This is a genomic window from Streptomyces kanasensis (genome assembly GCF_043077165.1).
Lineage (GTDB): Bacteria > Actinomycetota > Actinomycetes > Streptomycetales > Streptomycetaceae > Streptomyces > Streptomyces changanensis.
The window spans coordinates 768,395-877,051 of the sequence record NZ_JBIBSF010000001.1 but is presented as its reverse complement, the minus strand read 5'-3'; the positions used below and the strand labels follow the sequence as shown (position 1 = coordinate 877,051).

Annotated in this window: 94 protein-coding genes, 1 tRNA gene, 1 pseudogene and 1 riboswitch; of the genes and pseudogenes, 60 read left to right on the top strand and 36 right to left on the bottom strand. The window is 74.9% G+C overall.

Going from position 1 to position 108,657, the window contains the following annotated elements; all coding sequences use genetic code 11:
- Positions 1-188: 188 nt before the first annotated feature.
- Positions 189-698, top strand: a complete 510-nt coding sequence (locus ACF053_RS03850) for a hypothetical protein (RefSeq protein ID WP_391952319.1) — start codon at positions 189-191, stop codon at positions 696-698.
- Between the two features lie 46 nt (positions 699-744).
- On the opposite strand, the gene ACF053_RS03845 is transcribed toward ACF053_RS03850, so the two are convergent.
- From ACF053_RS03845 to mmuM, 3 genes are all read right to left on the bottom strand, one after another.
- Positions 745-1,902 (bottom strand): LacI family DNA-binding transcriptional regulator, encoded by a 1,158-nt coding sequence (locus ACF053_RS03845; protein ID WP_391952318.1) that lies wholly within the window; start codon positions 1,900-1,902, stop codon positions 745-747.
- A 339-nt stretch (positions 1,903-2,241) separates the two neighbouring features.
- On the bottom strand, positions 2,242-2,634 hold the full coding sequence (locus tag ACF053_RS03840) for a peptidase inhibitor family I36 protein (RefSeq protein ID WP_391952317.1): 393 nt from the start codon (positions 2,632-2,634) through the stop codon (positions 2,242-2,244).
- 162 nt (positions 2,635-2,796) lie between these two features.
- Positions 2,797-3,723, bottom strand: coding sequence for a homocysteine S-methyltransferase (gene mmuM / locus ACF053_RS03835; RefSeq protein WP_391952316.1), 927 nt, complete (start codon positions 3,721-3,723; stop codon positions 2,797-2,799).
- 127 nt (positions 3,724-3,850) lie between these two features.
- On the opposite strand from mmuM, the gene ACF053_RS03830 reads away from it, so the two are divergent.
- The gene (locus tag ACF053_RS03830) at positions 3,851-4,966 is read left to right on the top strand and encodes a glycoside hydrolase family 43 protein (RefSeq protein ID WP_391952315.1); all 1,116 of its coding nucleotides are present in this window, start codon (positions 3,851-3,853) and stop codon (positions 4,964-4,966) included.
- 41 nt (positions 4,967-5,007) lie between these two features.
- Here the strand turns inward: ACF053_RS03830 and ACF053_RS03825 are convergent, their stop codons facing one another.
- Both ACF053_RS03825 and ACF053_RS03820 read right to left on the bottom strand, forming a co-directional pair.
- Complete coding sequence (locus tag ACF053_RS03825; protein ID WP_391952314.1) at positions 5,008-5,451, bottom strand: hypothetical protein; 444 nt, start codon at positions 5,449-5,451, stop codon at positions 5,008-5,010.
- Positions 5,445-5,999 carry an ATP-binding protein gene (locus ACF053_RS03820; RefSeq protein WP_391952313.1) on the bottom strand — a complete coding sequence of 185 codons (555 nt, stop codon included), beginning with the start codon at positions 5,997-5,999 and terminating at the stop codon, positions 5,445-5,447. Before ACF053_RS03820 ends, ACF053_RS03825 begins: the two co-directional genes overlap by 7 nt.
- Before the next feature lie 215 nt (positions 6,000-6,214).
- Between ACF053_RS03820 and ACF053_RS03815 the strand changes: the two genes are divergently transcribed.
- The 3 genes from ACF053_RS03815 to ACF053_RS03805 all read left to right on the top strand — a co-directional run bounded on the left by ACF053_RS03815 (position 6,215) and on the right by ACF053_RS03805 (position 8,325).
- Positions 6,215-7,081 carry a helix-turn-helix domain-containing protein gene (locus ACF053_RS03815; protein ID WP_391952312.1) on the top strand — a complete coding sequence of 289 codons (867 nt, stop codon included), beginning with the start codon at positions 6,215-6,217 and terminating at the stop codon, positions 7,079-7,081.
- Positions 7,082-7,318, top strand: coding sequence for a DUF397 domain-containing protein (locus ACF053_RS03810; RefSeq protein ID WP_023590865.1), 237 nt, complete (start codon positions 7,082-7,084; stop codon positions 7,316-7,318).
- Positions 7,319-7,491: 173 nt separating this feature from the next.
- Positions 7,492-8,325, top strand: a complete 834-nt coding sequence (locus ACF053_RS03805; RefSeq protein ID WP_391952311.1) for an SAM-dependent methyltransferase — start codon at positions 7,492-7,494, stop codon at positions 8,323-8,325.
- A gap of 156 nt (positions 8,326-8,481) precedes the next feature.
- Here the strand turns inward: ACF053_RS03805 and ACF053_RS03800 are convergent, their stop codons facing one another.
- Both ACF053_RS03800 and ACF053_RS03795 read right to left on the bottom strand, forming a co-directional pair.
- Complete coding sequence (locus tag ACF053_RS03800; protein ID WP_391952310.1) at positions 8,482-9,825, bottom strand: 6-phospho-beta-glucosidase; 1,344 nt, start codon at positions 9,823-9,825, stop codon at positions 8,482-8,484.
- A 21-nt stretch (positions 9,826-9,846) separates the two neighbouring features.
- On the bottom strand, positions 9,847-11,634 hold the full coding sequence (locus tag ACF053_RS03795) for a hydroxysqualene dehydroxylase (RefSeq protein WP_391952309.1): 1,788 nt from the start codon (positions 11,632-11,634) through the stop codon (positions 9,847-9,849).
- A 139-nt stretch (positions 11,635-11,773) separates the two neighbouring features.
- Here ACF053_RS03795 and ACF053_RS03790 point away from each other — a divergent pair, with 139 nt between their 5' ends.
- On the top strand, positions 11,774-12,229 hold the full coding sequence (locus ACF053_RS03790) for a YchJ family protein (protein WP_391952308.1): 456 nt from the start codon (positions 11,774-11,776) through the stop codon (positions 12,227-12,229).
- Between the two features lie 72 nt (positions 12,230-12,301).
- Here ACF053_RS03790 and ACF053_RS03785 read toward each other — a convergent pair whose 3' ends face one another.
- A complete protein-coding gene (locus ACF053_RS03785) occupies positions 12,302-12,562 on the bottom strand; it encodes a hypothetical protein (RefSeq protein ID WP_228973786.1) in 261 nt (86 codons plus the stop codon).
- A 172-nt stretch (positions 12,563-12,734) separates the two neighbouring features.
- Between ACF053_RS03785 and ACF053_RS03780 the strand changes: the two genes are divergently transcribed.
- Positions 12,735-12,965 carry a hypothetical protein gene (locus tag ACF053_RS03780; protein ID WP_391952307.1) on the top strand — a complete coding sequence of 77 codons (231 nt, stop codon included), beginning with the start codon at positions 12,735-12,737 and terminating at the stop codon, positions 12,963-12,965.
- Positions 12,966-13,058: 93 nt separating this feature from the next.
- On the opposite strand, the gene ACF053_RS03775 is transcribed toward ACF053_RS03780, so the two are convergent.
- Positions 13,059-14,123, bottom strand: a complete 1,065-nt coding sequence (locus ACF053_RS03775; RefSeq protein WP_391952306.1) for an ATP-dependent DNA ligase — start codon at positions 14,121-14,123, stop codon at positions 13,059-13,061.
- Positions 14,124-14,188: 65 nt separating this feature from the next.
- On the opposite strand from ACF053_RS03775, the gene ligD reads away from it, so the two are divergent.
- The 3 genes from ligD (at position 14,189) to ACF053_RS03760 (ending at position 16,715) form a co-directional block, all read left to right on the top strand.
- Positions 14,189-15,196 (top strand): non-homologous end-joining DNA ligase, encoded by a 1,008-nt coding sequence (gene ligD, locus ACF053_RS03770; RefSeq protein ID WP_391952305.1) that lies wholly within the window; start codon positions 14,189-14,191, stop codon positions 15,194-15,196.
- Positions 15,197-15,401: 205 nt separating this feature from the next.
- Entirely contained in the window at positions 15,402-16,202 is an 801-nt protein-coding gene (locus tag ACF053_RS03765) for a VOC family protein (protein WP_391952304.1), read from the top strand.
- 213 nt (positions 16,203-16,415) lie between these two features.
- Entirely contained in the window at positions 16,416-16,715 is a 300-nt protein-coding gene (locus ACF053_RS03760; RefSeq protein WP_391952303.1) for a WhiB family transcriptional regulator, read from the top strand.
- Positions 16,716-16,837: 122 nt separating this feature from the next.
- Here ACF053_RS03760 and ACF053_RS03755 read toward each other — a convergent pair whose 3' ends face one another.
- The 3 genes from ACF053_RS03755 to ACF053_RS03745 form a co-directional block, all read right to left on the bottom strand.
- On the bottom strand, positions 16,838-17,812 hold the full coding sequence (locus ACF053_RS03755) for an acyl-ACP desaturase (protein WP_058941561.1): 975 nt from the start codon (positions 17,810-17,812) through the stop codon (positions 16,838-16,840).
- 105 nt (positions 17,813-17,917) lie between these two features.
- The gene (locus ACF053_RS03750) at positions 17,918-19,531 is read right to left on the bottom strand and encodes an ATP-binding cassette domain-containing protein (protein WP_391952302.1); all 1,614 of its coding nucleotides are present in this window, start codon (positions 19,529-19,531) and stop codon (positions 17,918-17,920) included.
- 311 nt (positions 19,532-19,842) lie between these two features.
- Complete coding sequence (locus tag ACF053_RS03745) at positions 19,843-20,259, bottom strand: SsgA family sporulation/cell division regulator (protein ID WP_391952301.1); 417 nt, start codon at positions 20,257-20,259, stop codon at positions 19,843-19,845.
- Positions 20,260-20,408: 149 nt separating this feature from the next.
- Between ACF053_RS03745 and ACF053_RS03740 the strand changes: the two genes are divergently transcribed.
- The 3 genes from ACF053_RS03740 to ACF053_RS03730 all read left to right on the top strand — a co-directional run bounded on the left by ACF053_RS03740 (position 20,409) and on the right by ACF053_RS03730 (position 22,693).
- A complete protein-coding gene (locus ACF053_RS03740; RefSeq protein ID WP_391952300.1) occupies positions 20,409-21,536 on the top strand; it encodes a WD40/YVTN/BNR-like repeat-containing protein in 1,128 nt (375 codons plus the stop codon).
- 75 nt (positions 21,537-21,611) lie between these two features.
- Positions 21,612-22,319 carry an endonuclease V gene (locus ACF053_RS03735; protein WP_391952299.1) on the top strand — a complete coding sequence of 236 codons (708 nt, stop codon included), beginning with the start codon at positions 21,612-21,614 and terminating at the stop codon, positions 22,317-22,319.
- Positions 22,316-22,693, top strand: coding sequence for a VOC family protein (locus ACF053_RS03730; protein ID WP_391952298.1), 378 nt, complete (start codon positions 22,316-22,318; stop codon positions 22,691-22,693). The genes ACF053_RS03735 and ACF053_RS03730 overlap by 4 nt, the downstream gene beginning before the upstream one ends.
- A 208-nt stretch (positions 22,694-22,901) precedes the next feature.
- Here the strand turns inward: ACF053_RS03730 and ACF053_RS03725 are convergent, their stop codons facing one another.
- Positions 22,902-24,095, bottom strand: a complete 1,194-nt coding sequence (locus ACF053_RS03725; RefSeq protein ID WP_391952297.1) for a saccharopine dehydrogenase family protein — start codon at positions 24,093-24,095, stop codon at positions 22,902-22,904.
- 179 nt (positions 24,096-24,274) lie between these two features.
- Between ACF053_RS03725 and ACF053_RS03720 the strand changes: the two genes are divergently transcribed.
- Genes ACF053_RS03720 through ACF053_RS03705 form a run of 4 tightly spaced genes read left to right on the top strand, consistent with a single transcriptional unit; the run spans position 24,275 to position 30,125 of the window.
- The gene (locus ACF053_RS03720) at positions 24,275-25,492 is read left to right on the top strand and encodes a CaiB/BaiF CoA transferase family protein (protein ID WP_391952296.1); all 1,218 of its coding nucleotides are present in this window, start codon (positions 24,275-24,277) and stop codon (positions 25,490-25,492) included.
- A complete protein-coding gene (locus tag ACF053_RS03715; RefSeq protein ID WP_391952295.1) occupies positions 25,489-26,631 on the top strand; it encodes an acyl-CoA dehydrogenase family protein in 1,143 nt (380 codons plus the stop codon). The genes ACF053_RS03720 and ACF053_RS03715 overlap by 4 nt, the downstream gene beginning before the upstream one ends.
- Before the next feature lie 50 nt (positions 26,632-26,681).
- A complete protein-coding gene (locus tag ACF053_RS03710) occupies positions 26,682-27,896 on the top strand; it encodes an acetyl-CoA C-acetyltransferase (protein ID WP_391952294.1) in 1,215 nt (404 codons plus the stop codon).
- A 48-nt stretch (positions 27,897-27,944) separates the two neighbouring features.
- Complete coding sequence (locus ACF053_RS03705; protein WP_391952293.1) at positions 27,945-30,125, top strand: 3-hydroxyacyl-CoA dehydrogenase NAD-binding domain-containing protein; 2,181 nt, start codon at positions 27,945-27,947, stop codon at positions 30,123-30,125.
- A gap of 46 nt (positions 30,126-30,171) precedes the next feature.
- Here the strand turns inward: ACF053_RS03705 and ACF053_RS03700 are convergent, their stop codons facing one another.
- Positions 30,172-30,912 (bottom strand): MerR family transcriptional regulator, encoded by a 741-nt coding sequence (locus ACF053_RS03700; RefSeq protein WP_391952634.1) that lies wholly within the window; start codon positions 30,910-30,912, stop codon positions 30,172-30,174.
- 146 nt (positions 30,913-31,058) lie between these two features.
- Entirely contained in the window at positions 31,059-31,376 is a 318-nt protein-coding gene (locus ACF053_RS03695; RefSeq protein WP_391952292.1) for a hypothetical protein, read from the bottom strand.
- A 107-nt stretch (positions 31,377-31,483) separates the two neighbouring features.
- Here ACF053_RS03695 and ACF053_RS03690 point away from each other — a divergent pair, with 107 nt between their 5' ends.
- Positions 31,484-32,260 carry a GNAT family N-acetyltransferase gene (locus tag ACF053_RS03690; RefSeq protein ID WP_391952291.1) on the top strand — a complete coding sequence of 259 codons (777 nt, stop codon included), beginning with the start codon at positions 31,484-31,486 and terminating at the stop codon, positions 32,258-32,260.
- 126 nt (positions 32,261-32,386) lie between these two features.
- Here ACF053_RS03690 and ACF053_RS03685 read toward each other — a convergent pair.
- Positions 32,387-33,148 (bottom strand): annotated as a pseudogene (locus ACF053_RS03685) (DMT family transporter); the annotation flags it as partial.
- Between the two features lie 380 nt (positions 33,149-33,528).
- Here ACF053_RS03685 and ACF053_RS03680 point away from each other — a divergent pair.
- From ACF053_RS03680 to ACF053_RS03670, 3 genes are all read left to right on the top strand, one after another.
- Positions 33,529-34,140 (top strand): GNAT family N-acetyltransferase, encoded by a 612-nt coding sequence (locus ACF053_RS03680; RefSeq protein WP_391952290.1) that lies wholly within the window; start codon positions 33,529-33,531, stop codon positions 34,138-34,140.
- A gap of 119 nt (positions 34,141-34,259) precedes the next feature.
- Positions 34,260-34,877, top strand: coding sequence for a dihydrofolate reductase family protein (locus ACF053_RS03675; RefSeq protein WP_391952289.1), 618 nt, complete (start codon positions 34,260-34,262; stop codon positions 34,875-34,877).
- 4 nt (positions 34,878-34,881) lie between these two features.
- Complete coding sequence (locus tag ACF053_RS03670; RefSeq protein ID WP_391952288.1) at positions 34,882-35,724, top strand: alpha/beta fold hydrolase; 843 nt, start codon at positions 34,882-34,884, stop codon at positions 35,722-35,724.
- Between the two features lie 211 nt (positions 35,725-35,935).
- Here the strand turns inward: ACF053_RS03670 and sph are convergent, their stop codons facing one another.
- The gene (gene sph / locus ACF053_RS03665; protein ID WP_391952633.1) at positions 35,936-36,898 is read right to left on the bottom strand and encodes a sphingomyelin phosphodiesterase; all 963 of its coding nucleotides are present in this window, start codon (positions 36,896-36,898) and stop codon (positions 35,936-35,938) included.
- A 330-nt stretch (positions 36,899-37,228) separates the two neighbouring features.
- On the opposite strand from sph, the gene ACF053_RS03660 reads away from it, so the two are divergent.
- Entirely contained in the window at positions 37,229-38,131 is a 903-nt protein-coding gene (locus ACF053_RS03660) for an oxygenase MpaB family protein (RefSeq protein WP_391952287.1), read from the top strand.
- On the opposite strand, the gene ACF053_RS03655 is transcribed toward ACF053_RS03660, so the two are convergent.
- The 4 genes from ACF053_RS03655 to ACF053_RS03640 all read right to left on the bottom strand — a co-directional run bounded on the left by ACF053_RS03655 (position 38,103) and on the right by ACF053_RS03640 (position 43,075).
- Complete coding sequence (locus ACF053_RS03655) at positions 38,103-39,503, bottom strand: GH1 family beta-glucosidase (protein ID WP_391952286.1); 1,401 nt, start codon at positions 39,501-39,503, stop codon at positions 38,103-38,105. The two genes, ACF053_RS03660 and ACF053_RS03655, sit on opposite strands and share 29 nt — an antisense overlap.
- Positions 39,504-39,618: 115 nt before the next feature.
- Complete coding sequence (locus ACF053_RS03650; protein ID WP_391952285.1) at positions 39,619-40,455, bottom strand: carbohydrate ABC transporter permease; 837 nt, start codon at positions 40,453-40,455, stop codon at positions 39,619-39,621.
- Entirely contained in the window at positions 40,452-41,423 is a 972-nt protein-coding gene (locus ACF053_RS03645) for a carbohydrate ABC transporter permease (protein ID WP_391952284.1), read from the bottom strand. The genes ACF053_RS03650 and ACF053_RS03645 overlap by 4 nt, the downstream gene beginning before the upstream one ends.
- A 350-nt stretch (positions 41,424-41,773) precedes the next feature.
- Positions 41,774-43,075, bottom strand: coding sequence for an ABC transporter substrate-binding protein (locus tag ACF053_RS03640; protein WP_391952283.1), 1,302 nt, complete (start codon positions 43,073-43,075; stop codon positions 41,774-41,776).
- Positions 43,076-43,350: 275 nt separating this feature from the next.
- Here ACF053_RS03640 and ACF053_RS03635 point away from each other — a divergent pair, with 275 nt between their 5' ends.
- Positions 43,351-46,119, top strand: a complete 2,769-nt coding sequence (locus tag ACF053_RS03635) for a glycosyl hydrolase (protein ID WP_391952282.1) — start codon at positions 43,351-43,353, stop codon at positions 46,117-46,119.
- A 57-nt stretch (positions 46,120-46,176) separates the two neighbouring features.
- On the opposite strand, the gene ACF053_RS03630 is transcribed toward ACF053_RS03635, so the two are convergent.
- Together ACF053_RS03630 and ACF053_RS03625 are read right to left on the bottom strand one after the other, a co-directional pair.
- Entirely contained in the window at positions 46,177-47,226 is a 1,050-nt protein-coding gene (locus tag ACF053_RS03630) for a LacI family DNA-binding transcriptional regulator (protein WP_391952281.1), read from the bottom strand.
- Between the two features lie 408 nt (positions 47,227-47,634).
- Complete coding sequence (locus ACF053_RS03625; protein WP_391952280.1) at positions 47,635-49,182, bottom strand: M1 family metallopeptidase; 1,548 nt, start codon at positions 49,180-49,182, stop codon at positions 47,635-47,637.
- 202 nt (positions 49,183-49,384) lie between these two features.
- Between ACF053_RS03625 and ACF053_RS03620 the strand changes: the two genes are divergently transcribed.
- The 3 genes from ACF053_RS03620 (at position 49,385) to ACF053_RS03610 (ending at position 55,264) form a co-directional block, all read left to right on the top strand.
- Entirely contained in the window at positions 49,385-51,718 is a 2,334-nt protein-coding gene (locus tag ACF053_RS03620) for a Xaa-Pro dipeptidyl-peptidase (protein ID WP_391952279.1), read from the top strand.
- A complete protein-coding gene (locus ACF053_RS03615; protein WP_391952278.1) occupies positions 51,715-53,013 on the top strand; it encodes a M14 family metallopeptidase in 1,299 nt (432 codons plus the stop codon). The genes ACF053_RS03620 and ACF053_RS03615 overlap by 4 nt, the downstream gene beginning before the upstream one ends.
- Positions 53,014-53,626: 613 nt before the next feature.
- Positions 53,627-55,264 carry an ABC-F family ATP-binding cassette domain-containing protein gene (locus ACF053_RS03610; RefSeq protein ID WP_391952277.1) on the top strand — a complete coding sequence of 546 codons (1,638 nt, stop codon included), beginning with the start codon at positions 53,627-53,629 and terminating at the stop codon, positions 55,262-55,264.
- A 235-nt stretch (positions 55,265-55,499) separates the two neighbouring features.
- On the opposite strand, the gene ACF053_RS03605 is transcribed toward ACF053_RS03610, so the two are convergent.
- The 4 genes from ACF053_RS03605 to ACF053_RS03590 form a co-directional block, all read right to left on the bottom strand.
- Positions 55,500-55,697 (bottom strand): hypothetical protein, encoded by a 198-nt coding sequence (locus ACF053_RS03605; RefSeq protein WP_391952276.1) that lies wholly within the window; start codon positions 55,695-55,697, stop codon positions 55,500-55,502.
- A 134-nt stretch (positions 55,698-55,831) separates the two neighbouring features.
- Positions 55,832-58,273 (bottom strand): Tex family protein, encoded by a 2,442-nt coding sequence (locus ACF053_RS03600; protein WP_391952275.1) that lies wholly within the window; start codon positions 58,271-58,273, stop codon positions 55,832-55,834.
- A gap of 161 nt (positions 58,274-58,434) precedes the next feature.
- Entirely contained in the window at positions 58,435-59,295 is an 861-nt protein-coding gene (locus ACF053_RS03595; RefSeq protein ID WP_391952632.1) for an SCO6745 family protein, read from the bottom strand.
- Between the two features lie 48 nt (positions 59,296-59,343).
- Positions 59,344-60,159 (bottom strand): enoyl-CoA hydratase/isomerase family protein, encoded by an 816-nt coding sequence (locus ACF053_RS03590; protein ID WP_391952274.1) that lies wholly within the window; start codon positions 60,157-60,159, stop codon positions 59,344-59,346.
- Positions 60,160-60,244: 85 nt separating this feature from the next.
- Between ACF053_RS03590 and ACF053_RS03585 the strand changes: the two genes are divergently transcribed.
- Positions 60,245-60,886: an HdeD family acid-resistance protein gene (locus tag ACF053_RS03585; protein ID WP_391952273.1), complete on the top strand. Its 642-nt coding sequence runs from the start codon at positions 60,245-60,247 to the stop codon at positions 60,884-60,886.
- Between the two features lie 93 nt (positions 60,887-60,979).
- On the top strand, positions 60,980-61,459 hold the full coding sequence (locus ACF053_RS03580; protein WP_058942622.1) for an ATP-binding protein: 480 nt from the start codon (positions 60,980-60,982) through the stop codon (positions 61,457-61,459).
- A gap of 57 nt (positions 61,460-61,516) precedes the next feature.
- Here the strand turns inward: ACF053_RS03580 and idi are convergent, their stop codons facing one another.
- The 3 genes from idi to ACF053_RS03565 form a co-directional block, all read right to left on the bottom strand.
- On the bottom strand, positions 61,517-62,110 hold the full coding sequence (gene idi / locus ACF053_RS03575; RefSeq protein ID WP_058942621.1) for an isopentenyl-diphosphate Delta-isomerase: 594 nt from the start codon (positions 62,108-62,110) through the stop codon (positions 61,517-61,519).
- A 115-nt stretch (positions 62,111-62,225) separates the two neighbouring features.
- Complete coding sequence (locus tag ACF053_RS03570; protein WP_391952272.1) at positions 62,226-62,795, bottom strand: GNAT family N-acetyltransferase; 570 nt, start codon at positions 62,793-62,795, stop codon at positions 62,226-62,228.
- 324 nt (positions 62,796-63,119) lie between these two features.
- The gene (locus ACF053_RS03565; RefSeq protein WP_391952271.1) at positions 63,120-64,061 is read right to left on the bottom strand and encodes a cation diffusion facilitator family transporter; all 942 of its coding nucleotides are present in this window, start codon (positions 64,059-64,061) and stop codon (positions 63,120-63,122) included.
- A gap of 431 nt (positions 64,062-64,492) precedes the next feature.
- Here ACF053_RS03565 and ACF053_RS03560 point away from each other — a divergent pair, with 431 nt between their 5' ends.
- The 15 genes from ACF053_RS03560 (at position 64,493) to ACF053_RS03490 (ending at position 82,198) form a co-directional block, all read left to right on the top strand.
- Positions 64,493-66,406, top strand: coding sequence for a DUF5941 domain-containing protein (locus ACF053_RS03560; RefSeq protein WP_391952631.1), 1,914 nt, complete (start codon positions 64,493-64,495; stop codon positions 66,404-66,406).
- Positions 66,403-67,140 carry a phosphocholine cytidylyltransferase family protein gene (locus ACF053_RS03555; protein ID WP_391952270.1) on the top strand — a complete coding sequence of 246 codons (738 nt, stop codon included), beginning with the start codon at positions 66,403-66,405 and terminating at the stop codon, positions 67,138-67,140. The genes ACF053_RS03560 and ACF053_RS03555 overlap by 4 nt, the downstream gene beginning before the upstream one ends.
- Positions 67,128-68,189, top strand: a complete 1,062-nt coding sequence (locus ACF053_RS03550) for an iron-containing alcohol dehydrogenase family protein (RefSeq protein ID WP_391952269.1) — start codon at positions 67,128-67,130, stop codon at positions 68,187-68,189. Before ACF053_RS03555 ends, ACF053_RS03550 begins: the two co-directional genes overlap by 13 nt.
- Positions 68,167-68,946, top strand: a complete 780-nt coding sequence (locus tag ACF053_RS03545) for a CDP-alcohol phosphatidyltransferase family protein (RefSeq protein WP_058942615.1) — start codon at positions 68,167-68,169, stop codon at positions 68,944-68,946. The genes ACF053_RS03550 and ACF053_RS03545 overlap by 23 nt, the downstream gene beginning before the upstream one ends.
- Positions 68,947-68,950: 4 nt before the next feature.
- The gene (locus ACF053_RS03540; protein ID WP_058942614.1) at positions 68,951-69,823 is read left to right on the top strand and encodes a glycosyltransferase family 2 protein; all 873 of its coding nucleotides are present in this window, start codon (positions 68,951-68,953) and stop codon (positions 69,821-69,823) included.
- Between the two features lie 108 nt (positions 69,824-69,931).
- Complete coding sequence (locus tag ACF053_RS03535) at positions 69,932-70,861, top strand: ABC transporter permease (protein WP_058942613.1); 930 nt, start codon at positions 69,932-69,934, stop codon at positions 70,859-70,861.
- Positions 70,854-71,657: an ABC transporter ATP-binding protein gene (locus ACF053_RS03530; RefSeq protein WP_391952268.1), complete on the top strand. Its 804-nt coding sequence runs from the start codon at positions 70,854-70,856 to the stop codon at positions 71,655-71,657. The genes ACF053_RS03535 and ACF053_RS03530 overlap by 8 nt, the downstream gene beginning before the upstream one ends.
- A 299-nt stretch (positions 71,658-71,956) precedes the next feature.
- A complete protein-coding gene (hpnC, locus tag ACF053_RS03525) occupies positions 71,957-72,868 on the top strand; it encodes a squalene synthase HpnC (RefSeq protein WP_391952267.1) in 912 nt (303 codons plus the stop codon).
- Positions 72,869-72,876: 8 nt separating this feature from the next.
- Positions 72,877-73,815, top strand: a complete 939-nt coding sequence (gene hpnD / locus ACF053_RS03520) for a presqualene diphosphate synthase HpnD (protein WP_391952266.1) — start codon at positions 72,877-72,879, stop codon at positions 73,813-73,815.
- 112 nt (positions 73,816-73,927) lie between these two features.
- Positions 73,928-75,298 carry a hydroxysqualene dehydroxylase HpnE gene (gene hpnE / locus ACF053_RS03515; RefSeq protein ID WP_391952265.1) on the top strand — a complete coding sequence of 457 codons (1,371 nt, stop codon included), beginning with the start codon at positions 73,928-73,930 and terminating at the stop codon, positions 75,296-75,298.
- Entirely contained in the window at positions 75,295-76,395 is a 1,101-nt protein-coding gene (locus ACF053_RS03510) for a polyprenyl synthetase family protein (protein ID WP_391952264.1), read from the top strand. The genes hpnE and ACF053_RS03510 overlap by 4 nt, the downstream gene beginning before the upstream one ends.
- A 172-nt stretch (positions 76,396-76,567) precedes the next feature.
- On the top strand, positions 76,568-78,565 hold the full coding sequence (gene shc / locus ACF053_RS03505; RefSeq protein WP_391952263.1) for a squalene--hopene cyclase: 1,998 nt from the start codon (positions 76,568-76,570) through the stop codon (positions 78,563-78,565).
- Entirely contained in the window at positions 78,566-79,222 is a 657-nt protein-coding gene (locus ACF053_RS03500) for a phosphorylase family protein (RefSeq protein WP_391952262.1), read from the top strand.
- Positions 79,223-79,241: 19 nt separating this feature from the next.
- A complete protein-coding gene (gene hpnH, locus ACF053_RS03495) occupies positions 79,242-80,264 on the top strand; it encodes an adenosyl-hopene transferase HpnH (protein WP_058942607.1) in 1,023 nt (340 codons plus the stop codon).
- A gap of 545 nt (positions 80,265-80,809) precedes the next feature.
- The gene (locus ACF053_RS03490) at positions 80,810-82,198 is read left to right on the top strand and encodes an aspartate aminotransferase family protein (protein WP_391952261.1); all 1,389 of its coding nucleotides are present in this window, start codon (positions 80,810-80,812) and stop codon (positions 82,196-82,198) included.
- A gap of 63 nt (positions 82,199-82,261) precedes the next feature.
- On the opposite strand, the gene ACF053_RS03485 is transcribed toward ACF053_RS03490, so the two are convergent.
- Positions 82,262-83,074, bottom strand: a complete 813-nt coding sequence (locus ACF053_RS03485; protein WP_391952260.1) for a tyrosine-protein phosphatase — start codon at positions 83,072-83,074, stop codon at positions 82,262-82,264.
- A gap of 592 nt (positions 83,075-83,666) precedes the next feature.
- A riboswitch (cyclic di-AMP (ydaO/yuaA leader) is annotated at positions 83,667-83,825 on the top strand.
- 2 nt (positions 83,826-83,827) lie between these two features.
- Between ACF053_RS03485 and ACF053_RS03480 the strand changes: the two genes are divergently transcribed.
- Positions 83,828-84,727, top strand: a complete 900-nt coding sequence (locus ACF053_RS03480; protein WP_391952259.1) for a M23 family metallopeptidase — start codon at positions 83,828-83,830, stop codon at positions 84,725-84,727.
- Between the two features lie 171 nt (positions 84,728-84,898).
- Positions 84,899-85,675 (top strand): SGNH/GDSL hydrolase family protein, encoded by a 777-nt coding sequence (locus tag ACF053_RS03475; RefSeq protein WP_391952630.1) that lies wholly within the window; start codon positions 84,899-84,901, stop codon positions 85,673-85,675.
- A gap of 265 nt (positions 85,676-85,940) precedes the next feature.
- Here the strand turns inward: ACF053_RS03475 and ACF053_RS03470 are convergent, their stop codons facing one another.
- Complete coding sequence (locus tag ACF053_RS03470) at positions 85,941-86,543, bottom strand: TetR family transcriptional regulator C-terminal domain-containing protein (RefSeq protein ID WP_391952258.1); 603 nt, start codon at positions 86,541-86,543, stop codon at positions 85,941-85,943.
- Between the two features lie 143 nt (positions 86,544-86,686).
- Between ACF053_RS03470 and ACF053_RS03465 the strand changes: the two genes are divergently transcribed.
- The 4 genes from ACF053_RS03465 (at position 86,687) to ACF053_RS03450 (ending at position 92,240) form a co-directional block, all read left to right on the top strand.
- Positions 86,687-87,883 carry an MBL fold metallo-hydrolase gene (locus ACF053_RS03465; protein WP_391952257.1) on the top strand — a complete coding sequence of 399 codons (1,197 nt, stop codon included), beginning with the start codon at positions 86,687-86,689 and terminating at the stop codon, positions 87,881-87,883.
- Between the two features lie 325 nt (positions 87,884-88,208).
- Positions 88,209-90,080 (top strand): hypothetical protein, encoded by a 1,872-nt coding sequence (locus ACF053_RS03460; protein WP_391952256.1) that lies wholly within the window; start codon positions 88,209-88,211, stop codon positions 90,078-90,080.
- Between the two features lie 141 nt (positions 90,081-90,221).
- Positions 90,222-90,731, top strand: a complete 510-nt coding sequence (locus ACF053_RS03455; protein WP_391952255.1) for a hypothetical protein — start codon at positions 90,222-90,224, stop codon at positions 90,729-90,731.
- A 72-nt stretch (positions 90,732-90,803) separates the two neighbouring features.
- Positions 90,804-92,240, top strand: coding sequence for a flotillin family protein (locus tag ACF053_RS03450; RefSeq protein ID WP_391952254.1), 1,437 nt, complete (start codon positions 90,804-90,806; stop codon positions 92,238-92,240).
- A 397-nt stretch (positions 92,241-92,637) separates the two neighbouring features.
- On the opposite strand, the gene ACF053_RS03445 is transcribed toward ACF053_RS03450, so the two are convergent.
- On the bottom strand, positions 92,638-93,699 hold the full coding sequence (locus tag ACF053_RS03445; RefSeq protein ID WP_391952253.1) for a PucR family transcriptional regulator: 1,062 nt from the start codon (positions 93,697-93,699) through the stop codon (positions 92,638-92,640).
- 370 nt (positions 93,700-94,069) lie between these two features.
- On the opposite strand from ACF053_RS03445, the gene ACF053_RS03440 reads away from it, so the two are divergent.
- Genes ACF053_RS03440 through ACF053_RS03420 form a run of 5 tightly spaced genes read left to right on the top strand, consistent with a single transcriptional unit; the run spans position 94,070 to position 98,090 of the window.
- A complete protein-coding gene (locus ACF053_RS03440) occupies positions 94,070-96,103 on the top strand; it encodes a sensor histidine kinase (RefSeq protein ID WP_391952252.1) in 2,034 nt (677 codons plus the stop codon).
- Positions 96,104-96,110: 7 nt separating this feature from the next.
- Positions 96,111-96,545: a roadblock/LC7 domain-containing protein gene (locus ACF053_RS03435; RefSeq protein WP_391952251.1), complete on the top strand. Its 435-nt coding sequence runs from the start codon at positions 96,111-96,113 to the stop codon at positions 96,543-96,545.
- 3 nt (positions 96,546-96,548) lie between these two features.
- A complete protein-coding gene (locus ACF053_RS03430) occupies positions 96,549-96,920 on the top strand; it encodes a DUF742 domain-containing protein (RefSeq protein WP_058942596.1) in 372 nt (123 codons plus the stop codon).
- Complete coding sequence (locus ACF053_RS03425) at positions 96,898-97,524, top strand: GTP-binding protein (protein WP_391952250.1); 627 nt, start codon at positions 96,898-96,900, stop codon at positions 97,522-97,524. Before ACF053_RS03430 ends, ACF053_RS03425 begins: the two co-directional genes overlap by 23 nt.
- Positions 97,521-98,090, top strand: a complete 570-nt coding sequence (locus ACF053_RS03420) for a GAF domain-containing protein (RefSeq protein ID WP_391952249.1) — start codon at positions 97,521-97,523, stop codon at positions 98,088-98,090. The genes ACF053_RS03425 and ACF053_RS03420 overlap by 4 nt, the downstream gene beginning before the upstream one ends.
- A gap of 213 nt (positions 98,091-98,303) precedes the next feature.
- Here ACF053_RS03420 and ACF053_RS03415 read toward each other — a convergent pair whose 3' ends face one another.
- On the bottom strand, positions 98,304-99,500 hold the full coding sequence (locus ACF053_RS03415; RefSeq protein WP_391952248.1) for an acyl-CoA dehydrogenase family protein: 1,197 nt from the start codon (positions 99,498-99,500) through the stop codon (positions 98,304-98,306).
- Between the two features lie 839 nt (positions 99,501-100,339).
- Here ACF053_RS03415 and ACF053_RS03410 point away from each other — a divergent pair.
- From ACF053_RS03410 to ACF053_RS03400, 3 genes are all read left to right on the top strand, one after another.
- The gene (locus tag ACF053_RS03410; protein WP_391952247.1) at positions 100,340-100,711 is read left to right on the top strand and encodes an MmcQ/YjbR family DNA-binding protein; all 372 of its coding nucleotides are present in this window, start codon (positions 100,340-100,342) and stop codon (positions 100,709-100,711) included.
- 95 nt (positions 100,712-100,806) lie between these two features.
- Positions 100,807-100,880 (top strand) — tRNA-Pro (locus ACF053_RS03405).
- Positions 100,881-100,983: 103 nt separating this feature from the next.
- A complete protein-coding gene (locus ACF053_RS03400; RefSeq protein WP_391952246.1) occupies positions 100,984-101,403 on the top strand; it encodes a very short patch repair endonuclease in 420 nt (139 codons plus the stop codon).
- 57 nt (positions 101,404-101,460) lie between these two features.
- Here ACF053_RS03400 and ACF053_RS03395 read toward each other — a convergent pair whose 3' ends face one another.
- Both ACF053_RS03395 and ACF053_RS03390 read right to left on the bottom strand, forming a co-directional pair.
- Entirely contained in the window at positions 101,461-101,721 is a 261-nt protein-coding gene (locus ACF053_RS03395; RefSeq protein ID WP_391952245.1) for a hypothetical protein, read from the bottom strand.
- Between the two features lie 586 nt (positions 101,722-102,307).
- On the bottom strand, positions 102,308-104,527 hold the full coding sequence (locus ACF053_RS03390; RefSeq protein ID WP_391952244.1) for an NADP-dependent isocitrate dehydrogenase: 2,220 nt from the start codon (positions 104,525-104,527) through the stop codon (positions 102,308-102,310).
- Positions 104,528-104,813: 286 nt separating this feature from the next.
- Here ACF053_RS03390 and ACF053_RS03385 point away from each other — a divergent pair, with 286 nt between their 5' ends.
- From ACF053_RS03385 to ACF053_RS03375, 3 genes are all read left to right on the top strand, one after another.
- Positions 104,814-105,800, top strand: a complete 987-nt coding sequence (locus tag ACF053_RS03385) for a LysR family transcriptional regulator (protein ID WP_391952243.1) — start codon at positions 104,814-104,816, stop codon at positions 105,798-105,800.
- Positions 105,801-105,859: 59 nt separating this feature from the next.
- The gene (locus tag ACF053_RS03380; RefSeq protein ID WP_391952242.1) at positions 105,860-107,239 is read left to right on the top strand and encodes a carbohydrate-binding protein; all 1,380 of its coding nucleotides are present in this window, start codon (positions 105,860-105,862) and stop codon (positions 107,237-107,239) included.
- A gap of 795 nt (positions 107,240-108,034) precedes the next feature.
- Entirely contained in the window at positions 108,035-108,415 is a 381-nt protein-coding gene (locus ACF053_RS03375) for a DUF488 domain-containing protein (protein WP_391952241.1), read from the top strand.
- The last annotated feature ends 242 nt before the right edge of the window (positions 108,416-108,657 follow it).

Sequence of the window (108,657 nt, the reverse complement as noted above, 5' to 3'; positions counted from 1 at the left end):
CCCCGGGGGCCGCGCCCCCCCCCCCCCCCCCCGGGGGCCCCCCCCGCGCCCCCCCCCCCCCCCCCCGCCGCCCCCCCCGCGGGGGCCCGGGGGCGGGCGCCTCCGCCACGGCGGCTGACGGAGGTGGGGGCTAGAGTGCCCGTGCGCATGCGTGTTCGAGGCGTGTGCGGCCTGGCGAAGGGGAGGGCATGCAGAGCCAACTCAAGGACGTGGCAGCCGACTTGGCGACGGTCCTGTGGCGGCAGCACACGCTGTACCGCGAACGGTCGGGGGCCGTCGTCATCCGGGGCGAGCACGTCCGGCGCTGGATCAGCCTCTCGCCCAGGGGCACCCGTGACGAGGTCCTCATCCGGGCGGGCCGCATCCTCGACGGCGGCACCACCGCCCCGGCCCGCTCCGAGGTGGTCGTCGGCCTCGCGGCCGGCCGCGACGAACTCGCCGCCGTCTGCCGCCGGCTGCTGGCCGAGGCCGCCGCCGAGCCGACGTCCCCCCGGGTGCAACAGGCGGGCGCCCGTACCGGCGTCCGTCGCGTCCGCCGGGGCCGTGCGGGCCGGGGCGAGGCCGCGGCCCGCGCCGGCCGGGGCGGTGCGGGCGGTGGCCGTTCGCGGCACACGGGCCTGCGGTCCTGGGTGATCCTCCTCGGGGTGATGGGGATGGTCGGCGTGTACGCCTACCACGTCTCCGCCGCCTACCGGTGAGGTCCGGCGGACCCGCCGCCCGTCCGTGCCCCGGCGTCCCGGGCGGTCACGCGCCCGGCGGCGCGGTGCTCGACCGGACCACCAGTTCCGTCGGGAGCTCCAGAGCGCCGTCCGGCTGCTCACCCGAGGCCAGCCGCACGAGCAGCTCCACCGCCGCGGCGGCCATCCCGGCCTCCGGCCGGCGCACGGTCGTCAGCCCCGGCACGGCCCACCGCGCGCCGGGCAGGTCGCCGTAGCCCACGACCGACACGTCCGCGGGCACGCGCAGGCCCCGTTCGGCGAGCGCCGCGTAGACACCCGGGGCCATCGCGTCCGAGCAGACGAAGACGGCCGTGGGCGGCTGCGGCAGGTCCAGCAGCTCCCGCGTCCGCAGCCGCGCGCCCGGCTCCTCCGGCGTCCCGGGGGCGAGGACGCGGTGGTACTCGGGGCGGTGCGGGACCCCGGCCGAGGCGAGGGCGGCGCGCCAGCCCGCGAGCCGCGCGCCGCCGCCCTCGGCGCCGCGTTCCGTGTCGCCGCCCGGACGCACGCTCCCGTCGACGCCGGTACCGGCCTCCCCGTCGACGCCGGCACCCACCTCCCCGCCGGCGTCCGCACCGGCCTCCCGGTCCGTCACCGCCCCGGCCTCGACCGCGTGTCCGTGGTCGACGACGGCCGCGATCCGCTCGTGACCCAGCGCCAGGAGGTGGCGCGCCGCCGCCGCTCCGCCCCGCCGGTCCGCCGCGCCCACCGACACGGCGTCCGGCGGCGGCCGCCGCACCGGATCGAGGAGTACGTACGGCAGCCGGTGCCGGGCGAGGCGGGCGGCCGCGCCGGCCGCCACCCCGTCCCGGTGGAACACCACGCCGGTCGAGCCCCGGGAGGCGATGCGATCGAGCCGGTCGCGCCCCAGGTGCCGGCCGGTCGAGACGACGAGGTCCAGCCCGGCGGCGCGGGCCGCGCGCTCGGCGCCGCGCAGCAGGGCCGTGGTCTGCGGGCCCTCCATGGACGCCAGGACGAGGTCCACCATGCCGTGCCGCCGGGGCACGGGGGACCGCCGTCGGGGTACGTACCCCAGCCGGTCGAGCACCTCGGTCACCCGGCGCCGGGTCTCGGGCGCCACGTCCTCGCGGCCGTTGACGACCTTCGACGCGGTGGGCACCGACACGCCCGCCTCGCGGGCCACCACCGCCAGGGTCGGACCGGCGGGGCTCGCGGTCGGCGTCATGGCATCTCCGGGGTCGGCGTAGCAAGCGCTTCCTACCCTAGGGGGTGTCGGACCGGCGCGTGCCCGAACCGGCCGAAGCGCGGCCCGCGCGGCCCGCGGCCGGCCGCCGCGGCGTCAGGCCGGCCGGTCATGAGCGTCAGCGTCGGCTGTGGCGCTCCGCCCGCTCCCACGCCGGCGGCGCGGGGGTTTCGGCCCCTTCGTGGCGCCGGTGGGGGCTGGCCGGCGAGGCCGGCGGCGCTCACCGGGACGCCGGCCGGCCCGGCCCGGCGGATCCGGTACCCGGTGCGGGGCGGTGGCCGGCGGATCCCGGGGGAGCTCACCGGCCCGATGGGCGTGCCGTCAGTTCCAGTACCACGCCTCCATGTTCGCCCGGCCTTCCCCGGACCTGACGGTCCAGTTCTCGGAGGTGCCCCAGCACCCACCGCCGCTGCCGTAGAAGCGCCAGTCCTGGTCGTCGTTGTTCCACACCGACCTGGTGGGCTTGACGATGTTCTCGGACCCCTGGACGGTCTCCACGAGGTGGCAGGTGTGCCACCGCGGGTCGTGGTAGTCGAAGCGGCGGCCCTGGTAGTTCGGCTCGGTGTAGAAGCAGACCAGCTCGGGCCCGCAGTCGTGCGGCGCCTTCGCCGCCACCGGGGCGGGGGCGGCGGCCAGGGCGACCGGTGAGCCGGTGCCGAAGCCGGTGAGGAGGACGGCGACCGCCGCCCAGGCGTGAGCAGTCTTTCGGTTCATGGGTGCGACTCCCGGTGTGAAGGATCGGGTTGCCGGTACGGCCCTTGCCCTCGCACCGGTCCGCGGATGGGCCGCGACACGCGGCATGACCCGGACGGATGGCTGTTTGGGGCGGGGGGTGACGCATGTGGGGTAGGGCGCGCGCGGGTATGGTGACGTCCCCTACGGCCGGAGCCGGGTCGCCACGTCCGTGATCGCCGCGGGTCCCACGCGGCAGCAGCCGCCGATCAGGCGCGCCCCGGCCCGTCGCCACGCCTCCGCCAGGCCGGGCGAGAACGTCGGCCGCCCGCGCCAGGCGCGCGCCCCGGCGTCCCAGGCCTCGCCGCTGTTCGGATAGGCCACCACCGGCTTGCCCGTCACGCGCGCGGCGAGCGCGACCGCCCGCTCCGTCTCCTCCGGGGCGCAGCAGTTGACGCCGACCGCCACCACCTCCTCCGCGTCCGCCGCGAGCCCGAACGCCTCCTCCAGCGGCCGGCCCGCCCGGGTGCGGCCGTCGGCGACCGTGTACGACAGCCAGGCCGGCACGCCCAGGCCCCGTACCGCCCGCAGCAGGGCGCGCGCCTCGTCGGCGTCCGGCACGGTCTCCAGGGCGAGGACGTCGGGCCCGGCCGCGGCGAACACCTCAAGGCGCGGGCGGTGGAACGCCTCCAGCGCGGCCGCGCTCAGCCCGTACCGGCCGCGGTACTCCGAACCGTCGGCCAGCATCGCCCCGTACGGGCCGGCGGACGCGGCCACCCACAGCGGGCGGGCCACGCCGTCGGCGCGGGCCCGGCGGGCCGCCTCGCGGGCCAGTTCCACGCTCAGGGCGAGGAGCCGGGCCGCCCCCTCCCGGCCCACGCCCCGCCGGGCGAACCCCTCGAAGGTGGCCTGGTACCCGGCGGTGGTCACCACGTCGGCGCCCGCCCGGTAGTAGGCGAGGTGGGCGGCGACGACGGCCTCCGGATCCTCGGCGAGCAGCCGCGCCGACCACAGGTCGTCGGACAGGTCGTGTCCCTGGGCCTCCAGTTGGTGGGAGAGGCCGCCGTCGAGGACGAGGGCGGCCGTCGGGGCGGCGAGGGCGGTGGTGAACGGGGGAGTGGTGGGGGTCATGGCGGCGAAGGTAGCGAAGCCGGTCCCGTTCGCCCCGTTGACCTCTCCGCGTCCCGCCTCTACGGTTTCGCCGTTCGGAATCACAGATGCTGTTCGACATCACGAACGTGAGGCAGGCGAACACCCCATGAACCCCCGTCACGCCTTCAACCGCCGGCTCCTCCTCCAAGGCGCCGCGGCCGTCGGCGCCCTCGCGGCCGCACCGGGCACCGCCCGTGCCGCCGACGGGCCGCCCGGCGCCTCCGCTCCCGCCGGCGCCGTCCCCGACACGGCCGGAACCGCCGCCCCCGGCGCGCTGCCGGGCCGCCCGTACGCGAACCCCCTCGTCCGCAACCGCGCCGACCCGCACATCCAGCGCCACACCGACGGCCGCTACTACTTCACCGCGACCGTCCCCGAGTACGACCGCATCGTGCTGCGCCGGTCCCGGACCCTGCGGGGCCTGACCACCGCCGACGAGGCCGTCGTGTGGCGCCGCCACACCAGCGGCGACATGTCCGCCCACATATGGGCGCCCGAACTGCACCACATCGACGGCCGCTGGTACCTGTACTTCGCCGCGGCCCCGGCCCACGACGTGTGGCGCATCCGCATGTGGGTGCTGGAGAACCGGCATCCCGACCCGTTCCGGGGGACGTGGACCGAGCGCGGCATGATCACGACCGCCTGGGACACCTTCTCGCTCGACGCCACCACCTTCACCCACCGCGGCGACCGCTACCTGGCGTGGGCGCAGCACGAGCCCGGCACGGACTCCAACACCGGCGTCTTCCTCTCCCGGATGGCCGACCCGCTGACCCTGACCGGCTCCCAGGTGCGGCTCACGACGCCGGAGTACCCGTGGGAGTGCGTCGGCTTCAAGGTGAACGAGGGCGCCGCGTTCCTCCGGCGCAACGGCCGGATCTTCATGACGTACTCGGCCAGTGCCACCGACAGCAGCTACTGCCTGGGCCTGCTCACCGCCGACGAGCGCGCCGACCTGATGGACCCGGCCTCCTGGACCAAGTCCCCGGTGCCGGTCTTCACCAGCGACGCCACCACCGGCCAGTACGGTCCGGGCCACAACAGCTTCACCGTCGCCGAGGACGGCCGCACCGACGTCCTCGTCTACCACGCCCGCCAGTACCGGGAGATCACCGGCGACCCGCTGCACGACCCGAACCGGCACACCCGCGTCCAGCGGCTCGGCTGGAAACCCGACGGCACCCCGGACTTCGGCGTCCCCGTCCCCGACCGCGCCTGACCGGCGCGCACCCCTCGGGCGCGGGCGGGACGCGCACCGGCTCAGAGGCGGGACCCGACCCCGGGGACCGTCCAGGCCGGCGCCGTCCCGGTCAGCTGGCAGACCATCAGGTACAGCGGGATCGGCGGGGTGTACGGGGAGGTGCCGCCGGGCCGGCGCATCAGCCGCGGCCGCCGGTCGGGGACGAACCCGCCGGGCGCGTAGCAGGCGGGCAGGGGCCAGCGCAGGTCCGCGTCGGACCCGGACGGCACGAGCCACCACCACCAGTCGGAATCGGCGAAGACGCAGCCGTTGCCCGGCAGCCGGCTCAGCAGCCGCACCCCGTGCCGCGCCGGCACGCCCACCGCGTCGTACCCGAGTGTCGCCGGCAGGTGCGGCGGCGGGGCCAGCTGGACCTCGCCGAGCGCGTCCTCCCAGGGCGTTCCGGCCCCCCGGTCGCCCTGCCGGCCGCGGGTGGACAGCAGGGTGACCATCGACCTCAGCATGGGCCCGCCGTGTCGTGGGGCAGCTCGGCCCAGACGACGCGCCCCGCCCCGTGCCGGGCGTCGTGGCTGCCCCAGGCGCTGCTGACGGCGTCCACGAGGAGCAGGCCGCGGCCGCACTCCTCCCGGTCGGCCGGCCGGGCGCGCGGCCCGGCCACCGCGCACCCCTCGTCGTGGACGGCGATCCGCACGTGCCGGCCGCGGTCGCGCAGCTCGCACACGACGCGGCCGCTGCCGGTGTGGACGACGGCGTTGGTGAACAGCTCGGAGACGACCAGCTCGGCGGTCTCGCCCAGCTCCCCCGCGAGACCCCACAGCACCAGCCGCTCGGTGACCAGCCGGCGCGCCCGGGCGACGGCTTCGGCGCGCGCGGGCAGCTCGAAGGCGAAACGGCGCACGTCAGGGACGTGCGGATGGGGAGCGTGCGGATGGGGAACGGGCGGATGCGTCCGCGGCGCCGGCGGGGCGTCGGGGTGCCGGTGGGGAGGGGTGGTCAGGGTCAGCGGTCGCGCGGCCATGAGCTGGGGGGTGAGCGCATTACCAGGTGCCACGACCGATTCCTCACATGGGAGCGGCGCCGTACGCCGCATCTCCCCGGGGCAGAGCGCGCGGCAGCCGCGTGAACTGGTTCACCGACTGGTTCATCGGAATACTTTCCTCCCGTCGCCAACACTTGGCAAGTGGCACTCTGAAAATTGCAGAGTGCTGTGTCCTGTCTGGCCTTCCCATGGCACACTCGACGAAAAAGCGCGTGGGGAGGTCAGAAGTGAGCGAGCCGCGGTCCGCCCCCACCGTGGGACAGGTCGTTCTCGGCAAGCGACTCCAGGATCTGCGGGAGCGAGCGGGTCTGAAGCGGGAGGAGGCCGCCAGGGTCCTGCACGTCGCCCCGGCGACCATCCGCCGCATGGAGACGGCCGAGGTCGCGTTGAAGATCCCGTACGTGCAGCTGCTCCTCCAGGCGTACGGCGTCGACCGCGACGAGGCGGCCGGCTTCGTGCAGCTGGCGGAGGAGGCCAACCGGCCCGGCTGGTGGCAGCGCTTCCACGACGTCCTGCCCACCTGGTTCAGCATGTACGTGAGCCTGGAGGGCGCCGCCGGCCTCATCCGGGCCTACGAACCGCACTTCGTGCCCGGGCTCCTCCAGACCGAGGACTACGCCCGGGCCGTGCTCCGTGCCGGGGCGGTCGGCCGGGTCTCGCCCGACGACATCGAACGGCACGTGGCCCTGCGCATGGAGCGACAGGCCCTCCTCGCCCGTCTCGACCCCCCGAAGTTCTGGGTGATCATGGACGAGACGGTGCTGCGCCGCCGGCCGCCCGGCACGGGCCCGGCGGTCATGCGCGCCCAGCTCGACCGGCTCGTCGAGGCGGCCGAGCTCCCGCACGTCACCCTCCAGGTCGCGGAGTTCGCGACCGGGCACCACCCCGGCACGTACGGCCCCTTCGTGCTCTTCCGGTTCGCGGTGCCCGAACTCCCCGACATGGTCTACAGCGAGTACCTGACCGGCGCCGTCTACCTCGACGCGCGCCCCGAGGTGGCCTCCCACCTCGAGGTCATGGACCGCATGGCGGCGCAGGCCGCCACCGCACAACGTACGAAGGAAATCCTCCGGGCTTTCCGCAAGGAGCTGTGAATGGTTCGCATATACAACGGCATGCCCGCCGCCGACCTGGGCGCCGAGGGGTGGCACAAGCCGTGGAGCGGCGGCAACGGCGGCAACTGCATCGAGGCCATGAAGCTGGCCGACGGCAGGGTCGCGGTGCGCCAGTCCGCCGACCCCGACGGCCCCGCGCTCATCTACACCCCCGGGGAGATCGCCGCGTTCATCCAGGGCGCCAAGTCCGGGCAGGCCGACTTCCTGCTCACCTGACCCGGCGTCATATGCTGTCGACCGCCCCGCGGTCGACCCGCGGCGCCACGATCCCGCGGGCCACCGACCGTCCGGCGCACCACCGTCCGGCGGCACCCCGGCCGGCCGCCGACACCGTCCGGTCCCCACGTCCGACACTGACCACGTCCGACACCCGACCCCTGGAGCAGCCGATGACCGGGAACGACACCGCCACCGAGGGCACCTCCCCCGCCGACGGCGTACGGATCGACACCAGCAAGCCCCATCCCGCCCGGATGTACGACTGGTTCCTCGGCGGCAAGGACAACTACCCCGTCGACGAGGAGATGGCCCGCCAGCTGCTCACCATCGACGCCCGCGGCCGCGACATGGCCCGCGTCAACCGTGCCTTCATGCACCGGGCGACCCGCTGGCTCGGCGCGGCCGGCGTCCGCCAGTACCTCGACATCGGCACGGGGATACCCACCGAGCCCAACCTGCACCAGATCGCCCAGCAGGTCGCGCCCGAGTCGCGGATCGTCTACTGCGACAACGACCCCATCGTCCTCGCCCACGCCGCGGCGCTGCTGCGTTCCACCCCCGAGGGCGCCACCGCCTACATCCAGGCCGACGCCCGCGACCCGCGCACCATCCTGGAACAGGCGGGCGACGTCCTCGACTTCTCCCGGCCGATCGCCCTGTCCATGCTCGCCCTGCTCCACTTCGTCGACGACGAGGACGGCGCCTACGAGCTGCTCGCCCGGCTCGTCGAGCGCCTCGCCCCGGGCAGCTACGTCGTCCTGTCGCACGTGACGAGCGAGTTCGACCCCGAGGGCGCCGCGAAGGCACGCGCCGTGTACCAGGGGCGCGGCCTCACCCTGCGCCCCCGCAGCCGCGAGGAGTTCGGCCGCTTCTTCGACGGGCTGGAGCTCGTCGAACCGGGCGTCTCGCTGACCGCGGAGTGGCACCCCGAGCTCGGCGAGCCCGTCCCCGTGGCCGGCGACGACCCCATCCCGGGGTACGCCGCCGTCGCCCGCAAGCCCTGACCCGCCCCGCCGCCCCCGTAGAACGGCGTCCGCCCCCGGCACGGGGCACCCCGGTGAACCGGCGGTGCCCCGTGTCCGTGATGGAGGGTGGGCCGTGGCGGCGTCGGGGGGCGCCGCCGCGCCCCGGCGGCGTGCCCGGCGCACCCGCCGCGCGCCTCAGCCGAGGTACGCGAGCTCCGGGTGCTCCGCCCGGTAGGCGGCCAGCAGCCGTCGGCCCACCGCCACCGAGTCGACCAGCGGATGCAGCGCGAACGCCTTGACCGCCGCCTGCCGCGAACCGCTCTCCGCCGCCGCGAGCACCTCCCGTTCCACCGCCTTCACGGCCGCCACCAGCCCCACGGCGTGGTTCGGCAGCGGCGCCGCGGCCATCGGGTGGGCGCCGTTCGCGTCCACCAGGCACGGGACCTCGACCACGGCGTCGGCGTCCAGCACCGACAGCGTCGACCGGTTGCGGACGTTCAGGATCAACGTGGACCGCTCGTCCCGCGCGACCGCCCGCATCAGCGCGAGCGCCACCTGCTCGTAGCCGCCCGGCACCAGGTCCTCCTCGGCCCGCCCCGCCTCGTCCCCGGCGGCCGTGCGGTTGGCCGCCATGTACGTGGCCTCCCGCTCCGCGAGCGTGTGCCGCCACGCGTCGAGCGCGCGCACCTCCGGCCGGGCGGCCGCCGCGTAGAACCCCGCCTGCTGGTCGCGCAGGTACGCCCCGCGCGTGCGCACCGCCTCCCGGTAGGCGCGGACCGTCTCGCGGTTGAAGTAGTAGTAGTGCAGGTACTCGTTGGGGACCGCGCCGAGCGAGCGGAGCCAGTCCGGGCCGAACAGCCGGCCCTCCTCGAACGAGCCGAGCGCCGCGTCGTCGGCGAGCAGCCGCGGCAGCAGGTCCCGCCCGTCGACCAGCAGCCCGCGCAGCCAGCCGAGGTGGTTGAGGCCCACGTAGTCGACCCACGCCCGCGCCGGGTCCGCGCCGAGCACCCGCGCCACCCGCCGGCCCAGCCCCACCGGCGAGTCGCAGATGCCGACGACCCGGTCGCCGAGCACCCGCGACATCGCCTCCGTGACCAGACCCGCCGGATTGGTGAAGTTGATGACCCACGCGGCCGGCGCCAGCTCGGCCACCCGGCGGGCCACGTGCACCGCCACCGGCACCGTCCGCAGCCCGTAGGCGACACCGCCCGCGCCGACCGTCTCCTGCCCGAGCACCCCCTCCGCCAGCGCCACCCGCTCGTCCGCCGCGCGCCCCGCGAGGCCGCCGACGCGGATCGCCGAGAACACGAAGTCCGCGCCGCGCAGCGCCTCGTCCAGGTCGGTGGTCGCGCTCACGGCCGGCGCGTCGGGCACTCCCGCCGCCTGGTCGGCCAGCACCCTGCGGATCGCGGCGAGCCGCGCCCCGTCCACGTCGTGCAGGACGACCCGGGTGACCCGGCCCTCCCCGTGGTCGGCGAGCAGCGCCCGGTACACCAGCGGCACCCGGAACCCGCCGCCGCCCAGAATCGTCAGCCTCATGCCCCGTACGCTACTGGGCCGTCACCCCAGGTCGAGCGCGTTGGGCAGGCCCAGCCGGTAGCGGGACAGGTCGTGCCGCCGCAGCGCCTCGATCTCCGGAGCCCGGAACAGCGGGCGCACCGCGCACCGCGGCGCGTCCGAGCCCGACCGGTCCAGCAGCGCGTTCACGGCCTGGCGCGCCGCCGCGTTGGCGCCCTCCATCGTCGCGAGGTCGATGTCGACGGAGACGTAGTCGCCGGCCAGGTAGAGGTTCGGCACCCGGGTCTCCGCCCGCGGCCGGTCGTGGAACGTGCCGACGGGGTGGATCAGCAGTTCGTCCTCGTTCGTGGGGTGCGGGGTGCCGAGCCCGTCGACGCCCGGGTCCAGGAACCACGAGTGCAGCGCACCGTCCTTGAGCGCCTGGTGCCCGGTGTCGTTCAGTGCGGCCTTCAGCTGCGCCCACACCTCCCGCGCGACCTGCTCCCGGGTGCACTGCTTCGCGGTCCGCCCGTACAGGATCCCCGGCCGGTCCCACTCCGAGATGTCCACCGACAGGCAGTCCACGGCCACCCCGTCGCCGTACCGCGCGGCGAAGTCCCCGCCCGTCCAGTGGTGGGCCTGGGCGATGGCCGTCAAGGACCAGGGCGAGTCGATGCAGTTCACGTGGCCCCGCACCAGCGGCGGACGCTCGGTCAGATAGAACTGGATGCCCGTCATCCAGTCGGTGCGCAGCCGGTCGCAGCGGGCCAGCTGGGGGTCGGCGGCCCGCAGGGCCGGGCCCCAGGTGCGGCGGGCGTGCTCGACGGGCAGCGCGCAGACGTAGTGCCCGGCGGTGACCGCGTGGCGTCCGCCCTGCGGGTCGTCGACCAGCGCGGCGGTGATCCGCCCGTCGCCGTACCGCATCTCGCGCAGCGTCCAGCCGATACGGAACTCCACGCCCAGCGCGCGCAGGTGCGCCACCCAGGGGTCGATCCACGCCTCGTTGGTGGGGGCGTTGAGGATCCGGTCGGGCGGGCCGTCCGCGCCCCGGCCGAGCGCGTTCAGGACGAACGCCTCGCCGAGCGTGCCGACGGTGCGGGTGCTGGCCTCCTCGGCCTTGGTGGCGACGATGTTGCGGGTCACCCCGATCGCGAGGATCCGCTGGTAGTCGACCGACATCCGCGCCGCCCGGGTGAACTCCCACCAGGGCGTGCGCTCCCACACCTCGTCACGCCGCGCCTGGCAGCTGGTGAGGAAGACGAGCGCCCGGTTGACGAAGTAGGCGGTCTCGTGGAGCGGCAGGTGCAGGGCGGTGTCGAGCAGGGCGGTCAGCGCGCGGCGCAGCTCGTCGAGGGTCAGCCGTTCGGGCCGGTGCCCGGGCCAGGGGATCGGGAAGCGCAGGTCCTCGCGGCCGGTGCGGGCGAACATCATCTCGCCGGGCGCGACGAGGTTGTCGAAGACCCCGTTCGGGTTCCCGGGGAACGGGATCCGCCGCATCGTGTCGGGCAGGTTGTGGTAGATGCCCGGGATGAAGCGGAAGCCGTGCTCCGCGGGGAGCGGTCTGCGCCCGCCCCGGGCGCTGCCGGGCACGTCCATGCTGCGGGCCTTGCCGCCGAGTGCGCGCCGCTCGTAGACGGTGACGCGGAAGCCCCGCTCGGCCAGCTCGTGAGCGGCCGTCAGCCCCGCGACGCCGCCGCCCAGCACGGCCACGGAGCGGTCCGGCACGTCAGCCGGCCCGGGGGAGCGGGGGACGGCGGCCCGGGCGGTCGGCGCCACGCCCACGACCCCCGCCCCGGTGACGGCGGCGGCGCCCGCCACGAACGTGCGTCGCGTCGTACCCGTACGGTTCATCCCGACCCCTTTACCGGCGGTAAGTACCACGTCCGGCGCAGGAGGATAGGGCCGCCCCCCTCGACCCGGAAGCACCGCGCGACCCCCAGCGCACAATGGCCGGAAAGGGGCCCCGGGCGGCGCCGGGCAGAATGGGCGCATGTCGCGACGCAAGCCACGCCCCCGTACCGCCCCCGCCCGTGCCGCCGCTCCGGCCCCCGCTTCGGCCCCCGGACCGGACGCGCCCTGCCCGTGCGGATCCGCGGACGCGTACGGCCGGTGCTGCGGGCGCTTCCACTCCGGCGCCGAGCGGGCCCCGACGGCGGAGCGGCTGATGCGGTCGCGCTACAGCGCCTTCGTGGTGCGCGACGAGGGGTACCTGCTGCGCACCTGGGCGGCGGCCACCCGCCCCCGCTCGGTCGACTTCGACCCGGAGACGCGCTGGACGGGCCTGGAGATCCTGGACACGACGGACGGCACGCTCTTCCACGCGACCGGCACGGTGACCTTCGCCGCGCACTACATCCACGCCGGCGAGCCGGGCGCGCTCCGCGAGCGCAGCCGCTTCGAGAAGGACGGCGGGGCGTGGGTGTACGTGGACGGCACGTTCGGCTGACGGGGCGTCCGGCGGGTCGGCGGTTCCGCCGGGGCCGTCAGGGGACGGCGGTCCGGCGGGCGGGGCGGGCGGCTAGCGGATGCCCCCGCCCGGGCGGAGCACGAGGCCCGGGTTGTACGCGGCCAGCACCTTGTTGGCGCGGGCCAGCGCCGCCAGGGCGTGCTCCCGGTCGGCCTGGTCCTCCTGGCACATGGGGCCCCGGAAACGGCGCACCTCCCGCGCGGCGCACTCGGCGTCGATCTCCGCCTGGAGCACCCCCATCGGCATGCAGGACCCGATCAGCGCGGCGACGTGGTCGGGGATCGGCACGGGGATGAGACGCGACACGGTCACGTGAGGTCCTTTACTGCTGTCCTGCTTGTGGCAGGCGTCCGGGTGCGGGATGTACCCCCCTATGGTGACGGCTCCGGGACGGTGGTCCGTCCCCGGGGCCGTCTCCCGGCCCCCGGCTGCCCGGTGTCCGCGGCCCTCCACGGGGTACCCGACCTGGTCGGAGGTGACCGCCATGCCCGAGCCCGGCAGCAAGAAATACGACATCCACCGCGCGCGGCTCCGCAAGGAGGCGGAGAACCACGGCGTCTCCGACCGGGACGCCAACGACCAGGCGAACGCCACCCTCCAGGCCCGCCCCGAGTGGCGCTCCCGCGGCCCCCGCACCGAGCGCGGCCGCGGTCCCGAGGACGAGCGGGGGACCGGGGGCGAGCGGGGGACCGAAGGGGAGCGCCGGGGCGGGTGACGCCCGGCCCCACGCCGCCCCGCCAGGACGCACCGCGGCCGGTCGTCCACCGACAGGGTGGTCACGGGCGGGCCCCGCCCGGGACGGTCTCCGTCACGGGCCGGACAGCACCTCGTCCAGGTCGTACGAGACCGGTTCCTCCAACTGCTCGTAGCCACAGCTCTCCGGCGTCCGGTCCGGGCGCCACCTGCGGAACTGCGCCGTGTGGCGGAACCGGTCGCCCTCCATGTGGTCGTAGCCCACCTCGCACACCCGCTCGGGGCGCAGGGCCACCCACGACAGGTCCTTCTTCCCCGACCAGCGGCTCGGCGCCCCCGGCAGCCGGGCGCTCTCGTGCGCGGCGGCCTCCCCCCAGGCCGCCCAGGGGTGCGCGTCCGGCGGGTCCATGACCAGCGGCGCGAGCTCCTCCACCAGCTCCGCGCGGCGCCGCGCCGTGAAGGCGGCGCACACTCCGACGTGCTGGAGCGCGCCCCGGCCGTCGTGCAGCCCGAGCAGCAGCGAGCCCACCACCGGGCCGCTCTTGTGGAAGCGGTATCCGGCCACCACCACGTCGGCGGTGCGCTCGTGCTTGATCTTGTACATGAGGCGGGCGTCCGGCTGGTAGCGGAGGTCGAGCGGCTTGGCGACGACCCCGTCGAGTCCGGCGCCCTCGTACTGCTCGAACCACCGCCGCGCGACCTCGACGTCGGTCGTCGCGGGCGCCACGTGGACCGGCGGCCGGACGTCCGCCAGGGCCCCTTCCAGCGCGGCGCGGCGCTCGGTCAGCGGGGCGTCGAGCAGGGCCGCGTCGCCCAGTGCCAGCAGGTCGAACGCGACGAACCGCGCCGGGGTCCGCTCGGCGAGCGTCCGCACCCGCGACTCCGCCGGGTGGATCCGCTCGGAGAGCCGGTCGAAGTCCAGCCGCCCGTCGTGGGCGACGACGAGCTCGCCGTCCACGACGCACCGCTCGGGCAGCAGCCGCCGCACCGCCTCCACCACCTCCGGGAAGTACCGGGTGAGCGGCTTGCCGGTCCGGCTGCCGATCACCACCTCGTCGCCGTCCCGGTGGACGACGGCACGGAACCCGTCCCACTTCCCCTCGTAGTGCATCCCGGGCGGGATGACCTTGACGCTCTTGGCCAGCATCGGTTTCACAGGCGGCATCACCGGCAGATCCATGGCACGATTCTGCGCCCGGACAGACCCGATATGCGCGTTCTGTTCCCTCCGCCTACCGTGGCGGCATGGCAGAAGCGGTGGAGCTGGAGGCGGGCGGACGCACGGTGCGCCTGTCCAACCCGGACAAGGTGTACTTCCCGGAGCGCGGTTTCACGAAGCTGGACGTGGCCCGCTACTTCCTCGCCGTCGGCGACGGCATCACCCGGGCGTTGCGCGACCGCCCCACCACGCTGGAGCGCTTCCCGGACGGGGTCGACGGCGAGTCCTTCTTCCAGAAGCGGGCGCCCAAGAACCTCCCCGAGTGGATCTCCACGGCCCACATCGCCTTCCCCAGCGGCCGTTCCGCCGACGAGATCCGCCCCACGGAGGTCGCCGCCGTGCTGTGGGCGGCCAACCTCGGCACGCTCACCTTCCACCCCTGGCCCGTCCGTGGCGACGCCACCGACCACCCCGACGAACTGCGCATCGACCTCGACCCCCAGCCGGGCACCGGCTTCGCCGACGCCGTGCGCGCCGCCCACGAACTGCGCGCCCTCCTCGACGAGTACGGACTGCGGGGCTGGCCGAAGACCTCCGGCGGACGCGGACTGCACGTCTTCGTCCCCATCGAGCCCCGCTGGACCTTCACCGGGGTGCGCCGCTCCGCCATCGCCGTCGGGCGCGAGCTGGAGCGCCGCATGCCCGGCCGCGTCACCACCGCCTGGTGGAAGGAGCAGCGCGGCGAGCGGATCTTCGTCGACTACAACCAGACGGCCCGGGACCGCACCATCGCCTCCGCCTACTCCGTCCGGCCCAGACCGCACGCCCCGGTCTCCGCCCCCCTGCGATGGGAGGAGCTCGACGACGTCGAGCCGCGCGACTTCGACCTGATCACCATGCCCGTCCGGTACGCCGACCACGGTGACGTCCACGCCGACATGGAGGAGTACGCCTTCGGTCTGGAGGCGTTGTTGGAGCTGGCCGAGCGGGACGAGCGCGACCACGGGCTCGGCGACCTGCCGTATCCGCCGGACTATCCCAAGATGCCCGGGGAGCCCAAACGGGTGCAGCCGAGCCGTGCCAGGAAGGAGTGAGGGCCGGCCCGCGGCCGGTGACGGGGCGCGGCCCCCGAGCACCACGGTCGGCGTGCGCCGGCGCCACGACCGCCGCAGACTCGGACCAACAGCCCCCACACGGACACCGGACAGCAGGCACCGGACGGCAGCCCGGACGGAGCAGGCACCGCGCAGGCACCGGACGGCAGGCACCGGACACCGGAAGGCATCCCGAGGAGTACCCATGCCCACCCCCCGCCCCCTCCCCGGCTCCCCGGTCTGGATCGACCTCGGCACGCCCGACCTCGACGGGGCGCGGGCGTTCTACCGGGAACTGTTCGGCTGGGACTTCGCGTCGGCCGGCCCCGAGGCGGGCGGCTACGGCATGTTCACCGCCGCCGGCGGGACCGTCGCGGGCGCCATGACCGTGCCGCCCCCGCACGAGGGCGGCTCCGCCTGGACCCTCTATTTCCGCGCCCCGGACGCCGACGCCGCGGCGACCGCCGTCCGTGCGGGCGGCGGCAGTGTGGCGCTCGACCCGATGGACGTGCTCGACCTGGGTCGCATGGCCCTGTTCACCGACCCGACGGGCGCGGGCTTCGGGGTGTGGCAGCCCCGTGCGCTCCAGGGCCTCGACGTGGTCGGGGAACCGAACGCCCTCACCTGGACCGAGCTGTACACGCCCGATCCGGTCACCGACCTGTCCTTCTACGACCAGGTCTTCGGCATGGAGGCCCACACCGCGCACCCCGGCTCGGCGTACACGCTGCTCCAGCCGCCGGGCGGCGGACCCGACGCGCCCGCCGACGCCTTCGGCGGGGTCGTCCCGCTCGCCGGGGACCCGGCCGAGGGGGCCGACGGCCCCTGCTGGACGCCGTACTTCGAGGTGGGCGACCTGGACGCGGCCGTGGCGCTGGCCGAACGGCTCGGCGGCACCGTCCGGCGCGGCCCCGGAGCCCTCGCCGGCCTCGGCCGCAGCGCCCTGCTCACCGACCCCTACGGCGCCCGCTTCGCCGTCCTGCACCGCACGCCCGCCACCCCGTAGGGCCCCCGCGCGGGGGCGCCGGCGAGGCCCCGCGGCGGCCCGCGACCCGAGCACGCGCCGGGAAGCGGAACGCGCGGCGCGGGGACACGCCCCGCCCCGAAACCCTTTGCCCCGTCACCGTGCGCGGGGCCATCCTGACGGGGAGCACCCGCCTCCACCGGCGTTGACCGTTCGTTGACGGCTCGTTTATCGCGGTGGGGGAGCGTGTGCGGCATGCCGATCAACGACACCGCAGAACGCCCCGCCCTCCACCCCGTCCCGGCCGGCACCGCCCCGGCGGACGGCGAGCTCTCCTGGCAGGAGACCGCCCTGTGCGCGCAGACCGGGCCCGAGCTGTTCTTCCCGGAGCCCGGTTCCTCCACCCGCGAGGCGAAGATGCTCTGCGGCATCTGCGAGGGCCGGGAGGCGTGCCTGGAGTACGCGCTCGCGCACGACGAGCGGTTCGGCGTGTGGGGCGGCCTCTCCGAGCAGGAGCGGTACGCGCTCAGGCGGCGGCGCGCCGGCCGCCGCTGAGCCCGTCGGGCGACGCGGCCCGTCGGGCGACGCGCCGGCCACCGAGGCCCGCCGGGCGCCTACGCGCGGCCGCCGGGGCCACCGCGCGGCACCGCCGGCCCCGGGCGAGCGCGGCGCGGCCGTCAGCCGGCGGCGCGGGCCGCCATCCGGGCCTTGCGCGCGGCCAGCTTCTCGTCGAACTTGGACGCCTCCGCGTCCAGCCCGTTCATGTAGAGGCCCAGCTCCTCCTGCGCCTTCAGGCCCTCGGGGCCGAGCCCGTCGATCTCCAGCACCTTCAGGAACCGCAGCACCGGCTGGAGCACGTCGTCGTGGTGGATCCGCATGTTGTAGATCTCGCCGATCGCCATCTGCGCCGCCGCCCGCTCGAACCCGGGCATGCCGTGGCCCGGCATGCGGAAGTTCACGACGACGTCCCGCACCGCCTGCATGGTGAGGTCCGGGGCGAGCTCGAAGGCCGCGCCCAGCAGGTTGCGGTAGAAGACCATGTGCAGGTTCTCGTCGGTCGCGATGCGCGCCAGCATCCGGTCGCACACCGGGTCGCCCGACTGGTGGCCGGTGTTGCGGTGCGAGATGCGGGTGGCGAGTTCCTGGAAGGCGACGTACGCCACCGAGTGCAGCATCGAGTGGCGGTTGTCCGACTCGAAGCCCTCGCTCATGTGGGCCATCCGGAACTGCTCCAGCTTGTCCGGGTCCACGGCCCGCGAGGCGAGCAGGTAGTCACGCATGACGATGCCGTGCCGGCCCTCCTCGGCCGTCCAGCGGTGGACCCAGGTGCCCCAGGCGCCGTCCCGGCCGAAGAGCGTGGCGATCTCGTGGTGGTAGCTGGGCAGGTTGTCCTCGGTGAGCAGGTTCACCACCAGGGCGATCCTGCCCACGTCGGTCACCTTCGACTGCTGCGGGTCCCACGGCTCCCCGTCCTCGAAGAGGCCCGGGAAGTTCCGGCCGTCGGACCACGGCACGTACTCGTGCGGCATCCAGTCCTTGACGACCTTGAGGTGCCGGTTCAGTTCCTTCTCGACGACCTCTTCCAGCGCGTACAGCAGTCGGGCATCGGTCCAGTCCGCCGAACTGCCGAGGTGGGGAGAGGTGAGGGTCACGTGGGCTCCTGGAAAAGCGATCATTACTTACGGACTCGTAGGTTACGAGACCGTAGGTTAAGCGCGCGATAAGCCCCGCGCCAAGCCCGCCCGGGGAACGATCCCTCACGTTCCCGCATCGGCCGAGGTCACACGCTCCAGCGACACCTCCCGTGTGATGCCGATCGCCTCCAGGAACGACACGTCGTGGCTCGCCACGACCAGCGCCCCCTCGTACGCCTCCAGCGCGTCGACGAGGCTGCGCACGCTCGCCGTGTCGAGGTTGTTGGTCGGCTCGTCCAGGAGCAGCAACTGCGGCGCCGGCTCGGCCAGCAGCAGCGCCGCGAGCGCCGCCCGGAACCGCTCGCCGCCCGACAGCGTCCCCGCCGCCTGGTCGGCCTTCGCCCCCCGGAACAGGAACCGGGCCAGTCGCGCGCGGATCCGGTTCACCGAGGCGTCCGGGGCGAAGCGCGCCACGTTCTCCACGACGGACAGTCCGTCGTCCAGGACGTCGAGCCGCTGCGGCAGGAAGCGCAGCGGAACCCGCGCCACCGCCTCGCCCGCCACGGGCTCCAGCTCCCCGGCGAGGGTCCGCAGCAGCGTCGTCTTGCCCGAGCCGTTGCGTCCCACGAGGGCGACCCGCTCGGGCCCGCGCACCTCGAACTCCCCGTCCAGCCGCGCCCCGTGGCGCAGCACGAGGTCCCGCAGCAGGAGCACGTCCCGGCCCGGCGGCACGGCCGTGTACGGCAGCTCCACGCGGATCGCGTCGTCGTCCCGCACCGCCTCCTCCGCCTCGCCCAACCGGTCCCGGGCCTGCTCCAGCCGCTTGGCGTGGACGGCGCGGTGCTTGCCGGCCGACACCTCGGCGGCCCGCTTGCGCGCCCCCGCGACGATCGGTGGCAGGTTCTCGGCGCTCTTCTGCCCGTACTTCTTCCGCTTGGCGAGCCTGACCTGCGCCTCGGCGAGCTCCCGCCGCTGCCGCCGCACGTCCGACCCGGCGGCGCGCACCATCCGCTCGGCCGCCTCCTGCTCGGCGGCCACCGCCTCCTCGTACGCCGAGTAGGGCCCGCCGTACCAGCCGACCCCGCCCTCGCGGAGCTCGGCGATCCGGTCGACGCGCTCCAGCAGCTCCCGGTCGTGGCTGACGACGACGAGGACGCCCGGCCAGGCGTCGACGGCCGCGTGGAGCCGGCGGCGCCCGTACCGGTCGAGGTTGTTGGTCGGCTCGTCGAGCAGCAGGACGGCGGGCCGGGCGAGCAGCAGGGCGGCGAGCCGCAACAGCACGCACTCGCCGCCCGACACCTCGCCGGTGGTGCGGTCCAGGTCGATGCCGTCCAGGCCCAGCTGGTCGAGGGTGGCGCGGGCCCGCTCCTCCACGTCCCAGTCGTCGCCGACCGCCGTGAAGTGCTCCTCGCGCGCGTCGCCCGACTCGATGGCGTGCAGGGCGGCCCGCGCGCGGGCGATGCCGAGCGCCTCGTCGACCCGCAGGCCGGTGTCGAGGGTGGCGTCCTGCGGGAGGTAGCCGACGTCGCCGGCGGCGCGGACCGTGCCGCCGGCCGGGGCGAGCTCGCCCGCCAGCAGCTTCAGCAGGGTCGACTTGCCGGAGCCGTTGCGGCCGACGAGGCCCGTACGCCCCGGGCCGACGGCCAGGTTCAACCCGTCGAACACCGGGGTGCCGTCCGGCCAGGCGAAGGACAGGGCGGAGCAGGCGAGCGCGGGGGAAGGGGAAGGGTGTGCCATGAGCGTCTCCCGGTTGCGTGGAGGGGTGGGGGCAACGGGCGGGACACCGGTGTGGCGACCGGGGGCGGCGGGGGTGGTCGGACCGGCCGGCCCGCGCGGGGAGCACGGGGCGGGGCCGGCGGGACGGGCTCGTACGCCGAGGTCGCACACGGCGGCACGCACGGCGCACAAGCGCGCTTCGTGCGGCGGCACGGTGTCTCAGGACCTCAGACGAGCAATGTCCTACTCCGATCGACGGCTACGGGGCCGGGAGGAACGCTAGGGCGGGGGCGGCCCCGGCGGCAACGGGTTTTCCCCGCCGGGCGCGCGGCTCAGTACGCGTCGCGCAGGAGCTGCGCGAGGTGGCCGTCGAGGTCCAGGTGGAGGTGCTCGCGACCGGCCGGCACCAACTCCAGGGCCCGCCGCAGGAAGCCGCGCAGCTCGCCGGTGCGCACGTGGATCACCGCGACGCCCTCGCAGGCGTGGAACTCCACGACGGTCCGGTCCTGCCCGTGGGGCCGCACCCGGACGTCACCCGCTCCCGCCGGACCCTCCAGACCCGCGGCCAGCAGCTCGCGGGAGAACTCCCACACGACCTCCACGCCCTCCAGCGTCGCCGAGGCGGGGAAGGTCATGCGCACGGCGTACGGGTCGGCGCACGCGTAGCCGAGCACGGCGGGGACGACGTCCATGCGGGGCGCGGACGCGACGAGACGGGCTTCCACGACCTGTTCGATCACGGCGGACACGTCCGGCTCCCTCCTCGCTCTCCCGCTCTGCCCTTCACAGGGGAAGGACGACGGATTCCGCCGGGGCGTGCACTGCGGGCGGCTGTGAGGTGCGTCACGGACGGTGGCGCTCTGGACGCGGCGGAGGGCGGGCAGTACGTTCCGGCGCCATGACAGCCATGGGGAAGACGAGACGCTGGGTTTCACTGGTGCTGTGCGGGGCGGCCGTGGCCGCGACGGCCCTGGCGGCCGGTCCGGCGGCCCACGCCCGCGGGCCCGTTCCCGCGCGCGCGTCGGAGGCCGGCGCGGCGGGGGCGGTACCCGGCTGGCAGCCGGTGGCGACGGGCGTCACGGCCCGCTTCCGCGGCCTGGTCGCGGTGAGCCGGCACACGGCGTGGGTCGCCGGTTCGGCGGGCACCGTGCTGCGCACCTCCGACGGCGGACGCAGCTGGCGCGACGTGTCCCCACCGGGCGCGGGCGAACTGGAGTTCCGGGACGTCGAGGCGTTCGACGGGCGCCGCGCGGTGGTCCTGGCGATCGGGGAGGGGGAGGCGTCCCGCATCCTGCGCACCGACGACGGCGGCGCCACCTGGACCGAGACCTTCCGCAACCCGGACCCGCGCGCCTTCTACGACTGCGTGACCTTCTTCGACCGGCGCCACGGCCTCGCCATGAGCGACCCCGTCGACGGCCGGTTCCGGATCCTGTCCACCGCCGACGGCGGGCGCAGCTGGCAGGTCCTGCCGGACGGGGGCATGCCGGCCGCGCTCCCCGGGGAGGCCGGGTTCGCCGCCGGCGGCCAGTGCCTCGTCAGCGCCGGTCCGCGCGACGTCTGGCTGGCGACCGGCGGCGGGTCCGTCGGCCGGGTGCTGCACTCCGGCGACCGGGGCCTGACCTGGACGGCCACCGGGGCGGGGATACCGGCGGGCGACGCCGCCCGCGGCGTGTTCGGCCTCGCCTTCCGGGACCGCGCCCACGGCATCGCGGTCGGCGGCGACTACCGCGCGGACCAACCGTCCCCCGACGCCGCCGCCGTCACCCGGGACGGCGGCCGCACGTGGCGCACGGCCACCACGCCCCCACCCGCCTACCGCTCCTCCGTGGCCTGGCTGCCGCACAGCCGCTCCGCCGCCCTCGCCGTCGGCCCCACCGGCACGGACCTCACCACGGACGGCGGGCGGACCTGGCGGACCGTCGACACCGGCTCGTACGACACCGTGGACTGCGCCCCGGACGGCGGCTGCTGGGCGTCGGGCGCCCAGGGCCGCGTCGCGCGCCTGGTCCGGCACGCGGGGTGAGGCGCGCGGGGGTGGGGCGACGGGGGCGCGGGGCGGGGCGGGGGCCCGGCACCCGCTGGCTAGGCTGACGGCACTATGACGATCATCGAAACGCCCGCCGGCTGGCCGGCCGACGAGGACGAGGCCCTGGCCGTCCAGGACGCGCTGCGCGCCCGCGTGGTCCTGGACGAGCCGGGGCCCGCCCCCGGCACCGGCCTCGTGACCGGCGTCGACGTGGCGTACGACGACGAGCGCGACCTGGTGGCCGCGGCAGCCGTCGTGCTGGACGCCCGCACGCTGGACGTCGTCGAGGAGGCCACCGCCGTCGGCCGGGTCTCCTTCCCGTACGTCCCCGGCCTCCTCGCCTTCCGGGAGCTCCCCGCCGTCCTCGCCGCCCTGGAGACCCTCACGGCCGGGCCGGGCCTCGTCGTCTGCGACGGCTACGGGCTGGCCCACCCGCGCCGCTTCGGCCTCGCCAGCCACCTCGGAGTCCTCACCGGGCTGCCGGTCGTGGGCGTCGCGAAGAACCCGTTCACCTTCACCCACGAGGACCCGGCGCCCCGCCGGGGCTCCGCCGCGCCGCTCCTCGCCGGGGCGGAGGAGGTGGGACGGGCCCTGCGCACCAGGGACGGCGTCAAGCCCGTCTTCGTCTCCGTGGGACACCGCGTCACGCTCGACGCCGCCTGCGCCCACACGCTGGCGCTGACGCCCCGGTACCGGCTGCCGGAGACCACCCGGCTCGCCGACGCGCTGTGCCGCCGCGCGCTGCGGGAGGCCACCGCGGGGCAGGGGAGCGCCGCGTGATCGGCCGGCTCCAGTGCGTGGTGCTGGACTGCCCCGACCCACGGGAGCTTGCCGTCTTCTACCGGGGCCTGCTGGGCGGCGACATCGACCGGCCGGACCGGCGCTGGTCCCTGGACGAGGAGTGGGCGACCCTCCACCTCGGCGACGGCCGGGTGCTCGCCTTCCAGCGCGCCGACCCGTACGAGCCGCCGCGGTGGCCCGATCCGCGACGGCCCCAGCAGTTCCACCTGGACGTGGGCGTCACCGACCTGGAGGCGGCGCGCGACGCGGCGGTGGCGCTGGGCGCGGAGGTCCTCGACGCGGGCGGGCCGCACCGGAGCTGGACCGTCTGCGCCGACCCGGCGGGCCACCCGTTCTGCCTCGTACGGGAGTGACGCGCGCGGGCGCCGAGCCCGGGCGGCGCCCGCCCGGACGCCCGCCGTCCCCGCCGCTCGCGTACCCCCGGCCCGGCCGCCGCCCCCGCAGTTCGCGGCGCGCGTGCCCGGGCACCGGGGCCCAGCCAACCGCCCCCGCGCCTGCCGCTCGCGGGCGCGTGCCCGGGCGGCCCCAGCCACCGCGCGCCCCCGGCTCGCGCGCCCCGGCTCAGCGCGCGTCCGCGACCCTGAACCGCATCCCCGCCGCGCGCAGCCGCTCCAGCAGCGCGTCACCCATCGCCACGGCCGTCGTCACCTGGCCCGCCACCGGCGGCAGGCCGGCGTCGAAGGCGAGGCACAGCGCCGACTCGGCGAGCATCTTCGCCGTCTCGTCGTAGCCCGGGTCGCCGCCCGACACCTCGGTGCACACCCGGCGCCCCCCGCCCTCGCCGACGAAACGGACCCGGAACCAGCTGCGCCGCCGGCGCTCCGCGTCCGGGCCGCTCCCCGGCGCGTACCGGTCCATCAACCACCGGCGCGCCGGCGGCACCTGCGCCAGCGCGAGGCCCGCGCCCACGGCGGCCACCCCGCCCAGCGCCATCGGCAGCGTCCGCACCGCCGCGTAGTGCCGGTACCGGAAGTCCGGGCCGTACTCGGGCAGCGCCGCCGCCGACCGCGCCACGACCCGCGGGTCCAGCGTCGGCAGCGGCAGCGCCCACGCGCCGGTCTCGCGGCTGAACCGCGGCCCGGCCAGCGGGGCCCGGGCCCGCCGGTCCACCCGCCGGGGCTCGTGCAGCCGCCGCTCCCGCGCCGCCCGCGCCATCTGCCGGCCGCGCCCCATCGCGGTGAGCGCCGAGGCGAAGGTGCCGCCGGAGAAGAGCGCGTTGGTCCGGACGAACCCGTCGACCCGCAGCGGCACGCCCCGCGGCAGCTGCCGCACGGTGAGGTACACGCCCAGGTCGTGCGGGACCGAGTCGAAGCCGCACGCGTGCACCAGCCGCGCCCCCGTCTCCCTGGCCCGCGCGTCGTGGCGTACGTACATCAGGTCGACGAACTCGGGTTCACCCGTGAGGTCGACGTAGTCCGTCCCCTCCGCCGCGCAGGCGGCGACGAGCGGTTCGCCGTACCAGACGTACGGGCCGACCGTCGTGGCGACGACCCGCGCCGACGCGGCGAGCTCCCGCAGCGCGGCGGGGTCGGCGGCGTCCGCCACGAGCAGCGGCAGCTCCGCGCAGCCGGGGTGGTCGGCGGCGAGGCGGTCGCGCAACCGCGCCAGCTTCTCGCGCGACCGCCCGGCCAGCGCCCACCGGCACCCGGCCGGCGCGTGCGCCGCCAGGTAGCGGGCGGTCAGTTCGCCCACGAAGCCGGTCGCCCCGTAGAGCACCACGTCGTACGCCCGTGCCGTTCCGTCCCGCGTGTCCATCAGGTCCTCCGCCGCTGCTCTGGTGCGCTCCTGTAAGGAGGCAGAGGCTAGTGGGTGCCGCACCCGCCCCGGGGCGGCCGGTGCGGGGCGTGCGGTGGGGGGTTGTGCGGGGTGGAACACGTTCTTAACATCATCACTGTTACAGCAGTAGTGTCACAGAGGCGTGGCGAGGGGACCGGATGACGGCGACGACGGGGAACGGCCCGCTCACCGGGGTGCGCGTGGTGGAGTTGGCCGGCATCGGACCGGGGCCGTTCGCGGCGATGCTCCTGGCCGACCTGGGGGCCGACGTCGTCCGCGTCGACCGGCCGGGCGGCGCGGGGCTGGGCATCGACCCCGCGTACGACCTCACCAACCGCAACAAGCGCTCCGTCCTCCTCGACCTCAAGGCCGCCGACGGCCCCGCCCGCCTGCTGGACCTCGTCGCCCGCGCGGACGTCCTCATCGAGGGATACCGGCCGGGCGTGGCCGAGCGCCTCGGCGTCGGCCCCGAGGAGTGCCTCGCGCGCAACCCGGGGCTCGTCTACGGCCGGATGACCGGCTGGGGCCAGGACGGGCCGCTCGCCGCGCGCGCCGGGCACGACGTCTCCTACATCGCCGTCACCGGCACCCTCTCCCTCTTCGGCAGGCCCGACGAGCCGCCCACCGTCCCCGCCAACCTGGTCGGCGACTACGCGGGCGGCTCCCTCTACCTCGTCGTCGGCGTCCTCGCCGCCCTGCACCACGCGCGCTCCGAGGGCGGCACCGGCCAGGTCGTCGACGCCGCCGTAGCCGACGGCGCCGCCCACCTCGCCACGATGATCCACGCCATGCTGGCTGCCGGCGCCTGGCAGGACCGACGCGGCACCAACCTCCTCGACGGCGGCTGCCCCTTCTACGGCACGTACGAGACCGCCGACGGCGCCCACATGGCGGTGGGGGCGCTGGAGCAGCGCTTCTACGACGTGTTCACGCGGATCCTCGGGCTCGACGACACGACGGCGGCGGCCCGCCACGACCCGGCCCGCTGGGACGGGCTGCGCGCCGCCGTCGCCGCCCGGTTCCGCACCCGCACCCGGGACGAGTGGACGGCCCTCTTCGAGGGCACCGACGCCTGCGTCGCCCCCGTCCTGACCCTGCGCGAGGCCCCCGCCCACTCGCACCTCGCCGCCCGGGGCACGTTCACCGAGCACGCCGGGCTCACCCAGCCCGCGCCCGCGCCCCGGTTCTCGGCGACCCCCGCCTCCGTGCGCCGCCCGCCCGCCCGGCCGGGCGCGGACGCCGAGGAGGTCGCCCGCGACTGGGACGTCCCGGCCGTCGCGCACCCCGCACCGGCCGCCGGCGTCCCCCGCGCGGCACCGGCCGGCCCCGACTCCGCCGACAGCAGCGCCGACAGCCCCGACAGGAGGACCCGTTGAAGCGCCGGATCTTCAGCGCCGAGCACGACGCGTTCCGCGACACCGTCCGCACCTTCCTCGCCAAGGAGGTCGTGCCGCACTACGCCCGGTGGGAGGAGGACGGCGTCGTCGCGCGCGACGCCTGGCGCGCCGCCGGCCGCCAGGGCCTCCTCGGGCTCGCCGTGCCCGAGGAGTACGGGGGCGGCGGCAACCCCGACTTCCGCTACAGCGCGGTGCTCGCCGAGGAGTTCGCCCGCGCCGGCGCCCCCGGCCTCGCCATCGGCCTGCACAACGACATCATCGGCCCGTACCTGACCGGGCTCGCCACCGCCGAGCAGAAGCGCCGCTGGCTCCCCGGCTTCTGCACCGGCGAGACCGTCACCGCCATCGCCATGACCGAACCGGGCGCCGGCTCCGACCTCCAGGGCATCCGCACCACCGCCGAGGACCGCGGCGACCACTTCCTGCTCAACGGCTCCAAGACCTTCATCTCCAACGGCATCCTCGCCGACCTCGTCGTCGTGGTCGCCAGGACCACCCCCGAAGGCGGGGCGCACGGCCTGTCCCTGCTCGTCGTCGAGCGCGGCGCCCCCGGCTTCGAACGCGGCCGCAACCTCGACAAGATCGGCCAGAAGTCCCAGGACACCGCCGAGCTCTTCTTCCACGACGTCCGCGTACCGAAGGAGAACCTCCTCGGGGAGCGCGACGGCGCCTTCGTCCACCTCATGACGCACCTCGCCCAGGAGCGCCTGACCATCGCCGTCGCCGCGGCGGCGGGCGCCGAGCACCTCCTGGAGACCACCAGCGCGTACGTCAAGGGGCGCGAGGCGTTCGGCAGGCCGCTCGCCCGGCTCCAGCACGTCCGCTTCGAGATCGCCGAGATGGCCACGGAGTGCGCCGTCACCCGCTCCTTCGTCGACCGCTGCATCGAGGACCACACCGACGGGACGCTCGACGCCGTCCACGCCTCGATGGCCAAGTGGTGGGCGACCGAGCTGCAGAAGCGGGTCGCGGACCGGTGCCTGCAACTCCACGGCGGGTACGGCTACATGAGCGAGTACGCGGTCGCCCGCGCCTTCACCGACGGCCGGATCCAGACCATCTACGGCGGCACGACCGAGATCATGAAGGAGATCATCGGCCGCTCGCTGCTCGGCTGACCCACCCCACCCGTGATGTGACGACCCCCGCGACGCGAAAGGCCCGACCTGTGACCACCGAAGCGTTCGTCTACGAAGCGATCCGCACCCCCCGGGGCCGCGGCAAGGCCAACGGCTCCCTGCACGGCACCAAGCCCATCGACCTCGTCGTCGGCCTCATCCACGAGCTGCGCGACCGGCTCCCGGGCCTCGACCCCGCCGCCGTCGACGACATCGTCCTCGGCGTCGTCTCCCCGCTCGGCGACCAGGGCTCCGACATCGCCAAGATCGCGGCCATCGCCGCCGGTCTGCCCGACACCGTCGCCGGCGTCCAGGAGAACCGCTACTGCGCCTCCGGCCTCGACGCGGTCAACACCGCCGCCATGAAGGTCCGCTCCGGCTGGGAGGACCTCGTCCTCGCCGGCGGCGTGGAGTCGATGTCCCGCGTGCCGATGGGCTCCGACGGCGGCGCCTGGATGTCCGACCCCATGACCAACCACACCACCCGCTTCGTCCCCCAGGGCATCAGCGCCGACCTCATCGCCACCGTCGAGGGCTTCTCCCGGCGCGACGTCGACGAGTACGCCGCCCTCTCCCAGGAGCGCGCGGCCGCCGCGTGGAAGGAGGGCCGCTTCGACCGGTCCGTCGTCCCCGTCAAGGACCGCAACGGGCTCGTCGTCCTCGACCACGACGAGCACCTGCGCCCCGGGACCACCGCCGACAGCCTGGCCGCGCTCAAGCCGTCGTTCGCGGACATCGGCGACCTGGGCGGCTTCGACGCCGTCGCCCTCCAGAAGTACCACTGGGTCGAGCGGATCGACCACGTCCACCACGCGGGCAACTCCTCCGGCATCGTCGACGGCGCGGCCCTCGTCGCCGTCGGCTCCCGCGAGGTCGGCGAGCGGTACGGGCTGACGCCGCGCGCCCGGATCGTCTCCGCCGCCGTCTCCGGCTCGGAGCCGACCATCATGCTCACCGGGCCCGCCCCCGCCAGCCGCAAGGCCCTCGCCAAGGCCGGCCTCACCATCGACGACATCGACCTGGTCGAGATCAACGAGGCGTTCGCCGCGGTCGTCCTGCGCTTCGCCCGGGACATGGGCCTGCCCCTCGACCGGATCAACGTCAACGGCGGCGCCATCGCCCTCGGCCACCCCCTCGGCGCCACCGGCGCGATGATCCTCGGCACCCTCGTCGACGAGCTGGAGCGCCAGGACAAGCGGTACGGCCTCGCCACCCTCTGCGTCGGCGGCGGCATGGGCGTCGCCACCATCGTCGAGCGCCTCTGAGCCCGCCCCGTCCGCGTCCCGCCCGAACCCCGTTACGGAGAAGCATCCATGACCGCCCTGCCGACGCGTTCCACCATCCGCTGGGAACAGGACGAGACCGGTGTCGTCACCCTCGTCCTCGACGACCCGGAGCAGTCCGCCAACACCATGAACCAGGCGTTCCGCGAGTCGATCGCGGCGGTCGCCGACCGGTGCGAGGCCGAGCGGGACTCCATCCGCGGCATCGTCTACACCTCGGCGAAGAAGACCTTCTTCGCCGGCGGCGACCTCAGGGACATGATGCGGGCGGGCCCGGCCGACGCCCAGCGGATCTTCGACGCCACCAACGAGATCAAGCGCTCGCTGCGGCGCATCGAGACCCTCGGCAAGCCCGTCGTCGCCGCCATCAACGGCGCGGCGCTCGGCGGCGGCTACGAGATCGCCCTCGCCTCCCACCACCGGATCGCCCTGGACGCGCCCGGCTCGAAGATCGGCCTGCCCGAGGTCACGCTCGGCCTGCTGCCCGGCGGAGGCGGCGTCACCCGCACCGTCCGCCTCATGGGCATCGCCGACGCGCTGCTGAAGGTCCTCCTCCAGGGCCGGCAGTACTCGCCCCGGCGCGCCCTGGAGAACGGCCTGGTCCACGAGGTCGCCGACTCGCCCGAGTCCATGCTGGCCCAGGCCCGCGCCTTCATCGACGCCCACCCCGAGTCCCGCCAGCCCTGGGACGTCCCGGGCTACCGGATCCCCGGCGGCACCCCGGCGCAGCCGAAGTTCGCGGCGAATCTGCCGGCCTTCCCGGCGAACCTGCGCAAGCAGCTCAACGGCGCCCCCTACCCGGCGCCCCGCAACATCCTCGCCGCCGCCGTCGAGGGCTCCCAGGTCGACTTCGAGAGCGCCTGCGTCATCGAGTCCCGCTACTTCACGGAACTCGTCACCGGCCGGACCGCGAAGAACATGATCCAGGCGTTCTTCTTCGACCTCCAGGCCGTCAACGCCGGGCGGAGCCGCCCGCAGGGCGTGGAGCCCCACACGGTCCGCAGGGCCGCCGTCCTCGGCGCCGGGATGATGGGCGCGGGCATCGCCTACGCCTGCGCGAAGGCGGGCATCGAGGTGGTCCTCAAGGACGTGTCCGCACAGGCCGCCGCCCAGGGCAAGGCGTACTCCGAGAAGCTCTGCGCCAAGGCGGTCGAACGCGGCCGGACCACCCGGGAGAAGGCGGACGCACTGCTCGCCCGCATCCACCCGACGGCCGAGGTGGCGGACCTCGCGGGGTGCGACGCCGTCATCGAGGCCGTGTTCGAGGACACCGCCCTCAAGCACAAGGTGTTCCAGGAGGTGCAGGGCGTCGTGGCGCCCGATGCCCTGCTGTGCTCCAACACCTCCACGCTGCCGATCACCGTCCTCGCGGAGGGCGTGGAGCGGCAGGCCGACTTCGTGGGCCTGCACTTCTTCTCGCCCGTCGACAAGATGCCGCTCGTGGAGATCGTCCGGGGCGGGCGGACCGGCGACGAGGCCCTGGCCCGCGCCTTCGACCTGGTCCGGCAGATCTCCAAGACGCCGGTCGTCGTCAACGACTCGCGCGGCTTCTTCACCTCCCGGGTGATCGGCCGGTTCCTGAACGAGGGCGTCGCGATGGTGGGAGAGGGCGTCGAGCCGGCCTCCGTCGAACAGGCGGCGGCCCAGGCCGGCTACCCGGCCAAGGTGCTGTCCCTCATGGACGAGCTGACGCTGACGCTGCCCCGCCGGATCCGCGGCGAGACGCGGCGCGCCGTGGAGGAGGCGGGCGGGACCTGGACCGCGCACCCGGCGGAGGCCGTCGTGGACCGCATGGTCGACGAGTTCGGCCGCACGGGCCGCAGCGGCGGCGCCGGCTTCTACGACTACGACGCGGACGGCCGCCGCACCGGCCTGTGGCCCGGTCTGCGCGAGCACTTCACCCGCACCGGGGCGGAGGTCCCCTTCGAGGACATGAAGGAGCGGATGCTCTTCTCCGAGGCGCTCGACGCGGTGCGCTGCCTGGAGGAGGGCGTGCTGACCTCGGTCGCCGACGCCAACATCGGCTCCGTCATGGGCATCGGCTTCCCCGCCTGGACCGGCGGCGTCCTGCAGTACGTCAACGGCTACGAGGGCGGCCTGCCCGGCTTCGTGGCGCGGGCGCGGGAGCTGGCCGCGCGGTACGGCGAGCGGTTCGAGCCGCCGGCGCTGCTGGTGCGGAAGGCGGAGCGGGGGCAGACGTTCACGGACTGACGCGACGGTCGGAGCCGCCCGGGGAGACCACCGGGCGGCGGGCCGGTCACTCCGGGGCGCGGAAGGCGGCCCGGAGCTCCTCGGTCAGCGACCGCTGGAAGGCGGTGACCAGCGCCTGCACCACCAGCGGCTGCATGTGCGCGGAGAGCGACTTCATCGCCCGCACGTGCTGCGGGTCCTCGGGGTCGGCCTCCCGCTCCCGGTACGGGCTCCACACCTCGTCGCGGAAGAGCCGGGTCAGCTCGTGCGCCGCCTCGCGCGTGTGCTCCACCAGCACCGCGCGGGCGGCGACGATCGTCGCGTGCGGGATCGGCACGTCGAGCAGCTGTACGCCGAGGCGCAGCAGCCCCAGGTCGACGCGCAGGGTCCCGTCCTCGTCTGGGCCGGTCAGCACGTCCATCGCGGCGAGCAGGTGCATGTCGGCGTCCGTCAGCCGCCGCCCGGCCCGCCGCTCCAGCTCGGCGCGGGTCAGCCGCTCCACGGAGTCCGGCGCCCAGGTCGCCACCAGCGCCCGGTGGATCGCCAGGTCCTGCGCGTTCACGTCGGGCGGCAGCTGCTCCAGGTACCGCTCGATCGCGGCGAGCGTCATGCCCTGGTGCTGGAGCTCCTCGATCAGTGCCAGCCGCGCGAGGTGTTCGGGCCCGTACCGCCCCACCCGGCGGGGACCGAGGACCGGCGGCGGGAGCAGTCCGCGGGTGCCGTAGAAGCGGATCGTCCGGACGGTGACGCCGGCCCGGGCCGCGAGCTCGTCCACGGTGAACGCCGGCTGCTGCGTCTCGGTCGCCAAGGGGCCCTCGCTTCCACGCTGGTGTCGCACTGGTGCAACAGTATTGCTGTCGCACCACCCCTGTGAAACCCCGCGAGCGCCGCGCCCCCCGTGGCCCGCCCCACGGCGCCGCCCCCGTCGCGGCGCGACCGCGGGCGGTCGATGGGTCAGCGGGGGCCGACGGCGGGGGCGATCATGAGCAGCACCGCGGTGGGGAGGAAGAGGAACATCCCGCCCGTGGCCCCCACGAAGCCCCACACCGCGAGGGCGAGCCCCAGCAGCGCGCACGTCCAGCCGAAGGCGCGCGGGTGGCGCAGGAGCAGGAGGGGCACCGCGACGGGCAGGGCCGTGACGAGGAAGAGCCCGCCGAGGCCGGCGTCGAAGCCCAGGACGAGCGCGGGTAGGGTCGCCAGTGCGGCCAGGATCGCGACGAAGCGCTGGATCCCGTGTACCCGCCGCGGCCGTCCGTCCAGTGCGGTGTCCATGGTGCCTGCCCCCGTTCGACGAAGTATTTGAACACGTTCAACGTACCCCATGGCGGGCCCGGTGAAAATCCGTTGCCGCCCCGCGCCCGCGGTGGTCGGCTGCCCCCATGGACGAGGAAGCGGTACGCGCGCTGTACGACCGGTGGATGAGGCGGGAGGCCCGGCCCGACGGGCCCGGCTGCCGCGTGGAGCGGGTGGGGGAGGTCGTCCGGCAGACGGGCCCCGCCGAGGCGTGGAACGGCGTGCTGTGGAGCGGCCTGACCGCCGGGACGGCGGACCGGGCCGTCGAGGAGCAGATCCGCCACTACACCGCCCTCGGACGCGACTTCGAGTGGAAGCTGTACGCCCACGACGAGCCGGCCGACCTCGCAGACCGGCTCGTCGCCGCCGGCTTCCGGGCCGAGCCCCCGGAGGCGCTCATGGTCGCCGGGACGGCCGGCGCCGCCACCGACACCGCGCCGCCCGAGGGCGTCGAGCTCCTCCCGGTCACCGACGCGGCCGGGATGGACCTCGTCGCGGAGGTCCACGAGCGGGCGTTCGGCACGGACGGCACCCTGCTGCGGCAGCGGCTGCTCGCCCAGCTCGTGGACCGGCCGGACACGGTCGCCGTCGTCCTCGCCGTGGCGGGGGACCGGCCGATCAGCTCGGCCCGCCTGGAGATGCTCCCCGGCGTGCCCTTCGCCGGCCTGTGGGGCGGCGGCACCGTACCGGAGTGGCGCGGCAGGGGCGTCTACCGCGCCCTCGTGGCCCACCGCGCCCGCACCGCCGCCGCCCGCGGCTACGACTGGCTCCAGGTCGACGCCTCCGCCGACAGCCGCCCCATCCTGCACCGCCTGGGCTTCACCACCCTCTCCACCACGACCCCGTACGTGTACGAGCCCTGACGGAAGGGGCGCCGCCGCCGTGGCGCCCGCCTGGCTACCGCCCCGGCTGCCGGCGCCGGCGGGCACGGTCAGCAGGACCAGGCCCCCGGTCAGGACGGCCAGCCCGCACCAGGAGAAGGCCGGCAGGCGTTCACCGAGCACGGTGACGCCCAGGACCGCGGCGACGGCGGGCTCGGGCAGGGTCAGCGACGTGGCCACCGACGCCGACGTGTGGCGCAGCCCGCGCCCGTAGAGCCGGTAGGTGAGGTAGACGGTGAACACGGCCAGGTACACGGCCACGGTCGCGCCGCGCGCCGTGGCGAGCCAGTGCACGCCCAGCGTCAGCACGAGCGGCGTGACCAGCAGCCCCGCCCCGCCGAACAGCACGCCCATCACCGCGCCGGAGGGCCTCCCGCGGCTGATGAGCCGGGCCGCGACCAGGGCGTAGGCGGCGTAGGACAGCCCGGCGCACGCGGCCAGCGCCACCCCCGCGGGGTCCACCGGTGTGGCGCGGGCGGTGAGCGAGGGACCCAGCACCAGGAGGGCGCAGCCCAGGACGGCGGCCGCGGTGGCGGCCGTCCAGCGGGTGGTGGGCCGGGTCCGTTCGGTGGCCCAGGAGAGCAGTCCGGCGAAGACCGGGGCGCTCCCCAACGCGATCACGGTGGCCACCGCCACGCCGGTCCGGGCGGTCGCCGGGTAGAAGGTGACCGGATACCCCGCCACCGCCACCGCGCCCAGGGCCAGCAGCCGCCGCTCGCGGGGCGTGCAGGCGGCCGGCAGCGAGCGGGCGCCCCGGGAGGTGAGGAACAGCAGGATGCCGCCGAGGACGAGACCGGCGCAGCCGATGGTCGCCGGCGACGCGCCGGCCGGGGCGAAGGACGCGGCGGTCCCGGTCGTGCCCCACAGCACGGCCGAGCCGAGGATGGGCGCGGGGCCGCCGAGGACACCGGTGCGGGAGGGGCGCGGGCCGGCGGTCGCCGGGCGCGCGGGAGTCAGGGGGGACGTGCGGTTCGGCACTGTCGTGATCTTCCGTCGTCGAATGCGTCAGTGGACTGATCCGAAACGGGCGCACGACAGGAACCCCTGACCGCCCTGCGGGCCGGTCGGGGACGGAGGTCAAAGCCGTCGGTGTCTGCGCCCGATCAGGCGCAGAGCGGCGGCAGGACGGCGTGCCGGTAGGTCTTCACGCGCCGATGCTATCCGCCGCGTGCGGGAAGGACGCCGGAAGGGTGCGGGAAGGGCGCGCGGGCGCGCGGGAACCGTCTCCTCACCGAGATCGTTCCCGGGGTATGCCCCGGCACCCTGACGACACGTCCGTACGCCCCCTCGCCGACGCCGACGTCCCGACGGCGGTCGACACCCTCACGCGGGCCTTCGCCGACTACCCCTACACGCGGCACGTGATCGCCGCGGAGGACCACGAGGAGCGGATCCGCCGCTTCCAGGAGCTGTGCCTGACCCGCGTCGGCATGGTGTACGGCCGTGTCTGGGTGGCCGACGCGGGGCGGGCCGTCGCCGTCTGGTCCACCCCCGACCGGGACCCCTCGCCCGCCTTCGCGGAGATCGGCCCCCTGCTCGGTGACCTGACCGGTGACCGGGCGGCTGCCTACGAGTCCGCGGAGCGGGCCGTCGCCCCGCACCGGCCGAAGGAGCCGGTCTGGTTCCTCGCCACGGTGGCGGTCGCTCCCGGAGCCCAGGGGCGGGGCCTCGGCGGCGCGGTGCTGGCCCCTGGCATCGAGGCGGCTGCGCGGGCCGGGTACCCGGCGTTCCTGGAGACCTCCAGCGAGCGGAACGTGCGCTTCTACGAGCGCCTCGGCTTCGGGGTCACGGCCGACGTCCGGCTCCCCGACGGAGGCCCCCGCACCTGGTGCATGCGCAGGGACCCCCGCCGCAGCCGTTGACCCTCGACCCCACGTCCACGGCGCGGTCCTCCTCCCTGCGGACCGGCCCCGGGGGGCGCGTCCGCCACGCCCTCACGCCTGAGCGATGAGTTTGGGCGGCGGATCGGGTCTGCCCTGGTATGACGCGCACCATCGCTGACATCTCGGTCTCTCTCGACGGCTTCGTCACCGGACCCGACCCGGGCCCCGACAACGGTCTGGGCACGGGTGGCGAGGCCCTGCACACGTGGGCGTTCTCGGACGACCCCGACGACCGCCGGGTCCTGCGCGAGGGGACCGCCCGCTCGGGCGCCGTCGTCCTCGGTCGCCGCCTCTTCGACGTGGTCGACGGACCGGAGGGCTGGGACGACACCTCCGGCTACGGCGCCGGCGAGGTCGGCAGGCCCGCGTTCGTCGTCGTGACGAGCTCGCCGCCGGAGTCGGTGCGGACCACCGGCCTCGACTGGACGTTCGTCACGACCGGTCTGCCCGACGCCGTCGCCGCCGCCCGCGAGCGAGCCGAGGCGGCGTCGTCGGACTGCGGCAAGGACCTCGACGTCGTCCTCATGGGAGGCGGCGCCACGATCGCCTCGGCGCTCGACGCCGGGCTGGTCGACGTACTGACGCTGCACCTCGCACCCGTCGTCCTGGGCGCCGGGACACCTCTGTTCACCGGCGGAGCGCCACGCACCCTGGTGCAGCGCGGCGTGCTCCCGACGTCGACCGCGACGCACCTCACCTACGACCTCTCCCGGTGATCCGATGACCACTGTCCACGCCAACGGGACCGCCCTGGGCATCGAGTCGTTCGGTGCCCGGGACGCGCCGCTCGTCCTGCTCGCGGGCGGGACGACGATGCTCTCCTGGCCCGACGCGCTGTGCGAGCGCCTCGCCGCCGGCGGGCGCCGCGCGGTGCGCTACGACCTGCGCGACAGCGGGGAGTCGACGACGGAGGATCCGCAGGCGCCCGCCTACACCCTGCGCGACCTCGCTGCCGACGCGGCGGCCCTTGCCGACGCGCTCGGCGGCGGGCCCGCGCACCTCGCGGGGATCGGTGTCGGCGGGATGGTCGCCCAGGTGGCCGCGCTGGACCATGCGGGCGCGTTCTCGGCGCTCACCCTGGTCGGCACCCGTGCGGTCGCCCCTGGCCCGCCCGACGACGACCTCCCCGACCACGACCAGGCGTCGATGAGCCGGCTGTTCACGCGTCCGCTGCCCGATTGGGCCGACCGCGAGGCGGTCGCGCGGTTCGCCGCCGCCGGCGCGGAGATCCTCGGGGACGACCCCGCCGCCGCGCGCGCGGTCGCCGCGCGCGTCTGGGACCGCACGCCCGGCACCGCGCCACCGGTCCAGACGGCCAACCAACTGGGCATGGTGTTCTCCCGCCTCGACTGCGGACCCCGCTGGCGCGAGCGCCTGCCCGGGATCGAGGTCCCCACGCTCGTCGTCCACGGCCGCCGCGACCCGTTCTTCCCCGTCGGCAACGGCGAGGCGATCGCGCGTGAGATCCCCGGGGCACGGCTGCTCGTCCTGGAGGAGGCCGCCACGACGATCCCCGACGCGGCGGTCGGCGAGGTCGCCGAGGCGATGCTCACGCTCGGGTAGAGGACGGCGGGCGCCGCGCGGACCCGGCCTCCGCGCGGCAGTGGACGTGGCACACCCGACCGGGCCGACCGCCCGGATCCCGGAGCCAGGAGCCAGGAGCCAGGAGCCAGGAGCCAGGAGACCGGCGCCGGACGGCGGCCGGTCCGGCCGGTCCGCCGGTGCGGCTGGACCGGCCGAGCGGTCGGGACGACCGGAAGGCCGGCTCCGCCCGTCAGGGGGCCGCGTGGCCCGTGACCGGGTAGTGGTCGGAGAGGTTCGTGTACGTGTGGGTGCGGCCCCAACTCGACACCGTCCACGGCGCGCTGCGCTCCGCGAGCACGTGGTTCGTCCAGCCCGCCGGGCGGGCGTGGCCCGCGCGGTGCAGGACGTGGTCGAGGTCCTCGCGCGGGTCGTCGGGGTAGCGCTCGGCCGCGATGGAGTTCTCCGCGGTGTCGAACGAGTACGGGTGGCCGGTGCGGGCGTCCGCGCCCGCCAGGCCCGCGTCGGCGAGCATCGTCGCGTACTCCGGCGTCCGCGTGTCGACGTTCAGGTCGCCCGCCACGATCACCTGCTCGGAGGCCGGGATGGCCTTCGCGTCCAGGAAGGCGTCCAGCGCCCGGAACTGCCGGGAGCGCACCCGCGCCGCCTCGCCCGCCGCGCAGCCGGGGTCCGTCGACTGGGCGTGCGTGCCGACGACGTGGACGCGGGAGCCGCCGACGTCGAGGACCGCGTAGACGAAGCCCTTGTTGGAATACCAGTCCGCGCCGCACGCGTCCTTGTAGACGTACTGCTCCTTGCGGACGATCGGCCACTTGCTGAGCACCGTCACCCCGCCGTCCTCCGGCGTGGTCGACGAGTAGGCGCCGCCCGTCGCGTCCCACCCGGACGTGCCGCGGCCCATGACGGGCGTCTGGTGCGGGTACCGGGCCGAGGCGTTGCGGCGCAGCGCGTCCGAGGAGGTGTTGTCGAACGCCTCCTGGACGACGACCACGTCGTTGCCCTGGAAGAACGGCGCCGCGGGTATCGCCTTCGCCCGGTGGTCCTGGCCCCAGTTGGGGTACAGGGCGCGATTGAAGAGGAAGGCGTTGTACGTGAGGACCGTGAGGCGGGGCGTCGCCTCCGGGGCGGCGGCCGCCTGCGGGGCCGCGGCGGTGAGGGAGAGCGCGGCGAGCGCGGCGGACACCGCGCCCGCCAGGACGGCGCGCGGCGCGCGGCGCGGAGCGGGCCGCGCGACGGACGGGCCGGCGGGGCGCGGCGCGGACGCACGGGCGGAGCACGGTACGGAGGGGTGGGCGGGGCGCGGCACGGGGACTCCCGGGGACGTGGGGCGGGTCTCGGCGCGGCACATCAAAGCAGCCGCGGTTACCCTCCGGTAGATCCCGGGTGGAGGAGATCTTGCGGAGACCGGGCGGGCCGGAGAACCCTCCCCTCCGCGCCCGCCGGGACCCCGGAACCCCCCGTACCGCCACCGATCGCATACTGGAGGTCCACCCCGCGGACACCGGACGGACCTGGAGCGGCACCCATGACGACACCCCCCGCACACCCGCAGCCGCCGCCTCCCGGCGGGGTCCTGTGGAGCCTCGCGGGGGACGTCAGGGGCCTGCTCATGCTGCCCGCCGCCCTCGCCCTCCAGGTCGCGCACCCGGCGGTCGGCGCCGGCGTCGACGAGCACTCCGTCTTCCGCACCGACCCCTGGGGCCGCGGGGAGCGTTCCCTGCGCTCGCTCCAACTGTGGGTGTACGGCGGGGAGGCCGCGGCCGAGGAGGGGCGGCGCCTGCGCCGGCTGCACGGCGCGATCTCGGGCACGGACACCCGCGGCCGCCCGTACCACGCGCTGCGGCCCGAGACCTACGCCTGGGTCCACGCCACCGGGTTCCCCGTCCAGCACCACGCCCTGCGCTACCTGGTGCGGCCCATGACCCCGGAGCAGGAACGGCAGCTGTACGCCGAGTGGCTGCGGGTGGGGCGCGTCCTCGGCATCCGTGACCGCGACATGCCGCAGACCGTCGAGGAGTTCTGGCCGTACTACCGCCGGATGCTCGCCGAGGAGGTCGAGCTCACCCCCGTCGTGCGGGACCTGGTGGCGACGGGCGACCCGCTGCCGCCGCCCGACCGCGGGCCCCTGCCGCTGCGGCTGCTGCTGCGCCCCCTGTGGCCCCTGGTCTGGCCGCGCCTCGCCCGCTTCCGGGCCTTCGTCACCGTCGGGTTCATGCCGCCCGACGCCCGCGAGGCGATCGGCCTGGAGTGGTCGCCGGCCCAGGAGCGGCGGCTGCGCCGGCTCTCCCGGGTCGTGCGGGCCGTGGTGCCCGCACTCCCCGAGCGGTTGCGCTACCTGCCGCTCGCCCGCCGCGCCCGCCGCGCCCACCGGCGCGGCCGGGACGCCGGGCGGGTCCCGCTCACCGCGGGAGACCGCCCCGTGCGATGACCTCCCCGTACCAGCGCGCGCTGTCCTTCGGCGTGCGCCGCTGCGACGCGAAGTCCACGTGGACGATGCCGAACCGCTTGCCGTAGCCGTACGCCCACTCGAAGTTGTCCAGCAGCGACCACAGGAAGTACCCGCGCACGTCGACGCCGTCCGCGAGCGCGCGGTGCACGGCCGCCAGGTGCTGGCGCAGGTACGCCACCCGCTCCGGGTCGTGGACCTCGCCCGACGGGTCGGCGTAGTCGTCGTACGCCGCGCCGTTCTCGGTGACCATCAGCGGGACGTGCGGGAGCTCGTCGCGCAGCCGCGTCAGCAGCTCGTGCAGGCCGTCCGCGTCCACCGGCCAGTCCATGGCCGTGCGCGGCCCGGGCGCGGGCTCGAAGCGCACGTGCCGCTCCGCGCCCGGCCAGGGCGACGGGCCCTCGTGGGTGCCGGCCGCGACGACCGTGGGGGAGTAGTAGTTGATGCCCAGCGAGTCGACGGGCGCCGAGGCCGCCGCCAGGTCGCCGTCCCGGACGAACGACCAGTCCGTCAGCGCCGCGGTGTCCGCGACCAGGTCCTCGGGCAGCCGCCCGTGGAACACCGGGTCCAGGAACACCCGGTTGCCGAGCGCGTCGACGCGGCGGGCCGCGTCCGCGTCCGCCTCCGAGCCGGTCAGCGGCCGCACCGCGTGCAGGTTCAGTGTCAGCGACACCTCGGTCGACGCGGGGAGCGCCGCCCGCAGCGCCCCCACGGCGAGCCCGTGCGCCAGGTTGAAGTGGTGCGCGGCGCGCAGGGACGCGGCCGGGTCCGTACGGCCCGGGGCGTGCACGCCGGAGGCGTAGCCGAGGAACGCGGCGCACCACGGCTCGTTCAGCGTCGTCCAGGTGGCGACCCGGTCGCCGAGGGCGCCGGCCACGAGCGCGGCGTACTCGGCGAACCGCTCGGCGGTCTCCCGGTGCGGCCAGCCCCCGCCGTCCTCCAGCTCCTGCGGCAGGTCCCAGTGGTACAGCGTGGCGACGGGCCGGATGCCCGCCGCGCGCAGCTCGTCGACGAGCCGCCGGTAGAAGTCGAGGCCCTTCTGCAGGGCCGGGCCCCGCCCGGTGGGCTGGACCCGGGGCCAGGCGACGGAGAACCGGTAGTCGGTGACGCCGAGGTCCCGCATCAGGGCGACGTCCTCGGCCATCCGGTGGTAGTGGTCGGCGGCGATGTCCCCGGTGTCGCCGTTGCGGACCTTGCCGGGGACGCGGCTGAAGGTGTCCCAGATGGACGGGGTGCGGCCGTCCTCGTCGGCGGCGCCCTCGATCTGGTAGGCGGCGGTGGCCGTGCCCCAGCGGAACCCGGTGGGGAAGGCGAGCCCCGCCGGCGGGCGGGACTGGGCGTCGGCAGCGGTCATGAGGGGGGAACTCCCGGAGGTGTGTGAGGTGGGCGCCGGAGGACCGGGCGGGGCGGTGCGGGGCGGTCGCGAGGAACCGGCCGTGGGGCCGGGTGGTGCGGCGGCGGGCTGCGGGTCAGCCCTTGACCGCGCCCTGCATGATGCCGCCGACGATCTGCCGGCCCAGCAGGCCGAAGACGAGCAGCACGGGCAGTGTGCCGAGCAGCGTGCCCGCCATGATCACGGACTGGTCGTGGACGTAGCCGCCGCCGAGTTGGCGCAGCGCGACCTGGACGGTCGGGTTCTGCGAGGAGAGCGCGACGATCGGCCAGAAGAAGTCGTTCCAGGCGGCCATGAAGGTCAGCAGGCCGAGGACGGCCATGCCGGGCCGGGCGATGGGCACGACGATCGACCAGAAGACCCGCGCGGTGGACGCCCCGTCGACGCGGGCCGCCTCGATGAGCTCGTCGGGCAGCGCCTGCACGAGGAACTGCCGCATGAAGAACACGCCGAACGCCGAGACCAGGCCCGGCAGGATCACCGACTGGAGCTGGTTCACCCAACCCAGTTCGGCGATCAGCATGAACAGCGGGATCACCCCGAGCTGCGGCGGGATCATCATCGTGCCGACCGTGACCGTCAGCAGGGCGCCCCGCCCGCGGAAGCGGAGCTTGGCGAAGGCGAAGCCGGCGAGCGTGCAGCACAGCACGGTGCCCACGGTGATGGACCCGGACACGACCAGCGAGTTGAGCAGGGCCGTGCCGATGTCCGCCTCCTCCAGCACCGCCTCGACGTTGCGCAGCAGGTTGGGGCCGGGCAGCAGCGTGGGCGGCACCTGCGCGAGGTCGGCGTTGGACCGGCTGGCGGCGACGATGGTCCAGTAGAAGGGGAAGGCCGAGACGAGGACGGCGACGATCAGGACGGCGTACGCGACCTTGCCGCCGTGCAGCGTGCGCCCCGCGCGGGTGGTCATCGGCGGGCCTCCTTGCGGGTGCGGCGGCGCGCGAGGAGGGCGTTGGCCCCCACGAGCACCACGATGAGCAGGAACATCACCCAGGCGATGGCCGCGGCCCGGCCCAGGTGGAAGAAGCCCCAGCCCTGCTCGTACATGTACAGGCCGAGGGTCTGGTACTGGTGCGAGATGCCGCCGGAGATCGAGCCCTCGTAGAGCAGCGGCTCGCCGAACAGCTGGGTGGCGCCGATGGTCGACACGACGACCGTGAAGACGATGGTGGGCCGCAAGCCGGGAAGGGTGACGTGCAGGAACTGCCGCCACCGGGACGCGCCGTCCATCTCCGCGGCCTCGTACAGCTCGCTGGGGATGGACTGCATGCCGGCCAGGTAGATCAGCGCGTTGTAGCCGGTCCACCGCCAGATGACGATGGTGGACACCGCGATCTGCGAGGCGACCGTGCCGGTCTGCCAGTCGACCGGGCCGAAGCCGACCAGCCCGAGGACGTAGTTGACCAGACCGAAGTCGCGGCCGAAGAGCTGCGCGAAGACGAGCGTCGCCGCGGCGACGCTCGTCGCGTACGGGAGCAGCATCGCGGTGCGGAAGAAGGTCCGGCCGCGCAGCCGGTAGTTGAGCAGGTGCGCCAGGCCGAGCGCCATGACGAGCTGCGGCACGGTCGACAGCACGCCGATGGTGAAGGTGTTGCGCAGCGAGATCCAGAAGAACTCGTCGGCGAAGAGTGCCGCGTAGTTGCCGAGGCCCCGCCACTCCATGTCACCCGGGGTCTGCAACTCCACCCGGTAGAGCGAGACGAACGCGGTGTAGAGGAGCGGGAAGAGGCCGAAGGCGGCGAAGAGGGTGAAGAACGGGGCGATGAAGGCATATGGCGAGACGGTCCGCCAGGCCCGCCGCACCGCCGAGGGGCGTGCGGCCCTGGCCGGAGGGGGCGTCGGAGGCGCGGCGGTGCCCGCCGGGGCGGTGAGGGTCACGGGGCGGCCCTTCGGGGGAGCGGTCTGCGGGAGGTACGGGGGGCGGGGGTTCGTGGGTTCGGAAGGTACGGAGGGTCCGGGAGCTGCCGGACCCACCCGGAGTGCGCGCGGTGCGCACGGTGCGCACAGGACGGGCAGTGCGCACAGGACGGGCAGTGCGGACAGGACGGGCGGTGCGGACAGGACGGGCAGTGCCCATAGGACGGGCGGTGCGGACGGGCGGGAAGCAGGCGGTCCGATGGGGACCGCTCCCGCTCCGGCCCTGAGCCGGCCGTCCCCCCGCCGGACGGGCAGCGCCCGGCGGGAGCCGGCTCGGGGCGGTACGGGCTGGTGGAGGCCGGGGCCGGCCGTCAGCCCATGACGTTCGCGACGCTCTTGCGCGCGTTGGCCCACGCCTTGTCGGGCGCCGTGCCCTTGCGCTCGACCTCGCTCAACGCGTTGGTGATCTGGTCGGCGACGTTCTTGTCGTGCACGCCGAGGACCTGGACGGGCGCGGCCTTCGCCGCGTCACCGAAGATCCTGCCGATCGGGGCGCCGGAGAAGTACGGGTCCTTCGCGTCGGCGACCTTCGCGATGGCGCCGGTCGACGAGGGGAAGTTGCCCTGCTTCCGGAAGAGCTTCGCCTGCTGCTCGGGCGCCGTCAGCCAGGTGATCAGCTCGTACGCCTCCTTCTTGTGCTGGGCCGCGCGCGGCACGGTCAGGTACGAGCCGCCCCAGTTGCCCGCGCCGCCGGGGAGCTTGGCGATGTCCCACTTGCCCTTTCCGGCGTCGCCGGCCTGGCCCTTGATGTAGCCGAGCATCCAGGCGGGGCAGGGGATGGTCGCGAAGGACCCGGCGGCGAAGGCCTGGTTCCACTGCGGCGACCACTGGTCGAGCTTGGCGCTCAGCCCGGCGTCGGCGGCCTCGGTGGCGGCGTCCCACGCGGCCTTGACGGCCGGGTTCTCCTCGTAGACCAGCTTCCCGGAGGCGTCGTAGTACCGCTCCTCCTCCTGGCCGATCATGATCGTGTAGAGGCTGCCCACGCTGTCCAGCCAGGCGCTCCCGCGGGGCGCCTTCGCCTTGTACTGCTTGCCGAGCTCCAGGTACCCGTCCCAGGTGGCCCACGCGCGGGCGAGTTCCTCGCGGTCGGTGGGCAGACCGGCCTCGGCGAACAGGTCGGTGCGGTAGCACATCGCCTCGGGACCCACGTCGGTGCCGAGGCCCAGGACGCGGCCGTCCTTGGTGGTGGCCGCCGACCACTTGGCCTCGGCGAACTGGTCCTTGAGGTCGTTCGCGCCGTACTTGGCCAGGTCCTCGAACTTGTCGGCCTGCTGCTGCGTGACGGAGGCGATGCGGCCGACCTCGACGCCCTGCACGTCGGCCAGCCCGCCGCCCCCCGCGAGGCGGGTCTGGAGGGACTTCCAGTAGTCCTGCTCGTCCTCCGTGTCGGTCTGCTTGATCGTCACCCCGGGGTGCAGCTTCTCGTACTCCGCGTACAGCCCGGCCTCCTTGTAGCCGAACGAGCCGAACAGGTCGACGGTCAGCGTGACCCCGCCGCCGGCGGCGTCGGACGCGCCGTCGGCGCCGGATCCGCAGGCGGCGAGCAGGGTCCCGGTCAGCACGACCGCACCGAGTCGGACGGCGGCCCTTCTGGCGGCTCGGGCGATGGGCATGGGAAGCCTCCTTGGCTTCGATCGAGCGGGGGACACCCCACGGGAGCGACCACGGTGCCGACCACAGGCACCGTGAGAGCGCTCTCAAGAAGGTCCAGGGAGCGTCCCTCGGCGGGCCGTTCCCCGTCAAGACTCGAACGGATAACGGCGGTGCGGCGCACCAACTCGGCCCTGTGTTCCGTGTATTGACAGCAATGTTTCAGGAGTTTTACGTTCCAGGCACTTGAGAGCGCTCTCGAAGCGACCTCCCGCCGCCCTCACTTGAGGTGACCCCCATGAGAACCCCCCGCTCAGGCGTCCTCACCCTCGCCGCGGCCCTCGCCGCCGTGGGACTGACCGGCCCGGCCGCCTCCCCGGCCGCCGCCGCCACGGTCCCGGCCGGCGCGGGCAGTTACTCCGACACCCGACCACCCGGCACCTCGGGCCCGACAACCAACACCGGCGCCCCCGTCACCCCCAAGCTCACCCCGGCCGCCGCCGGCAAGCCGGTCCCGACCAACGACTGGTGGTCCTCCCTCGCCTTCCAGCGCTACGGCGACAACCCGTACTCGACGCCCATGTACGGCCACCCGCTCACGTACCAGGCCACCGCCGCCGGCCTCGACGTGGGCTACCCGACCACGCCCGCCGTCGTCGGCGACGGCCGCCAGTACGAGTTCGCCCACAAGCGGGACCTCACCCTCGGCCTGACCGGCCTCAACGCCCCCGACACCCGGGCCGACGCCTGGTCGGACTGGACCGTCACCCCGTACTGGTCCGACGGCACGCGCACCCTGCGCACCACCATCGGCCACGGCCTGCCCTTCGTGTACGCCAAGGGCAGCGGCGGCAGCGCCAGCGTCACCACCGCCGCCCCGCCCACCGTTTTCGCCGACCAGGGCAACGTCCTCGGCATCACCGTCAACGGTCACCACTACGCCCTCTTCGCCCCCACCGGCACCGACTGGACGGTCTCCGGCTCCTCCCTCACGGCCGGTCTGGGCGGCAAGGACTACTTCTCGCTCGCCGTCCTGCCGTCCACGGACGCCCTGGCCGCCTTCCGGAAGTACGCCTACAGCTTCGTCACCGGCTCCCAGGCCGCCTGGAGCTCCACCGGCGGCACCGTACGGGCCACCTACACCCTCACCACCCAGCCCCAGGAGGGCACGGAGACCGGCACCCTCCAGGCCCTCTACCGCCACCAGTGGCTGCACACCGCCGACCCCCTCACGGCGTACACGTACGTCTCGCCGCGCGGCACGATGAAGGTCCGTGAGTCCCGTACCTTCACCACCGCCCAGCGTGCCGCGGCCGTCCTGCCCGCCCTGCCCCGGGCCTCCGGCACCGACCCGGCCCGGCTGCGCGGCCACCTCGCCGAGGTGGTGAACGCCCCCGACCCGTTCTCCGGCGCCACCGACACCTACTGGACCGGCAAGGCCCTCGGCCGGCTCGCCCAGCTCGTTCCCGTCGCCGAGCAGATCGGCGAGACGGCGACCCGCGACCGGCTGGTCGGCCTGCTCAAGGGCCGGCTCCAGGAGTGGTTCACGGCGGGCGGTCCGAGCGAGTTCTCCTACGACCGGACGTGGAAGACGCTCACCGGCTACCCGGCCTCCTACGGCAGCGACACCGAGCTCAACGACCACCACTTCCACTACTCGTACTACGTCTACGCGGCGGCGATCGTCGCCCAGTACGACCCGTCCTGGGCCGCCGACCCGGCGTGGGGCACCATGGTGAAGACCCTCGTCCGGGACGCCGCCAACCCCAGCCGCACCGACGCCGCCTTCCCCTTCCTGCGCGGCTTCGACGTGTACGCCGGGCACAGCTGGGCCTCCGGCCACCAGGGCTTCGCGGCCGGCAACAACCAGGAGTCGTCGTCGGAGTCCACCAACCTCAGCGCCGGCCTCGTCCTGTGGGGCGCGGCCACCGGTGACACGGCCCTGCGCGACCTGGGCACCTTCCTGCTGACCACCGAGTCCGAGGCCATCGCCCAGTACTGGTTCGACGCCGACCAGCAGGTCTTCCCGGCCTCCTTCGGCCACGACACGGCCGGCATGGTGTGGGGGAGCGGCGCCGCCTACTCCACCTGGTGGACCGCCAACCCCGAGGAGATCCACGGCATCAACGTCCTCCCCGTGACCGGCGGCTCCCTCCACCTCGCCGCCCGCAAGGACGCCATCCGACGCAACATCGCCGAGATGGAGCGCGAGAACGGCGGGCAGGCCGTCGAGTGGCGCGACATCCTGTGGGAGTTCCAGTCGCTCGCCGACCCGGCGGCCGCCAAGGCCAAGTGGGACGCGCAGTACGCCGGGTACACCCCGGAGCAGGGCGAGTCGAAGGCGCACACGTACCACTGGCTCACGACCCTCGACACCCTGGGCGCGCCGGACGCCGCGGTGACGGGCGACCTGCCCACCTCGGCCGTCTTCACCAAGGGCACCGTCCGCACCTACGCCGCCCACAACCACGGCTCGACGGCCCGGACGGTCACCTTCTCGGACGGCGCGAAGCTCACCGTCCCCGCCCGCTCCACCGCCACCGGCACCGGTACCGGCGGCACCGATCCCGGCGGCCCGGGGCCGTCCACCGGCGACACCTTCCAGCTGCGCACCGGCGGCGCGCTGACCACCGCGACGGGGGCGCAGGCCGGCGCCGACACCATCGCCTCGGCCGACGGCGCCAACCACGACGGCACCCCGCACCGGCCGCTCGTCTACGAGGCCAAGGGCGTCAACGGCACCCTGCGGCCCGGGGTCGCGACGGCCTTCCGCCTCCAGGTCGACGCCGGCACGGCCGTCGGCCTCGGACAGCAGGCCCGCGTGAGCTACGACCTCACCGGCGACGGCACCGTCGACCGCACGGAGACCTACCACTACTTCGCGACGGACCCGGTGGCCGGCTGGGAGGAGTACACCCAGGGGCGCGGACCGAAGACGGCGACCGGAACGCTCGGCGACCTCCGCAACGGCACCGTCCGGCTGGAGGTGTGGCACGCCATCGGCACCTCCACGGCGCGCCTCCAGACGGGCACGGACCGGTCGGTGCTGGTCATCCCGTACGCGTAGGGGGTGTCGTGCCGGCCGTCCCGGGCTCCCGGCGTCCGGCAGGACACCCCCCGGCACTCACGCGGAGGCCCGGCGGACCAGCTCCGTCGGCGTGATCACCGAGCCCGGGGCGGCGTCCGTCGCCCCGGGCTCGCCGTCCGGGTGGAGCGCCCGCATCAGCAGCCGCACCATCAGCCGGCCCATCCCCTCGATGTCCTGGCGGACCGTCGTCAGCGGCGGGTCCGTCACCGCGGCGACGGACTCCATGTCGTCGAAGCCGACCACCGCCACGTCCTGCGGCACCCGCAGCCCGCGCTCCCGGAGCACCCGCAGAGCTCCCGAGGCCATCAGGTCGTTGGCCGCGAACACCGCGTCCAGGTCGGGCCGCCGGTCCAGCAGCCCGGCCATCGCCACGGCGCCGCTGCCCTCCGTGAAGTCACCCTGGGCCACGAGACCCGGGTCGCCGTCCAGCAGCACGTCCCGGTACCCGGCGAGCCGGTCGGTCGCCGACGTCTGGTCGCGCGGCCCCGCGATGTGCGCGATCCGCCGGCGCCCCTGGTCGACCAGGTAGCGCACGGCCTCCCGGGCGCCGCCGCGGTTGTCGGCGTCCACGTACGGCACGGCCGGCTCCCCGGTGGCCCCCGGCCAGCCGGGCCGGCCGCCGAAGACGGTCGGCACCTGCACCCGGCGGACGATCGCGGGCAACTCGTCGTCGTCGTGCACGGAGAAGGCGAGCGCGCCGTCGACGTGGCCGCCGCCCAGGTAGCGGGCGATCCGCTCGTAGTCGCCCGCGCCCTCCACCCAGAGCAGCACGAGCTGCGAGTCGTGCGCCGTCAGCTCGCGGCTGATGCCGCGCACCTGCTGCTCGAAGAACGGGTCGGAGAAGATCCGGAACTCCGGCTCGGCGATGATCACCGCCACGGCGCCGTTGCGCCGGGTCACCAGCGTCCGCGCCGCGTGGTTGGGGATGTACCCGAGCTCCTCGACGGCCCGGCGCACCCGGTCCACCAGCGGCCGGCGCACCCCCGCCCCGCCGTTGACGACGCGGGACACCGTCGCCCGGGAGACACCGGCGCGGGCCGCGACGGCTTCGAGCGTGGGACGGGCCCCGGGGGTCGGATCGGGCACAGCGGACTCCTCGGGGCGGTGCGACGCGGCGTACACCGGTCAGAATATCCGGTGGCCAAGGGGGTGAGAGCGCTCTCACCCCCTTGGCCACCGGGGCCCGACCGGCACGGGCGGGCCGAGGCCCCGGCCCGGACGTCGGATCGGAACGTCGACCCGCACCCGCCGGACGGCGACGGACGGGCCGTGGTGGGTTGCCCCCGCAGGGGTCGGCGGCGTCAGCGGGGTGACGTCCGCGGTACCCGAGGCCGCCGACCCCGAGGAGGTGACCCACCGCGGCTCCGACCCCACCCACCGACCGGCGCGCGATGATGTGCCGCGGCAGGCACGCGACGCGCGAACCCCCACCCACCGGATGCCGGGCGCCGCGCCCCAGCCGCCCCAGGCCGCACCGCGCGCCCCCGAGAGCTGTCAGTGGCGGTGGCCTCCCTCGTGGACCGGGTGGCCGGTGTCGTGCACGGTGTTCGTCGCGGCGATCTCCTTCCAGGACTTCGGGGGCGCCGCGGGCGCCGGGTCCGCCACGGCCGGCGCCGCCGACCGCGCGGCCGTCCGGGCCCCCGCGGCGGCCGGGGCCTGCGGCTTCGACGGCTGGTACAGCCAGGTGTCGAAGAGCGTGCCGAGCCGCTCGCCGGAGATCCGCTCCGCGTAGGCGACGAAGTCGGCCACCTCCGCGTTGCCGTAGGCCCGCTCGGTCGGCCAGCCCTTCAGGATCCGGAAGAAGTCCTCGTCACCGATCTCGTTCCGCAGCGCCTGGAGGGCCAGGGCGCCCCGGTCGTAGACGGCCACGTGGAACTGGTCGTCCGGTCCCGGGTCGCCCGGCTTGACCGTCCAGAACGGGTCGTCGGCCGGGCGGGAGGCGTACACCCAGTCCGCCAGCTCCTGCGCGGTGCCCTCGCCCTCCTTCTCGGACCAGAGCCACTGGCTGTACCGGGCGAAGCCCTCGTTGATCCAGATGTCCTTCCACCCCTCGACGGACACGCTGTCGCCGTACCACTGGTGGGCCAGCTCGTGGACGACCACCGAGACGTTGGAACCGCTCGCGAACTGGCGCGGGCTGTAGAAGGGCCGCGTCTGCGTCTCCAGCGCGTACCCGCTGCGCACGTTGGGGACGTACCCGCCGAGGGCGTTGAACGGGTACGGGCCGAAGACCTCCTCCAGCCACTCCGCGACCTCCGCCGTGCGCTCCAGACTGGCCCGGGCGGCGCCCGCGTTCGCCCCGAGGTCCTTGCTGTAGGCGTTGAGGACGGGCAGGCCGCCCGCGGTGGTGTCGGTCGTGATGTCGAACCTGCCGACCGCGAGGGTGGCCAGGTAGGTCGCCTGCGGCTTGTCGGAGCGCCAGTTGAAGCGCGTCCAGCCGAGCCGAGAGCTCTGCGACTGGAGCACGCCGTTGCTGATCGCCTGCGTGCCGTCCGGGACGGAGACCGAGACGTCGAAGGTGGCCTTGTCGAGCGGGTGGTCGTTGGACGGGAACCACCACGCGGCGGAGTCCGGCTCCTGCGCGGCGACCCCGCCGTCCGGGGTGCGGTGCCAGGCGGTCCAACCGCCGATCTTCACCTCGGACGGCTTGCCGGAGTACCGCACGACGACCGAAACCGGTCGGTTCTTCGGCAGCGGGGAAGCCGGGGTGACCTCCAGCTCCTGGGCGCCCGCCGTCCGGAACTCCGCCTTGCGGCCGTTGACCCGCACCTCGTGCGTCGTCAGGCCGAGGTCGAGGTTGAAGCGCGACAGGTCCTGCGTCGGGGTGGCGATGAGTGTCGCCGTCCCCTCCAGCAGGTCCGTCGCCGGCTGGTACTTGAGCCGCAGGTCGTAGTGGCCGACGTCGTAGCCGCCGTTGCCGCTGGCCGGGTAGTAGGGATCGCCGATGCCCGGTGCCCCCGGCTGGAAGTTCGCGGCCGACGCCGGGATCGCCAGCATCAGGGAGGCCGCGATCGCGCCCGGGACGATCAGTCTGCGGTGCACGTAAGACCCTCCAAGTCGTAGAACGATCTGATGAGCTGAACGCTATTCAGCTAGGCGGTCGCAGTCATGTCCATGGCCCCCGCCGTCACACGATCGCCATCCGGCCGACATGAGCCCCCCGCACCCGCTTCTGTCCCCTTGGTCGGCGAACGCCCCCTATCGCCCTCTTCTGCACGGGAGTTGACGGCAGTACCGTCCGCCCATGCCGATACGCACGCGGAGATCCCTCCCCCACGCCCTCGGCCCCGCCGCCCGCACGGGCGGGACCCCCACACCCCGCGGAGCGCTGGCCGTGACCGTCGCGGCCGCCCTGGCCTCCGTCCTCCTCCCGGCCGCCGGCGCCCACGGCGCCCCGCCCCCGCGCCCCACCGAGTCCCGGCCCGTCCACTCCTACGACGACGCCGTCCGCGAGTCCGTCTGGGTGGACACCGGTCTCGACGGCGACGGTGACGGCAGGACCGACCGGGTGGCCGCCGACATCGTCCGGCCACGCGCGACCGCGCACGGACTGCGCGTCCCCGTCATCATGGACGCCAGCCCGTACTACTCCTGCTGCGGCCGCGGCAACGAGAGCCAGAAGAAGACGTACGACGCGAACGGCGCCCCCGTCCTCCTCCCGCTCCACTACGACAACTACTTCGTGCCGCGCGGGTACGCCTACGTCGCCGTGGACCTCGCCGGGACCAACCGCTCCGACGGCTGCGTCGACGTCGGCGGCCGCTCCGACGTCCTCTCCGCGAAGGCCGTCGTCGACTGGCTCGGCGGGCGCGCCCGCGCCTACACCACCCGCACCGGCACGACCCGCGCCCACGCCACGCGCTGGTCCACCGGTGACACCGGCATGATCGGCAAGAGTTGGGACGGCACGGTCGCCAACGGCGTCGCCGCGACCGGCGTCCGGGGCCTGCGGACCATCGTGCCGATCGGCGCCATCTCCTCCTGGTACGACTACTACTTCAGTCAGGGTGCCCCCCTCTACGGCTCCGGCCCCGACCGGCTCGCGCACCACGTGAACAGCGCCGAGGCGCGCGGGCGCTGCGCCTCCGTCCAGCGCCGCCTCGTCGAGGGCGCCCCCCGCTCCGGCGACCGGACCCCGCTGTGGGCCGAGCGCGACTACGTCCCCGACGCCTCCCGAGTCCGGGCGAGCGTCCTCGCCGTCCACGGGCTGCAGGACCTCAACGTCCGCAGCGGGCACCTCGGCCGGTGGTGGGACGCCCTCGCCGCGCACGGCGTCGAACGGCGGATCTGGCTCTCCCGGACGGGCCACGTCGACCCCTTCGACTTCCGCCGCGCCGCGTGGGTCCGCACCCTGCACCGGTGGTTCGACCACCATCTCCTCGGATACGACAACGGCGTCGACCGGGAGCCGATGGCCGACGTCGAGCGCGCCCCGGACCAGTGGACCACCGACCGCGCCTGGCCGCCGGCCGCCACCGCCGCCACCACGCTGCGCCCCGCACCGGGCCGGACCCCCGGCGGCCCCGGCACCCTCGGGCTCGGCCCGGCACCGGCCGGCGCGACGGCGGCGTTCACCGACGACCCGTCGCTCGGCGAGCTCGACTGGGCCGCCCGGATCGACACCCCGACCCCGGCGAAGACCGCCTTCACCACCCGTCCCCTCACCCGGGACCTGCGCCTCGCCGGATCGGCCGCCGTGACGGTCACCGCCACGCCCGACACCACCAGCGCCCACCTGACGGCCGTCCTCGTCGACGTCGGACCGGCGACCATCCGCGACTACACGGCGCCCGGTGAGGGGATCACCACCCTCGCCCACCGCACCTGCTGGGGAGCGAGCACCCCCGGCGACAGCGCCTGCTTCAAGGAGACCGCGGCGAGGACGGCGGACGTCGACTTCACCGTCGTCAGCCGCGGCTGGGCCGACCTCGGCACGTGGGCCGACCCGGACCGGGGCCGCCCCCTCACCCCGGGCGCCGCGCACACCCTCACCCTCGACCTGCACCTCACCGACCACGTCGTCCCGGCCGGGCACCGGCTCGCGCTGGTCGTCGCGGGGACCGACGAGGGCCTCATGGAGGCACCGCCGTCCAGGCCCACCCTGACCCTCGACCTGACCCGCACGGACGTCCGCGTCCCCGTCGTCGGCGGTGCACCCGCCTTCGCCCGGGCCACCCTCCCGACCCCGCCCGGCCCGCCCATCGCGGCCCCCGGGCCAGCCGCGGCCCCCGGGCCTGCCGCGGGCGCCACCGCCGGCCCGGTCCCGGCCTCCGGCGATGGTTCCGGCCGGGTCCCGGTCGCCGGTGACAGCTCCCGCCCAGCGCTCGGCCCCGCCGGCGGACCGGCCGTCGCCGCCGCCGGGCCCCTCGCAGGTCCCGCTGCAGGCCCCTATGACGGGCCCGCCACCGGATCCGCCGCCTACCGTGCCGCCGACGCCGTCGCCCTGCCCGCCACCGGCCCGGTCGCCGGCCCCGTCGACGGGGCGGCCGTCCCGCGCGGGGCCACCGCCCCGCTCACCGGAGTGGCCGCGCCGCTCCCGCCCCGCACCCGTCCCCTGCTCCCGGGAGCCGCCCGATGACCCTGCGCCGGCGCACCCTGGCCGCCCTCGCCGCCTGCACGACCGCCCTCACCCTGCCGCTGACCGCGCTCGGGCCCGCCCAGGCCACCCCGGCCGGCCCACCGCCCCGCACCGGTTTCGAGGCCAGCGGGGGTGCCCGCTGGACCACCCTCGACGAGGAACAGCGCTTCCTCGCCGCCGTCGACCGGGGCAGCGACCGGGCCACGCTGACCATCATCGGCACCACCCGCCAGGGCCGCCCCCTGCGGCTGGTGCGGGTCACGGCGTCGCCCGCCGCGCCCACCACCGTGCTCCTCGTGTGCAGCCAGCACGGCGACGAGCCGTCGGGCCGCGAGGCGTGCCTCACCACCGTCCGCGACCTGGCCCACGCCCGGGACGTGCGCACCCGCGACTTCCTCGCCCGTACCACCGTCCTCGTCGTCCCCACCGCCAACCCCGACGGCCGCGCCGCCGACACCCGCCACAACGCCGACGACATCGACGTCAACCGCGACCACATCGCCCTGCGCACCGCGGAGGCCCGCGCCCTCACCCGCGTCCTGCGGGACCACCGCCCGCACGTCGTCGTCGACCTGCACGAGTACGGCTCCACCCCGCCGTACTACGCCAAGGACCTGCTCTCCCTGTGGCCCCGCAACCCCAACACCGCCACCGCCGTCCACGACGAGGCGCACACCCTCTCCGAACGGTACGTCCGCCCCGCTGCCGCCCGCGCCGGCTTCAGCACCGGCGTCTACGGCATCTGGACCGACCCGGTCACCGGTGAACCGATCCGCCAGGTCGCCGGCGACGGCCAGGAGCGCATCCTGCGCAACACCACCGGCGTCAAGCACAGTGTGGGCCTCCTCGTCGAGACGCGCGTCGAACCCCTCGCGTCCACCGGAAGAAACGATCCGGCACCCGACAACCGGCGGCGCGTCGACAGCCAGCTCGCCGCGCTGGAGGGGACGTTCGCCCACGTCACCCAGCGGCGCGCCCGGATAGCCGCCGCCACCGCGACGGCCCGCGTCGCCGGGTACGCCGACCGCGGCCCGGTCCTGCTGGGCGGCGCCGACAACGACCCGCCCGAGCCGTCCGAGGTCCTCGCCGACCCGCCCTGTGCCTACCGGCTCGACGCCGCCCAGTACGCCGAGTGGGGCGACGAACTGGCCCTGCACGGCATCCGGTCCGTCCCCGACGGCGACGGCCGCCTGGTGCCGCTGCGGCAGTCGCTGCGCGCGCTGGTGCCGCTGCTGCTCGACGCCCGCGCTGCCTACCACGTCACGGCCGCGCGGCCGGTACCGCGCTGCCACTGACCCCACCGGCTACCCGGTGCCGCCCCCGCGCGGGGGCGGCACCGGGCCCGCCGCGCACGGAGTCCGGACCGGGCGGCAGCCCGCCGCCGCCCGGACCCGCGACCACCCGGCATCCGGCCACCCGGTCCCGTACCGCCCCGCATCCGGCCGCCCCCCCCCGCAGACCGCTCCGGCCAGGCCGCACCCGGTCCCGTACCGCCCCGGTCAGGCCGTCCCGGCCGGGCATACCCACGCCGTCTCGTGCCGCCCGGCATCCGGCCTCCCCGGTCCCACCGCGCCGGTTCGACGGCCCCGGCCTCGGCCGCACGCGGTCCCGTACCGCCCCGGTCAGCCCGCCCCGGTCAGACCGCCCCGGCCGGCCGCACCCACGGTGCGTACCGCTCCGGTCCGGCCGCACGTGGTCGCTCGCCGCCCGGCACCGGCCTCCCCGGCACGTCGCGCCGGTCCGACCGCTCTCGGTCCGGCACCGCCCGCGTCCGGCCGCCCCGGCCAGGCCGCACCGGGTCCCGCACCGCCCCGGTCAGGCCGCCCCCGGCCCCGTGCCATCCGACATCCGGCCGGCCGCCCCCGTCCGGCCGTGCCCGGGCGGGCCTGGCCTAGGATCGACCTCCTGATGACTGCCACCCTCGTCGCCAAGAACCTCGCCGCCGGGCACGCGGAGCGCTCGCTCTTCACCGGCCTCGACCTCGTCGTCGCCCCGGGCGACGTCATCGGACTCGTCGGTGTCAACGGCGCCGGCAAGTCCACCCTGCTCCGGCTCCTCGCCGGGCTGGACGCGCCCGAGGACGGCGAGGTCCACCTCTCACCCCGCACCGCGGCCGTCGGCCACCTTCCGCAGGAGCCGGACCGCCGCCCCGGCGAGACCGTGCGGGCCTTCCTCGCCCGCCGCACCGGCGTGGCCGCCGCGCAGGAGGAGATGGACACCGCGACGCAGGGCCTGGTCGACGGGGCGCCCGGCGCCGACGACGCGTACTCCACCGCCCTGGAGCGCTGGCTCGCCCTCGGCGGCGCCGACCTCGACGACCGGGCCGAGGAGACCGCCGCGGCCCTCGGCCTCACCGTCGGCCTCGACCAGCCGATGACCGCGCTCTCCGGCGGCCAGGCCGCCCGCGCCGGACTCGCCTCGCTGCTGCTCTCCCGCTACGACGTCTTCCTGCTGGACGAGCCGACCAACGACCTCGACCTCGACGGGCTGGAGCGGCTGGAGGGGTTCGTGCGCGGCCTGCGCGCCGGGACGGTGGTCGTCAGCCACGACCGCGAGTTCCTCGCCCGTACCGTCACCAAGGTCCTCGAACTGGACCTGGCCCAGGGTCGCACCGCCCTCTACGGCGGCGGCTACGAGGGGTACCTGGAGGAGCGTGACACGGCCCGCCGGCACGCCCGCGAGGAGTACGACGAGTACGCCGACAAGCGGGCCGCCCTGGAGGGCCGCGCCCAGATGCAGCGCTCCTGGATGGACAAGGGCGTGAAGAACGCCCGCCGCAAGGCCGGGGACAACGACAAGCTCGGCCGCAAGTTCCGCAGCGAGGCGAGCGAGAAGCAGGCCGCGAAGGCCCGGCAGACCCAGCGCATGATCGAGCGCCTGGAGACGGTGGACGAGCCGCGCAAGGAGTGGGAGCTGCGCATGGAGATCGCCGCGGCCCCCCGCTCGGGGGCCGTCGTGGCGTCCCTGCGCGACGCCGAGGTGCGGCGCGGTGACTTCGCCTTCGGACCCGTGACCCTCCAGGTCGACTGGGCGGACCGGATCGCCGTCACCGGTGCCAACGGCGCGGGCAAGTCGACCCTCCTCGCCGCCCTCCTCGGCCGCCTCCCGCTGGACGCGGGCCACGCCTCCCTGGGCTCCGGCGTCCTCGTCGGCGAGGTCGACCAGGCGCGCCGGCTCTTCCACGGCGAGGAGACGCTGCTCGACGCCTTCTGCGCGGCCGTGCCCGACACGGAACCGGCCGACGTGCGCACGCTCCTCGCGAAGTTCGGGCTCAGGGCCGCCCACGTGATGCGGCCGGCGACGACGCTCTCCCCGGGCGAGCGCACCCGCGCGGCCCTGGCACTGCTCCAGGGCCGGGGCGTGAACCTGCTCGTGCTGGACGAGCCGACCAACCATCTGGACCTGCCCGCCATCGAGCAGCTGGAGTCGGCCCTCGACGCCTTCTCCGGCACCCTGCTGCTGGTGACGCACGACCGCCGGATGCTGGACGCCGTCCACGTCACCCGCCGCGTCGAGGTCGCCGACGGCAAGGTCACCGAGATCTGACACACCCGGCCCACCCGGCCGGTCGGCCCGCGCCGGTGCGGACGGGGCCCCGCGCCGGTACGGAGGGGCGGGCGGCCCCCCGCGACGGTAGGGACGGACCCCGCCACGGTCGGGTCGGGCCCCGCGACGGCCCGGTCCCGCCCCCTCGGGCCGCACGTCGCGCGGGGTGTGGGCGGCCGCGCCGCCGCGACGGGCCCGCCGCGCGCGGCCCGGCGGGCGGGGACCGTGGCTGCCGCTACGGGCGGTCCTCGATCTCCTCGTACGTGTCGAAGGAGTCACGCGCCGCCTCGTCGGTCGCGGCGCGGTCGGCCCGGTCGCGCTCCGGGCGGCCCTCCACGCCTCCCGGCTCGTCGGGGTCGTCCCCGCGCGCCCGCCGCCGCTCCTCCTCGCGGTGCTTCCTGACCTCTTCCGGCTTGTCCCCGATCTGGTTCATGACCGCCTCCGTCCAGCCGCCGCGCGGTGCGGCGACGCGGCCAGACTCACACGCCCCGCGCGCCCCCGCACGTCGACCGGTACGAGGACGGGGCGGGCGGGGGAGCCCCCCGCCCGCCCCGGTACCCGTGCGGCTCAGCGGCGGTTCTTGCCCCCGCCGTCGAGCAGGCCCGCCTTGCGCAGCGCGTCGGCCATCGCGCTGTTGCCCGGCGCCGCGGCCCGCCGGTCGCCGCCGCGGTTCCCGCCGCGCTCGCCACCACTGCCGCGCTCGACGCCTCCGCCGGCACCACCACCGCGCTCGCCACCCCGGCCGCCGCGCCGGTCCTGGCCGGCCGCGGCGCCCTGGCGCTGCTGGGGCGGGCGGGGGCCGCGCTCGCGGCGCGGACCGCCGGACCGCCCGTCCGCCGCGGGCTCGTCGTCCAGGCGCAGCGTGAGCGAGATCCGCTTGCGCGCCCCGTCGACCTCCAGGACCTTCACCTTCACCACGTCACCGGGCTTCACCACGTCGCGCGGGTCCTTGACGAAGGTGCGCGACATCGCCGACACGTGGACCAGGCCGTCCTGGTGCACACCGACGTCCACGAACGCGCCGAACGCCGCCACGTTGGTCACGACGCCCTCCAGCACCATCCCCGGCGCGAGGTCGCCGATCTTCTCGACGCCCTCCTTGAAGGTGGCCGTCCGGAACGCCGGCCGCGGGTCGCGCCCCGGCTTCTCCAGCTCCCGCAGGATGTCCGTCACCGTGGGCAGACCGAACGTCCCGTCGACGAAGTCGTCGGCGCGCAGCGACCGCAGCACCCCGGTGTTGCCGATCAGGGAGGCGACCTCCCCGCCGGTCGTCTTCACCATCCGCCGCACCACCGGGTAGGCCTCCGGGTGCACGGCCGACGCGTCCAGCGGGTCGTCGCCGCCGCGGATCCGCAGGAAGCCCGCGCACTGCTCGTACGCCTTCGGGCCGAGCCGCGGCACGTCCTTCAGGGCCCGACGCGAGCGGAACGGGCCGTTCGCGTCCCGGTGCGCCACGATGTTCTCCGCGAGGCCCGCGCTGATGCCCGACACCCGCGACAGCAGCGGCGCGGACGCCGTGTTGACGTCGACGCCGACGCCGTTCACACAGTCCTCCACGACCGCGTCCAGCGAGCGGGACAGCTTCACCTCGGAGAGGTCGTGCTGGTACTGGCCGACGCCGATCGACTTGGGGTCGATCTTCACCAGCTCGGCCAGCGGGTCCTGGAGCCGCCGCGCGATCGACACCGCGCCGCGCAGCGACACGTCGAGCCCGGGCAGCTCCTGGGAGGCGAACGCCGACGCCGAGTACACGGAGGCGCCGGCCTCCGAGACCATCACCTTGGTGAGCCCCAGCTCCGGGTGGCGGGCGAGGAGGTCCGCGGCGAGCCTGTCCGTCTCGCGGGAGGCGGTGCCGTTGCCGATGGCGACGAGCTCGACCGCGTGCTGCTCCGCCAGCCGCGCCAGTCTCGCCAGCGACTCGTCCCACTGGTTGCGCGGGACGTGCGGGTGAATGGTGTCGGTCGCGACCACCTTGCCCGTCGCGTCGACGACGGCGACCTTGACGCCCGTGCGGAAGCCGGGGTCCAGGCCGAGCGTCGCCCTCGTCCCGGCGGGGGCGGCAAGCAGCAGGTCGCGCAGGTTCGCGGCGAAGACCCGCACCGCCTCGTCCTCCGCCGCCGTGCGCAGCCGCAGCCGCAGGTCGATGCCGAGGTGGACGAGGATGCGGGTGCGCCACGCCCAGCGGACGGTGTCCGCGAGCCACTTGTCGGCCGGCCGGCCCCGGTCGGCGACGCCGAACCGCCTGGCCACCGTCCCCTCGTACGTGGACGGGCCCTCCCGCGGCTCCTCCGGCTCCAGGACCAGGTCGAGCACGTCCTCCTTCTCGCCGCGCAGCATCGCCAGCACCCGGTGCGAGGGCAGCTCGGTGAACGGCTCGGCGAAGTCGAAGTAGTCGGCGAACTTGGCGCCCGCCTCCTCCTTGCCCTCCCGTACCCGCGCCACCAGGCGGCCGCGCGTCCACATCCGCTCGCGCAGTTCGCCGATGAGGTCGGGGTCCTCCGAGAACCGTTCGGTGAGGATGGCGCGGGCGCCCTCCAGCGCGGCGGCCGGGTCGGCGACGCCCCGGTCGGCGTCGACGAACGCGGACGCCGCGGCGAGCGGCTCCGTCGACGGGTCGCGCAGCAGCCCGTCGGCGAGCGGCTCCAGCCCCGCCTCACGGGCGGTCTGCGCCTTGGTCCGCCGCTTCGGCTTGAAGGGCAGGTAGATGTCCTCCAGGCGCGCCTTGGTGTCGGCCTCCCGGATGCGGGCCTCCAACTCCGGTGTCAGCTTGCCCTGTTCGCGGACGGAGTCCAGGACCGCGGCGCGGCGGTCCTCCAGCTCCCGCAGGTAGCGCAGCCGCTCCTCCAGGGTGCGCAGCTGCGCGTCGTCGAGCGTCCCGGTCGCCTCCTTGCGGTACCGCGCGATGAACGGCACGGTCGATCCGCCGTCCAGCAGCTCGACGGCCGCCCTGACCTGCCGTTCCCGTACGCCGAGTTCCTCGGCGATCCTGCCTTCGATGGACGTCGTCACGGTTGTCCCGACCCGCCTTCTCGTGCCTCGGTTGCGCTCGCATTCTGCCTGTTCAGGGCGGGACGTGTCGCGTCTGCCCCCGCGCCCCGGCGCGCCCGCCCGCGGCGGGGCGCCGCGGGCGGGCGCGTGGCGGGTGGGCGGGCGACGCGGGCGGGCCGGGGTCAGCCCTGGCCGGTGAGCCGGGAGGGGAAGGCGCCCGCCGCGGCCGCCGCCGTGAGGAATCCCCTGGCCAGCTCGGTGAGCCGGGCGACGCCCTCGGCGCCCAGGTGCTCGTAGGGGGCGGCGTCCAGCCGGTCCGTGTGGGCCTCCACCTCCTCGCGGAGGGCGGCGCCCGCCTCGGTCAGCCCGCCCTCCGCGTCCAGCAGTCCGCGTCCGCGCAGCCGCTCGACCGCGGCGTCCCAGTCGGCCTGCTCCCAGCCGCGGGTGGCGAGCACCCAGCGCGGCGAGATGCCCGTACCGGTCGCGGTGTGGCTCACCACGGCCTCCAGCGGGTCGAGGTCCGCACCGAGCAGCGCCGCGAGGTGCGCGTCGCCGCGGTGCTCGCGCAGCAGCGTCGCGCCGTGCCAGAACGCGAGGTGCGGCGCCTCGGGCACCGGCAGGTCGGCGTGGGCGGCGTAGAGCGGGCGGCCGTGCCGGGTGCACGCCTCGGTGGCGCGCAGTGCCAGCCGGGCCGCCTCCGCCATCCCGTCCGAGGCGGCGGCGTCGCCGAGCAGCCGCCGTACGGTCGCGTCGGCCGCCCGCAGCCGCGCGGCCAGCACGTCGGCCGGGGACGCGGTGTCCCACACGGCGGGCAGGTGCCGGGCGACGAGGGCGTGGTTGAAGTTGTAGAAGGCACCGGCGACGACACCGGGCCCGACGGCGCCCATGGCGGCGGCCCGGCCCGCGAAGTAGGCGGCGTGCGGGTCGGCGACGCCCACGCCCGCCAGCTCGGCGGCGAACTCGGGGGAGAAGTAGACGGTCGAGTGGAGCAGGTTCACCGGGTGGTGGCAGCGGCGCACGGCCCGGGGCGGGAGAGTCGTCATCGTCATGGCCCCACGTTACCGACTGGTCGGTACGGGGCGTAGGGTCGGTCAGCCCCGGTACGTGAAGCGCGGTTCCCGCCGCTCCAGGAACGCCGCGACGCCCTCCGCGCGGTCGCCGCTCGTACGCGCCTGCTCCGCCCAGTGCTCCTCGCGTCCGGTGCGCCCGTCCGCGTACTCCTTCGCGGCGGCCTGCGTGAGCAGGGACCGCGAGGTCAGGACGCGGAGGAACGCCGCGACCCGCTCGTCCAGGCCGCCGGCGGGCAGCAGCTCGTCGACCAGGCCCGTGCGCAGCGCCCGCTCGTCGTCGATCAGCTCGGCGGAGAAGAGCAGGTACTTGGCGGTGGCCGGCCCGACGAGGGAGGCCAGACGGCGGGTGGAGGAGGCCGGGTAGACGATGCCGAGCTTCGCGGGCGTCACCCCGAAGCGCGCACCGGCCTCGGCGAAGCGCAGGTCGCAGGCGGCCGCCAGCTGGCAGCCGCCGCCCACGCAGTACCCCCGCACCGCGGCGAGGGTCGGCCGGGGGAAGGCGGCGAGCGCCTCCTCGGCGCGCACGGCCAGCGACTGCTGGCGGTCGTCCGGCCGGCGCAGCGCGGAGATGTCGGCCCCGGCGCAGAAGGTGTCGCCGTCGCCGGTGAGCACCAGCGCCCGTACGTCGCGGTCCGCGGCCAGCTCGGCCAGCAGTTCCGGCACGGCCCGCCACATGTCGGCCGTCATGGCGTTGCGCTTCGCCGGGTTGCTGATGACGACGGTCGCGACGCCGTCGGCGACGCGGTGCTCCAGCCGGGGCCCGCGCGCTGCGCGCGCTGCCTGCGGTGGCTGCGGGGGGCGGGACTCCTGCGGTACCTGCGACGCCTGCGGCTCCATGCGTCGGATGCTATCCGGGAGGCCCGACCGTACGATCAAGAAGGGGGCGCCGCGACAGTCGTACCGAGGGAAGCGAGGCGCACCGATGCGCGACACCACCCACGATCCGGGCCGCGAGGGGAAGCGGCTGAGTCGCAGTTTCGGCCGGCTGGCGCTGCTGGGGGCGGTCCTGGTGCTCGGCGGACTGTTCGGCCTCGTCTACACGGGCCTGGCCACCCTGACGTCCATGCTGTTGTTCGGCTGGCTGCTGCTGATCGGCGGCGCGGTCGGCCTGCTGCACGCGTTGGAGTCGCGCCGCACCGGATCCTTCTGGCTGGCCGTGGTGGTCGCCGCGCTGAACATCGCCGCGGGGTTCGTCGTGATCCGCCACCCGGCCGAGTCGGCCGAGGCGTTCACCATGTTCGCGGCGCTCCTCTTCCTCACCGGTGGCGTCTTCCGGCTGGTGGGCAGCGCGGTGGTGCGCGGACCGCAGTTCGGCTGGACGCTGCTCCAGGGCGCCTTCGGCGTCCTGCTGGGCCTGCTGGTCCTGTTCGGCTGGCCGGAGAACAGCCTGTACGTGCTCGGCACGTTCTTCTCCCTCGCCCTGCTCTTCGACGGGCTCGGCCTGATCGCCATGGGGCTGGGCGGGCGCCGCGTGGTCGGCCTGGTGGCCGGGGGGATGGCGCCGCACGAGGAGCACCGGCGTCCAGAGGCGCCAGAAACGGATCCGCACCGGCCGGAGAAGTAGAAATACCGCTCAATTGCGAGCTGAGTACGCCGATAAGCGGTCACTTGCGGTCACAGCCTCGGCTGTCCCCTCCGGGGGCCAACACTCTGACGCGTGGCGACAATCGAGCACGAGGGTGAGAGCCGGACCGCGCCGGGCCGCGGAGGCGTCCCGGCCCGGCCGCCGTCGTACGAAGGGGTCTGGCGCTTCACCGCACCCGCGGTGGACGCCTCCGTACCGCAGGCCCGGCACGCCGTACGCGACCTGCTGGAGCATCAGGGGGTACCGAGCGGCGGAGACGTCGCCCAGGGCCTGCTCCTGATCGTCTCCGAGCTGGTCACCAACGCCGTGCGGCACGCGGCACTGCTCTCCCCGCAGGTGTCGGTGGAGGTCGCGATCGGTCCCGCCTGGGTCAGGGTGGCCGTCCAGGATGACCACCCCTACCGGCCGAAGGCGCTGGAGACCGACTACGCGCAGACGGGGGGCCGGGGCCTGCTGCTGGTCCGCGAGATCACCCGCGAGGCGGGCGGCACCTGCGACGTCGAGCACACCGCGACCGGCGGCAAGACCATCTGGGCCGCCCTGCCCCGGTGACGGACGGGGCGCCCCCGGCCGTACCCGGCCGTCAGGCGCCCCGCGGGACCGGCGGGCTCACCAGCCGCCCGTGGCCCCCGTCAGCTCCTTGATCGCCGGCCGGGCCGCGTCCAGGACGGTCATGAACCAGGCGGAGAACGGCGCGCTCGCGTGCCGCTCGGCCAGCTCCTGCGCCGTGACGAACGCCGTCTCCTCGACCTCCTGGGCGTCCGGCCGCAGCGGAGCCTGCACCATCCCCACGAAGAGGTGGTTGAACTCCTGCTCCACCAGGCCCGAGTCCGGGTCCGGGTGGTTGTAGCGGACGGTCCCGGCCTCGGCCATCAGCGACGGCGACACCCCGAGCTCCTCGAACACCCGCCGCGCGGCCGCCGTGAACGGCGCCTCGCCCGGGTACGGGTGCCCGCAGCAGGTGTTCGACCAGACACCCGGTGAGTGGTACTTGCCGAGCGCCCTGCGCTGGAGCAGCAGCCGCCCCTCCTCGTCGAAGAGGAACACCGAGAACGCCCGGTGCAGCTGCCCCGGCGCCTGGTGCGCGGAGAGCTTCTCCGCGGTGCCGATGGTGCTGCCGTCCTCGTCGACCAGTTCGAGCATGATCGTGGGCGCGGATCCGTTCGACGAGCTGTTCGCCTCGGTGGCAGGTGTGGTCGGCATAACCATCCTTCGCATCGATTCTCGGCCCTGTGGGGCAATCCTCAGTCTGCCGTACGGGGGGCGCCCGTCGGCACACCGCGCCCGCGCCCACCCGGCCGAACGCGCGGCCGTCGGCTCACACCCCGAACGCGGGCGGGTAGGTGATCGTTCCCGAGGGCGGCCGGTCCGAACCGTCCGGCACGAGCGCCATCATGGCCGCGTCCGGCACGTCGAAGGACGGCCGGATCCCGTACCGGGACGCCGGTGCGAAGCCGAAGCGCGGGTAGTACTCCGGATGGCCGAGGACCAGCACCAGCCGCTCGCCGCGCAGCCGCGCCGCCTCCAGGACGGCGCGCACCACCGCCTCCCCGGCGCCGCGCCGCTGGTGCGCGGGGGCCACCGCCACGGGGGCGAGCGCCGCCGCCGGGGCGTCACCGACCCGGCACCGGGTGATCAGCGCGTACGCGGCCACGGAACCGTCGGGCGCCTCGGCGACGTACGACAGGCCCGGCAGCCAGGCGTCGGGGTCGGCGCGCAGCGCGTCGACGAGGTCCGCTTCGGCCGGCGTCGGGAAGGCCGCGGCGTTGACGGCGTGGACCGCCGCGCGGTCCGCGTCCGTCTCGGGGCGGGTCGGCCAGCGCGGACCCGGAGGGGAGGAGGGGGACGAGGCAGTGGAGGGGACGTCGTGGGAGTCGTCGTGGGACAACGTGGAAGCCCTTGCGTGAGGAGGGTCCCCGGTGTCCGGCGTCCTGCCGTCAGCCGGACACCGGGGAGGGGAAGGAGGGACCGAACGCGTCGCCGTGGAGGGCGGCGCCGACCGTGGCGGTCATCGTCCTCGACTCCTCTCCCTGCCGGTGTGCGGGTCTTCCCGCCGCAGCCTAGCAGCGTCCGTCCGACGGCCCCCGGGCCGCCGGACGGACGCTGCGGTCCCGCCGGGTGCCCCCGAGCGGCCCCCCGGCCGGAGCCTCGGGCGGCGGGGGGGCGTCCGGGGCCTGTCCGAGGGCCGTCCGGGGCCCGGACGGGCGTCCCGTCAGTGGCAGAAGCCGGCCTCGTGCTCCGCGTGCCCGCCGGGCTCCAGCTGGAAGGTGCAGTGCTCCACGTCGAAGTGGCCGACCAGGCACTCCTGCAAGGAGTGCAGCATCTTCTCGTGCCCCGGGCCGTCCAGCGCGCTCGCGTCGACCACGACGTGCGCCGACAGCACGGGCATCCCCGACGTGATCGTCCACGCGTGGAGGTCGTGCACGTCCTCCACGCCCGGCAGCGCCAGCAGGTGCGCCCGGACCTCCGTCATGTCCACGCCCTTCGGTGCGGACTCCAGCAGCACGTCCAGCGTCTCGCGCAGCAGCCGCAGCGTGCGCGGGACGATCATCATGCCGATGACCAGCGACGCGATCGGGTCCGCCGCCTGCCAGCCTGTCGCCAGGATGACGCCCGCCGCCACCAGCACCGTCACCGAGCCGAGTGCGTCCGCCAGCACCTCCAGGTACGCGCCGCGCACGTTCAGGCTGTCCTTGCGCCCCCGCGTCAGCAGCGACAGCGACACCATGTTGGCGGCCAGACCGACCAGCGCGAAGACGACCGTCAGGCCGCCCTTCGTCTCGGCCGGGGTGACGAACCGCTGGACCGCCTCGAACAGGACGTAGCCGCCGGCCCCGAGCAGCAGCAGACAGTTGGCGAGGGCCGCGAGGATCTCGGCGCGGGCGTAACCGTAGGTGCGGTTCGCGGTGGCCGGACGGTTCGCCATGTGGATGGCGAGCAGCGCCATGCCGAGGCCGACGGCGTCCGTGGCCATGTGCGCCGCGTCCGCGAGCAGCGCGAGCGAGTCGGCGAGCAGCCCGCCGACGATCTCGACCACCATCACGCCCAGCGTGATGGTCAGGGCCACCCGCAGCCGCCAGCGGTGCGCGGCTCCGGCCGTACCGGTCGGCGGCGGTCCGCCGTGCGTGTGCCCGTGGTCGTGCCCAGCCCCCATGGGGTCGCCTCCCGATCAGGTTGGTGACTGCCTTCCGAGCGGTCAGTCAACTACGGGTGGGGGGTATGGGCAAGCTGAGGCTGAACACCGTTGTCATCCCCTCTGACCTGGGCGTCCTCACCGGGACGTCCCGCCGCCCCGGCCGCTGTCCCGGCCCGCCCGCCGTCCCTGCCGGCCACCCCTGCCGACCACCCCGACCGCGCCTCGCGCCCGCGCGCGGACGCCTTCGGCGGGGGCGTCCCCGACCTGGCGTTTGTCGGCCGGGCCGATCATCGAGGATGATGATCCCGCCGTCGGCCGGACCGCTCCCGTCCGCGCAAACCCTCGGTGAACTCGCTCTTCCGTTCATCCGATAGCCTCAGCCGACGTGCCGCCGCCCGCCCGGGCCGAGCCACCGCACACCAGCCGTCAGGTCCAAGGAGTGAGTTCGTCTGTCGACCGCCATCCTCACCGGTCCGCCGGTACCCGGATCGCCGCTCGAGGGCGATCTGCGGTCGCTGGGCTTCGAGGTCCGCTCCGCCGCGGACCCGGGCGAGACCGCCGCGCTCCTCGCCGCCGTACCGGCCGGTGAGCGGGTCGCCGTCGTCGACCCGCGCTTCGTCGGGCACCTCCACGCGCTGCGCCTCGCGCTGACCGACCCCCGCTTCCCGGCGGCGGCGGCGCCCGGTGCCCTCACCGCGCAGCCCGAGGCCCGCCCGTCCCTCACCCGCGCCCTGACCGCCCAGGTCCCCGACCCCGGCTCCACGCCCGACCCCGGCTCCGCCCAGGTCCCCGGCTCCGTGCCGGTCGCCGCGCCCGCGACCGCCCCCGGGACCGCGCCCGCCGCCCCCGCGGCCGGCGGCGCGTCCGCGGACGGTGCGCCCCCGCTGCCCGACGCGCTCGCCACCGCCCTGGAGGCCGACGGCGTCGCCGTGCACCGGCCCGAGCTCGGCTCGCTCGTCGCCGCGGTACCGGCCGGTCCCCAGGCCCGCAAGGAGACCCGGGACGCCGTCGCCGCCGTCGACGACGAGGCCGTGCGCCTGCGCTCCGCGGTGAAGTCCCGCGACGGCTTCTTCACCACGTTCTGCGTCAGCCCGTACTCCCGCTACCTCGCCCGCTGGTGCGCCCGCCGGGGCCTCACGCCCAACCAGGTCACCACGGCCTCGCTGCTGACCGCGCTCGTCGCGGCCGGCTGCGCCGCGACCGGCACCCGCGGCGGCTTCGTCGCGGCGGGCGTCCTGCTCCTCCTCTCCTTCGTCCTTGACTGCACCGACGGGCAGCTCGCCCGCTACTCGCTGCAGTACTCGACGCTCGGCGCGTGGCTCGACGCCACCTTCGACCGGGCCAAGGAGTACGCCTACTACGCGGGCCTCGCCCTCGGCGCCGCCCGCGGCGGGGACGACGTCTGGGCGCTGGCCCTCGGCGCGATGGTCCTCCAGACCTGCCGGCACGTCGTGGACTTCTCCTTCAACGAGGCCAACCACGACGCCACCGCCAACACCAGCCCCACCGCCGCCCTCTCCGACCGGCTCGACGGCGTCGGCTGGACGGTCTGGGTGCGGCGCATGATCGTCCTGCCGATCGGGGAGCGCTGGGCGATGATCGCGGTGCTCACCGCCGTCACCAGCCCCCGCGTCGTCTTCTACGCCCTGCTCGTCGGCTGCGCCTTCGCCGCCTGCTACACCACCGCCGGCCGCGTCCTGCGCTCGCTGACCCGCCGGGCCGGCCGCACCGACCGCGCCGCCCGGGCCCTCGCCGACCTCGCCGACGGCGGCCCGCTCGCCGAGCTCGCCGCCCGCGCGACCCGCCGCTGGGCCCGCCCGCTGGGCGGCCGCACCCCGTACGCGGTGCTCGGCGCGGGCCTGCTCCTGTACGCGGCGTGCGCCGCGCCCGTCGGCAGCGGCCTCGTCGTCGCGGCGGCCGCCGTGTACGCGCTGGCCTCCGGCGCCGCCGTCGCCCGGCCCCTGAAGGGCGCCCTCGACTGGCTCGTCCCGCCCGTCCTGCGCGTCGCCGAGTACGGCACGATCCTCGTCCTTGCCGCCCGCGCCGACGCCCCCGGGGCGCTTCCCGCGGCGTTCGGGCTGGTCGCGGCCGTCGCCTACCATCACTACGACACGGTGTACCGCATCCGCGGCGGCACCGGCGCGCCGCCCGTCTGGCTGGTACGGACGCTCGGCGGTCAGGAAGGGCGCACGCTGCTCGTGGCCGTCCTCGCCGCCCTCCTCGCGGCGGGTGGTGGCGAGCGCCTCGCCCTGGCGCTGACCGCCCTCGCCGGCGCCGTCGCGCTGGTGGGGCTGGCGGAGTCCATCCGCTTCTGGGTGTCCTCCCACGCACCCGCCGTCCACGACGAAGGAGAACCCGCATGATCGGCCTCGTACTGGCAGCCGGTGCCGGACGCCGTCTGCGCCCCTACACCGACACGCTCCCGAAGGCCCTCGTGCCGGTGGACGGGGACACCACGGTCCTCGACCTGACCCTGCGCAACTTCGCCGAGGTCGGCCTCACCGAGGTGGCGATCGTCGTCGGCTACCGCAAGGAGGCCGTGTACGCGCGCAAGGAGGAGCTGGAGGCCACGTACGGCCTGTCGCTCACCCTGATCGACAACGACAAGGCCGAGGAGTGGAACAACGCCTACTCCCTGTGGTGCGCCCGTGAGGTCCTGAAGCGGGGCGTCATCCTCGCCAACGGCGACACCGTGCACCCGGTCTCCGTCGAGAAGACCCTCCTCGCCGCCCGGGGCGAGGGCCGGAGGATCATCCTCGCGCTCGACGCGGTGAAGGACCTCGCCGACGAGGAGATGAAGGTCATCACCGCCGACGGCGAGGGCGTCCGGCGGATCACCAAGCTCATGGACCCCGCCACCGCCACCGGCGAGTACATCGGCGTCACCCTCATCGAGCCGGAGGCCGCCGAGGACCTCGCGGACGCGCTGCGGACCACCTTCGAGCGGGACCCGGACCTCTACTACGAGGACGGCTACCAGGAGCTGGTGGACCGGGGCTTCCGGATCGACGTGGCGCCCATCGGCGACGTCAAGTGGGTCGAGATCGACAACCACGACGACCTCGCGAAGGGCCGTGGGATCGCGTGCCTGTACTGACCCGGCTCATCCCCTCGCCGGTGGTCGTCGACATCAGCTGCGGAGCGATGGACGACCTGGCCGGCCTCCTCGCCGACCAGCGGATCTCCGCCTCCGGCAAGTTGGCCGTGGCGATCAGCAACGGCTCCGGGCAGGCGCTGCGCGAGAAGCTCGCGCCGCTGCTCCCGGACGCCGACTGGTACGCCGTGGCCGACGGCAGCATCGACTCCGCCGTCCGTCTCGCCGACGCCATGAAGGGCAAGCGGTACGACGCCGTGGTCGGCCTCGGCGGCGGCAAGATCATCGACGTGGCGAAGTACGCCGCGGCGCGGGTCGGCGTGCCCATGGTGTCGGTCGCGACGAACCTGTCGCACGACGGCATCTGCTCGCCGGTCTCCACCCTCGACAACGACAACGGCCGCGGCTCCTACGGCGTCCCCTCGCCGATCGCCATGGTCATCGACCTCGACGTGGTCCGGGACGCCCCGGCGCGGTTCGTCCGCTCCGGCATCGGCGACGCCATCTCCAACATCTCGGCCATCGCCGACTGGGAGCTGTCGCACCGGCACACCGGCGAACAGGTCGACGGCCTCGCCGCGGCCATGGCCCGCACGGCGGGCGAGGCGGTGCTGCGCCACCCCGGGAGCGTCGCGGACGACGAGTTCCTCATCGTGCTGGCCGAGGCCCTCGTCCTGACCGGCATCGCCATGTCGATCAGCGGCGACACCCGTCCCGCGTCGGGCGCCTGCCACGAGATCTCCCACGCCTTCGACCTGCTCTACCCGGCGCGTTCCGCGCTCCACGGCGAGCAGGTCGGCCTCGGCGCCGCCTTCGCCATGCACCTGCGCGGCGCCCGCGAGGAGTCGTCGCTCTTCGCCGAGGTCCTGCGCCGGCACGGCCTGCCGGTGCTGCCCGAGGAGATCGGGTTCTCCCCGGACGAGTTCGTGCGCGCCGTCGAGTACGCGCCGCAGACCCGCCCGGGGCGCTTCACCGTCCTGGAGCACCTCGACCTGTCCACCGACCAGATCAGGGACGCGTACGCCGACTATGCCAAGACCATCCGTAGCTGAACTCCGCCCGGTCGTCCATCCGGCCGGGGTCAAGGACCGCCGCAGCGGAGAGCACTGGGGCGGCCGCCTCTACATGCGCGAGATCTCCCTGCGCATCACCCGGCTGCTGGTCACCACGCGGGTCACCCCGAACCAGCTGACGTACGTGATGACCCTCGCGGGCGTGCTCGCCGCTCCGGCGCTGCTGGTCCCGGGCATCCCGGGCGCGCTCCTCGGCGCGCTGATGGTCCAGCTCTACCTGCTGCTCGACTGCGTCGACGGCGAGGTCGCCCGCTGGAAGAAGCAGTTCTCGCTCTCCGGCGTGTACCTGGACCGGGTCGGCGCCTACCTGTGCGACGCGGCGGTCCTCGTCGGCTTCGGCCTGCGCGCGGCCGACCTGTGGGGGAGCGGCCGCATCGACTGGCTGTGGGCCTTCCTCGGCACCCTCGCCGCGCTCGGCGCCATCCTCATCAAGGCGGAGACCGACCTCGTCGGCGTCGCCCGCCACCAGGGCGGCCTGCCGCCGGTGAAGGAGGCCGCTGCCGAGCCGCGCTCGTCGGGCATGGCGCTCGCCCGCAGGGCCGCCGCCGCGCTGCGGTTCCACCGGCTCGTCCTCGGCATCGAGGCGTCGCTGCTCATCGTGGTGCTGGCCGTCGCGGACACCGTCCGGGGCGACCTCTTCTTCAGCCGCCTGGGCGTCGCCGTCCTGGCCGCCATCGCCCTGCTGCAGACGCTGCTGCACCTGGTGTCCGTCCTCGTGTCCAGCAGGCTGAGGTGACGCCGTGAAGCTCGGTGCCGTGATCATCACCATGGGCGACCGCCCCGACGACCTGAACGCCCTCATCGAGTCCGTCGCCCGCCAGGAGGGCGAGCCGGTCGAGGTCGTCGTCGTCGGCAACGGCGCCCCCGTCCGCGGGGTCCCCGGCTGGGTCCGCACCGTCGACCTGCCGGAGAACCTCGGCATCCCCGGCGGCCGGAACGTCGGCATCGAGGCGTTCGGCCCGAACGGCTCGGACGTCGACGCGCTGCTCTTCCTCGACGACGACGGACTGCTCCCCGGCAAGGACACCGCGGAGCTCCTGCGGGCCGCGTTCGCCGCCGACCCGCGGCTCGGGATCGTCAGCTTCCGCATCGCCGACCCGGAGACGGGCGTCACGCAGCGGCGCCACGTGCCCCGGCTGCGCGCCTCCGACCCGATGCGCTCCTCGCGCGTCACGACCTTCCTGGGCGGGGCGAGCGCCGTGCGCACGAAGGTCATAGCGGAGGTGGGGCCCCTGCCGGGCGAGTTCTTCTACGCGCACGAGGAGACCGACCTCGCCTGGCGGGCGCTGGACGCCGGCTGGATGATCGACTACCGGTCCGACATGGTGCTCCACCACCCCACGACCGCCCCGTCCCGGCACGCCGTCTACCACCGCATGGTGGCGCGGAACCGGGTGTGGCTGGCCCGCCGCAACCTGCCGGCGCCGCTGGTCCCGGTGTACGTCGGGGTGTGGCTGCTGCTGACCCTGCTGAGGCGCCCGTCGGGGGCCGCGCTGAAGGCGTGGTTCGGGGGCTTCAAGGAGGGCTGGACGACCCCCTGCGGGCCGCGGCGCCCCATGAGGTGGCGCACGGTGTGGCGCCTCACGCGACTGGGCCGCCCGCCCGTCATCTGACAAGCTCGGACCCGGCGGCCCGGCCGCCCCCGGGGACGGGTCGCCCCCGCCCCGGGGACCGGGCCGCACCCCACCGCCCCCGCATCGTGAACACGAAAGTTTCGACCTGTGAGTGAGACGACCCGCGACCGAGCGGTCGCCGTGAGTGTCCCGCCCTCGCCCGACGACGGCCTGTCGCCGGCCGAGCTGGCCGCCAAGTACGGCCTGTCGGTGAGCGGCGCCCGTCCGGGGCTGGCGGAGTACGTCCGGCAGCTGTGGGGTCGGCGCCACTTCATCATGACGTTCTCCCGGGCGAAGCTCACGGCCCAGTACAGCCAGGCCAAGCTCGGCCAGCTGTGGCAGGTCGCGACCCCGCTGCTGAACGCCGCGGTCTACTTCGCGATCTTCGGGTTGATCCTCGAAGCGGGCCGGGGCATGGACAAGAAGGTGTACGTCCCCTTCCTGGTGACGGGCGTCTTCGTCTTCATGTTCACGCAGACGTCCGTCATGTCCGGCGTGAAGTCGATCTCCGGCAACCTGGGACTGGTGCGGGCGCTGCACTTCCCCCGGGCCGCGCTGCCCATCTCGCTGGCGCTCCAGCAGCTCCAGCAGCTGCTGTACTCGATGCTGGTGCTCTTCGTCATCGTGGCGCTGTGCGGCAGCTACCCCTCGCTCAGCTGGCTGCTGATCGTGCCCGCGCTGGTGCTCCAGTTCCTCTTCAACACCGGCCTGGCCATGATCATGGCCAGGCTCGGCAGCAAGACGCCGGACCTCGCCCAGCTGATGCCGTTCATCATGCGGACCTGGATGTACGCCTCGGGCGTCATGTTCTCCATCCCGATCATGCTGCGGGACAAACCGGCCTGGATCGCCGACGTCCTGATGTACAACCCGGCGGCCGTCTACATGGACCTCATCCGCTTCGCGCTGATCGAGGGCTACACCTCCGACAACCTGCCCGACCACGTGTGGCTCGCCGCGCTCCTGTGGGCGGTCGTCGTCGGCGTCGCCGGCTTCGTGTTCTTCTGGAAGGCTGAGGAGCGGTACGGCCGTGGCTGACGAGACCAACGACGCCCGCCCCGCGGGCTCGCGCATCCCCACCGTCATCGCCGACGACGTGCACATCGTGTACCGCGTCCACGGCGGCGGGTCGGCCGGCCGGGGCAGCGCCACGGCCGCCCTCAGCCGCATGCTCCGCGGCGAGAAGGGCGAGAGCCGCGGCGTCCGCACGGTCCACGCCGTGCGCGGCGTCACCTTCACCGCCTACCGCGGCGAGGCCATCGGCCTCATCGGCACCAACGGCTCCGGCAAGTCGACCCTGCTGCGGGCCATCGCCGGTCTGCTGCCCACCGAGCGGGGCAAGGTCTACACCGACGGGCAGCCCTCGCTGCTGGGCGTCAACGCGGCCCTCATGGGCGACCTCACCGGCGAGCGCAACGTCATCCTCGGCGGTCTCGCCATGGGCATGTCCCGCGAGGAGGTCAAGGAGCGCTACCAGGACATCGTCGACTTCTCCGGCATCAACGAGAAGGGCGACTTCATCACCCTCCCCATGCGGACGTACTCCTCCGGCATGGGCGCCCGGCTCCGCTTCGCCATCGCGGCCGCCAAGAACCACGACGTCCTCATGATCGACGAGGCGCTGGCCACCGGCGACCGCAAGTTCCAGATCCGCTCCGAGGAGCGCATCAGGGAGCTGCGCAAGGAGGCCGGAACGGTCTTCCTCGTCAGCCACAGCAACAAGTCGATCCGGGACACCTGCGACCGCGTCCTGTGGCTGGAAAAGGGCGAACTCCTGATGGACGGGCCGACCGACGAGGTCCTCCGGGCGTACGAGAAGGACACCGGCAGGTAGCCGGGGAGTTTCGGGAACCGCGCGGACGGCGCAGGTCAGGGCGGCGGAGCCGGTGCGTCCGCCGTCCCGGACACCCTCGCGTGCCACGTGCGGAGCCCCTGGCCGGGTCGCGAAGCGTGCTCGGCGTAAGCTGTAGCGGTTCTGATTCACGCCAAGTGTGGTGATAGGTCCGAGGGGCCGGCGGCGTGTCCGAAATGGGATGTATTGGGTCCGCAGTGTAGAACGGGAGACGTGACGGCCATGACGGAGAACCCCCCACGCGCCGAGGGTCCCGCCGTCCCCGCGACGGGCAGCGCGCAGTGACGGTTGTCCGGCAGGCGCGCCCCGACGCCACCGCGCGCACCACGCTCGACAAGGCCGCGGCCGAGAACTTCCCCGTGGCCCCCTTCTTCCTGCCCCGCGCCTGGCGTGCCGACCTCATGGCCGTCTACGGCTACGCCCGGCTCGTCGACGACATCGGCGACGGCGACCTGGCCTCCGGCGGGGCCGACGCCCGCCACCTCGGCGCCGACCCCGACGCGGACCCCTCCGCCCTGCTCGACGCCTTCGAGGCCGACCTGCTGCGGGTCTTCGACGCCTCGGCCGCCCCCTCCCACCCGTTGCTGCGCGCCCTGAGGCCCACCGTGCGCCGCCACGCCCTGACCCCCGAGCCGTTCCTCGCACTCGTCGAGGCGAACCGCCAGGACCAGCACGTGCGGCGCTACGCCGGCTACGGCGACCTGGTCGCCTACTGCGAGCTCTCCGCCAACCCCGTGGGCCGGCTCGTCCTCGCGATCACCGGCACCACCACCCCCGAGCGCGTCCGCCGCTCCGACGCCGTCTGCACCGCCCTGCAGATCGTCGAACACCTCCAGGACGTCGCCGAGGACCTCGGCCGCGACCGGATCTACCTGCCCGCCGAGGACATGGCCCGCTTCCACGTCACCGAGGCCGACCTGGCCGCCCCCACCGCCGGCGCCCCGGTCCGGGCGCTCGTCGCGTACGAGGCGCGGCGGGCCCGCGCCCTGCTGGAGGAGGGGGCGCCGCTCGTCGCGAGCGTGCGCGGCCGGCTCCGGCTGCTGCTCGCCGGGTTCGTCGGCGGCGGCCACGCGGCACTCGACGCCATCGCGGCCGCCCGCCACGACGTGCTCCCCGGACCGCCCAGGGCCACCGGGCCCCGCCTGCTCCGCCGGGCGGGAGCGGTGTGGCGAACAGCGCGCAGAGAGGGGTGAAGGGGACCGTGGACACCACGACGCAGCCGCCCCCGCCGGTGCAGGCGGCCTACAGCTACTGCGAGGCCGTGACCGCCCGTCAGGCCCGCAACTTCGCGTACGGCATCAGGCTCCTGCCGACCGCGAAGCGGCAGGCCATGTCGGCGCTGTACGCCTTCTCCCGGCGGGTCGACGACATCGGTGACGGCGGCCTCGGCCCCGAGGACAAGCGCAGCCGCCTGGAGGCCACGCGCGAGGTGCTGGACCGCGTCCGGCGCGGCACCGTCGCCGACGACGACACCGACCCGGTGGCCGTCGCGCTGGCCGACGCGGCCCACCGCTTCCCGCTGCCGCTGGAAGGCTTCGACGAACTCATCGACGGCGTGCTGATGGACGTGCGCGGCGCGGCCTACGAGACGTGGGACGACCTGCGGGTCTACTGCCGCTGCGTCGCCGGTGCCATCGGCCGGCTCTCCCTCGGCGTGTTCGGCACGGCCCCGGGCGCGCGCGAGGCCGCCCGCGCCGCCGAGTACGCCGACACCCTGGGACTCGCCCTCCAGCTCACCAACATCCTCCGCGACCTGCGCGAGGACGCCGCCAACGGCCGCAGCTACCTCCCCGCGGAAGAGCTCGCCAAGTTCGGCTGCTCCGACGGCTTCCGCACCGCCGCCCCGCCCGTGGACGGCGACTTCACCGGACTCGTCCAGCACCAGGTGCGCCGCGCCCGCGCCCTGTTCGCCGAGGGCTACCGGCTGCTGCCCCTGCTCGACCGGCGCAGCGGCGCGTGCGTCGCCGCGATGGCCGGCATCTACCGCCGCCTCCTCGACCGCATCGAACGCGACCCCGGCGCCGTGCTGCGGGGCCGCGTGTCCCTGCCCGGCCACGAGAAGGCGTACGTCGCCGTGCGCGGCCTGTCCGGCCTCGACGCGCGCACGGTCTCCCGCCGCAGCGAGAGGGCCCGCCCGTGACGCCTGCCCCCACCACCCCCGACGACCCCGCGGCGCCCGTCCGCCCGGCGGCCTGCGCAGGTCCCGGCCGTGCCCGTCGCACCCGCCCGGCGCAGGGGCGGGGGGCAGTCGCGTGAGCGGGCACAGCGCCGTCGTCGTCGGCGGGGGCCTCGCCGGGGTCACCGCGGCCCTGCGCCTCGCCGACGCCGGGGTGCGGGTCACCCTGCTGGAGGGCCGGCCCCGCCTCGGCGGCCTGGCGTTCTCCTTCCGGCGCGGCGACCTCACCGTGGACAACGGCCAACACGTCTACCTGCGCTGCTGCTCGGCGTACCGCTGGTTCCTCGACCGCGTCGGCGGCGCCCACCTCGCGCCCGTCCAGGACCGCCTCGACGTGCCCGTCCTGGACGCCGCGCACCCGCGCGGTCCCCGCCTCGGCCGGCTGCGCCGCACCGCCCTGCCCGTACCCCTGCACCTCGCGGCCAGCCTCGCCGGCTATCCGCACCTCTCGCTCGCCGAGCGGCTCGGCGTGGGCCGTGCCGCCCTCGCCCTGCAGGCCCTCGACCCCGCCGACCCCGCCCTCGACGGCGTCGACTTCGGCGGCTGGCTCGCCCGGCACGGCCAGTCCCGCCGCGCCGTCGAGGCGCTGTGGGACCTCGTCGGCGTCGCCACGCTCAACGCCACCGCACCCCACGCCTCACTCGGCCTCGCCGCCATGGTCTTCAAGACCGGTCTGCTCTCCGAGCCCGGCGCCGCCGACATCGGCTGGGCCCACGTCCCCCTCGGCCACCTCCACGACACGCTCGCCCGCCGCGCCCTCGACGCCCGCGGCGTCCGCGTCGCCGTCCGCACCAAGGTCACCGCCGTCACCCCCGCCGACGCGGGCCGCTGGGTCGTCGACGTTCCCGGCGACACCCTGGAGGCGGACACCGTGGTCCTCGCCGTCCCCCAGCGCGAGACCCACGACCTGCTGCCGCCCGGCGCCCTCGACGCCCCCGGCGACCTGCTGAAGATCGGCACGGCGCCCATCCTCAACGTCCACGTCCTGTACGACCGCCCCGTACTGCGCCGGCCGTTCTTCGCCGCGCTCGGCTCGCCCGTCCAGTGGGTCTTCGACCGCACCGCCGCCTCCGGCTACGACGGCGGCCAGTACCTGGCCCTGTCCCAGTCGGCCGCCGGACACGAGATCGACGCCCCCGTGGCCGAGCTGCGCGCCCGCTACCTGCCGGAGCTGGAGCGGCTGCTGCCGGCCGCGCGCGGCGCCCGCGTGCACGACTTCTTCGTGACCCGGGAGCGGACGGCGACGTTCGCCCCCACCCCCGGCGTCGGACGGTACCGCCCCGGCACCCGCACCCACGCCCCCGGCCTGTACCTCGCCGGCGCGTGGACCGCCACCGGCTGGCCCGCCACCATGGAAGGAGCGGTGCGCAGCGGCTCCGCCGCCGCGTCCGCCGCCCTCTCGGCCCTCGGCCGCCCCCACGTACGCCCCATCGAGGAGGCGGCATGAGACCGCGTACAGGAACAAGAGGAGAGACCGTGCCGACAGTGCCCCCGGCGAACCACACCGTCGACGCCGCGGAGGTCGCCGCGCTGCTGGAGCGCGGGCGGACCCTGTCCACCCCCGTCCTGCGCGCGGCGGTGGACCGGCTCGCGCAGCCCATGGACACCGTCGCCGCCTACCACTTCGGCTGGATCGACGCCCTGGGCCGCCCCGCCGACGGCGACGGGGGCAAGGCGGTCCGCCCGGCCCTCGCGCTGCTGTCCGCCGAGGCCGCCGGCGCCCCGCCGGAGACGGGCGTCCCCGGCGCCGTCGCGGTCGAGCTCGTGCACAACTTCTCGCTTCTGCACGACGACCTGATGGACGGTGACGAGCAGCGCCGCCACCGCGACACCGTGTGGAAGGTGCACGGCCCCGCCCAGGCCATCCTCGTCGGCGACGCCCTGTTCGCCCTCGCCAACGAAGTGCTGCTGGAGCTCGGCACCGTCGAGGCCGGCCGGGCCACCCGCCGCCTCACCGTCGCCACCCGCAAGCTGATCGACGGCCAGGCGCAGGACATCTCCTACGAGCACCGCGAGCGGGTCACGGTCGAGGAGTGCCTGGAGATGGAGGGCAACAAGACCGGCGCCCTGCTGGCCTGCTCCGCCTCCATCGGCGCCGTTCTCGGGGGCGCCGACGACCGCACCGCCGACGCCCTGGAGGCGTACGGTCACCACCTCGGCCTGGCCTTCCAGGCCGTCGACGACCTGCTGGGCATCTGGGGCGACCCGGAGTCGACCGGCAAGCAGACCTGGAGCGACCTGCGCCAGCGCAAGAAGTCCCTGCCGGTCGTCGCCGCGCTCGCCGCGGGCGGGCCCGCCTCCGAGCGACTGGGCGAACTGCTCGCCGCCGACGCCAAGAGCCAGGACCTGGAGTCGTTCTCCGAGGAGGAGTTCGCCACCCGCGCCGCCCTCATCGAGGAAGCCGGCGGCCGCGACTGGACCGCCGACGAGGCCCGCCGCCAGCACGCCGTCGCCGTCGGCGCCCTGGACCGCGTCGAGATGCCGTCCCGGGTACGCGACCGGCTCACCGCCCTCGCCGACTTCGTCGTCGTCAGGAAGCGATGACGGCACCCATGACCCCGTCCGCGCCCGCCCCGACACCCGGCCCCGGACCCAGGAGCGCTTCCACCCGCATATGAGTGCGCGGTCGGCGGCCCCCGCCCGCACGCACGGCGTGCGGGCGGCGGCCGACGGCAGACCCGTAGCAGCAGCACGTCCACTGCACGAAGGGGAAGCCATGACAGCGACGACCGACGGGAGCGCCGGGGCCCTGGGCCCGCGGACGATCGCGACCACCGGGACGCACCACACCACCGCACCCGCACCGACCCCCGCACCCGACGTCAGGACCGACGCGGAGACGGCGATGCGGCGCTCCGTGGACCACCTCCTCGGCCGGCAGGACGGCGAGGGATGGTGGAAGGGCGACCTGGAGACCAACGTCACCATGGACGCCGAGGACCTCCTCCTGCGGGAGTTCCTCGGCATCCGCGACGAGGCCGTCACCGAGGCCGCCGCCCGCTTCGTCCGCGGGGAGCAGCGCGACGACGGCACCTGGGCCACCTTCCACGGCGGGCCCGGCGAACTCTCCGCCACCGTCGAGGCGTACGTGGCGCTCCGCCTGGCCGGTGACCCGCCCGACGCCCCGCACATGGCCCGCGCCGCCGCCTGGGTCCGGCAGCGCGGCGGCATCGCCGCCGCCCGGGTCTTCACCCGTGTCTGGCTCGCCCTGTTCGGCTGGTGGAGGTGGGAGGACCTGCCGGAGCTGCCGCCGGAGCTCATCTACCTGCCGAGCTGGTTCCCGCTCAACATCTACGACTTCGGGCAGTGGGCCCGCCAGACGATCGTGCCCCTCACCATCGTCTCGGCGAAGCGCCCCGTCCGCCCCGCCCCGTTCACGCTCGACGAGCTGCACACCGACCCCCGCTGCCCGAACCCGCCGCGCCCGCTCGCCCCGGCCGCCACCTGGGACGGGCTGTTCCAGCGGCTCGACCGGGCCCTGCGCCGGTACCGCCGCGTCGCTCCCCGCCCGCTGCGCCGCGCCGCCATGAACGCCGCCGCCCGCTGGATCGTCGAACGGCAGGAGAACGACGGCTGCTGGGGCGGCATCCAGCCCCCGGCCGTCTACTCCCTGATCGCCCTCCACCTCCTCGGCTACGACCTCGGCCACCCCGTGATGCGCGCCGGGCTGGAGTCGCTGGACCGGTTCGCGGTCCGGCGGGAGGACGGCGCCCGCATGGTCGAGGCGTGCCAGTCACCCGTGTGGGACACCTGCCTCGCCGTCATCGCCCTCGCCGACGCGGGGCTGCCCGCGGACCACCCGGCGCTCGTCAGGGCCGCCGACTGGATGCTCGCCGAGCAGGTGGTCCGGCGCGGCGACTGGGCCGTGCGCCGACCGCACCTGCCGCCGGGCGGGTGGGCCTTCGAGTTCCACAACGACACCTACCCGGACCTCGACGACACCGCCGAGGTCATCCTCGCGCTGCGCCGCGTACGCCACCCCGACCCGGACCGGGTCGACGCGGCGGTCGCCCGCGGGGCCCGCTGGACCCTCGGCATGCAGTGCCGGGACGGCGCCTGGGGCGCCTTCGACGCCGACAACACCAGCCCCTTCCCCAACCGGCTGCCCTTCTGCGACTTCGGCGAGGTCATCGACCCGCCGTCCGCCGACGTCACCGCCCACGTGGTGGAGATGCTCGCCCACGAGGGTCTCGCCCACGACCCGCGCACCCGCCGGGGCATCGCCTGGCTCCTCGCCGAACAGGAGCCCCGCGGCTCCTGGTTCGGCCGCTGGGGCGTCAACCACGTCTACGGCACGGGGTCGGTGGTGCCGGCGCTCACCGCGGCCGGGCTGCCACCGGCGCACCCCGCGATCCGGCGGGCCGTGGCCTGGCTGGAGTCCGTCCAGAACGAGGACGGCGGTTGGGGCGAGGACCTGCGCTCCTACCGCGAGGAGGAGTGGGTCGGCCGCGGCGCCTCCACCGCCTCCCAGACGGCCTGGGCGCTGCTGGCGCTGCTCGCGGCGGGGGAGCGGAACTCCGCGGCCGTCGACCGGGGCGTGGCGTGGCTGGCCCGCACGCAGCGGGAGGACGGGTCATGGGACGAGCCGTACTTCACGGGGACCGGTTTCCCGTGGGACTTCTCCATCAACTACCACCTGTACCGCCAGGTCTTCCCGCTCACCGCGCTCGGCCGGTACGTGCACGGCGAGCCGTCCTTCGGCAAGGGCCGCTGAGTGGCCGCCCGGCGCGCGCGGGAACCGGCGGCGCCGCTGCTGGTCGCCTGCGCGCTCGGCATCGAGCGGTTCGCGCTGCGCGGTGGCGGACGGCCGCGGGCCCGCGGCGGCGCGGACGGCGCGCCGGGTCCGGTCACCGTGCTGCGCACCGGCATGGGCCCCGCGCAGGCCCACCGCGCCGTGTCCGACGCCCTGCGGGACGGCGCCCTGCACGGGGCCTCCGTCGTCGCCTCCGGCTTCTGCGCCGGGCTCGCCCCGGGCATGCACCCCGGCGACGTGGTCGTCGCCGACGAGACGCGCGGCCCGTACGGCGCCACCCCGTGCACGGCCCCCGAGGCGCTGGTGGCCGCGGTCGCCAGGGCGCTGCCGGGACGGACGGTCCACACCGGGCCGCTGACCGGCTCCGACCACGTCGTACGGGGCGGGGAGCGGGCGCACCTGCGCGCCACCGGAGCGCTCGCCGTCGACATGGAGTCAGCGGCCTCCCTGCGGGCGGCGCTGGCCGTCGGTCCCCGGCCCGTTGCCGCCGTCCGGGTGGTCGTGGACGCCCCGGAGCACGAACTGGTCCGGATCGGGACGGTGCGCGGGGGAATATCGGCCTTCCGTGTCCTTCGTGCCGTCCTTCCCGCGTTCCATGAATGGCACCGTTCCCTGTAGCTCCCCAGGAGGTAGCCGGATGGCCATGCCACTCCGCCAGTCAGTCCGGGTCGGGACCTATCTGCTCGGGCAGAGGCTCCGCAAGCGGGAGAAGTTCCCCCTCATCGTCGAACTGGAGCCCCTCTACGCCTGCAATCTGAAGTGCGAGGGGTGCGGCAAGATCCAGCATCCGGCCGGGGTCCTGAAGCAGCGCATGCCCGTCGCTCAGGCGGTGGGAGCGGTCCTGGAGTCGGGCGCGCCGATGGTCTCCATCGCCGGCGGCGAGCCGTTGATGCACCCCCAGATCCACGAGATCACCGCCCAGTTGGTGGCCCGGCGCAAGTACGTCTTCCTCTGCACCAACGCCCTGCTGCTCCGCAAGAGGATCGCGGACTTCACCCCCTCGCCCTACTTCGCCTTCGCCGTGCACATCGACGGGCTGCGCGAGCGCCACGACGAGTCGGTCGCCAAGGAGGGCGTGTTCGACGAGGCGGTCGAGGCGGTCAAGGAGGCGAAGCGGCGGGGATTCCGGGTCACCACCAACTCCACCTTCTTCAACACCGACACCCCTCAGACCGTCATCGAGGTCCTGGACTACCTCAATGACGACCTGCGCGTCGACGAAATGATGATCTCTCCGGCCTACGCGTACGAGAAGGCGCCCGACCAGGAGCACTTCCTCGGTGTGGAACAGACCAGGGAACTCTTCCGCAAGGCGTTCTCCGGCGGAAACCGGCGGCGCTGGCGGCTCAACCACTCCCCGCTCTTCCTCGACTTCCTGGAGGGGAAGGTCGATTTCCCCTGCACCGCCTGGGCCATTCCCAACTACTCCCTCTTCGGCTGGCAGCGCCCCTGCTACCTGATGAGCGACGGGTACGTCCCCACCTACCGGGAGCTCGTCGAGGAGACGGACTGGGACGCGTACGGCCGCGGCAAGGATCCTCGGTGCGCCAACTGCATGGCGCACTGCGGCTACGAGCCCACCGCCGTCCTCGCCACCATGGGCTCCCTGCGCGAGTCCCTCCGCGCCGCCCGCGAGTCCGTCGCCGGCAACCGCGCGTGAGGCGACCGCGCGTGAGGCGACCGGGCGTGAGGCGGCCCCGCCTGACGACACGACCACGCCTGACGCGACCGCCGCGGCGCGGCGCCGCGCCGTGACCGCGCCCCCGGGAAAGGCCCCCGGGATGAGCCCCCGACGTGACGTTCCCGGACGGTGGCGGGACACCCCGCGACCTCCGGGCGCCGACCGGCGGGCCATGCGACCTGCCGGCCGCCGGGATCCGCGCCCCCCTCGTCGGCGCGGCTCGAAGACCGGCGGCCGCGCGGCCCGGACCAGCGGCGCGGTCGAGCCGTGGGACATGCCGGCCCTCCACGACCACCCGCCCGGCACGGCGCCGGGCGCACGGTCGCCGACCCCCGCCGGGGCACGTTTCGTCGACGCGGCCCCCTGCCGCCCCGCCGGCCGGCAGGGGGCCCACCCCGGCGGGCACCGCCCGGCGGACCACCGAGGCCCCGCGTCCCGCCACCCGGCCGGGGTGGCGGGACGAACCACGTACCGCGGCCCACGTCGCCGCCGGACGACCTGCGGAACGGAGTGCGGAGCGAGCCATGACCACCACCGACTTCGACCTGGGCAAGCTGCTCGCCGAACGCGCCGGCGAGCGCTACGAGCTGCACAGCCGCCACCTCAACCACCAGCTGCCCCGCATGCTGCGCACCCTCGGCTTCGACAAGATGTACGAGCGGGCGGCGGGCGCCCACTTCTGGGACGGCGAGGGGAACGACTACCTCGACATGCTCGCCGGCTTCGGCGTGATGGGACTCGGCCGGCACCACCCCGTGGTCCGCCGTGCCCTCCACGACGTCATCGACGCCGACCTGCCCGACCTCACCCGCTTCGACTGCGCCCCCCTGCCCGGCCTCCTCGCCGAGCGGCTGCTGTCCCACTCCCCGGGGCTGGACCGGGTGTACTTCGGCAACAGCGGCACCGAGGCCGTGGAGACCGCGCTGAAGTTCGCCCGCCGCGCCACCGGCCGCGAGCGCGTCCTGTACTGCGCGCACGCCTTCCACGGGCTCACCGCCGGGGCGCTGTCCGTCAACGGCGAGGCGTGCTTCCGCGACGGCTTCGCCCCGCTGCTGCCCGACACGGCGATCGGCCTCGGCGACCTGGACGCCCTGGAGCGGGAGCTGAGGCGCGGCGACGTGGCCGCGCTCATCGTGGAGCCGATCCAGGGCAAGGGCGTCCACGAGACCCCGCCGGGCTTCCTGCGGGCCGCCCGGGAGCTGCTGCACCGCCGGGGCGCCCTGCTCATCGTCGACGAGGTCCAGACCGGCCTGGGCCGCACCGGTGACTTCTACGCGTACCAGCACGAGCCGGGCGTCGAGCCCGACCTGGTGTGCGTCGCGAAGGCCCTGTCCGGGGGGTACGTCCCGGTCGGCGCCACGCTCGGCAAGGACTGGATCTTCAAGAAGGTCTACTCGTCCATGGACCGCGTCGTCGTCCACTCCGCCAGCTTCGGGGCCAACGCCCAGGCCATGGCGGCCGGGCTGGCCGTCCTCGCGGTGCTGGAGGGCGAGGACCTCGTCGGGAACGCCCGCCGCACCGGCGCGCTGCTGAAGGCCCGGCTGTCGGAGCTCGTCGGCCGGTACGAGATGCTCCACGACGTGCGGGGCCGCGGCCTGATGCTCGGCCTGGAGTTCGGCAGGCCCTCGTCCCTGGGGCTGCGCAGCCGCTGGACGATGCTGCAGACGGCCCGCAAGGGGCTGTTCGCGCAGATGGTCGTGGTGCCGCTGCTCCAGCGGCACCGCGTCCTCACCCAGGTCTGCGGCGACCGGCTCGAAGTGATCAAGCTGATCCCGCCGCTGGTCCTCACGGAGGGGGACGTCGAGCGGTTCGTCGCCGCGTTCACCGCCGTCATGGACGAGGCCCACAGCGGCGGCGGGCTCGTCTGGGACTTCGGGCGCACCCTGGTGAAGCAGGCCGTCGGCAACCGCTGACCCGGCTCCGGTGGGCGGTGGTGGCGGCCCGGCGGCCACGCGGCGGCGTCACCGCCCCGCCCGTCAGTCGGTGAGCAGGCGGTGGCGCAGCCGCTCGCGGGTCGCGCCGTCGAGCGAGAGCCCCTCGCTCAGGTACCGCTCGGTCGAGCCCCAGTGCTCCTCGATCGTCTCGTACGCCGTCGCCAGGTACTCGACGCGTGCGTCGAAGAGCGGCGCGAGGAGCTCCATCACCTCCGGGGACATCCCGGTGGGCGAGGAGTCGCTGCGGTGCACCTTGTACCGGCGGCGCGGGTCGTTCGACTTCAGGTAGTCCGCCTCGATCGCGTCCCGCTCGACACCGACGGCCAGCAGCGCCACCGCCACGGACAGGCCCGCCCGGTCCTTGCCCGCCGCGCAGTGCATCAGCGCGGGGACGCTGTCATCGGCGAGGGCGTGCAGCACCCGGCCGTGCTCGGCGGTCCGCTCGGCGATGATGCTGCGGTACGCGTACCGCATGCGCGCCGCGGCCTTGCCGTCACCGAGGAGGTCCCGCAGCTGCTCGATGTCGCCGTCGCGCACCATCCGCCAGAACTCGGCGCCGTCGGCCGGGTCGGTCAGCGGGATGTTGACGTTCCGCACGCCGGGCAGCTCGACGTCGGGCCCCTCCAGCGCCTGGTCGGCCGCGTTGCGGAAGTCGAAGACGGTGTGGAGCCCGAGCGAGGCGAGGAGGACGGCGTCCTCGGCGGTGGCGTGCGCGAGGTGCCCGCTGCGGAACAGCACACCGTCGCGCACCCGGCGCCCGTCCACGGTCGGCAGCCCGCCCACGTCGCGGAAGTTGCGCACGCCGGTGAGCTCCGGCTCGGCGGTCGGCGGGACGTCCGGCAGCTGCTGCGTCACGGGGGCTCCTCCGTGTCTGGCGTCGGCGACGGCCGCCGACGATGTCGCGGATCAGACGATACGACATCGCTTCCCCCGGTGAAGATCACCATGCGGGTCGTCCTCCTGTCGTCCGCACACGGCCCCCGCCCGTGGTCAGGGCCCTGCGGGGCGGGTGCGCGGGGCCCCGCGGAGTGCCGACCCGGCGGGTCGTTCTGTCCCTGTTCGGGGTCTTTCGCGTACCGGTCCGGCGGTGGCCGCCGTCGGCGCGGCCCCGGATGGGTGGGGGATGGGTCGATGGTCGCCCTGATCACGATCGGCGGCTTCTGTCCGTATTCGCGACGTAAGTAGTAACACGCCCCGTAAACAAGGGAGATGGCCTCCGGTGCGTGAGCAGCGTCATAGAAGTGACGGACCGTGGCCGACCGCGGCGCCGAAATGGCCTGTGCAGCACGGGAACACATGATCCGCAATCCACGGAGGGTGACCGGAATTCCGGCGCGAATTCCGAAGGATGAATGCACCGGCGCAACCATCCGCTTGTTCCCGGCGTCCTGACTCGCTTACGGTCCCGACCAGCCGGGCGGATCGCCGAATCCTGCCGCCGCCCCGGAATTCGCACTCACCCAACGTGTGGCAGGAGCGGGGGACCCAGGTAGTCCGCCGTACGGGAATTCCCGTACGGCTAGGGGTGAAGTCGCGCCACCGGCGCGGCCGGGCAGCTCCAGCCCGAACCCGACAGCTCACCTCGCAGGCGCCGGAGAGGAAAACGCCATGCCCGCCAAGGGTAAGCACCGCCGTCCCAAGTCCAGCCCGCTCACCCGCGGTTTCGTCGCCGCCGGTACCGGTGGCGCCGCCATCGCCCTCCCGCTCATCGGCGCGACCGGAGCCAACGCCGCCGCCCCCGCGGCCGCCCCGGCCACCGCCCCCCAGGCCGCCGTCGCGTCCGTCACCGAGGCCGCCAAGCCCGCCGCGCGGGTCTACACCGTCGCGGCCGGCGACTACCTGGCGAAGATCGCGCACAACAAGAACGTCAAGGGCGGCTGGCAGAAGCTGTACGCCGACAACCGCGACGTCATCGGCGACGACCCGGCACTCATCCACCCGGGCCTCAAGCTGACCCTCGGCGCCAAGAACCCGGACAAGGCCGACCAGGCCCGTCCCGAGGCCCGCGCCTCCCGCTCCGCCGCCTCGTCCCCGGCGCCGGCGAAGGCCGCCCCGGCGAAGGCCGCCAAGGTCGAGCAGCAGGCCCCCGCGCAGAGCAGCTCCTCCGGCTTCACCGCCCCGGTCTCGGCGGGCGTCTCCACCCCGTACCGCGCCTCCGGCTCCATGTGGTCCTCCGGCTACCACACCGGTGTCGACTTCACCGCCTCCTCCGGCACCACCGTCAAGGCCGTCGGCCCGGGCACCGTGGTCTCGGCCGGCTGGAGCGGCGCCTACGGCAACGAGGTCGTCATCAAGCACGCCGACGGCAACTACTCGCAGTACGCCCACCTCTCCTCCCTCTCCGTCTCCGCCGGCCAGACCGTCGGCGGCGGCCAGCAGATCGGCCTCTCCGGCTCCACCGGCAACTCCACCGGCCCGCACCTGCACTTCGAGATCCGCACCAGCCCCGCCTACGGCTCGGACATCGACCCGCTGGCGTACCTCCGGGGCCACGGCGTCAGCATCTGACGCCCGGCGCTCCGCGCGCCCCGCACCGCCGCACCGCGCCGCCGCCCGGCACCCCTGAGGGGTGCCGGGCGGCGGCGCGGTGGCGGAGATCACGCCCCGTCAACCCCTCCTACGGTCGCGTAGGTCACACCGCGCGGAGGATGATGTGCTGCCGTGGCAGACGATTCGACGATGGGGGAGAACGACGTGATCGGGTCGTACACGGCGATCGGCGACAGCTTCACGGAGGGCGTCGGGGACCCGGGTCCCGGCGGGCGCTTCGTCGGCTGGGCCGACCGCCTCGCGGTCCTGCTGGCCGACCGGATCCCCGAGGAGGGGCACTTCCGCTACGCCAACCTCGCCGTGCGCGGCAGGCTCCTCGACCAGATCGTGGCGGAACAGGTGCCGAGGGCGAAGGCCCTCGCCCCCGACCTGGTGACCTTCTGCGCCGGCGGCAACGACATCATCCGCCCCGGCAGCGACCCGGACGACGTCGCCGAGCGCTTCGAGCGGGCGGTCGTCGACCTGACCTCCCACATCGGCACGGTCCTCGTGACCACCGGCTTCGACACGCGCGGCGTGCCGGTCCTGCGCCACCTGCGCGGCAAGATCGCCACGTACAACGGCCACGTGCGCGCCATCGCCGACCGGTACGGCTGCCCCGTCCTGGACCTGTGGTCCCTGCGGACCGTCCAGGACCGGCGCGCCTGGGACCACGACCGCCTGCACCTGTCGCCCGAGGGCCACACGCGCGTGGCCCTGCGCGCCGCGCAGGTCCTCGGCCTGGAGGTCCCGGCCGACCCGGACCAGGCGTGGCCGCCGCTCCCGCCGCGCGGGACCCTGGAGGGGCGGCGCGACGACATCCAGTGGGCCCGCGAGTACCTGGTCCCCTGGATCGGCCGCCGCCTGCGGGGCGAGAGCTCCGGCGACCGTGTCTCCGCCAAGCGCCCGGACCTCCTGCCCCTGTGACCGGGGGCACGGGGACGCGGCCCACGGGGCGCGTCACTGCGGATGCCCGCCGCCGCGCCGGTGCCTGCCGGCGCGGCGGTCACCCCGTCCGCCCGGAGACCGCGCCGCGCCCGGCTCGGTGCCGGGGCGCGCATCAGCCGCGCACCGCTTCCGCCGTCACGCCGGCGTCCGCCCCGCCCGTCACGCCGGAGTCCGCGCCGCGCGTCAGCCGGGGCGGGTTCCGTGCGTCCGTCCCGCCCGTCACGGCGGCGTCCGTCCTGCCCCGCTACGCCGGTGCCGCGGCGCCCAGCTCGCGGGCGAGCGCCTCGTCCGCCCAGCGCAGCATCGTCCCGCGGGCCAGCGACCCCCGGTAGACCGTCATCTGCACCGCGAGCCCGTCCAGCAGCGCCGTCAGCCGGCGGGCCGCGCCACGGGGGTCGGCGCACCGGAACTCACCCGCCGCCGCCCCCTCGGCGAACACCTCCGCCAGGGCCGCCTTCCACTGCCGGTCCAGCCCCGCGGCGACCTCCCGCAGCGCCGGCTCGCGCGGGGCCGCCGCCCACGCCTCGATCCACAGCCGCCACCCCTTCGCCTGCCCGCTCGGCACGTACCAGCGCACCGCCGCGCGCAGCCGCCGCGCCGCCGAGGCCCGCCGCCCCAGGATCCGCCGCAGCTCCGCGAGGTCGCCCTCCGCCGCGTACGCGAACGCCGCGGCGACCAGCCGCTCCTTCGTGGAGAAGTGGTACAGCACCAGCGCCCCGCTCACGCCCAGGGCCGCCGCCACGTCCGCGACCCGCACCGCCGCGAGCCCCCGCCCCTCGATCTGCTCGACGGTCGCCCGCAGCAGCTCCTCACGCCGCTCGGCCGCGCCCAGCCGCACTCTCGTCACGTCACCCGCCCCGTCGTCCACCCTCAGCGCGGGACAGTATCCCGGACCGCTGGCGGTACCCTCCCGTCCGCCTCCACCGGAACGCCCGGGTGCCGGTCGTGCCGTCGGCCCATAATGGAAGCCCCGAGCCCCTTGGAGGTGCTGTGACCGGCGTCGACGCTCCCCGCCCGCTGCGTGCCCGGCTCCGCTCCCTGCGGCCGGCCGCTTTCGGCGCGGACGCCGCCGGCGAGCGGCTGGAGCGCATCCGCCGCTCGCCGAACTTCGCCGACGGAGCCTTCCGCAACCCGGGTGGCACCGCCGACCACCGGCCGTCCGGCTCCGCGACCGAGTTCGCGAAGGTCTACTTCCGCAAGGAGGAGCGCCTGCGCCGCGCCCCCGCGCGCCCGATACCCCTCCACCCGCACACCGCCGCCGACCTCGCCGAGGCCCCGGCCACCGGTCTGCGCCTGACCTGGACCGGGCACTCCAGCGTCCTCGCCGAGATCGACGGGCTGCGGGTCCTGTTCGACCCGGTCTGGGGCGAGCGCTGCTCCCCCTTCACCTTCGCCGGGCCCCGGCGGCTCCACCCCGTCCCGGCGCCGCTCGCCGCGCTCGGCCCGGTCGACGTCGTCGTGATCTCCCACGACCACTACGACCACCTCGACCTGCCGACCGTCCGCGCCCTGGCCGGTACCGACACCCTCTTCGCCGCCCCGCTCGGCGTCGGCGCCCACCTGGAGCGCTGGGGCGTGTCCCCCTCCCGCCTGCGCGAGCTGGACTGGAACGAGTCGACGCGGATCCGCGACGTACGTCTCACCGCCACCCCCGCCCGTCACTTCTGCGGCCGCGGACTGCGCAACCAGCAGCACACGCTCTGGGCGTCCTGGGTCGTCGAGGGCCCGGAACACCGCGTCTACCACAGCGGGGACACGGGCTACTTCCCCGGTTTCCGCGACATCGGCGCCGCGCACGGCCCCTTCGACGTCACCATGATCCAGATCGGCGCGTACTCGGACTTCTGGCCCGACATCCACATGACTCCCGAGGAGGGCGTGCGCGCCCACCTCGACCTCCAGGGCGGCCGGCCCGGCGGGGTGCTGCTCCCCATCCACTGGGGCACCTTCAACCTCGCCCCGCACGCCTGGGCGGAGCCGGGGGAGTGGACCCGTGACGCGGCCGCGGAAGCCGGGCAGCGCGTCGCGTTCCCCCGCCCCGGTCGGCCCTTCGAGCCGGCGGCCGAGCTCCCCGTGGACCCGTGGTGGCGCTCCGTCTCCCACCCCCTCATCCACCACTGGCGCCGCTCCCGCCCCCTGGGCACCACCACCCCGGCCACCGACCCGGACCCGGCCCCCCAGCCGTAGACGGGATACCCCCGACGCCGGTCCTGTCGTTCCGTCATGCGGCGTGCCGGTGGCGGAAGTCGCGTCCGGTTCGCGGAATCGGGCTCGCCGCGCCGGTCCGTCCGGCAGGATGTGCACCAGTCGGGCCGCCGGGGAGGTGGACGGGTGCCGAGGAGGCCGTAGACAGGGCCGTGGTGGCGCCGGGTCCCCCGGCGGGGCGGCCCCGGCCGGGACCGTCCCGCCCCCGTGCGGCGGTCCGGCGTCGTACCGCAGGACCGCCCGAACGGCCCCGGCCCTACCGCGCGCTGCCGAGTGGGGCCCATCTCCCCGAAGTGGACGACTCGCATTGAACGGTCCCTCCGCGCCAGAAGCGCCCGCCGCAGACTCCGCCGACTCCGCCGCCCCGGCCGTCACGACCGACTCCGCCCGACCCGCCGCCCCGACCGTCACGACCGACTCCGCCCGACCCGCCGCCCCGGCCGTGCCGGGCGCCCGGAAATCCGCCCCGGACGTGCTGGGCGCCGCGCCCCTCGTCCACCGGTCCGTCCTGGACGTCCCGGCCGGTACGGAGATCATCCCGGAGGTCCGGCGCGTCACCGCCCAGTGGCTGCACAGGAAGTTCGACCGCGCCCCGCTGGAGACCGGCACCCACCACCTCAACGGGCACACGGTCCTGACCTCGCAGGCCCTGTACCGCCTGGACGGCGCGGAGCGCGCGCTGAGGATCCAGCTGCGCGAGGACAAGCACGAGGCGACGTGGCGGGTCACGGTGGCCGCGGTCTCCCCGGACTCCGCCGACGAGCCGCAGTCCGTCGCCGTCACGCTGGAGTGCTTCGACAACGGGACCACCGCGCTGAGCCCGGCGCGACCCGCCCTGGTCGAGCAACTGGTCGACGTCCTGCACCCGCGCGACGGCCTCGCCCACCTCACGACCCGCCCCCACGAGGTCACTGCGGCGGACGTCGACCACCTCGTCGACGTCCTGTGCGACCCCGACCGCCGGCTCCCGGCCGTCGTCGCCGCGCGCCCCGTCCAACCCGACGAGGTCTGGACCCGGCGGATGCGGCAGCTGCTCCCCAAGTGCGCGGGCGACGCGTCGCTCCACCTGCTGACCGACGCCGACGCAGTGGTCGCCTTCCGCGAGGCGGTCGGCGAGCACTACCGCGTCGCCCCCGGCGCCGTACGCACCTACCTGCAGGACGTCGACCCGGCCTGGGCCGCCGACGCCCCCCGGCACCGCCTCCTCAGCGGTGCGCGCCTCTGCGACCCCAAGGACACCGCGTACCGGCTGATCGCCCGAGGCGTCCACCAGCAGGCACTCGGGACGCAGTTGCCGGCCCGGCTGCGCACCCTCGTCTTCCCGGACGACCGGCAGCGCAAGCAGGGCGTGCGGCGCGCGGCCCAGGACGCGGCCCGCGCGCACGCCACCGCCCTCGGCAAGGAGCTCGCCGCGCTGAAGGAGGAGGTCACCGTCCTGACCGAGCTCCTGGCCGACGCCGACCAGGACCTGTCGGAGGCGCGCCGCCGCGAGGACCTCGCCGAACGCACGGTCCAGGCCCTCCAGGTCCAGCTGCACTCGGCGGTGGAGCAGCTCCACCAGGAGATGGAGGACCACACGGTCGCCCTGGAGAACGTCGAGCGCGCGCAGAGCGAGGCGCGGGTCCTCCGCCAGCGGCTCCACGGGCAGGGGCGGCACGAGGAGACGGTCGTCCTCGACCAGGCGGCCGCGCAGCCGAGCTCCTTCGAGGAGCTGTGGGCGCGCATCGAGGAGATCACTCACATACGCGTGACCGCCGACCGCAGGACCGCCATCGCCCTGGACGACCACGAACTCGCCCGGACGTGGGCGGCGAAGGCGTGGCAGGGACTGCGCTCGCTGGACTCCTACGCGTCCGCTCAGCGGGACGGCGCCATCTCCGGCGGGTACTACCACTTCTGCCGGAACGCACCGGTCGCCGGCGCCCTCATCTTCCCGGTGAAGCAGGTCGCCATGAGCGAGAACGAGGCCACCAAGGCGATGTGGGGGGAGGAGCGCGTCTTCCCCGTGCCGGTGGAGGTGGACCCGAGCGGCCGCATGCTGATGGAGGCGCACCTGAAGCTCGGCTCGAAGGGCTCGATATCCCCGCGGATCTACTTCCACGACGACAGCCGCGGTACCACGGGGAAGGTCGTCGTCGGCTACATCGGACCGCACCTCACGAACCGGAAGACCAGCTGAGCGGGCCGGGGCCGCGCCCGCGTGCGAGGTCGGCATCAAAGACGCATCAAGACTGCCGGTCGACGGCAGTGCACCCGCGCGGGCACCGATGAGACAATCCGATCACTGAGAGAACACCCGAAACCAGGGAGGTGTGCGCGCATGGGTCTTTTCCTCGGTCTCGGCATCGCGGGGATCGTCCTTCTCGTCGCGTCGCTGGCCCTGGACGGCGTGTTGGAAGGAATGTTCGACGGGGCGTTGGGCGGCCTCTTCGACGGGTGGCTCTCGCTGCCCGTCGTCGCGGGGTTCGTGTCCATGCTCGGCTTCACCGGGGCGATCGTCCTCGGGGCCACCGGAACGGGGGCCGGGGTCGCCACGGCGGCCGGGGTCCTCGCCGGGTTCGGCGCCGCGTGGTTGACGTGGAAGCTCAGCCGCAGCCTCATGGACGACCGCGGCACGGCCGCCCCCCGCGAGGACGACCTCGTCGGCAGCGCCGGGTCCGTCGTCACCGCCATTCCGGCCGACGGCTACGGCGAGGTGCTGCTGCGGCTCGCCGGTCAGCCCGTGAAGTTCGCCGCCCGCTCGGCCGTGCCGGTCCAGCGGGGCGCCGAGGTGTGGGTGGAGGCGGCGCTGTCCGCCGGCTCCGTCCGCGTGCGGCCCGTCGAACGCTGACGGCCCCGGCGCCTCTCCTTCCCCACCCGTCCATCCGATCCGCCCTCCGCGAGGAGGTCAGGGGGAACCATCATGAGTCCAGTCGTCACCGCAGTGGTGGGAGTCGTCGTACTCCTCGTCCTGCTGGGCCTCGTCGTCATCACCCGGTACAAGGTCGCCGGCCCCAGCGAGGCGTTCATCATCACCGGCCGCCGCGGCAAGAAGTCCACGGACCCGGACACGGGCCGGGTCTTCACCGACAACAGCGGGCAGAAGGTCGTGGTCGGCGGCGGCGTCTTCGTCGTCCCGTTCGTGCAGCAGAAGTTCACCCTCGACCTGTCCTCGCGGCACATCCCGGTCGCCGTGCGCGGCGCCGTGACGCTGCGCGGCGTCAAGGCCAACCTCGAAGGTGTCGCGATCGTCAAGGTCGGCGGCACGGAGGACTCCATCCGGGCCGCCGCCCAGCGGTTCCTGATGCAGCAGGACGGCATCGTCGGCTTCACCCAGGAAGTGCTGTCGGGCGCGCTGCGTTCCATCGTCGGCCGCATGTCCGTGGAGGACATCATCCGCGACCGCGCCGCGTTCGCCGGGCAGGTCGCCGAGGAGGCGGAGGCCAGCCTCTCCGGCCAGGGCCTGGTCCTCGACGCGTTCCAGATCCAGGACATCACCACCGAGGGCTCCTACCTGGAGGACCTCGGCCGGCCGGAGGCCGCCCGCGCCAAGCAGGAGGCCGACATCGCCGAGGCGGTCGCCCGCCGCGCCTCCGAGCAGGCCCGGCTGAAGGCCGAGGAGGAGATCGCGATCGCCCAGCGGACGTTCGCGCTCAAGCAGGCCGAGATCAAGGCCGAGACGGACGAGGCCGCCGCGAAGGCCGCGGCCGCCGGCCCGCTCGCCGAGGCCGACCGGCAGCAGGAGATCCTCAGCCAGCAGGAGAAGGTCGCCGAGCGGCAGGCCGCGCTGACCGACCGCCAGCTCGACACCCAGGTCCGCAAGCCCGCCGACGCCGCCCGCTACCAGGCCGAGCAGGAGGCCGAGGCCCGGCGCATCGCCCAGGTCAAGGAGGCCGAGGCGGACGCCCAGCGCTCCCGCCTCACCGGTGAGGGCGAGAAGGCGCACCGCGCCGCCCTCGCCGACGCCGTACGCATCGAGGGTGAGGCGCAGGCCGCCGCGATCGCCGCCATGGGCGCCGCCGAGGCGGAGGCGATGCGCAAGAAGGCCGACGCCTTCGCCCAGTACGGCGACGCGGCCGTGCTCCAGATGCTCGTCGAGGTGCTGCCGCAGGTCGTCGCCAAGGCCGCCGAGCCGCTCAGCGCGATCGACAAGATGACCGTGATCTCCACCGACGGCGCGGGCAAGCTGCCGCGCGCGGTCGCCGACAACGTCGCCCAGGGGCTGGAGCTCCTCGGCTCCACGACCGGCGTGGACCTCGCCCAGCTCCTGAAGGGCATCACCACCCGCGGCGGCGTGGGCACCCCGGCGGCCGACCCGGCCCCGTCCACCGCCAACGGCAGGATCGAGATCGCCGACTAGCGCGGAGTCCCCACCGACCACGGGGGCACGGGTCCTTGGACCGCGGGGGAGAAGCGGCGGACGCCGCGCCCGGTCGGCGGCTCCGGCGCGATGGGAGGCCGGAGCCGCCGACCGCGTTCCCACGAGCCCTGGTGACGCTTCGGCAGGCCCCCGGCGACTGACGTTCGCCGGGGGCCTGCGGCGTTCCCGGGCGGCTGTCAGGGCGCGCCACTCCCGACGCGCCCCACGCGCTCGGGGCGCCCGCCCGCCCGTCCCACCGCCCGCCCGTCCCACCGCGACGCCCGCCCGCGACGCCCGCCCGCGGCCCAGGCGTGGTGCGCCCGCGCGTGGTGTGCCGGGGCGCCGGCGCGCATCCCGGCGCCACCGCAGACCCGGGCGCCGGCGCGGCGCCGGCCCGTCAGATCTCCTCGTCCGGCCAGCCCAGCAGACGCGCGCCGATGACGGCCGTCTGGAGCGTGTAGCGGTGGACGGGGTCCCCCGGATCCGCCCCCGTCAGCTGGTGGATCCGCTCCAGCCGGTACGTCATCGCCCGCACGCTCAGGGAGAGCCGCCGGGCGGCCTCGGCGGCCACACAACCCGTGTCGAAGTACGCCGTGAGGGTGTCGACCAGCGGCCGCGCGCCGCCGCGCGCCGCGCGCAGCGGACCGAGCACCGTACGGACGAGGTCCGCCATCGCCTGCCGGTCGCGCGTCAGCACCGGGTACACCAGCAGGTCCGCGGCGCGCAGCACCGGCCCCTCCAGGTGCATGCGCTCCGCCAGGGCGAGGGCGTTCAGCGCCTCCTCGTACGAGTGGACGACGCCCCCGACCCCCGGGTGCGACCGGCCGATGGCGACGCGGCCGCCGTCCGTCGCCGCGTACGCCTGCTTGGCGAAGAAGGTCAGGACGTCGTCCTGGTCGCCCGGCGCGATGCAGATCAGCCTGCCGTCCTTCGTGGTCAACAGGATCCGGCGGTCCCCGAAGCGCGCGGCGAGGGACGACTCGACGCGGCGGGTCTCGGCGAACCCGTCGTCGTACGGCTCCGGGCCCTCGGCGACGGCGACCGCGTGGGCGTGCGACAGCAGCAGCCCGAAACGTTCCGCCCGCTCCGCCACGTGTCCCAGGCCGCTGCGGCCGTGGAGCAGGTCGTCGATGAACTCCCGCCGCGCGGCCTCCTCCCGGCGGATCGCGAGCCGCTGCGCCCGCTCGTGTCCCTCCGCGAAGGCGTCCACCGCCTCCTCCACCGCCGCCAGCAGGTGGTCGGCGGCCGCGCCGCGCAGACCGGCGCGCACGTCCTGGGCGGCGGCGAGGTGCGCCCGCACCAGGACGCGTAGCCCCACCCCCGCCTCGGCCGCCCGCTCGCCCTGCGCGCGCAGCGCCTCACGCTCGCCGCGGGTCAGCCGCCGGCCGGTGGCGCAGGCGGCCGTGAGGATCCCGGCGTAACCCGCGAGGTACGTCCCGACTGTGTCCTGCTCCGTCATGCCCCCGCCGTTCCTCCGCGCCCGTGAAGCCCTCGTGCCGGCGCGGTCGGACCAAGCCTGCCACGGGAGGCGCGCGGGACGCCCACCGGAGCCCGGCCGGTGGGGCCGGTGCCCGCGGGTGCTCCGGGCGCGTCCTGCCGCCCCGCGGCATTTTCGCCCTCCCGTACGACCCCTCATACCAGAGCGGGACGCCTGGCGGGCAAGTTTGACAACAGCCCACCACCCGAGAACGGTGGACGACTACCGTGTGTGTCCGGTGATCAACGGTGGGCTCATCGATCGGGGATTCAATCCACTCCCGCCCGATGCCGAACGCCCGTTTGATACCGCACTATGCCGATTCCCTGGGACCCACGTACCAAGGACGCTGATGTCTCCACTTCGCGCACCCGCCGCACGGCCCGACCGCCGTGAGGGCGGCGGGCGCCACGGCCGGTCAGGCGCCCGCCACCTGCCGGGCACCGGCAGGACGCACCCCGCCGCGCCGCCCCCGGAAGCCCGCATACGTCCGCACCTGCTGCGCGCCTCCGTCCTGCCGGCCGCCGTGGCCGCGCTCGGCGGCGCCGCCGCGGTCGTCCTCACCCTCCGCTGGACCGGGGCCCGGCCCTCCGCGGCGCTCTGGGCCGCGCTCGCCTGCTCCGCGGTCCTGACCGTGGCCGCCGTCGTCGGCGCCGGGCTCGGCGCCGACCGCGCGGCCCGCTCCGTACTGGACCGCTGCCACGCCCTGCGCCGCTCCACCGCCCGCGCCCAGAACGAACTGCGCGTGGTCGTCGAGCAGTTGAGGCGTGGCGAGCGGCCCCCCGTGCGGCAGATCCCGCCGCCCGGCCCCGGGGGCGACGAGTTCGACCTGCTCGCCCACGAGCTCAGCCGCTCGCACGACGCCGCCGTCGCAGCCGTCGTCCAGGCGTCCCGGCTCTCCAGCAGCGTCGGCAACGAACAGAAGGTCGAGGTCTTCGTCAACCTCGCCCGACGGCTCCAGTCCCTCGTGCACCGCGAGATCCAGCTGCTGGACGAGCTGGAGAACGAGGTCGAGGACCCGGAGCTGCTCAAGGGCCTCTTCCACGTCGACCACCTGGCGACCCGCATCCGCCGCCACGCCGAGAACCTCGCCGTGCTCGGCGGTGCCATCTCCCGCCGCCAGTGGTCCAATCCGGTCACCATGACCGAGGTGCTGCGCTCCTCCATCGCCGAGGTCGAGCAGTACCCCCGGGTCAAGCTGGTCCCGCCCATCGACGGCACCCTGCGCGGCCACGCCGTGGCCGACGTCATCCACCTCCTCGCCGAACTGGTCGAGAACGCCACCCTGTTCTCCGCCCCGCACACCACCGTGCTGCTGCGCGCCCAGTACGTCACGGCCGGGCTCGCCGTCGAGGTCGAGGACCGCGGCCTCGGCATGCCCCTGGCCGAGCAGGAGAAGATGAACGCCCTCCTCGCCGATCCCGACCAGGTCAACGTCGCCCACCTGCTCCAGGACGGCCGCATCGGCCTGTACGTGGTCTCCGCGCTGGCCCGCCGGCACGGCATCGCGGTACGGCTCCAGTCGAACATCTACGGCGGCGTCCAGGCCGTCCTGGTCGTGCCGCAGGGACTCCTCGGTGCCGACCCGGACCACCCGCACCAGGGAAACCGGCAGCAGAGCGGTGCGGCGGCGGGCGCGGCGTCCGGTGCGGCGCCCATGCCCGCCGCCGTCCCCGCGCAGGCCCTCCCGGGATCCACTCCACCGGGACCTGCGCCCGCCGCCCCACCCCGGTCGGCCCCCGACGCCGTACCGGGCGCGGGGCCCGTCGCCGTACCGGGCGCGGGGCCTGCCGTCCCCGCGTCCGCCGCCGGACGCGGACCGACCGGCCGGCCCGGGTACGAAGGCCCCGCCGGGGCGCCCGCCGCGGCCACCGCCGCCGACCGCCTGCCCCGTCAGCCCCGCCACGCCGCGGCGGCACCCGCCCCCGAGCGGCTGGTGGCCCCCCTCCCCGTACGCGGCGGACGTCCCACAGGGCCCACCCCCGCCGGGTCCCGCGCCGCCGGCCCCCCGCCCGGCCCCCCGCCCGTACCGCCGACGGGACCGCCCGTACGGTCCGGGCCGCCCGGACCGCGCGCGTCGCTCGACGACCGGTACGACACCCCACCCGCCGCCCCGCTGCCGCTGCCGCAGGAGACGGCGGACGGCGACACCGCCCACGACCTCGAAGGGCGCCCCCTGCTGCCCAAGCGCCGCGCCCAGGAGCACCTCGTCCCGCAGTTGCGCGACGAACCCGTGCGGCGGCGCCACGACGAACCCGTCCTGCACGACCCGGGACTCATGGCGGCGTTCCAGCGCGGCATCGGGCTCGCCGAGTCCATGCCGCCGTCGTCCGCCCACGCAGGCCCCACCGAACCGCAGCGTCCCGACGAAGCCCACAAGGAGTAGATGCACCATGGCGAGCGATGCGCCGACCGGCCATTCCTCGGATCTCGACTGGCTGCTGAGCGGCCTGGTCCAACGGGTGCCGTACACCCACAGCGCGGTTCTCCTCTCCTCGGACGGACTGGTGAAATCGGTCCACGGCCTCGACCCGGACAGCGCCGACCACCTGGCGGCCCTGTCCTCCGGCCTCTACTCACTCGGACGCAGCGCCGGGGCGCGGTTCGGCGACAACGGCGAGGTCCGCCAGGTCGTCGTCGAACTCGAGACCACCCTGTTGTTCGTCTCCACGGCCGGCTCCGGCACCTGCCTCGCCGTCATCGCCGGCCGTGAGACGGACGCCGCCGTCCTCGGCTACGAGATGACGATGCTGGTGAAGAGCGTGCGCCCCTACCTGGTCACCCCGGCCAGGCAGACCGCCGCGGCGCCGGGCGTGCGGGGGCGCTGACGCGTGCCGTCCCGACAGGACGGGCCGTGGCTCGACGACGCGGCCGGCCGTCTCATCCGTCCTTACACGGTGAGCGGCGGCCGCACCCGACCCACGGCCGCACTCGATCTGCTGTCCCAGGTCATGGCCACGGGCGCGGCGCCCCCCGCCCCCCTCGGGCCCGAGCACTCCGTGGCCCTCGGGCTGTGCGACGGGCCGACCTCCGTGGCGGAGGTCGCGGCGCACTTACGCCTGCCCGCGGTGGTCACCAAGGTGCTGCTCTCGGACCTCGTGGACTGCGGAGCGCTGACCGCCCGGGCCCCCCGGTACGACCATCACACCACCGACCGATCCCTGCTGGAGGCAGTGCTCGATGGCCTACGACGACGGCTCTGAACGCCGGGCCGAGGACGAGGACGTCTTCCCGACCGCCCTGAAGATCCTCGTCGCGGGCGGCTTCGGCGTGGGCAAGACGACCTTCGTCGGCGCGGTGAGCGAGATCGAACCGCTCAGCACGGAGGAGGTGCTCACCCAGGTGAGCGCCGCCACCGACAGCCTGGAGGGCATCGAGTCCAAGACCACCACCACGGTGGCGATGGACTTCGGGCGGATCAGTCTCGACCGGCGGCACGTGCTGTACCTGTTCGGCACCCCCGGACAGGAGCGCTTCTGGTTCATGTGGGACGAACTGTCCGAGGGGGCGCTCGGAGCGGTCGTCCTCGCCGACACGCGCCGCCTCCAGGACTCGTTCTCGGCCGTGGACTTCTTCGAGCGGCGCGGCATCCGGTTCGTGGTGGCCGTCAACGAGTTCGACGGCTCCTACCACTACGAACCCGAAGAGGTCCGGGCCGCGATCGACCTCAAACCGGAGGTGCCGGTCGTGCTCTGCGACGCCCGGGTCGCCGGCTCCGGGATCCAGACCCTGGTCACCCTGGTCCAGCACCTGCTGGCCACCGATCCGGCCCCCGCGCCGGTGCCGAGCTACGGAGCACCCACATGACCTACGACCCGACCGGACACCTGCTGCTGACCCCCGTCGACCAGGAGGCGCCGGCGCGCGTGCGGCGACTGCGCCAACTGGGCCTGGGGGAGCGGCCGGAACCCGCCTTCGACGCGTTCGCCGACCGGCTCGCCGAGGTGACCGGCGCGCCCTACTCGATGGTCAACTTCATCGACGAGAACCGGCAGTTCTTCGCCGGTCTGCACACGCCGACCGGCCTGCACTCGGGAGCGGACCTCGGGGCCGTCGCGTCCTCCGGCGCCGTGAGCCGCTACATGGACCGCGACCACGGCTACTGCCCGCACGTCGTGGTCCGCCGCAAGGCGCTGGTCCTGGAGGACGTCTGCGACTACCCGCGCTTCGCCGGGAACCCGGTGGTCGACGAGATCGGCATCCGCTCGTACCTCGGCGCGCCCCTCATCGACCGGACGGGCACGGCCCTCGGCACGATCTGCGTGGTCGACACCGAGCCCCGGCCGTGGGGCCGGGCCGGACTGGAGACCATCAAGTCGCTCGCCGCGGAGCTGGTGGAGCAGATCCACCGCCGCGAGGAGGGCCGCCTCTGACGAGACGCGCGGCACGCCCCGTGCGGGCACGCCCCGGGCGGGCACGCCTCTTGCGGCACGCGCCGTGCGGGCACGGGACGAAGGGCGCGCGGGGGCGTGCGGCGCGCGGCACGCGCGGCAGATCGTGTGGCGCGCGCCGTACGGCGACGGCGAGGCGTCCCCCGGGGAGCGTGCGACTCCCCGGGGGACGCCTCGTGTCCCCGCCGGGCCCGGTCACGGCACCGGGGCCATCCGCACGGCGTCCGCGAGCCGTTCCGACCACTGGCCCTTGCCCGCCCCGAGCGCCACCTCCGCCAGGCGCAGCAGCTGGACGTCCGACGTCCCCGCGGGCGCGAAGATGTGGTGGGCGTCCCGCAGATAGCGCTCGACCGGGCGGTCGGTGAACAGACCGGCCGCCGCGTGGATCTCCATGGCGTTGCGCGCCGAGTCGAGCGTGGACTCGACGTTGACCAGCTTCGCGTTCATCAGTTCCGCGTCGCAGGGCAACCCCCGGTCGAGGAGGTGCACGGCGTGGTACGCGGCCAACCGCGCCGTCATCAGCCGTGACTGCACCTGCCCCAGCTTGAGCTTCACCGAGGGCAGCGCGTGCAGCGGTTCGCCGTAGCGGTGCCGCTCCTCGCAGAAGCGGGCCGTGTCGTCCAGGATCGCCTGGTGGATGCCGAGCGCGACGGCGGTGAGGTTGGCCCGCCCGTACAGCACACTGGAGGAGTACGCGACGGCCAGGCCGTCCCCCTCGGCGCCGAGCCGGTTGGCGACCGGGACGCGGCAGTCCTCCAGGATCAGTTCACCGAAACCGAAACCGTGCAGTCCCATCGTCGGTTTCTCGTCACCGACCCGCAGGCCGGGCCGATCGGCCTCCACGAGGAACGCGGTGAGCCCCTTGGCGCCGGGTCCGGTACGGACGACGACGCCATGGAGGTCACCCACATGGCTGTTTCCGACGTACACCTTTCGGCCGTTCAGGACGTACTCGTCGCCGTCGCGGACCGCGGTGGCCGACATGCCGAGCACATGGCCGCCCGATTCCGGTTCGGTGACCGCGATCGTCGGGAGGCACTCGCCCGCGGCGATCGGCGGCAGCCACGCCTTGCGTTGTTCGTCGTTCCCGAAGTGCAGGATCTTCGCGACGCCCAACTGGGATGCCTGCACCATGGCGCCCATGGCCGCGCTGACCCGGGACAGCTCCTCGATGATGATCGTCTTGCCGAGGTGGCCGACGCCCATCCCGCCGAGGTCCCGGCCGATCGTCGCGCCGATCCAGCCCTGGCGGGCTATGTGCCGGGACAGGTCGTGGTGGACGGAACGGGTCGCCTCCATGGCGGGAACGCGCGGTGCGACCTCGGTCTCCGCGAAGCTCCTCACCTGCTGCCTGAGTTGGTGGTGCAGCTGACCGGCGAAGTAGCCGTCCATGCGAGCCCTCCTCTGCGGGAACGCCTGTTGGCGTGGGTGTTCGAGCAGGTGGTGCAGCGGCGGTGATCCCGTCCCGAGAGGGGTGACACCCCATGGTGCGGCTCTCCCGAGTGCGGTTCAACACGGTCTGAACAATGGCTGAAAGCAGGGCTGTTGGCGTTTGATTAGTGCTCGGTGATGCGTGGTAGGCGCCGGACCAGTCCTACCCGATGGGCATTCCCTCCGTGCCTCTCTCTGCTACATGCCAAGGGCAAAGGTTTCGGGTACGGAGTCGGTCCTCAGGGGGAAGACCGCACCATCCGTCACAGCAGCCCCAGCTCTTTCTGGCAGCCGGACCGGTCGGATGCCGATCCGGACCGAATGCGGCGGGATCGCGTCCTTGCGTGAGCAGCGCGGGCGCGATTCGGACAAGAAGCCGCCGACCGCTGCTCCGCCCACCCCCTCCCGTCATGGCCCCGTCATCCGACCCGCCCGACGCCCCGCTGAAACCCCTGGTCACAGCCTTACCGGTCGTCCCCGAACGCACGGGCCGTCGCCTTCGTCGTCCCGCACCCGCCGACGACCGGCCACGACGTCGCGGGATGTGCCCGCACCACCGCGCGGGCCCGGCGACCTGCCGGAGGGACGCGGAACGCCGGGTTCCCCGGACCTATGCCGCCGCACCCCGGCCTATGGGCGGCGCCCGGATGCGCCACGGGGCGCGAACAGCGCCCACCACCCCCGCCAACGCGCCCTCACGCAGTCCGCGCCGGGCGACCGGCGGCACCGGACGGCCCCACCTCTGCCCGGACGGCCCCACCCCCGCGGCTCCACCGCCGGGGCCGCCCTACGGTCGGGACATGGTCACCGCAGACGACGCACGCAGGGTCGCCCTGTCACTGCCCGCCACCGTCGAGAAGCTGTCCTGGGGCATGCCCACCTTCCGCGCCGGCCCCGCCGGGCGGATCTTCGCCGCACTGGAGGGCGACGACGAGGTGATGGGCGTGAAGTGCCCGAAGGAGGACCGCGAGGAACTGATCGCCGCCGAACCCCACAAGTTCTTCCTCCGCCACGGCCACGACGAGCCGTACGCCTGGCTCCGCGTCCGCCTCGCCGCACTGGACGACGAGACGGAGCTGCGCGCCGTCCTCGTCGACTCCTGGCGCCAGGCCGCCCCGGCCCGCCTCCGCGTCGCCCACCCGGAGCTGGACCCGCCGCCCGCCGACGCCTGACACGGCCCCGCCGAAGTGGTTAGTGATCACCGGCCGGAGTGCGGTATTGTTCTCGTGCACGCCGATCCGGGGGAAACCCCAGGTCAGACGGGCACCGGGACGTGGCGCAGCTTGGTAGCGCACTTGACTGGGGGTCAAGGGGTCGCAGGTTCAAATCCTGTCGTCCCGACAGCGATGTCGGATATTCCGAGGATCAGGGCCATCATGTGATGGCCCTGACTCATGTCCGGGCCGAGGCCGCGGCCGCATTCCGCTGGCGTCAGAATGGGGCCATGCCCGCCCTGGAGACCACTCCGCAGATCCGCTCCCGGATGAGCGGCCAGCGCAGCCGCGACACGGACATCGAGATCGCCCTCCGCAAGACCCTGCACGCCGCGGGGCTCCGCTACCGGGTCCATCGCCGGCCGCTCAAGGGCGTGCGCCGCGAGGCCGACATCCTCTTCGGCCCGGCACGCGTCGCGGTCTTCGTCGACGGCTGCTTCTGGCACGGCTGCCCCCAGCATGCCACGTGGCCGAAGAACAACGCGCTGTTCTGGCGGGAGAAGATCGAGAAGAACCGGGCCCGCGACAGGGACACCGACGCCCGCCTGACCGAGGCGGGCTGGGCGTCGGTCCGCGTCTGGGAACACGAGGACGCGACCGAAGCCGCAGGACGCATCGCCGCCCTGGTGCGGGAACGGAGCAGCCGCTGACCCCGCGACCGTCCCCGAGGTGAAGTGCCGCGGTGTGCGGTCGCGGCCCCTCGGGCGTCAGGGGGCGGGGGTGAGGTCGTCGGAGCGGCCGGTCCCGAGTCGTGAACACCGGGGGACGGGGCGTCCGCCGCTCCGCAGGCGGACGTGATCGGCGGGGGTCTCCTGGACGCGGGGCCAGCCGGAGGGCGAGCCCTCCCACAGGTCCCGACGCCCGTACACGGTGAGGTCCATGAGCGCGTGGCTGTGGTCCACGCCCTCCACGCCGCGCAGGTCGTCCAGTACGTCTCGAAGACGCGGTCGTCGTCCCGTGGGCAGCACACGAGGCGCATCATGCCGACGAGTCGGCCGACCGGGGAGGGGACCGCGGAGTACCACGGCACGCCCCAGCCCATGAGTCGCGGTAGCGGCTGCTCTTCCCGTAGGGGCCCTGGCAGAAGACCGCGTGGGCAATGGTCAGGGCGCCCCCGGCGGTGGCGCCCGCTGGCAGCGGGGTCGTCGGGCGGGGCTCGTCGAACAGGAACCGACATCGGACGCGCGTGCCGCGGCCGGGCCGGGGACCCCGGTACGGAGCGTGCGGCGGAGGGTGCGTGATGCGTCGACCCGCGCCCCCGCAGGGTGACGGTCGCAGCCGGGTGCCGGTCGAAGGGCCGACACCCGGTCTCCGGCGCGGGGTGTCCCGCCGGGGCCCGGGGGCGCCGGGCCGGCGCCTCGGCGGCTCTTGCGGACGGGAGGGGCGGCGGGGGCGGGTAGGGGCGCCGGGGGCGGCCGTGGTCCGTGGCGGGATGTGACGTGACGTGACGTGACGTGACGTGACGGGGCCGGGCGGTGGCGGTCCGCGGGGCGCGGGTGCGGCGGAGGCCGTGCCGCGGGGTGCGGCACGGCCTCCGGGCGGGGCTGGGCGGGGTCAGGCCAGGGTGGCCAGCGCCTGGTTGAAGGTCTGCGACGGGCGCATGACCGTCGCGGCCTTCTCCGGGTCGGGCCGGAAGTAGCCGCCGATGTCGGCCGGCCGGCCCTGCGCCGCGATCAGCTCCTCGACGATGGTGCCCTCCTGCTCGGTGAGGGACTTCGCCAGCGGCGCGAACGCCTCCGCGAGCTGCGCGTCGTCGGTCTGCCGCGCCAGCTCCTGCGCCCAGTACAGGGCCAGGTAGAAGTGGCTGCCGCGGTTGTCGATGCCGCCGACGCGGCGGGTCGGCGACTTGTCCTCGTTGAGGAACGTCGCCGTCGCGCGGTCCAGCGTGTCGGCCAGGACCTGGGCGCGGGCGTTGTCCGTGACCTGCGCGAGGTGCTCGAAGCTGACGGCCAGGGCGAGGAACTCGCCGAGGCTGTCCCAGCGCAGGTAGTTCTCCTTGACGAGCTGCTGGACGTGCTTCGGGGCGGAGCCGCCGGCGCCCGTCTCGAAGAGGCCGCCGCCGTTCATCAGCGGGACGACCGACAGCATCTTGGCGCTCGTGCCGAGCTCCAGGATCGGGAACAGGTCGGTCAGGTAGTCGCGCAGGACGTTGCCGGTGACCGAGATGGTGTTCTCGCCGCGGCGCAGGCGCTCCAGGGAGAAGCGGGTGGCCTCGACCGGCGCCATGATCTCGATCCGCAGGCCCTCGGTGTCGTGCTCCGGCAGGTACGCGCGGACCTTCTCGATGAGCTGCGCGTCGTGGGCGCGGGTCTCGTCCAGCCAGAACACGGCCGGGTCGCCGGTGGCGCGGGCGCGCGTGACGGCGAGCTTCACCCAGTCCCGGATCGGCGCGTCCTTCGTCTGGCACATGCGGAAGATGTCGCCGCGGCTCACGGCCTGCTCCAGCACGACCTGCCCGGCGCCGTCGACCACGCGGACCGTGCCCTCGGCGGCGATCTCGAAGGTCTTGTCGTGGCTGCCGTACTCCTCGGCCTTCTGCGCCATGAGTCCGACGTTCGGGACGGAGCCCATCGTCGACGGGTCGAAGGCGCCGTTCGCGCGGCAGTCCTCGATGACGGCCTGGTAGACGCCGGAGTAGCTGCTGTCCGGGAGGACGGCGAGGGTGTCGGCCTCCTGCCCGTCCGGGCCCCACATGTGGCCGGACGTGCGGATCATGGCCGGCATGGAGGCGTCGACGATGACGTCGCTCGGGACGTGGAGGTTGGTGATGCCGCGGTCCGAGTCGACCATGGCGAGGGCCGGGCCCTCGGCCAGCTCCGCGTCGAACGACGCCTTGATCTCGTCGCCCTGCGGGAGGGCGTCGAGGCCCTTGAGGATGCTGCCGAGACCGTCGTTCGGGCTCAGGCCGGCGCCGGCGAGGACGTCGCCGTACGCCTCGAAGGTCTTCGGGAAGAAGGCGCGGACCACGTGGCCGAAGACGATCGGGTCGGAGACCTTCATCATCGTGGCCTTCAGGTGCACGGAGAACAGGACGCCCTCCGCCTTGGCGCGGGCGACCTGCGCCGTGAGGAACTCGCGGAGCGCCGCGGCGCGCATGACGGAGGCGTCGACGACCTCGCCAGCCAGGACCGGTACGGACTCGCGCAGCACGGTGGTCGTGCCGTCCTGGCCGGCCAGCTCGATGCGGAGGGTGCCGTCCTCGGCGATCACGGCGGACTTCTCGGTCGAGCGGAAGTCGTCGGCGCCCATCGTCGCGACGTTCGTCTTGGAGTCGGCCGTCCAGGCGCCCATGCGGTGCGGGTGCGCCTTGGCGTAGTTCTTCACCGAGGCGGGGGCGCGGCGGTCGGAGTTGCCCTCGCGCAGCACCGGGTTGACGGCGCTGCCCTTGATCTTGTCGTAGCGGGCGCGGATCTCGCGCTCCTCGTCGGTCTTCGGGTCGTCCGGGTAGTCGGGCAGCGCGTAGCCCTGCTCCTGGAGCTCCGCGACGGCGGCCTTCAGCTGGGGGATCGACGCCGAGATGTTCGGCAGCTTGATGATGTTCGCGCCGGGCGTCTTGGCGAGCTCACCGAGCTCGGCCAGGGCGTCCTCGATCCGCTGACCCTCCTGGAGGTGCTCCGGGAAGGAGGCGATGATGCGCCCCGCCAGCGAGATGTCGCGGGTCTCGACGCTGACGCCGGCCGTCGAGGCGTACGCCTGGACCACGGGCAGGAACGAGTACGTCGCCAGGGCCGGGGCCTCGTCAGTGTGGGTGTAGATGATGGTCGAGTCAGTCACCGGGTGCTCCGCTCCACGTCTGTAACATTGCTCGACATCAAGATATCTCGTGAGCGACCCCCTCTCGACAGACCCCCTGCCACGGATTCCGCGGCGCTGCCCCGGACCTGTCGCGGGGGTCCTCTCCGGACCTTCATCAGGCCCCTCTCCAGGTGTCGGTCGGGCCCCTCTCCGGGCGTCGGTCGGGGCTCTCCCCGCGCCCCCGCAGGTCGCTTCCCGGGCCCCCGGGCGAAAGGTCCGGACCAGAGTCTTGCCCCCGTCCGGGCGCTGCCGGGAAGCTCGGCGCATGGACCTGGAGTTGCGGCACCTGAGGACGGTCCGGGCGATCGCCGACGCCGGCAGCCTCACCAAGGCCGCCACCGCCCTCGGGCTCGCCCAGCCCGCCCTGAGCGCCCAGCTGAAGCGGATCGAGCGCGCGCTGGGAGGGGCGCTGTTCGAACGGGGCCGGCACGGCGTACGGGCCACGCCCCTCGGCGAGCTCGTCCTGGAGCGGGCCAGGGTCGTCCTGCCCGCCGTCAGCGACCTCCAGCGGGACGCCGTGCGGTTCGCCCGCGCCGCCGCAGGGGGCCCCGGCGGGGCCCGCTTCCGCCTGGGCGGTACGCACGGCCCCCTCCTCGGTGCCCTGGTCGACCGGCTCGCCGCCGCGCACCCGGGCGCCGCCGTCACCACCCACACCTCCTGGTCCGAGCGCGAGATCGCCGCCTGCGCCGCCGACGGCCGCCTCGACTACGCCCTCATCGGCACCTGCGGCACCAGCGCCCCACCCGAGAGCGACCGCCTGGCCTGGCGGGAGATCGCCACGGACCCCGTCTTCGTGATGCTCCCGACCGGGCACCCGCTCGCCACCCACGACCGGGTCGACCTCGCCGACCTCGCCGGCGCCGCCTGGGCCGACGTACCCGGCGACGGCTGCTTCGCCGACTGCTTCCACGCCGCCTGCGCCCGCGCCGGCTTCACCCCCACCCGGGTGTACGAGACGGAGACCGCCTCCTGCGTCCACCTGGTGCAGGTCGGCCGGGCCGTGGGCCTCTGCCGGGCCACCTTCCCCGACACCACGGGGCTGGTCACCCGGCCGCTCACCGGCACGCCACTCGTCTGGCGGCACCTCATCGGTTGGCACCCCGCCGCGCCCGCCGCGCGCGCGGCGCCCGCCGTCCTCGCGCAGGCGCGCGCCGCCCACGCGGCGGCGGCGGAGCGCAGCCGGAGTTACGCCGCCTGGCGGGCTTCGGCGTCTTCCATAACGCCGAACAGAGGGAAAACCGACATCTTCTGAGGGGCTTTCGGCAACACCTACGGTTTCGGGACCCCCACCGATTCCGAGGAGAACACCTGATGCTCCACAGACACGCCAGAGCCGCGTGTACCGCCGCCCTCACCGCCGTCGGCGCGCTCGTCCTCACCGGCCTTCCGGGCGTGGCGGCCGCCGAGCCCGCCCCGCCTACCGCCCCCTCGGCGGCCGCGAGCATGGGCGCCGACAAGCCGTCCCCCGACGTGGTCGCCGCGATGCAGCGCGACCTGGGCCTGACCGCGGCGCAGGCGCAGCGGCGCCTGGTCAACGAAGCCGAGGCCGGTGCCCTCGCGGGCCGCCTCGGCGGCGCGCTCGGCACCCGGTACGCGGGCGCGTGGGTCAGCGGCCCCGAGTCCGCGACCCTCACCGTCGCCACCACCGACCGGGCCGACGCCGCCGCGATCCGCGAGGCGGGGGCGCAGGCGCAGGTGGTCCGGCACACCCTGGCCGAGCTGGACGCCGCGAAGACCGCACTCGACCGGGCCGCGACGGGCCACAGCACCCTCGACATGCCGGTCTGGTACGTGGACCCCCGCACCAACCTGGTCACCGTGCGGGCCGTCAAGCGGGACGCCGCCGAGGCGGTCATCAAGGCGTCCGGCGTCGACCGGTCCCTCATCCGGGTGGAGGCGTCCGCCGAGCGGCCGCGGCCCCTGTACGACATCCGCGGCGGCGACGCGTTCCACATGGGGGGCGGGCGCTGCTCCGTCGGCTTCGCCATCACCAAGGGGACCCAGCACGGCTTCGCGACGGCCGGCCACTGCGGCCGGGCGGGCACCGCCACCACCGGCTTCAACCAGGTCGCGCAGGGCACCTTCCAGGCGTCGACCTTCCCCAGCCGCGACATGGCCTGGGTGGCCACCAACACGAACTGGGTCTCGACCCCCTACGTCAAGGGCCAGGCCGGCCAGAACGTGCAGGTCACCGGCTCCACACAGGCCGTCGTCGGCGCGTCGATCTGCCGGTCGGGCTCCACCACCGGCTGGCACTGCGGCACGATCCAGCAGCACAACACGAGCGTCACCTACCCCGAGGGCACCGTCAGCGGTGTCACCCGGACCACGGTCTGCGCCGAGCCCGGCGACTCGGGCGGCTCCTACATCTCCGGCAGCCAGGCCCAGGGCGTCACCTCGGGCGGCTCGGGCAACTGCACCTCCGGCGGCACCACCTTCTACCAGCCGGTCAACCCGATCCTGCAGTCGTACGGGCTGACGCTCACCACCTCCACGGAGCCCGGCGAGCCGGACCCGGAGGAGCCCGACCCGGGAGAGCCGGACCCGGGCGGCACGTGGGCCAAGGGCGCCGTCTACGCGGCCGGCGACCAGGTGACGTACGGCGGCGCGAAGTACCGCTGCCTCCAGGCCCACCAGGCCCAGGCGGGCTGGGAGCCGCCGAACGTGCCCGCCCTGTGGCAGCGCCTCTGAGGCTCTGCCGGATTGCTGCAGAAACGTCACGCCTGGGGGAGTGGGGCGGGGCGAGCAGCGGCTCCGCGCGGGCGCCGGCGCCGGGGCCGGTCAGGGGCGGGGCGCTGCGGGGCCGGTCAGGTGCCGGGCCGAGGCGGGTCAGGTGCCGGTCAGCTGCCGGGACGGGACCGCGAGGCCACCGGCGGGCGCCGTGAGACGACGCCCGGAGCCGGGGCCCCTGAGGATGCCCCGGGGCGGGGTCCATGAGGCGCCCCGGTGTGACGGTGGTGCGGACGGCCAGGGGCGGCGCCGCACCACCGCACCGCACCGGGGACCAAGCCGGGGCGGGAGGCGTGTCGGGGCCCGGTCCTCGACCCGCGCCCGCCCCGGCGGGTGACGGCCCCGGGTGGCGGGGCCGTACCCCCGGGGGCCCGGCCGGTGGGTGCCCCCGGGACCGGACGGAAGGGGGCGCGGGCCGCGCCCCGGCCCAGGCGCGTGGGTGACCGCCTGCGCCGGACCGGCCCGGCGCAGGCGCCCCCGGCGCGCCACGACCACCACCGCACGGCCCCGCTCCCCGCGTGGCGCCGGAGGCGGTGGTGCGCCGCGGCGTCCGCCCGGCGTGCCGCGCCCTCGGTGACAGGGGCGCGGCCGGGGACCGGGAGACACGGCGATCGGGTGCAGGCGGGGGTACGGCGACCGGGGCGGGCAGGGCGGCACGGCGACCGGGGGCAGGCAGGGCGAGGGGGCAGACGGCCGTCTCGTCCGTGCAGACGCCCGCGCGTTGCCGCGGACCGGCCACCACGACAGGCTGGACGCATGACGCGCACCGCTCCCCGTGTCCGCCTGCGCCGCGTGTACGAGCCGCCGGACCCCGATGACGGCGTACGCGTGCTGGTCGACCGGCTCTGGCCGCGCGGCCTGGCCACAGCGGACGCCCACGTCGACGAGTGGCCCAAGTCCCTCACCCCGTCCACGGAGCTGCGGCGCTGGTTCCACGCCGCCGACGGCCCGCCCGACGAGGTGTTCCGCGAGTTCCGGCAGCGGTACGAGGCGGAGCTCGCCGAGCCGGACCCCGCCGAGGCCCTGGACCGCGTCCGCGCGCTCGCACGGCAGGGCCCCCTCACCCTTCTCACCGCGGTCAGGGAGCCGGAACGCAGCCACGCCTCCGTCCTGCGGGACCTGCTCGGCGCGGACTGACCGCACCCTCGCGCCCGCCGCCCGCTCGCCACCGGGCGGCCCCCCCTCCGCCCCGCCCGCCGCGCCGGGTCCGCCGCGCGTGCCGACCTGGTCCGGGGTGGCGGGTCGCGGGTGGCGTGTCACGGGTGGCGGCTGTCCGGCGGCGCGTGGGCGGGACGACGTCGCGGTGACCGCCGCGGACCGCCGGGGCGGCGCCGTCCTCGGGGCGGCAGCCCGCAAGGCGCGCGCCGCGCGCCGGGTGG

Excerpts from the sequence above, each read along its gene's own strand:
- ACF053_RS03850 (WP_391952319.1), top strand. The coding sequence starts at position 189 with ATGCAGAGCCAACTCAAGGACGTGGCAGCCGACTTGGCGACGGTCCTG.
- ACF053_RS03845 (WP_391952318.1), bottom strand. The coding sequence starts at position 1,902 with ATGACGCCGACCGCGAGCCCCGCCGGTCCGACCCTGGCGGTGGTGGCC.
- ACF053_RS03840 (WP_391952317.1), bottom strand. The coding sequence starts at position 2,634 with ATGAACCGAAAGACTGCTCACGCCTGGGCGGCGGTCGCCGTCCTCCTC.
- mmuM (WP_391952316.1), bottom strand. The coding sequence starts at position 3,723 with ATGACCCCCACCACTCCCCCGTTCACCACCGCCCTCGCCGCCCCGACG.
- ACF053_RS03830 (WP_391952315.1), top strand. The coding sequence starts at position 3,851 with ATGAACCCCCGTCACGCCTTCAACCGCCGGCTCCTCCTCCAAGGCGCC.
- ACF053_RS03825 (WP_391952314.1), bottom strand. The coding sequence starts at position 5,451 with ATGCTGAGGTCGATGGTCACCCTGCTGTCCACCCGCGGCCGGCAGGGC.
- ACF053_RS03810 (WP_023590865.1), top strand. The coding sequence starts at position 7,082 with ATGGTTCGCATATACAACGGCATGCCCGCCGCCGACCTGGGCGCCGAG.
- ACF053_RS03805 (WP_391952311.1), top strand. The coding sequence starts at position 7,492 with ATGACCGGGAACGACACCGCCACCGAGGGCACCTCCCCCGCCGACGGC.
- ACF053_RS03800 (WP_391952310.1), bottom strand. The coding sequence starts at position 9,825 with ATGAGGCTGACGATTCTGGGCGGCGGCGGGTTCCGGGTGCCGCTGGTG.
- ACF053_RS03795 (WP_391952309.1), bottom strand. The coding sequence starts at position 11,634 with ATGAACCGTACGGGTACGACGCGACGCACGTTCGTGGCGGGCGCCGCC.
- ACF053_RS03790 (WP_391952308.1), top strand. The coding sequence starts at position 11,774 with ATGTCGCGACGCAAGCCACGCCCCCGTACCGCCCCCGCCCGTGCCGCC.
- ACF053_RS03780 (WP_391952307.1), top strand. The coding sequence starts at position 12,735 with ATGCCCGAGCCCGGCAGCAAGAAATACGACATCCACCGCGCGCGGCTC.
- ACF053_RS03775 (WP_391952306.1), bottom strand. The coding sequence starts at position 14,123 with ATGGATCTGCCGGTGATGCCGCCTGTGAAACCGATGCTGGCCAAGAGC.
- ligD (WP_391952305.1), top strand. The coding sequence starts at position 14,189 with ATGGCAGAAGCGGTGGAGCTGGAGGCGGGCGGACGCACGGTGCGCCTG.
- ACF053_RS03765 (WP_391952304.1), top strand. The coding sequence starts at position 15,402 with ATGCCCACCCCCCGCCCCCTCCCCGGCTCCCCGGTCTGGATCGACCTC.
- ACF053_RS03760 (WP_391952303.1), top strand. The coding sequence starts at position 16,416 with ATGCCGATCAACGACACCGCAGAACGCCCCGCCCTCCACCCCGTCCCG.
- ACF053_RS03750 (WP_391952302.1), bottom strand. The coding sequence starts at position 19,531 with ATGGCACACCCTTCCCCTTCCCCCGCGCTCGCCTGCTCCGCCCTGTCC.
- ACF053_RS03740 (WP_391952300.1), top strand. The coding sequence starts at position 20,409 with ATGACAGCCATGGGGAAGACGAGACGCTGGGTTTCACTGGTGCTGTGC.
- ACF053_RS03735 (WP_391952299.1), top strand. The coding sequence starts at position 21,612 with ATGACGATCATCGAAACGCCCGCCGGCTGGCCGGCCGACGAGGACGAG.
- ACF053_RS03725 (WP_391952297.1), bottom strand. The coding sequence starts at position 24,095 with ATGGACACGCGGGACGGAACGGCACGGGCGTACGACGTGGTGCTCTAC.
- ACF053_RS03720 (WP_391952296.1), top strand. The coding sequence starts at position 24,275 with ATGACGGCGACGACGGGGAACGGCCCGCTCACCGGGGTGCGCGTGGTG.
- ACF053_RS03705 (WP_391952293.1), top strand. The coding sequence starts at position 27,945 with ATGACCGCCCTGCCGACGCGTTCCACCATCCGCTGGGAACAGGACGAG.
- ACF053_RS03695 (WP_391952292.1), bottom strand. The coding sequence starts at position 31,376 with ATGGACACCGCACTGGACGGACGGCCGCGGCGGGTACACGGGATCCAG.
- ACF053_RS03690 (WP_391952291.1), top strand. The coding sequence starts at position 31,484 with ATGGACGAGGAAGCGGTACGCGCGCTGTACGACCGGTGGATGAGGCGG.
- ACF053_RS03680 (WP_391952290.1), top strand. The coding sequence starts at position 33,529 with ATGCCCCGGCACCCTGACGACACGTCCGTACGCCCCCTCGCCGACGCC.
- ACF053_RS03675 (WP_391952289.1), top strand. The coding sequence starts at position 34,260 with ATGACGCGCACCATCGCTGACATCTCGGTCTCTCTCGACGGCTTCGTC.
- ACF053_RS03670 (WP_391952288.1), top strand. The coding sequence starts at position 34,882 with ATGACCACTGTCCACGCCAACGGGACCGCCCTGGGCATCGAGTCGTTC.
- ACF053_RS03660 (WP_391952287.1), top strand. The coding sequence starts at position 37,229 with ATGACGACACCCCCCGCACACCCGCAGCCGCCGCCTCCCGGCGGGGTC.
- ACF053_RS03655 (WP_391952286.1), bottom strand. The coding sequence starts at position 39,503 with ATGACCGCTGCCGACGCCCAGTCCCGCCCGCCGGCGGGGCTCGCCTTC.
- ACF053_RS03650 (WP_391952285.1), bottom strand. The coding sequence starts at position 40,455 with ATGACCACCCGCGCGGGGCGCACGCTGCACGGCGGCAAGGTCGCGTAC.
- ACF053_RS03640 (WP_391952283.1), bottom strand. The coding sequence starts at position 43,075 with ATGCCCATCGCCCGAGCCGCCAGAAGGGCCGCCGTCCGACTCGGTGCG.
- ACF053_RS03635 (WP_391952282.1), top strand. The coding sequence starts at position 43,351 with ATGAGAACCCCCCGCTCAGGCGTCCTCACCCTCGCCGCGGCCCTCGCC.
- ACF053_RS03620 (WP_391952279.1), top strand. The coding sequence starts at position 49,385 with ATGCCGATACGCACGCGGAGATCCCTCCCCCACGCCCTCGGCCCCGCC.
- ACF053_RS03615 (WP_391952278.1), top strand. The coding sequence starts at position 51,715 with ATGACCCTGCGCCGGCGCACCCTGGCCGCCCTCGCCGCCTGCACGACC.
- ACF053_RS03610 (WP_391952277.1), top strand. The coding sequence starts at position 53,627 with ATGACTGCCACCCTCGTCGCCAAGAACCTCGCCGCCGGGCACGCGGAG.
- ACF053_RS03605 (WP_391952276.1), bottom strand. The coding sequence starts at position 55,697 with ATGAACCAGATCGGGGACAAGCCGGAAGAGGTCAGGAAGCACCGCGAG.
- ACF053_RS03595 (WP_391952632.1), bottom strand. The coding sequence starts at position 59,295 with ATGACGACTCTCCCGCCCCGGGCCGTGCGCCGCTGCCACCACCCGGTG.
- ACF053_RS03590 (WP_391952274.1), bottom strand. The coding sequence starts at position 60,159 with ATGGAGCCGCAGGCGTCGCAGGTACCGCAGGAGTCCCGCCCCCCGCAG.
- ACF053_RS03585 (WP_391952273.1), top strand. The coding sequence starts at position 60,245 with ATGCGCGACACCACCCACGATCCGGGCCGCGAGGGGAAGCGGCTGAGT.
- idi (WP_058942621.1), bottom strand. The coding sequence starts at position 62,110 with ATGCCGACCACACCTGCCACCGAGGCGAACAGCTCGTCGAACGGATCC.
- ACF053_RS03565 (WP_391952271.1), bottom strand. The coding sequence starts at position 64,061 with ATGGGGGCTGGGCACGACCACGGGCACACGCACGGCGGACCGCCGCCG.
- ACF053_RS03555 (WP_391952270.1), top strand. The coding sequence starts at position 66,403 with ATGATCGGCCTCGTACTGGCAGCCGGTGCCGGACGCCGTCTGCGCCCC.
- ACF053_RS03545 (WP_058942615.1), top strand. The coding sequence starts at position 68,167 with ATGCCAAGACCATCCGTAGCTGAACTCCGCCCGGTCGTCCATCCGGCC.
- ACF053_RS03510 (WP_391952264.1), top strand. The coding sequence starts at position 75,295 with ATGAGACCGCGTACAGGAACAAGAGGAGAGACCGTGCCGACAGTGCCC.
- shc (WP_391952263.1), top strand. The coding sequence starts at position 76,568 with ATGACAGCGACGACCGACGGGAGCGCCGGGGCCCTGGGCCCGCGGACG.
- hpnH (WP_058942607.1), top strand. The coding sequence starts at position 79,242 with ATGGCCATGCCACTCCGCCAGTCAGTCCGGGTCGGGACCTATCTGCTC.
- ACF053_RS03490 (WP_391952261.1), top strand. The coding sequence starts at position 80,810 with ATGACCACCACCGACTTCGACCTGGGCAAGCTGCTCGCCGAACGCGCC.
- ACF053_RS03480 (WP_391952259.1), top strand. The coding sequence starts at position 83,828 with ATGCCCGCCAAGGGTAAGCACCGCCGTCCCAAGTCCAGCCCGCTCACC.
- ACF053_RS03475 (WP_391952630.1), top strand. The coding sequence starts at position 84,899 with ATGGGGGAGAACGACGTGATCGGGTCGTACACGGCGATCGGCGACAGC.
- ACF053_RS03455 (WP_391952255.1), top strand. The coding sequence starts at position 90,222 with ATGGGTCTTTTCCTCGGTCTCGGCATCGCGGGGATCGTCCTTCTCGTC.
- ACF053_RS03450 (WP_391952254.1), top strand. The coding sequence starts at position 90,804 with ATGAGTCCAGTCGTCACCGCAGTGGTGGGAGTCGTCGTACTCCTCGTC.
- ACF053_RS03445 (WP_391952253.1), bottom strand. The coding sequence starts at position 93,699 with ATGACGGAGCAGGACACAGTCGGGACGTACCTCGCGGGTTACGCCGGG.
- ACF053_RS03440 (WP_391952252.1), top strand. The coding sequence starts at position 94,070 with ATGTCTCCACTTCGCGCACCCGCCGCACGGCCCGACCGCCGTGAGGGC.
- ACF053_RS03435 (WP_391952251.1), top strand. The coding sequence starts at position 96,111 with ATGGCGAGCGATGCGCCGACCGGCCATTCCTCGGATCTCGACTGGCTG.
- ACF053_RS03425 (WP_391952250.1), top strand. The coding sequence starts at position 96,898 with ATGGCCTACGACGACGGCTCTGAACGCCGGGCCGAGGACGAGGACGTC.
- ACF053_RS03420 (WP_391952249.1), top strand. The coding sequence starts at position 97,521 with ATGACCTACGACCCGACCGGACACCTGCTGCTGACCCCCGTCGACCAG.
- ACF053_RS03415 (WP_391952248.1), bottom strand. The coding sequence starts at position 99,500 with ATGGACGGCTACTTCGCCGGTCAGCTGCACCACCAACTCAGGCAGCAG.
- ACF053_RS03410 (WP_391952247.1), top strand. The coding sequence starts at position 100,340 with ATGGTCACCGCAGACGACGCACGCAGGGTCGCCCTGTCACTGCCCGCC.
- ACF053_RS03400 (WP_391952246.1), top strand. The coding sequence starts at position 100,984 with ATGCCCGCCCTGGAGACCACTCCGCAGATCCGCTCCCGGATGAGCGGC.
- ACF053_RS03385 (WP_391952243.1), top strand. The coding sequence starts at position 104,814 with ATGGACCTGGAGTTGCGGCACCTGAGGACGGTCCGGGCGATCGCCGAC.
- ACF053_RS03380 (WP_391952242.1), top strand. The coding sequence starts at position 105,860 with ATGCTCCACAGACACGCCAGAGCCGCGTGTACCGCCGCCCTCACCGCC.
- ACF053_RS03375 (WP_391952241.1), top strand. The coding sequence starts at position 108,035 with ATGACGCGCACCGCTCCCCGTGTCCGCCTGCGCCGCGTGTACGAGCCG.